Raw genomic sequence first — 96,714 nt, forward strand, 5'->3', positions numbered from 1 at the left:
CAGATCGAAGCGGCCCGCCGCTCGATCAGCCGCTACGTCAAGCGCGGCGGCAAGATGTGGATCCGCGTGTTCCCGGACAAGCCGATCACCAAGAAGCCGATCGAAGTGCGAATGGGCGCCGGTAAGGGCAACGTCGAGTACTGGGTGGCCCAGATCGCTCCCGGCCGCATGATTTACGAGATCGAGGGCGTTGACGAAGCGACCGCGCGCGAGGCGTTCCGCCTGGCGGCCGCGAAGCTCTCGGTCACCACCACTTTCGTGACCCGGACGGTGCGCTGATATGGAACTCAAGGAACTGCGTTCGAAGTCTGAGACCGAGCTGAAGGCCCACCTGCTGGACCTGCACAAGGAACAGTTCGCCCTGCGCATGCAGAAGGCGACTGGTCAGCTGGGCCAGCCCCACAACATCAAGCGGGTCCGTCGCGAAATCGCGCAGACGATGACCCTGCTGACCCAGAAGAAGTAAGGGCGAGCCATGAGCGAGAATGCCAACCAGCTGCGCACGGTCGAAGGCCGCGTCGTCAGCAACAAGATGAACAAGACCGTCACCGTGCTCGTGGAGCGCCAGGTCAAGCACGCGCTGTACGGCAAGTACATCAAGCGTTCGACCAAGCTGCACGCCCACGACGAGGACAACGCCTGCAACGAAGGCGACGTCGTCCGCGTCACCGAGTGCCGGCCGCTGTCGAAGTCCAAGAACTGGCGCGTGGTGGAAGTCATCACGCCCGCCGTGAAGTAAGGAGGCCAGGGAAATGATCCAGGTACAGAGCTACCTCGAGGCCGCCGACAACTCCGGCGCCAAGGAAATGATGTGCATCAAGGTGCTGGGCGGCTCCAAGCGTCGTTACGCCCACATCGGCGACATCATCAAGGTCACCGTCAAGGACGCGATCCCGCGCGGCAAGGTCAAGAAGGGCGAGGTCTACGACGCCGTCGTGGTCCGCACCCGTTCTGGCGTGCGCCGCCCGGATGGCTCGCTGATCCGCTTCGACGGCAACGCCGCCGTCCTGCTCAACAACAAGCAGGAGCCGATCGGCACCCGCATCTTCGGGCCCGTGACCCGTGAACTTCGTTCCGAGAAGTTCATGAAGATCGTGTCGCTCGCTCCCGAAGTGATCTGAGGGAAGGAACAGACATGAACCGTATTCGCAAGGGCGACCAGGTGATCATCATCGCCGGTGCCGACAAGGGCAAGAAGGGTGAGGTTGTGCGTGTTGCCGGTGACAAGGTCATCGTGCAGAACGTCAACATCATCAAGCGCCACACCAAGCCGAACCCGCAGGCCAACGTCGCCGGCGGGATCATCGAGCGCGAGGCGCCGATCCACATTTCCAACGTGATGCTGTTCAACCAGGCCTCGGGCAAGGGTGAGCGCATTGGTTTCAAGGTGCTCGAGGATGGACGCAAAGTGCGTGTGTTCCGCTCGAGCAATGAGGCGGTTGACGCCTGAGGAATGAAGTCATGACCCGGCTTGAGAGTTTTTACAAAGAAACCGTCGTTCCGAAGCTCGTCGAGAAGTTCGGCTACGAGAACATCATGCAGGTGCCCCGCATCACCAAGATCACGCTGAACATGGGCGTGGGTGAGGCCGTGGGCAACAAGAAGATCCTGGAAAATGCCGTCGCCGACATGACCAAGATCGCGGGCCAGAAGCCGATCACCACGAACGCCCGCGTTTCGGTGGCCAGCTTCAAGATCCGCGACGGTTGGCCGATCGGCGCCAAGGTGACCCTGCGCCGGGCCAAGATGTACGAGTTCCTGGACCGCCTGATCAACGTGTCGCTGCCGCGCGTCCGCGACTTCCGCGGCGTCTCGCCGAAGTCCTTCGACGGCCGTGGCAACTACAACATGGGCATCAAGGAACAGATCATCTTCCCCGAGATCGACTTCGACGCCGTTGACGCCATGCGAGGCATGGACATCGCCATCACCACGACGGCGAAGACCAACGAGGAAGCCAAGGCGCTGCTCGAGGCCTTCAGCTTCCCGTTCCGCAGCTAAGACCAAGGACCCAGACAATGGCCAAGACGTCGATGGTGAACCGCGACATCAAGCGCAAGAAGCTTGTCGCCAAGTACGCCGCCAAGCGCGAGGCGCTCAAGAAGATCCTCGCCGACCAGTCCGCCTCCTACGAGGAGAAGATGGACGCCTCCACCAAGCTGCAGAAGCTGCCGCGCGACTCGAGCCCGAGCCGCGTGACCAACCGCTGCGAGCTCACCGGCCGCGCCCGCGGCGTTTACAAGAAGTTCGGCCTTGGCCGCAACAAGCTGCGCGAAGCCACGATGAATGGCGACGTGCCCGGCCTGCGCAAGGCCAGCTGGTAATCGCCTGTCCCCCTCGGGGGACTCGCGGATATCGGTGCTCCCAACACCTGGATTACAAGGTAATAGAACATGAGCATGACTGATCCCATCGCCGACATGCTGGTGCGCATCAAGAACGCACTCGCCGTCGGCAAGCCGCAGGTTTCCATGCCTGCCTCCAAGATGAAGCTGGCCATCGCCAACGTGCTGAAGTCCGAGGGTTACATCGGGGAATTCCGCGTGAACGGCGAAGGCGCCAAGGCCAAGCTGGAAATCTCCCTGAAGTACTACGAAGGCAAGCCGGTGATCGAGCGCCTGGAGCGCGTCTCCCGGTCGGGCCTGCGCAAGTACAAGGGCAAGAACGACCTGCCGAAGGTGCTCGCCGGCCTCGGCGTCGCCATCATCTCCACCTCCCAGGGTCTGATGACCGATCGCCAGGCCCGCGCTGCGGGCGTGGGCGGCGAAGTCATCTGCCTCGTGGCCTAAGGAGACAGACCCATGTCCCGCGTTGCCAAGAAGCCGATCACCCTGCCCAAGGGCGTCGAGTTCAAAGTTTCCAATGACCAGGTGACCGTCAAGGGTCCGAAGGGCACCCTGGTCCTGGCCAAGCCGACCGGCGTCGAGTTCACCCTCGACAACGGCGTGCTGCAGCTCTCCGCCGCCGAGGCCGCCAACGTTCCGATGGCCGGCACCGCCCGCGCCATCGTGGCCAACATGGTCACCGGCGTGTCCGAGGGTTTCACCCGCAAGCTCGAACTGGTCGGCGTCGGTTACCGCGCCTCCATGGCGGGCAAGGACCTCAACCTCAGCCTGGGCTTCTCGCACCCGGTCGTGTTCCAGGCGCCCGAGGGCATCACCCTGGCCACCCCGTCCCAGACCGAGATCCTGGTCACCGGTGCCGACAAGCAGCAGGTGGGTGAGGTCGCGGCCAAGATCCGTGCCTTCCGCAAGCCGGAGCCCTACAAGGGCAAGGGCATCCGCTACTCCGGCGAAAAGATCATCATGAAGGAAGCCAAGAAGGCCTGATGGGCTCTTCAGCTTCCCAAAGGTAAAAGACCATGGACAAGAACACCGCCCGCCTCCGTCGCGCCAAGACCACGCGCTCGCACATCCGCAAGCTCGGCGTCGCCCGCCTGTCCGTGCTGCGCACGGGCCAGCACATCTACGCCCAGCTGTTCTCGGCCGATGGCTCCAAGGTGCTGGCTGCCGCCTCCACCGTGCAGGCCGACGTGCGCGAAGGCCTCAAGGGCAACAAGAACATGGAGGCCGCCGCCAAGGTGGGCCGCACCATCGCCGAAAAGGCGAAGGCCGCGGGCATCGAGAAGGTTGCCTTCGACCGTTCCGGTTACCGCTACCACGGCCGCATCAAGGCCCTGGCAGACGCCGCCCGCGAGGGTGGCCTGCAGTTCTAAGTCCCGCCCGGAAGGGCAGGGCTTGGGTTTTCCAGATCCAACCACAACCATAAGCGGCCATAGGCCGTAAGCAAACCCAGGAATCCACATGAGCAGCAACGATCGCAATCGCCACAGGGACGACAGCGACGACGGCTTCATCGAGAAGCTGGTCGCCGTCAACCGCGTGTCCAAGACCGTCAAGGGCGGTCGCCAGTTCACCTTCACCGCGCTGACCGTCGTCGGCGACGGCGCCGGCAAGGTCGGCTTCGGCTACGGCAAGGCCCGAGAGGTCCCGGTCGCCATCCAGAAGTCGATGGAGTACGCCCGCAAGTCGATGGTCAACGTCGACCTGGACAACGGCACCCTGTTCCACCCGGTCAAGGCCAACCACGGCGCCGCCCGCGTGTACATGCAGCCGGCCTCCGAAGGTACCGGCGTGATCGCCGGTGGCGCCATGCGCGCCGTGCTCGAGGCCGTGGGCGTCAAGAACGTCCTGGCCAAGGCCGTCGGCTCCCGCAATCCGATCAACCTGGTCCGTGCGACCGTCAAGGGCCTGGCCGCGACCCAGTCGCCGGCCCGCATCGCCGCCAAGCGTGGCAAGAAGCTCGAGGAGATCCTCAATGGCTGACAAGACCGTCAAGGTTCGCCTGGTGAAGGGCCTTCGTGGCTGCCAGGCCCGCCACCGTCTTTCCGTGAAGGCCCTCGGCCTGAACAAGGTCAATGACGTCCGCGAACTCAAGGACTCCCCGTCCGTGCGCGGCCTGATCAACCAGGTGCATTACCTGGTTCGCGTCGAGTCCTGAGCGAGCCAAGGAGAACCCATATGAAGCTCAATACTCTCAAGCCCGCCGACGGCGCCCGCAAGGATCGTGTCCGCGTTGGTCGCGGCATCGGTTCCGGCCTCGGCAAGACCGCTGGTCGCGGCCACAAGGGCTCGTTCGCGCGCTCGGGCAAGGGCAAGATCAAGGCCGGCTTCGAAGGCGGCCAGATGCCGATGTACAAGCGCCTGCCCAAGGTTGGTTTCCGTTCGAAGATCAAGAACGACACCGCCGAAGTCATGCTGTACAAGCTCGACATGCTCGAGGCCGGCGAGATCGACTTCGCCGCGCTGCGCGCCGCCAAGCTGGTGCCGTCGAACGCCAAGCAGGCCAAGATCGTCAAGAAGGGCGAGGTCGGCAAGAAGTTCGTGCTCAAGGGCGTGATGGCCACGGCCGGCGCCAAGGCCGCCATCGAGGCTGCCGGCGGCAGCGTGACGGAGTAAGGCATTGGCCCAGTCTTCTGCAGCTTCCGCCCTGGGTGGGCTCGGTAAGTTCACCGAGCTCCGCCAGCGCCTGGTGTTCGTACTCCTTGCGCTGATCGTGTACCGCATCGGTAGCTACATCCCGGTGCCGGGCATCGATCCGCAGCGGATGCTGGAGCTGATGGAAAGCCAGCAGGGCACCATCGTGGACATGTTCAACATGTTCTCCGGTGGTGCGCTGAACCGCTTCAGTCTGTTCGCGCTCAACGTCATCCCGTACATCTCCTCCTCGATCATCGTGCAGCTGATGGGCCAGATCTACGAGCCCTGGAAGGCGATGAAGAAGGAAGGTGAGTCCGGTCGCCGCAAGCTGACCCAGTACTCGCGCTACGGCGCCGTCGTGCTGGCGATCGTGCAGGCCGGTTCCATCGCCTCGATGCTGCAGCAGCAGGCCGGCGTGGTCTACCAGCCGGGCCCGGCCTTCGTGTTCACCGCCATCGTGGCGCTGACCGCGGGCACTATTTTCCTGATGTGGCTGGGCGAGCAGATCACCGAGCGCGGCGTCGGCAACGGCATCTCGCTGATCATCTTCGCCGGCATCGTCGCCAGCCTGCCGGGCGCCGTCTTCGGCACCCTGCAGCAGGCCGCCAGCGGCGAGCTCAACTACTTCGCGATCGTGGTCATCATGGCCCTGGTCCTGGGCGTCACCTACTTCGTGGTGTTCATGGAGCGCGGCCAGCGCCGCATCACCGTGAACTACGCCCGTCGCCAGGGTGGCCGCCAGGCCTACATGAACCAGAGCTCGCACCTGCCGCTGAAGCTCAACATGGCGGGCGTGATCCCGGCGATCTTCGCCTCCAGCCTGATCATGTTCCCGGCGACTATGGTGCAGTGGTTCGGCCAGGGCTCCGCCCCGACCGGCGAAGGCTGGCGCGACAGTCTCAACCTGTTCCTGCAGAACCTGAGCCAGGCCCTGGCCCCGAGCGAGCCGCTGCACATGCTGCTCTACGGCGCCATGATCATGGGCTTCGCCTTCTTCTACACGGCGCTGGTGTTCAATTCGCAGGAAACGGCCGACAACCTCAAGAAGTCCGGCGCCCTGGTGCCGGGCATCCGGCCGGGCAAGGCCACCGCCGACTACATCGACGGCGTGCTGACCCGCCTGACCCTGATCGGCTCGATCTACCTGGTCCTGGTCTGCCTGCTGCCCGAGTTCATCCGGATGTTCTGGCAGGTCCCGTTCTATTTCGGCGGCACCTCGCTGCTGATCGTCGTGGTGGTGGTCATGGACTTCACGGCCCAGGTGCAGGCGCACCTGATGTCGCACCAGTACGAAGGCCTGATGAAGAAGGCCAATTTGAAGGGTGGTTCCCGCGGCGGCTTCGCCCGCGGCTGAGGGACCACGACAATGGGCGGTCCGCGCGGCAGCTTGGCGCGCGGATGAACCAGCCCCCGTCCCTGCGCTGGAGTAGCGCGGGGCGTCCGGACCGGCAACGGGAAGGGCAGGGGAGGGTTCGTCGCCGGAGCATGGGCACACTCCCCATGCCGGGTTTCCCGGGCCATTGGCCCGGGGGGCTACAAATTTACCCCAAGCTAAGGTATTATTTCCGATTCACTGCGCTCAATTTTAGTTTTGGAGAACGCCTGATGGCGCGCATCGCGGGTGTCAACCTGCCTGTCCAGAAGCATGTCTGGGTGGGCCTGCAGAGTATCTTTGGCATCGGCCGTACCCGGTCGAAGCTTGTTTGCGAGGCGGCTGGTGTCGCCCCGTCCACCAAAATCCGGGACCTGTCCGAGCCTGAAGTCGAGCGCATCCGCGCCGAAGTGGCGAAGTACACGGTCGAGGGCGACCTGCGTCGTGAGGTCGGCATGTCGATCAAGCGCCTGATGGACCTGGGCTGCTATCGCGGCCTGCGCCATCGTCGTGGCCTGCCGATGCGCGGCCAGCGCACCCGTACCAATGCCCGCACCCGCAAGGGTCCGCGCAAAGCCATCAAGAAGTAAGGACCTGGCCCCATGAATAAGCCGGCAACCAAAACGAAGAAGAAGATCAAGCGGGTCGTCACCGACGGCATCGCCCACGTCCACGCTTCCTTCAACAACACCATCGTCACCATCACCGACCGCCAGGGCAATGCGCTGTCGTGGGCGACCTCGGGCGGCGCGGGCTTCCGCGGTTCCCGCAAGTCGACCCCGTTCGCCGCCCAGGTGGCCGCCGAGAAGGCCGGCAAGGTCGCTCTCGACTACGGCGTGAAGACGCTGGAAGTGCGGATCAAGGGCCCCGGCCCGGGCCGCGAGTCGGCCGTGCGTTCGCTGAACGCCTGCGGCTACAAGATCACCAACATCATCGACGTCACCCCGATCCCGCACAACGGGTGCCGGCCGCCGAAGAAGCGCCGCGTCTAACACGGGAACAGGAGACTAAAAAATGGCTCGTTATATCGGTCCCACCTGTAAGCTCGCCCGCCGCGAAGGCGCCGACCTCTCCCTGAAGTCGCCCGCTCGCGCGATCGACTCGAAGTGCAAGCTGGAGCAGAAGCCCGGCCAGCACGGCGCAGTCGCCAAGCGCGGCAAGCTTTCCGACTACGCCAACCAGCTGCGCGAGAAGCAGAAGGTGAAGCGTATCTACGGTCTGCTCGAGAAGCAGTTCCGCAACTACTACAAGAAAGCCTCGACCAAGAAGGGCAACACCGGCGAGACCCTGCTGCAGATGCTCGAGCAGCGCCTCGACAACGTCGTGTACCGCATGGGCTTCGCCGTGACCCGCCCGCAGGCGCGCCAGCTGGTGTCGCACAAGGGCGTGCTGGTTAACGGCAAGGCCGTCAACCTGCCGTCCTACCAGGTCAAGGCCGGCGACAACATCGCGTTGACCGAGCGTGCGCAGAAGCACCTCAACGTCCAGGAAGCCGTGAACCTCTCCCAGCAGATGGACCTCGTCCCGAGCTGGTGCGAAGTCGATGCGAAGAAGTTCGCCGGCACGTTCAAGGCCGTCCCGGACCGCGCCGACCTGCCCTCGGACATCAATGAAGCGCTGATCGTCGAGCTGTACTCGAAGTAATCCCTCCAGGAGACACCTTGACCATGACGGTTACCGCCACCCAGGTGCTGCGCCCCCGCGGCCCGCACATCGAACGCCTCGGTTCCAACCGCGCCAAGGTGGTCATCGAGCCGCTCGAGCGCGGCTACGGCCACACGCTGGGCAATGCCCTGCGTCGCGTCCTGCTGTCCTCGATCCCCGGCTTCGCGATCACCGAAGTCGAGATCGACGGCGTGCTCCACGAGTACACCACCGTCGAAGGGCTGCAGGAGGACGTGCTCGAAGTCCTGCTCAACCTCAAGGACGTGGCCATCCGCATGCACAACGTGGACCACACCACGCTGAGCCTGCAGAAGAAGGGCCCGGGCGTCGTCACCGCCGGCGACATCAAGACCGACCACAACGTCGAGATCATCAATCCCGACCACGTGATCTGCACCCTCACCAAGGACACGGCGCTGAACATGCGCCTGAAGATCGAGCGCGGTTTCGGCTACCAGCCGGCCGCCGATCGCCGCCGCCCGGACGAAGAGTCCCGTGCGATCGGTCGCCTGGTGCTGGACGCCACGTTCTCGCCGGTCCGCCGCGTCGCCTACGCCGTCGAGGCCGCCCGCGTCGAACAGCGTACCGACCTGGACAAGCTGGTCCTTGAGATCGAGACCAACGGCACGATCGACGCCGAGGACGCAATCCGTACGGCCGCCGACATCCTAACCGACCAGCTGTCGGTGTTCGGCGACTTCACCCAGCGCGAACGCGGTCCGGCCAAGGTCTCGACCACGGGCGTGGACCCGGTGCTGCTGCGTCCGATCGACGACCTCGAGCTGACGGTGCGTTCGGCCAACTGCCTCAAGGCCGAGAACATCTACTACATCGGCGACCTGATCCAGCGTACCGAGGTCGAGCTGCTCAAGACCCCGAACCTGGGCAAGAAGTCGCTCACCGAGATCAAGGAAGTGCTCGCCCAGCGCGGCCTTTCGCTCGGGATGAAGCTGGAGAACTGGCCGCCGGCCGGCCTGCAGCAGGGCATGCTGGGCTGAGGCCCGGAATTCACTTAAGGAAACACGACCATGCGCCACCAGAAATCCGGCCGCAAGTTCAGCCGCACCAGCGCCCATCGCGAAGCGATGTTCAGCAACATGGCTGCGTCCCTGATCAAGCACGAACTGATCCGTACCACCCTGCCGAAGGCCAAGGAACTGCGCCGCGTCGCCGAGCCGCTGATCACCATCGGCAAGACCGACGGCGTCGCCAACCGCCGCCTCGCCATGTCGCGCCTGCGTGACAAGGAAGCCGTGGGCAAGCTGTTCGTCGAACTCGGCCCGCGTTACCAGGCCCGCCCCGGCGGCTACCTGCGCATCCTCAAGTGCGGCTTCCGTCCGGGCGACAACGCCCCGATGGCCTATGTCGAACTGGTGGACCGCCCGCAGGCCGACGCCGAAGCCGCCGAATAAATCCGGCGCGCTGCAAGACCCCCAGGACCCCGGCCCCGGCCGGGGTCCTGCTTTTTTTGGGGTCAGGTTCAATTTTCACCGATGCAGTTCAGTATCCGAAGTGCCAGCGGGGAAAATTGGACCTGAGCCCTCTCCCTGGCAGCGGGAAATCGAACCTGACCCCCTGTCCCTGAACTTCGCCGCCACTCCAAGGTCGGTTACGCTGTCCCCCTTGCCACGAAACCGCCGCCAATGACCGCCAACCCCTTCGCCTGGAGCTTCCGGGCCCAGTTCCTGACCGGCTTCACGCTGTGCGTGGCGCTGCTGGCCTATGCGCTGTACGTGCAGTTCGGCATGCTGATGATGCCGTGCCCGCTGTGCATCCTGCAGCGCATCGCGTTCGCCGCGATGGGCATCGTCTTCCTGGTCGGCGGGCTGCACGCGCCGCGGGGCAGGGTGGGGCGGGCGATCTACGGCCTGCTGGTCTTCCTGGCGGCTGGCGCCGGCGCCGGCGTCGCCGCGCGCCACGTCTGGCTGCAGTCGCTGCCGCCGGACGAAGTGCCGCTGTGCACGTCGATGGGCCTGGACTACATGGTCGAGGCCATGGGTCCGCTGAAGGCGCTGGCTAAGGTGCTCGAGGGCTCCGGCGAATGCGCCAAGGTCGACTGGTCCTTCCTCGGCGTGTCGATGCCTGCCTGGACCCTGGTGTGGTTCGTCGGCCTCGGCCTTGGCGCGCTCTGGGCGGGCCTGCGTCGCCGCTGAGACAGTTCGCGCCGCACGCGTGTTTCGCGCGGCCTGCACGAGGCCGCGCGACCCCTGTGGCATGATGTTTTGCACTCCTTCCTTCACCGATCCCTGGAAAACCGATGAGCTCCCCTGACCGCAGCCTGCAAACCGTCTCCGTGCCGTCCGACTGGACGCCGGCGGGCTGGCGCGCGCGGCCGGCCGCCCAGCAGCCGCGGTATCCGGACGAGGCCGCGCTGGCCGAGGTGGTCGGCGAGCTCAGCCGCCTGCCGCCGCTGGTGACGTCCTGGGAGATCCTGTCCCTGAAGAAGCAGCTGGCCGAGGCCCAGGAAGGCAAGCGCTTCCTGCTCCAGGGCGGCGACTGCGCCGAATCCTTCGCCGACTGCGAATCGGCCCTGGTCTCGAACCGGCTCAAGGTGCTGCTGCAGATGAGCCTGGTGCTGGTGCACGGGCTGCGCCTGCCGGTCGTGCGCGTGGGCCGCTTCGCCGGCCAGTACGCCAAGCCGCGTTCGGCCGACATGGAGGAGCGCGATGGCGTTTCGCTGCCGAGCTATCGCGGCGACTTCATCAACCAGCCCGAGTTCACCGCGCAGGCGCGCCTGCCCGACCCGCGGCGCATGGTGAAGGGCCACGCCCGCTCGGCGATGACGATGAACTTCGTGCGTGCACTGATCGACGGCGGCTTCGCCGACCTGCACCACCCCGAGTACTGGGACCTGGGCTGGGTCAGCCATTCGCCGCTGTCGGAGGACTACCGGCGCATGGTCGCCGCCGTCGGCGACGCGGTGCGTTTCATGGAAACGATTTCCGGCGACACGCTGCACAACCTCAACCGCGCCGATTTCTACACCTCGCACGAAGCCCTGCTGCTGCCCTACGAAGAAGCGCTCACCCGCCAGGTGCCGCGCCAGTGGGGCTGGTTCAACCTGTCCACGCACTTCCCCTGGATCGGCATGCGCACCGCGGCGATCGAAGGCGCCCACGTCGAATACTTCCGCGGCCTGCGCAACCCGGTGGCGGTGAAGATCGGACCTTCGGTGACGCCCGAGCAGCTGCTCAGGCTGGTGGACGTGCTCAACCCCTCGAACGAGCCCGGCCGCCTCGCGCTGATCCATCGCATGGGCGCGGCCCAGGTCGCGCAGAAGCTGCCGCCGCTGCTCGACGCCATGCGCCGCGAAGGCCATCGCGTGCTGTGGGTCTGTGACCCGATGCACGGCAACACCGAAAGCACCAGCAACGGCTACAAGACGCGCCGCTTCGACAACATCCGCGGCGAGCTCGAGACGGCCTTCGACCTGCACGCGGCCGCCGGAACCCGCCTGGGCGGCGTGCACCTGGAGCTGACCGGCGAAAACGTCACCGAATGCACCGGCGGTGCCCGCGAGCTGACCGACAGCGACCTGGCCCGCGCCTACCGCTCCACCGTCGACCCGCGCCTGAACTACGAGCAGTCGCTGGAAATCGCCATGCTGATCGTGCGCAAGCAGGCCAGCCTGGCGGCGCCGGTCAGCGCCTGAGGGCAGTGCGTTGCCGGCCGCGTGAATCCGCGGCCGATGGCTCCTGGCTTTCGGTCACGGCGCCAGGGTCGGAGTGAATGTGGGCGGGCGGCGCGCCAGGGTGGCCTGTTCGAAGGCGTAGGCCATGGCGAGCAATTCGGCTTCCGACCAGGCCGGGCCCAAGAAGCTCAGGCCCAGCGGCAGGCCCCGGACCTCGCCCATCGGCACCGTGATGCTCGGCGTGCCCGCGACCGCGGCCACGCCGTAGCCGGCGCCGGTGAAGTGGTCGCCCAGCACCGGGTCGGTGGGCCAGGCGGGCCCCGTGGTCGGCGCTACCACCGCATCAAGCTGCTTGTCCCTCAGCAGCGCCAGTAAACCTTCTTCGCCGGCCAGCCGGCGCGCACTGTCGCGCGCCTCGAGGTAGGCCGCATCGGTCAGCGGGCCCTTGGCCAGGGCCTGTTCGAACAGCTCCTGGTCGAAGAAGGGCATGGCCCGGTCGGCGTTGTCCCGGTTCCAGGCCACCAGCGCCTCGAGGGAAGCCACCGGCGCGCCGCTGTCGGCGAGGTAGCGGTCCAGGCCGTCCTTGAATTCGTAGAGCAGCACCTCGAATTCGGCGCCGCCCCACTGCCGCCAGGTGGCGATTTCGACCGGGTCCACGATCTCGGCGCCGGCGGCGCGCAGGGCCTCCAGCGCGCCCTCGGTGGCCGCGTCGACGTCCGGGTGGTAGCCCATGGCCTGGCGCAGCACGCCGATGCGCTTGCCGGCGAGGGCGCCCTTGTCGAGGCGCGCCAGGTAGTCGGCAATCCTTCCTTCCGCGGCGGCACCGGCCGGGTCGGCGGGATCCACCGTCGCCAGCACCGACAGCAGCGCCGCGGCGTCGGCGACGGTGCGTGTCATCGGACCGGCGGTGTCCTGGGAAATCGAGATCGGGATGATGCTGTCGCGGCTGACCAGGCCCACGGTGGGCTTGAGCCCGACCAGCCCGTTCACGGCCGAGGGACACAGGATGCTGCCGTCGGTTTCGGTGCCCACGCCCACGGTCGCCAGGCTGGCGGCGATGGCCGCGCCGGTGCCGGCGCTGGAGCCGCAGGGGTTGCGGTCGAGCACATAGGGATTGCGGGTCTGGCCGCCGCGGCTGGACCAGCCCGAGGTCGAACGCGAGGAGCGGAAGTTGGCCCACTCGCTGAGGTTGGTCTTGCCCAGGATGACCGCGCCGGCCTCGCGCAGGCGCGCCACGAGGAAGGCGTCGTCGGCGGGGCGGTGTCCGGCAAGGGCCAGGGAGCCGGCCGAATTGGCCATGCCGACGGCGTCGATGTTGTCCTTGAGCAGCACCGGAATGCCGTGCAGCGGACCGCGCACCCGGCCGGCGGCGCGTTCGGCGTCGAGCGCGTCGGCCTGGGCCAGCGCATCCGGCGCCAGTTCGATGACGGCGTTGATCGTCGGGCCGGCGTCGTCGATGGCGGCGATGCGGTCCAGGTAGGCCTGGCTAAGCTGTCGTGAACTGAGCCGGCCCTCGGCCATGCGCCGGCCGGCTTCGGCGACGTCCAGTTCGACCACGTCAACCGCGGTGGCCCCGGTCGCTTCGCTCGCTTCGGTCGCAGCTTCATCGGCCGTCCGCCCGCACGCGGCGATCAGCAGCAGGAGGGGCAGGACGAGGGCAGGGCGCATGGCAGGCTCCGGAGTCGGTACCGGCAGTCTAGCCAAGCCCGGCGCGAAGGGCGTGAGGGTTTGCCAAAAAAAACGCCCCGGGCTGCCGGGGCGTTTTCGTATCCAGCCATAAGCACGAAATCAGCCGCGCGAGGCCTTCTTGCGGTCGTTCTCGGTGCGGTGCTTCTTGCGCAGGCGGATCGCCAGCGGGGTGATCTCGACCAGTTCGTCGTCGTCGATGAACTCCAGCGCCTGCTCGAGCGAGAACTTCACCGGCGGGATCAGGCCCTCGTCCTTGTCGGTGCCCGAGGCGCGGAAGTTGGTCAGCTGCTTGCCGCGCAGGGCGTTGACCGTGAGGTCGTTGTCCTTGGCGTGGATGCCGACGATCTGGCCTTCGTAGATTTCCTCGCCCGGCTCGACCATCAGGCGGCCGCGCTCCTGCATCGCGATCTGCGCGTAGGCCGGCGACGGACCGGTGCCGTTGGAGATCAGCACGCCGTTCTGGCGCTGGCCGATGTCGCCTTCCTGCTTCGGCGCGTAGTGGTCGAAGACGTGGAAGAGCAGGCCGGTGCCGGCCGTGATCGTGCGGAACTCGGTCTGGAAGCCGATCAGGCCGCGGGCCGGGATGATGAAGTCGATGCGCACGCGGCCCTTGCCGTCCGGTTCCATGTTCTGGAGGATCGCCCGGCGTTCGCCCAGACGCTGCATCACGCCGCCCTGGTACTGCTCCTCGAGGTCGACGACCAGCGATTCGTAGGGTTCCTGCTTGACGCCGTCGATCTCGCGGATGATCACCTCGGGACGCGACACGGCCAGCTCGTAGCCTTCGCGGCGCATGGTTTCGATCAGGATCGACAGGTGCAGCTCGCCGCGGCCGCTGACCTTGAACTTGTCGGCGTCGGCGGTGTCCTCGACCTTCAGCGCGACGTTGTGCTGGGTCTCGCGCATCAGGCGGTCGCGCAGCTGGCGCGAGGTCAGGAACTTGCCGCCGCTGCGGTCCTTGTTGCCGGCGAAGGGCGAGTCGTTGACCTGGAAGGTCATGGAAATCGTCGGTTCGTCGACCGTCAGCACCGGCAGCTGCTCGGGCGCCGAGACGTCGCAGACGGTGTCGGAGATGCCCAGGCCTTCGATGCCCGAGATCGCGATGATGTCGCCGGCGCGCGCTTCCTTCACCTCGTGACGCTCAAGGCCCATGAAGCCGAGCACCTGCAGCACCTTGGCGTTGCGGACCTTGCCGTCGCGGGCAACCACCGACACCTGCTGGTTGGTGCGGATGGTGCCGCGCTGGATGCGGCCCACGCCGATGATGCCGACGTAGTTGTTGTAATCCAGCGACGTGATGCGCATCTGGAACGGGCCGTCCATGTCCACCGGCGGCGGCGCCACCTTGTCGACGATGGTCTGGAACAGCGGGGTCATGTCGCCCGAACGCACCGATTCGTCCATGCCGGCGTAGCCGTTGAGGCCCGAGGCGTAGACGGTGGTGAAATCGAGCTGTTCGTCGGTGGCGCCGAGGCGGTCGAACAGGTCGAAGGTCTGGTTGAGCACCCAGTCCGGACGCGCACCCGGGCGGTCGACCTTGTTGATCACCACGATCGGCTTGAAGCCCATCGCGAAGGCCTTCTGGGTGACGAAGCGGGTCTGCGGCATCGGGCCGTCCATCGCGTCCACCAGGATCAGCACCGAGTCGACCATCGACAGCACGCGCTCGACCTCGCCGCCGAAGTCGGCGTGGCCCGGGGTGTCGACGATGTTGATGCGGTATTCCTCGCCGTCCGGCGAGGTCCAGCGGATGGCGGTGTTCTTCGAAAGGATCGTGATGCCACGCTCCTTTTCGATGTCGTTGCTGTCCATCGCGCGCTCGGCGAGCTGCTGGCGTTCACCCAGGGTGTTGGACTGCTTCAGCAGCTGGTCGACCAGCGTGGTCTTGCCATGGTCGACGTGGGCCACGATGGCGATGTTGCGGAGCTTTTCAATGGACATGCGAAGGGGCGCCGGAGGCGCTTTCTCGTAGGAAAATGAGTCGGATAGCTTAGCACGGATCGGGCCCGGCGCCGGCCCCCGGTCGGCCAGGCGGCGGCCCGGCTATGGCATCCTAGGCGGCCTGCCGGGCAGCGCCCGGCCCCCACGCACCGGAGTCCCCATGTCCCTGACCGCCGTTTTCACCACCTCCCGCGGGCCGATCCGCGTCAAGCTGCACGCCGACCAGGCGCCGCTGACGGTCGCCAACTTCGTCAACCTGGCCCAGCGCGGCTTCTACGACGGCCTCTCCTTCCACCGGGTCATCCCCGATTTCATGATCCAGGGCGGCTGCCCGCGCGGCACCGGCACCGGCGGCCCCGGCTACCGGTTCGAGGACGAATGCCGCCCGGAACTGCGCCACGACAAGCCCGGCGTGCTGTCCATGGCCAATGCCGGCCCGGGCACCAACGGCAGCCAGTTCTTCATCACCCACGTCGCCACCCCCTGGCTGGACGGCAAGCACACCGTGTTCGGTGAAGTCCTGGGCGCCGAAGACCAGGCCGTGGTCGACGCCGTGCGCGGCGGCGACAAGATCGAAAGCCTGAAGATCGAAGGCGACACCGCCCCGCTGCTGGCCGCCCAGGCAGGCCGCGTGGCCGAGTGGAACAAGGCCCTCGACGCCGCCTGACCGGGGCCGGGCAGGGCGGCGGGACGGGCGCCCGGGAAGGACCGCATGGTATCCTTCCGGGGTTTCCCATCCCGCCACCCACACCCCGCGAGGATCGTGATGCTCCAGCTCGCCAAGCGCATGGGCCGTGCCAAGCCCAGCGCCATCATGGCCGTCGCCGACAAGGCGAAGAAGCTCAAGGCCGAAGGCCGCGACATCGTCAGCTTCTCCATCGGCGTACCCAACTTCCTGCCCGGCGAGCACGTCTACGCCGCCGCCCGCGAGGCGCTCGAAAAGGACAGCGGCCAGTACGGCTCGAACCGCGGCTCCGACGCGCTGCTCGACGCCTTCCTGCACCACCTCGACGGCCTGGGCCTCACCGGCTACACGCGCCTGAACTGCGCCACCGGCATCGGCGCCAAGCACATCCTGTACAACCTGGCCGAGGCCCTGCTCGACGAAGGCGACACCATCGCCTACGCCGTGCCGTACTGGACCACCTACGCCGACATCGCCGAGGTGCTGGACGCGAAGATCCTCGAGCTGCCGTGCCCGGCCAGCCAGGACTACAAGCTCACGCCGGCCCAGCTCGACGCCGCGCTGGCCAGCAAGCCCAAGGTCTTCCTGTTCAACAACCCGAACAACCCGACCGGCATGGTCTATACCCGCGAGGAAATCGCGGCGCTGGCCGACGTCATCGCCAAACACCCGGACACTTGGGTGATCACCGACGACATCTACAACACGATGGTGTTCGACGGCATCGGCTACCACAACTTCGTGCAGGCCCGCCCGGAACTGCGCGAGCGCGTGGTGTTCGTGGACTCGTTGTCCAAGACCTACGGCATGCCCGGCTGGCGCGTCGGCTTCATGGCCGGCCCCGAAGTGGTGGCCAAGGCGGTGACGGTGCTCAACTCCACCCACATCACCAACCTGCCCGAAGTCGTCACCGCCGCCGCAGTGGCCGCGCTTACCGGCCCGCAGGACGTGCCCACCGGCAAGTGCGCCGAGTTCCAGGCCAAGCGCGACATGGTGGTCGACACGATGAACGCCATCCCTGGCGTCGTCTGCCCGAAGCCGCAGGGCGCGTTCTACGTGTTCCCCGACATCAGCTGCGCCTTCGGCAAGTCGCACAAGGGCGTGAAGATCGCCAACGACGTCGACTTCTGCTCCGTGCTGCTCGAAACCAAGGGCGTGGCCTGCGTGCCGGGCTCGGCCTTCGGCGAGCCGCGCGCGCTGCGCATCAGCTACACCTGCCCGACCGAGCAGCTGCCCAAGGGCCTGCAGCGGATCCAGGAATTTTTCGCCGAACTTTCGTAAGGAGCCTCCATGAAAACCCCCGTCCGTGTTGCCGTCACCGGCGCCGCTGGCCAGATCGGCTATTCCCTGCTGTTCCGCATCGCCTCGGGCGAAATGCTGGGCAAGGACCAGCCGGTCATCCTGCAGATGCTGGAACTGCCGATGGAAAAGGCCCAGGCCGCGCTCAAGGGCGTGATGATGGAGCTCGAGGACTGCGCCTTCCCGCTGCTGGCCGGCATGGTCGGCACCGACGACCCGATGGTCGCGTTCAAGGACGCCGACGTGGCCCTGCTGGTCGGCGCCATGCCGCGCGGCCCGGGCATGGAGCGCAAGGACCTGCTGCTCAAGAACGCCGAAATCTTCACCGTGCAGGGCAAGGCCATCAACGCCGTCGCCTCGCGTGACATCAAGGTGCTGGTGGTCGGCAACCCGGCCAACACCAATGCCTACATCGCGATGAAGTCGGCGCCGGACATCAACCCGGGCAACTTCACCGCCATGCTGCGCCTGGACCACAACCGCGCGCTGTCGCAGCTGGCCATCAAGGCCGGCGTGGATGTCGCCGGCATCGAGAAGCTGGTCGTCTGGGGCAACCACAGCCCGACCATGTACCCGGACTACCGCTTCGCCACCGTCGACGGCGGTTCGCTCAAGGACAGGATCGGCGACGAAGCCTGGAACCGCGAAACCTTCATCCCGAAGGTCGGCAAGCGCGGCGCCGCGATCATCGAAGCCCGTGGCCTGTCCTCGGCCGCCTCGGCCGCCAACGCCGCCATCGACCACATCCGCGACTGGGTGCTGGGCACCAACGGCAAGTGGGCCACGATGGGCATTCCTTCCGACGGCAGCTACGGCATCCCGAAGGACGTGATCTACGGTTTCCCGGTGGTCTGCAAGGACGGCAAGTACGAGATCGTGCAGGGCCTGGAGATCGACGAGTACTCGCGCTCGATGATGGACAAGACCCTGGCCGAGCTCGAGGAAGAGCGCGCAGGCGTCGCCCACCTGCTCTGATGAACCAACGAAGGCGACCTCAGGGTCGCCTTCGTGCATGAGGAAACCCGAATGTCTGAATCGAACTCGGCCGGCGCGCGCTTCCGCGCTGCCGTCAAGGAAGAATCCCCGCTGCAGGTGATGGGCGCGATCACCGCCTACGCCGGCCTGATGGCCAAGCGCACCGGTTACAAGGCCCTGTACCTGTCCGGTGGCGGCGTCGCCGCGAACTCGCTGGGCATGCCCGACCTGGGCATTTCCACGATGGAAGACGTGCTCACCGACGCCCGCCGCATCGTTGATGCCACCGGCATGCCGCTGCTTGTCGATATCGACACCGGCTGGGGCGGCGCCTTCAACATCGGCCGCACCATCAAGAACTTCCAGCGGGTCGGCGTCGCCGCCGTGCACATGGAAGACCAGGTCGGCCAGAAGCGCTGCGGCCATCGCCCGGGCAAGGAAGTGGTGTCGAAGCAGGAAATGGTCGACCGCGTGAAGTCGGCCGTGGACGCGCGCACCGACGAAGGCTTCGTGATCATGGCGCGAACCGATGCCGCCGCCGTCGAAGGCCTGGACGCCGCCATTGAGCGCGCCGTGGCCTACGTCGAAGCCGGCGCCGACATGGTGTTTCCGGAAGCCATGCGTTCGCTCGACGACTACCGCAAGGTCAAGGCCGCGGTGAAGGTGCCGGTGCTGGCCAACCTGACCGAGTTCGGCTCGACCCCGTTCTTCACCACCGACGAACTGCGCGACGCCGGCGTGGATATCGCCCTGTACTGCTGCGGCGCCTACCGCGCCATGAACAAGGCCGCGCTGCACTTCTACGAAACGGTGCGCCGCGAAGGCACCCAGAAGAACATCATCGACACCCTGCAGACCCGCGCCGAGCTCTACGACTTCCTGGGCTACCACGCTTACGAAGACAAGCTCGACGAACTGTTCTCGCAGCAAAAAGACTGAGCAAGGAGCCCCGCATGAGCGACAACAACACCCTGCCGAAGCCGAAGAAGTCGGTGGCCCTGAGCGGCACGCCCGCCGGCAACACCGCCCTGTGCACCGTCGGCCGCAGCGGCAACGACCTGCATTACCGCGGCTACGACATCAAGGACCTGGCCACGAAGGCCGGGTTCGAGGAAGTGGCGCACCTGCTGGTGCACGGCGCGCTGCCCACGGCCAGCCAGCTGGCGGCCTACAAGACCAAGCTCAAGCGGCTGCGCGGGCTGCCCGCGATTGTCACCGACGCGCTGGAGCTGGTGCCGGCCAACGCCCATCCGATGGACGTGATGCGCACGGGCTGCTCGGTGCTGGGCACGGTGCTGCCCGAGCGCGAAGGCCACCCGGTGGCCGAAGCCCGCGACATCGCCGACCGCCTGATGGCCAGCTTTGGTTCGATGCTGCTGTACTGGTGGCACTTCACCCGCAACGGCCGCCGCATCGACGTCGAAACCGACGACGACACCATCGCCGGCCACTTCCTGCACCTGCTGCACGGCGAGCCGCCGAGCGCTTCGCACGCCGAGGCCCTGGACAAGTCGCTGGTGCTCTACGCCGAACATGAGTTCAACGCGTCCACCTTCACCGCCCGCGTGATCGCCGGCACCGGCAGCGACATGTTCAGCTGCCTCACCGGCGCCATCGGCGCGCTGCGTGGCCCCAAGCACGGCGGCGCCAACGAAGTGGCGATGGACATCATTGCGCGCTACGCCAGCGCCCACGAAGCCGAGGCCGACATCCGCGCCCGCGTCGAGCGCAAGGAAATCGTCATCGGCTTCGGCCACCCGGTCTACACCGTCGGCGACCCGCGCAACCCGATCATCAAGGACATCAGCCGCAAGCTGTGCAAGGAAGGCGGCAACCAGGTCCTGTTCGACGTCAGCGAGCGCATCGAGACGCTGATGATGGACATGAAGAAGATGTTCCCCAACCTGGACTGGTACAGCGCCTCGGCCTACCACATGATGGGCGTGCCGACGCCGATGTTCACGCCGCTGTTCGTCATCGCCCGCACCAGCGGCTGGTCGGCGCACGTCATCGAACAGCGCATCGACGGCAAGATCATCCGCCCCAGCGCCAACTACACCGGTCCCGAGGACCGCGACTTCGTGGCGATCGACAAGCGCTGATCCCTCTTGCCCCCTGCCGTCGCGGGGGGCGATCCAATCAAGCGCCCCGCAAGCGCAGGCGAGCGTCCGCCAGTTCTTCGGGGGCAACGCTCAGGACCATCGTGTCGCCTTCCGCGACCAGGGTGTCCATGTCGGGCTGCACCGTGCGCCGGCCGTCGTGCACGATGGCTGCCACGTCGCCGGCCCGGAATCCCAACTCCGCAAGCGTATGCCCGCGGGCCGGACTGTCGGCCGTGATTTCCACGGGGGTGAGCCGGTCGGTCGTGTCGCCGGTGCGCAGGTCGCCCGTGAAGTAGGCGCGCAGCAAGGGGTAGTGCGCGGCACGCTGGCGTTGCACCAGGCGCTGCACCCGGTCAGGGGGAAACTCCAGCTGCTCGAGGACGTGGGTAGCCATCATCAGCCCGGCTTCGAGGGTCTCGGGCACGACTTCGGTGGCGCCCGCCTCGCGCAGCATGTCGCCATGGCTTTCATCGTGGGTCCGGACCATGACCGGCAGGTCGCGACGCCGCGCCCGGACGTGCGCCAGGATGCGCAAGCTGGCGGCAGTGTCGTCGTTGCTGACCACCACCAGTCGTGCCCGGTCCACGCCGATGGCCTCGAGCATGGCCGGATCGGTGGCGTCGCCGAAATATACCGGCTCCCCGGCCTGGCGGGCTTGCCGGACCTTGGTCATGTCCAGATCCACCGCGACATAGGCAATGCCTTCCTGCTCCAGGATCCGTCCGACGTTCTGGCCGATGCGACCGTAGCCGCAGACCAGGACGTGCTGGTCCAGTTCCCGGGCCGCCTCGCGGGCTTCGGGTACCTGGCGCGGGCTTTCCAGCCGCCGCGGGGTGAGCACGCGGGCGATCGCCGCGTTGTGGCGAATCAGGAAGGGCGCCATGACGAATGAGAAGAGCACGGCGGTGAAAGCCACCTGGGACTGGAAATCGTCCAGCGTGCCGTTGGCCAGGGCGATGGCGAGCAACGCAAGTCCGAACTCGCCACCGACGGCGACGATCAGTCCCGTGCGCCATGCCGATTCCAGCGGCAGGCCGGCGGTGCGGACCAGGCCGGCCACCAGCAGCGTCTTGCTGGCCAGCAGCAATGCGGCGCCACCCAAGGCCCACGGCCACACCGCGGGAAGGGCGCTCGGATCGAACAACATGCCGATACCGATGAAGAACAAACCCAGCAGCACGTCGCGGAATGGACGGATCGTGGCTTCCACCTGGTGGCGGAACTCGGTCTCGCCAAGCACCATGCCCGCCAGGAACGCGCCGAAAGCCAGGGAAAGCCCCAGGGACCCGGTGATCCAGGCGGCCCCCAGGGACACCAGAAGCACGGTGAGTGTGAAGACTTCGGTGGTGCCCAACCGCGCCACTTTCTGGAATAGCGGCCTCAGCAGCCATCTGCCTGCCAGGAAGACGATCGCCGTCGCCAGCACTGCCTTGGCCAGCGCCATGCCCAAGGACCCAGCCACGACCATCAGCCCTGCTGCCGTGCCCAGGACCGGAATGACGACGATGAAAGGCACGGCCGTGACATCCTGGAAGACCGACATGGCCGTGCCCAGCCGGCCATGCGGCGAATGGTCCTCGCCCTGTTCGGCCAGTTGCTTGCTGATTACCGTGGTCGAGGATTGCGCGAAGATCGCGCCGATCACGAAGGCGGCGGCCGGCCCGGCCCCGGCAAGCCAGGCCAGGACTCCCACCACCAGCGTCGTCAGGACAACCTGCGCCGTGCCAAGCCAGAGAACCTGGCTGCGCAGCGCCTTGAGCTGGGGCAACGAATAGTTGAGGCCGATCGTGAACAACAGGAAGACGATGCCGAATTCGGCAAACAGGCGGATGACGTCACCATCGACGACCGGCCCCAGGGTGAAGGGTCCAAGCAACACGCCGACGAACAAGTAAGCCAGGGGTGTTGGAATGTGCAGGCGGTGGCAAACCTTGATGCTGGCGACGGCGGCACCAAGCAGTACCAAGACTTGCAGGAGACCTTGTTCCATCTGCGTGCTTGACCATGGCGGGGGGCTGTGGGAATTGTAGGGACTTTAGGGATCCCATTCGGCCTCCGAAGGCAATGCCTTGGTGCAGGCGGGTGGGGACCACGCGCCGTTGCCATTCACCAATGTGGCCGAACACCCCGCCAATCAGACCCTGGGCGGGGTCGGGGCCGGGAGGCAAGCATGAGCTGGAGTTTCGGCCCGATCTGGGCAGGCACAGATTTTTCGCAGGACGCCAATCTTGCCGTCCAGCGCGCTGCAAGGCTTTCGCGCGAACATGGCGCCACCCTGCACCTGCTGCACGCCCTGGACGAAGGCGACTGGCTGGCGCGAGCGGCCAAGCTGACGCACGGGCACTTCACCCATGAACTGCTGCTCAGGGCCGCCGGTTCGCAGCTGGCGAGGCTGCGCGACCAGCTGCTGGCCGACGGCGTGCCCGCCGTGGAAACCCACGTCTCCCCGGATTCGTTGCACAAGGCGCTGCATGGCATCGTTGCCGACGGTGAATGCGGGTTGTTCGTGATGGGCGCGCGCGGTGAAGGCAGCTTTCGCGAAGGCCTGCTGGGTTCGACTGCGGACCGTGTGCTTCGCTCGGGCAGCGTGCCTGTGCTCCTGTGCCGGCGCGACGCATCACCCTGGCAACGCGTGGTGCTGGCCACCGACTTTTCGCCCGCCTCGGAACTGGCGGCCCGGCTGGGCCTGGCCATCTCGCCGGAAGCCAGCCACTACCTGCTGCATGCCAGCGAGCTGGTCCTGGACCGGGGACTCGCCTTCGCCAACACCAGCCCGGAGGCCCGGGAGGCCTACCACCGCGAGGCCTGGGAAAAGGCCAGTCGCCAGCTCACGGCATTCACCCAGGCGCTCGGGGCCGCGGGGGAGGGCATCACCCGGGCACCGCGGCAGGGACGTCCCGCCGAAGTCCTGTCGAGTTTCGTGGACGAAACGGCCGCGGACCTGGTGGTCCTGGGTGCCCGGCCGCGGGCACGCTGGGAAAACAACCTGCTGGGCAGCACGGCGCACTTCGCCGCCAACAAACTGGGCTGCGACGTGCTCGTGGTTCCGGGTAAGCCCTGAGGCCCCGTCAGGGCGCCATGCGCTGGGTAGCCGAGGGCAGGGCGGCGACGCTGATCGTCGGCACCGGGGCGGCCTTGGGCGGCGTCAGGCGCTGCACCCGGAAGAATGTGTGGTCGCCGATGGTGGCCACCTGCGGGTAGGTGGCCCAGTTCGGGTTGGCCAGGTCCAGGGCCGCGAAGTGGCTCGCGCCCGGCACGACTTCCTTGCGCTCTCCCGGCGGCAGCTGCCAGTCGGCCTGGGCCTGGAAGGCGACCTGTACGGCCCGTTCCCAGGCCTTGATGTTCTTCATGCGCAGGCCCGGGTTCACGATGGTCGGGGCGAACTGCTTGCGGGCGGTGACCACCTCGCAAACCGACTCGCCCCACTGGCCCGAGTCACGGCGGCGCAGGGCCACTTCGGCGACCGCGCGCTGGCCCAGGGCCGACTGGTCGCGGGCCTCCAGGTAGACCGTGGTCGCCAGGCACAGGGGGTCGGCGGCTGGCTGGGGGAGGATCGATGCCAGCCAAAGGACGAAAGACAGCTTCATGGCGGAACTCCTTGCTCCGTTGCGCCGCACTTTCCCGACCGCCCTCAGGCGGTTCCCCTGAGGGACCAACGGGTTTGTGGTTCAAGTGCGGCCTGGCGTTTTGGGGATGGACGAGCGGGGCTCGCACTCCGGGGTCGCTGGCGTCAGGTGCGCGACCCGCCGGAATCCCCTTGAAGCCATGCGCTCCGGGGCCGATTTGTCGACGGGGCGCGGGGCCGGGCGTCGATTCCAGCCGCGCATCCTACGGGAATGAGCCGAACCTTGCCTGAACGGCAAAAGCCAAGCCTTTGATTCTTATTGGAGTAATTGCTCAGAGCGCCGCGGCGAGGCGGCTTCCCTGCTCGATGGCGCGTTTGGCGTCGAGCTCGGCGGCCACGTCGGCACCGCCGATCAGGTGCGGCCGCAGGCCGGCCGCCTGCAGTCCGTCGACCAGTTCGCGCAGGGGTTCCTGGCCGGCGCAGACCACCACGTGGTCCACCTCCAGCAGCCGTTCCTGGCTATCCACCCGCACCCGCAGGCCGGTGTCGTCCACGCCCAGGTACTCCACGCCGCCCCAGGCCTGCACGCCCTTGGCTTTCAGGGTGGCGCGGTGGATCCAGCCGGTGGTCTTGCCCAGGCGGGCGCCGGGTTTGCCCGGGCTGCGCTGGAGCAGCCAGAGTTCGCGTGCGGGGGGTTCCGGCTGCGGCCTGGTCAGGCCGCCGGGGCCTTCGAAATCGCGTGCCACGCCCCATTCCTCCATCCACAGGACAGGGTTGAGGCTGGGGGAGGGGCCGTCGTGCACCAGGTATTCGGCGACGTCGTAGCCAATGCCGCCGGCGCCGATGATGGCGACCTTCCGGCCGGGCACGACCCGACCCTGCAGCACGTCCAGGTAGGAAACGACCTTGGCATGGTCGGCGCCCGGGAAGCCGACCTTGCGCGGCCGGATGCCGGTGGCGAGCACGATTTCGTCGAAGCCACCCGCGGCCAGGGCGGCGGCGTCCACGCGTTCGCCCAGGCGCTGGTCGACGCCGGTCAGCGCCAGCTGGCGACCGAAGTAGCGCAGGGTCTCGTGGAATTCTTCCTTGCCCGGGATCTTCTTGGCCATGTTGAACTGGCCGCCGATCTCGGACGCCGAATCAAACAGCGTCACCTGGTGACCGCGGCCCGCGGCCACGCTGGCGCAGGCCAGTCCGGCCGGTCCGGCGCCGACCACGGCCACCCGCTTCGGGTCCGAGGTCGGCAGGTAATTGAGTTCGGTTTCCGCGCAGGCCCGCGGATTGACCAGGCAGCCAGCCTTCTTGCCCACGAAGACGTGGTCCAGGCAGGCCTGGTTGCAGGCGATGCAGGTGTTGATCTCGTCGCGCCGGCCCTCGCGGGCCTTGCGCGCCCAGGCCGGGTCGGCCAGCAGCGGGCGCGCCATCGACACCATGTCGGCCTGGCCACCGGCGAGGATGGCCTCGGCTTCCTCGGGCATGTTGATGCGGTTGGTGGCTACCAGGGGCAGCCCGACGTGCGGCTTGAGCTTGGCGGTGACGCCGGCGAAGGCCGCGCGCGGCACCGAGGTGGCGATGGTCGGCACCCGCGCCTCGTGCCAGCCGATACCGGTATTGATGAGGGTGGCACCGGCGGCCTCGATGGCCTTCGCCTGCATCACGATCTCGTCCCAGGCTGAACCGTTTTCCACCAGCTCCAGCATCGACAGCCGGTAGATGAGGATGAAGTCCGGGCCCACCGCCTCACGGATGCGGCGAACGATCTCCACGGCGAAGCGCATCCGGTTTTCGGGCGAGCCGCCCCAGGCATCCTTGCGCCGGTTGGTGCGGGCGCTGAGGAACTGGTTGATCAGGTAACCCTCCGAACCCATCACCTCGACGCCGTCGTAGCCGGCGTCGCGGGCCAGCTTCGCGGTGGTGACGAAGGCCTTGATCTGGCGCTCGACGCCCCAGGCGGTGAGCGCGCGCGGGGTCAGCGGGCTGATCGGCGCCTTCACCTTCGAAGCCGACACCAGCAGCGGGTGCGCCGCATACCGGCCGGCGTGCAGGATCTGCAGGCAGATGCGGCCGCCGGCTTCGTGCACCGCCCTGGTGACGATGCGGTGCTTGTGGATCTCCCAGGGCCAGCTGAGCTTTCCGGCGAAAGGCTTGAGCCAGCCGACCAGGTTGGGCGAGATGCCGCCGGTGACCATCAGGCCGGCGCCGCCTTCTGCGCGCTCGCGGAAATAGGCCGCCAGCTTCGGGAAATCGCGCGCGTGGTCTTCCAGGCCCGTGTGCATCGAACCCATCAGGATCCGGTTGGGCAGGGTGCAAAAGCCCAGGTCGAGGGGCTGGAAGAGGCTGGGATAAGGCTGGCTGGACATGGTTTGCGGCGCTGGACGGATCCGGGCACCTTGCCCGGATCGGCCGTCCCGGACAAGACGCCGGCGAACGGCGCGGCCGCGCTGGCCCCCGACATCCGTTCATGCTTCTGGCACCATTAGCCCACGTTCGCCCACGCACGCACGGACCGCCCGCCCATGAGCACCCCCGACCTCCGTTCCGCCAAGCGCCCCGAACCCGACCCGTCCATGGTCGACATCGCCAACTACGTCACCGACTACTACATCGGTTCGTCCGAGGCCTACACCACCGCCCGCTACATGCTGTTCGACTCGCTGGCCTGCGCCATGCTGGCGATGCGCCACCCCGAATGCGTCAAGCACCTGGGGCCGCTGGTGCCGGGGGGATCGCTGCCGGGCGGCGCACGCGTGCCGGGCACCCATCACGAACTCGACCCGGCCCAGGCCGCCTACAACATCGGCGTGCAGGTGCGCTGGCTGGATTTCAACGACACCTGGCTGGCCGCCGAGTGGGGGCATCCCTCGGACAACCTCGGCACCATCCTGGCCGTGGGCGACTACCTGAGCCGCAAGGCCGAGCGGGAAAACGGCAAGCCGGTGACGGTGCGCGACATCCTGACCTGGGCGATCAAGGCCCACGAGATCCAGGGCTGCTACGCGCTCAAGAACAGCTTCAACCGGGTCGGCCTGGACCACGTCATCCTGGTCCGGCTGGCCTCAAGCGCCATCGCCACCCACATGATGGGCGGCGGCAAGGAAGAGATCATCAACGCGGTCAGCCACAGCTGGGCCGACGGCGGCGCCCTGCGCGCCTACCGGCATGCGCCCAACACCGGCCCGCGCAAGAGCTGGGCCGCCGGCGACGCCTGCCGCCGCGCCGTCATCCATGCCCTGAACGCGATGAAGGGCTGCGTGGGCTATCCGAGCGTGGTCAGTGCCCCGACCTGGGGGTTCACCGACGTGGCCTTCAAGGGCAAGGACTTCGAGTTCGAGCGGGCCTTCGGCAGCTACGTGATGGAGAACATCCTGTTCAAGATCAGTTTCCCGGCCGAGTTCCATGCGCAGACGGCGGTCGAGTGCGCGCTGCAGCTGCATCCCAAGGTCGCCGGCAGGCTCGACGAGGTCGAGCGCATCGCGATCGAGACCCAGGAGGCCGGGGCGCGGATCATCGACAAGACCGGCCCGCTGGACAACTACGCCGACCGGGACCATTGCCTGCAGTACATGGTGGCCGTGCCGCTGATCTTCGGCCGGCTCACCGCCGAGGACTATTCCGACGCCGTCGCGGCCGATCCCCGGATCGACGCCCTGCGCGGGAAGATGCAGGTGCGCGAGAACCCGGATTTCACCCGCGACTACTTCGACCCGGACAAGCGCTACATCGGGAATTCGGTCGAGGTGTTCTTCAAGGACGGCAGCTCCACCGGGAAAGTGTCCATCGACACCCCCCTGGGCCACCGCGACCGCCGGGGGGAGGGCATTCCGGCCCTGCTGGCGAAGTTCGAGGCCGCAATGGCCGGCCAGCTGCCGGCCAGGCGGGTCCAGAAGCTGCTGGAGCTGACCGGCGACACCTCCCGCTTCGAGGCCACCCCGATCCACCGGTTCATGGACCTGTTTACCCCCTGAAAAACTTCCCTTGCCATGGACCGATGCCTTTGTTAGATTCCCGTTAACAATCCGATCGTTAAGGTTTGTCCGACTCAAGCGGCACTGCACCGACCCCCTGGTCCGCACCGTTCGAGCTTTTTCCCCAAAGTAGAAGATGGAGCAAATCATGAAGAAGAAACTCCTGTGCTGTGCCCTCCTTGGCGCCATGGCGACCGCAACGTCCGCGATGGCCCAGGATTTCGACAACCGTTGGTACGTGTCCGGTGGCATCGGCGGAAACGTCCAGGACGATGACCGCGGCACCGAAGACTCCGGCTTCCTGACCCTCGGCCTCGGCAAGTTCATCACCCCGAACTGGTCGCTGGACGTCGAGGCGAACTACCAGAACCCGCGCCTGAAGTCGAACAACGACCTGCTGTTCAGCCAGTACGGCCTGTCGGTCGACTCGCGCTACCACTTCATCCGCGAAGGCAGCAACTGGTGGCCGTACGTCCGCATGGGCCTGGGCTACCAGAAGGCCGAGGAAGAGTTCAACAACTTCCCGAGCCCGAACTCGCCGGGCCAGCGCGAAGACTCCTTCCTGGCCGCCAACCTCGGCGTCGGCATGCAGGCTGACTACGACCGCTTCGCGGTCCGTGGCGAGCTCGGCACCCGCGTCGCGTTCGACGACACCTCCTACGTCGCGCCGGATTCGAACTCCTTCGCCGACATGCTGATCTCGATGACCGTGCTGATGAAGCTCGGTGACCTGCCGGCCCCGGTCGTCCCGGACGCCGAGCCGGTCGTGCAGACCACCTGCGCCGACCTCGACGACGACGGCGACGGCGTCAACAACTGCGACGACAAGTGCCCGGGTTCGGTTGCCGGCCAGGCCATCGGTCCGGACGGTTGCCCGGTTCCGCTGACGATCGACCTGAAGGGCGTGAACTTCGACTTCGACAAGTCGACCCTGCGTCCGGACGCCGTCGTGATCCTCGACGAAGCCATCGCCATCCTGCAGAAGTACCCGCAGCTGAAGGTTGAAGTCGCCGGTCACACCGACTCCATCGGTACCGAGCAGTACAACCAGGGTCTGTCGGAGCGTCGCGCCAAGGCCGTGTACGACTACCTGACCAACGCCGGCATCGGCGCTGATCGCATGGCTGGTCCGAACGGTTACGGCGAGAGCCGCCCGATCGACACCAACGACACCGCCGAAGGCCGTGCGCGCAACCGCCGCACCGAGCTGAACGTCCAGAACTGATCCACCGGTTCTGAAGCAACACCCGAAGCCCGGCCTCGCGCCGGGCTTCGTTTTTTCCGGCGGCCCGTTCAGGTGGCGCGTTGCAATGGCGCGTAGCGAGGCCTAAGCTTCACGCAGTCCCGCCTTCCCCCGGTGAACCATGAAGCGCACCCTCATCTCGATGTTCCTCTGCGTGCCGATGCTGGCGATTGCAAACGAGCCCGAGTGCAGCCAGCCCGTGCCGGGCAGCGCTGCGATGGGCGAAGCTGGTCTGGTTGCGGAAGCCGTCGCCCCGGCAGACGCGCAGGTTCCCGGTTCCGGCCTGGCCCCGGTGCCCGCCGAACTGGCTGCGGCGCCGGCCCCGGACGCGGCGGCGACCAGCGAGGTCGCCACGCCCGCGCTCGACCTGGCGGCGCAGACCCTGCTGCCCTGCGCCGAAACAACGGCCGTGGCGCCTGCGCCCGAGCCGGCCTATGTGCCCAAGACCGCCCACGACAATTCGCCGTGGCGCTTCGACATGAACCAGAACGGCAAGCGCATGACCGCCGACGAGTTCGACGCCTGGATGAAGGCCAAGGGCATCCGCGTTGCCACCGGTCGCGCCCCGGCGCCGGCCGTGCCGGCGACGGCCGCCCCGGCCGATGGCGCCGTGGTGGTGGCTGCCGCCTCCGCGGCCGTCGTGCCTGCCCCCGTCGGCCAGACGCCTTCGCCGGCGGCCAACCCGGCGGTGCCGGCTGCGCTTCCGGTCGCCGAAGCGCCGGCCCTGGTGCCGGTCGCCGACGCCGTGCCCGCCGCGGCGGACTGACGCGGCGTCAGGGTTTGCGGAAGCGGTAGTGCGCCACCAGCCACTGCCGCCCGTCTTCGTAGCCGAACAGTTCGGCGCAGGCCATCCAGAACATGCGCCAGCGCTGTGACCAGCGCGCGGCGTTTTCAGCGCCGTAGGTCGCTGCCAGCACGTCCATCACTTCCTGCTGGTTGCGGTCCTGGTTTTCCAGCCAGTGGTTGGCCGTGCGCTGGTAATGCGTGCCTGGCAACAGCCAGCGCTCTTCGATCGACAGGTCCTGCTGGAAGTGCAGCAGCGTGTCCGCCGAGGGCATCAGGCCGCCGGTGAAGAAATACCGGCCCATCCAGTTGTCGTCGCCTTCGGTGAGGAAGGGATACATCAGGTGCCGGTGCGCGAAGATGTGCACGAACAGCTTCCCGCCCGGCTTCAGCCAGCGTGCGATGTTGGCCAGCAGGTGCCGGTAGTTGCGCATGTGCTCGAACATCTCGATCGAGACCACGCGGTCGTAGTTGCCTTCCGGCAGCTCCAGCTGCACGACGTCGCGGGTGAGGATCTCGACGTTGCCCAGTCCGCGCGCTGCCGCCTGCGCCATGATGTGCACGCGCTGGCTGGCCGAGTTGGACACGCCGGTGATGCGCGCGTTCGGGTAGCGGGCGGCCATCCACAGCGTCAGCGAACCCCAGCCGCAGCCCAGCTCCAGGATCTGCTGGCCGTCGGCCAGCTCGGCGCGTTCCCCGTACAGGGCCAGCATGGCCTCCTCGGCCTGGTCCAGGCTTTCCCGGCCGGTGGCGTAGTAGGCGCTGGAATACTTGAGGCGCTTGCCCAGGCACAGTTCGAAAAAGCGCGCCGGCACCTCGTAATGCTGCTCATTGGCCGCCGCGGTTTCGATCGCGATCGGACTGCCGTGCAGGTCTTCGAGCAGTTCCCGGAAACGCGCATCGGCGCGGGCCAGGTCGTCGGCGCCTTCTTCGCGCAGCCGTTGGCCGCACAGGCGGCGGATGCCGAGGCGGGTCAGCGCGTCGGGCAGCAGCCCCCGCTCGCATAGGTCGATCAGGGACATCCGGTCACTCCGGGAAAGGGGAAGATTTGCGCGGCGGCCAGGGGAAGAAGGCGCTGACCTCGCGCTGGTAGCGGCGATAGTCTTCACCGCGGCTGCGTTCGGCCTGGGCCTCGGTCCACGGGATGCCGCTGACGCGATACAGGAAGGCGAACATCAGCACCGGTCCGGCCAGGCTCAGCCAGAACAGCTCGCCACCCACCGCAAGGAACACGTAAGCGAACCAGTGCAGCCATTCGAAGAAATAGTTGGGGTGGCGGGACCAGCCCCACAGGCCGACCCGGCAGGTCTTGCCGGCATTGGCCTCGTCGGCGCGGAACTTCGCCAGCTGCCGGTCGGCGATCGACTCCCCGAGCATCGCGCCCAGCCAGACGAGGATCGCCAGCACGGTCCAGACGGTCAGGTGGTAGGCGCCGTTGTCGGCCGCGGCCACGAAGGGCAGGGCGAACAGCGCCACCACCACCGCCTGCATCTGGAAAAAGCCGAAGAACTTCGCCGGGCTGCCGTTCCAGGCCGCCCTCAGCGCGCGGTAGCGCCCGTCCTCTTCCTCGTTCAGCACCCGGTGCAGCAGGTGCAGGCACAGGCGCGCGCCCCAGACGCTGCCGAACATCGCGACCAGGCCGCGGCTCATCGGCGAACCTTCGCCAACCACGCCGACGAAGAGCGCGGCCAGCGCCATCAGCCCGGCCCAGCCCACGTCGACGTAGCCGACGTTGCGCACGCGCATCGAAAACGCCCACAGCGCGACCATCGCCAGCGCCGAGCCGAGCCAGACGACGCCGATGCTCAGCCAGGGGCTCATGCCGGCGCCCGTTTGCCGGCGCCTGCGGCGGCGAGGTGGTTGTCGACCGCGAACAGCAGCGGCAGCACCGCCGCCCAGCCCAGGGCCAGCGCGGCCAGGACCCAGGCCACCGGCGCGCCGAAGCTTACGGCGTCGAAGGCGCCGGCGGCCGTCCAGTAGGCGAGCGGGCCGCCGACCAGGCCCAGCGCCGCCGCGGCCAGCGGCCACTGGCGCAGGCGCGCCATCGAATGATTGAGCGTCAGCGCGAAGCCGACCCACAGCGAAGCGATCCACACCGGCGCGACGCCCGACCAGGGCCAGGCTTCGGCATAGACCAGCCAGCCGGTGGCGGCGAAAGCGCTGTCGAGCGCGATGCCCAGCGGCAGGGCGACCGCCAGCAGGCGCAGGTCATCGCGGGTTCGGCCGCCCCAGGCCAGCATCGCCGCGGCGAAAACGGCCGCCGCCAGCGGGCCCGCCCAGGGCAGGCCGGCACCGGCGCCGGCGACGCTGGCGAGCCAGACCGCCTGGAAGCCGACCACGTTGCCCAAGGTGAGCCAGGCCGCCTTCATCTCAGGCCGCCTCCGGCGCCGGCAGGTACTGCTCGCGCCGGTTGCCCGGGCGCGCCAGCAGCAGGTGCACGTCGCCGATCGAGCGCTCGCGGAAGCCGCCCTCGCAGTAGCACAGGTAGAACTCCCACATGCGGATGAAGCGTTCGTCGTAGCCCAGGGCGCGGACCTCGTCGAGGCGGTCCAGGAAGCGCTGGCGCCAGCGCTGCAGCGTCAGCGCGTAGCTGGGCCCGATGTCCTCCAGGTTGACCAGGCGCAGGTCGCTGGCCCGCGCCGCGGCGCCGGTGAGCGCGCTCACGCAGGGAATGAAGCTGCCCGGGAAAATGAAGCGCTTGATGAAATCCACCGAGCCCAGCGCCTGCTCGTAGCGATGGTCTTCGATGGTGATCGCCTGGATCAGGGCCAGGCCCTCGGGCTTGAGCAGCGACGCGCACTTGGCCAGGTAGGTGTCGAGGTACTGGTGGCCGATGGCTTCGACCATTTCGATCGACACCAGCTTGTCGTACTCGCCCTGCAGGTCGCGGTAGTCCTCCAGCAGCACCGTCACCCGGTCCGACAGGCCGGCGGCGGCCACGCGTTCGGTCGCCAGCGCGTGCTGCTCTTTCGAAATGGTGGTGGTGGTGACGCGGCAGCCGAAGCGCGACGCGGCGTGCACCGCCAGCCCGCCCCAGCCGGTGCCGATCTCGACCAGGTGGTCGCCGGGCTGCAGGTCGAGCTTGCGGCAGATGCGCTCGAGCTTGCGCCACTGCGCCTGTTCCAGCGTTTCGTTTTCATCGGCGAAGATCGCCGACGAGTACATCATCGAATCGTCCAGGAACAGCCTGAACAGGTCGTTGCCCAGGTCGTAGTGCGCGGCGATGTTGCGGCGGCTCCCGGCGCGGGTGTTGCGGCGAAGGGCGTGCCAGCCGCGCAGCAGCCAGCCGCCGAAACGGGCCAGGCCGGTTTCCATTGCATCCAGGCGGTCGCGGTTGATCACCAGCAGCCGCACCAGGGCCACCAGGTCGTCGCAGCGCCACAGGCCGTCCATGTAGGCCTCGCCGGCGCCCACGGAGCCCTGGGCGGCTGCGGCGCGGTAGAAGCCGGGGTCCAGCACCTCGATGCGGACCTCGAGGCCTCCGGGCCGGCCCAGTTCGACCGTGCCCAGGGCATCGACCAGGTGCACGCGGCCGCCGTCCAGGCCGTCGAGCGTGGCCAGCAGGCGTCGGCGCAGCAGGCGGTCGAGCGCGCCGTAGCGGGCGGCGCCTTGTTCCGGGGTGGCCAGGCTGTCGGCGGTCGAACTCATCGGGAACTCCGGGGCAGGGTATCGGGGTGCGGGTGGAAGGGCGTGCGCTTGAACCACAGGCGCGCGGCCTGCCAGTAGATCGCCGCGCCCACCTTCGCGGTGAGCAAGGGATACCGCGCCAGGCATGAAGCCAGCGTGTTCCCGGCCAGCGGGCGGCGCTCCATGACCAGGGTGGCGTCGAACTCGCGCTCGTCGCCGCGCAGGACCTCCATGTGCACGCGCAGCGACTCGCCCGGCGGCTGGAACACCCAGCGGTAGCGCCGCTGCATCGGCATGAACGGCGACACGTGGAAGGTCTTGTCGAAGCCCCAGTGCAGCGCGCCGCCGCGGACCTCGGCCTCCGACACCTGCAGCAGGTAGGCGTGGCGCTGGTTCCAGGGCGTATTGGTGATCTCGGCCAGAACCCAGTCCAGGGTCTCGCCGTCGTCGGCGAAGCCGTAGTAGAAGCTCACCGGGTTCATGGTCTTGCCGAAGTAGCGGGCGTGCGTGAGCAGGCGGATCGGGCCGGTGGGGCGGGTTCCGCGCACCGACTGCACGTGGTCGCGCACGGCGGTGTCGATCGGCAGCGCCGGGTCGCCGAAATAGTCGCGCCGCCGCAGCTGCGCCAGGTTCGGCCGGTCGACCGACCACAGCCAGCGGCCGGCGAAGACCTGGTCGAGTTCGGCCAGGTCCAGGTAGAGCTGGAACATCCGGTAGCGGAAGGCGTGCCCGACCGGCGAATGCCGCCGGTGCCGTACCCAGCCTTCGTAGATGGCGGACTTCAGGGCCACTGCACGCCCAGCGCGCGCGCAACCTCGACACCGCTGCGCAGCCCGTCCTCGTGGAAACCAAAGCCCCAGTAGGCGCCGGCGAACCAGGTCCGGTTGCCGCCGTTGATCTCGCCGCGGCGGGCCTGTGCCGCGACGCTGGCGTGGGTGTAGACCGGGTGCTGGTACTGCATGCGCGCCAGCACTTTGGCCGGGTCGATCGCCTGGCCGCGCCCCAGGGTGACGACGAAGGGCTCGGGGCTGTCGATCGACTGCAGGTGGTTCATGCAGTAACTGACCGTGCACGGCGCGCCCGGCGCCTGCGGCACATAGGCATTCCACGCTGCCCAGGCCTTGCGCCGGCGGGGCAGCAGGCTGGCGTCGGTGTGCAGCACCGTCTCGTTGGTCTGGTAGGGGATGGCGCCCAGTACCTCGCGCTCGGCCTGGCTCGGGTCGGCCAGCAGGGCCAGGGCCTGGTCGCTGTGGCAGGCAAGCACGACCTGGTCGAAACGCTCGATGCCGCGATCGGTGCTCAGCCCGACGCCGTCGGCATCGCGCTCGATCCGGCGCACCGGGCTCGACAGCCGCACCTGCACGGACCAGGTCTTCTGCAGCGCCTCGATGTAGCTCGAAGAACCGCCGCAGACCACGCGCCACTGCGGCCGGTCGCGGACCTGCAGCATGTGGTGGTTGTCCATGAACCTGACCAGGTACTTGGCCGGGAAGTCGAGGATGGTTTCCGAAGGCGACGACCACAGCGCCGAGGCCATCGGCACCAGGTGGTCGCGCACGAACAGCTCCGAATAGCCGCGCTCGCGCAGGTAGCTGCCTAGCGTCGGCCCGTCGCCCGGGTCGGCCAGCAGCGCCGGCGCATCGCGGTAGAAGCGCGTGATGTCGCGCACCATGCGCCAGAACCGCGGCGACACCAGGTTGCGCCGCTGGCAGAACAGGCCGTCGAGGTCGGTGGCGTTGTACTCGAGGCCATTGCCGGCGTCGTGCACGGAGAAGCTCATCGTGGTCGGCTGGCTGGGCACGGCCAGTTCATCGAACAGCTTCGTCAGCAGCGGGTAATTGCCCGGATTGAAGACGATGAAGCCGGTGTCGACCCGGTAATTGCGGCCCTGCTGCTGCACCTGGTGCGTGTGCGTGTGACCGCCCAGCCGTGACTCGCGTTCGAACAGCACCACCTCGTGCCGGCGCGACAGCAGCCAGGCCGCGCCGAGGCCGGCGATGCCGCTGCCCACCACTGCGATCTTCATGCCGCCTCCCGGCGCGCGCCGCGCAGCGAAGGCGGAACCGGTCGCAGGTCGCTGACCAGGCCGAAAAGGGCCATGGCGCGCAGGCCCAGGTAGGTCAGGTCAAGTTCCCACCAGGTGAAGCCCTGGCGGGCCGAGCCGGGGAAGTGGTGGTGGTTGTTGTGCCAGCCTTCGCCGAAGGTCAGCAGGGCCAGCAGCGCGTTGTTGCGGCTGTCGTCGCGCGTGGCGAAGCGGCGGCTGCCCCAGCGGTGGGCCAGCGAATTGATGGTCACGGTGACGTGGAACAGCACGACGGTCGAGACGAAGAATCCCCAGACCAGCAGCTGCGGCCCGCTGGTGCCCAGGCCCGGATACGCGGTTTCAAGCCAGCTGCCCAGCGCGAACAGGCCCGCCGCCAGCAGCACCGGCACCAGGATGTCGAAGCGGTCGAGCAGGCGCAGCTCCGGGAAGCGCGCCAGGTCGCGCACCGCGTCCAGGTCGGTGCGGAACGAACGCCGGGTCAGGAACCAGCCCATGTGGCTGTGCAGGAAACCGTGCCGCGGCGAATGCACGTCGTGTTCGGTATCGGCGTGGCGGTGGTGGTGCCGGTGGTGCGCGGCCCACCACAGCGGGCCACGCTGCACCGAGGCCGCGCCGACCAGTGCGAACGCGAACTGCACCGGCCGCGAGGTGCGGAAGGCCTTGTGGGAAAAATAGCGATGGTAGAAGCCGGTGATCGCGAACATGCGCAGCGCGTAAAGCGCCACCGCCGTCCAGAACGCGAACCACGAGAAACCCACCCAGAAGACCCCGATGCAGGCCAGGTGCAGGCCGACGAAGGGCAGCACGCGCAGCCAGTCGACCCGGTCGGGGTCGCGGCCGTCGTCCGCCGGCGCGGCGCCGGTGTCGAACCACAGGGCGAGGGCGCGCAGGGCGCGGCGCCAGGGACTGGCGGAATCAGGATGGGTGGCGGGATCGGACATGGGCGAATGGTCATCTTCACACGGTGATGGGGCGGTGAACCGGGGCCGTGGGCTGGCGTCGCGAGCCTGCGCTGCGCCATGCTTCCGGCATGTCCGGCTTCCTCCCCAAGCCTCGCACGAAGGCGCCGCGCCATGGCGTGGCCCGCGTGCTGTCCAAGCTCGGCCTGTGTTCGCGCAGCGAAGCCGCGCGCTGGGTCCTGGCCGGGCGCGTGGCGGTGAACGGGCGCCTGGTCCGCGATCCCGAGTTCCCGGTGGTGCAGGGGCGCGACGCGCTGTCGCTGGACGGGGCGCCGCTGGAGGCCGCCGGGTGCGTGGTGGTCGCGCTCAACAAGCCCCGCGGCCTGGTCACGACTGCCAGCGACGAACGCGGCCGCGACACCGTCTACCGCTGCCTGGAAAACAGCGGCCTGCCCTGGTTGGCGCCGGTGGGGCGGCTGGACCAGGCCAGCGAAGGCCTGCTGCTTATGGCCAACGATCCGGTCTGGGCCGCCACCGTCACCGACCCGGCGACCGGCCCGGACAAGACCTACCACGTGCAGGTGGACGCGGTGCCGGACGACGCCCTGCTGGCCCGCCTCGTGACTGGCGTCGACTGCGAAGGCGAGCGGCTGGCCGCCCGCTCGGCCACCCTGCTGCGCAGCGGCGGCCGCACCGCCTGGCTCGAAATCAGGCTCGACGAAGGCCGCAACCGCCAGATCCGCCGCCTGCTGTCCTCGCAGGGACTGGAAACCCGCCGCCTGGTCCGCGTGGCCATCGGCGACCTGGCCTTGGGCGAGCTGGCCAAAGGGGCTTGGCGCCGTCTTTCGGATGCGGAAGTATCAAGCCTGGCCCCGCCGGGCCGGAGTTGAACATGTCCGTGCCGATCACCATTCGCCGCGCCGAGCCGGGCGACTTCGCCGCCGTGCAGGCCATCTACGCCGCGCCGCGTGCGCAGGCGGGCACCCTGCAGCTGCCGTTCCCGTCGCTGGACCTTTGGCGGCAGCGCCTGCAGGCCGTGGACCCGGACAGCCATGTCCTGCTCGCCTGCGCAGGTGATGAGGTAGTTGGCCAACTCGGCCTGGCGGTGTCGCGCAACCCGCGCCGCCGGCACGTCGGCGACCTGGGCATGGGCGTGCGCGACGACTGGCAGGGGCGCGGAGTCGGCACCGCGCTGCTGGCCGCCGCGATCGACCTGGCCGACCGCTGGCTGCAGCTGCGCCGGCTCGAACTTCAGGTTTACGCCGACAACGCCGCGGGTATCGCGCTTTACGCACGCCACGGCTTCGTCGAAGAAGGGCGCCACCGCGAATTCGCCTTCCGCGATGGCGCCTTTGTCGATGCGCTCAGCTTGGCGCGACTGCGCCTCGGCCAGGACGCCGCGATCAGCCCTTGATCACGCCCAGCTCGCGGCCGACCTTGGTGAAGGCGGCGATGGCCTGGTCGAGGTGTTCGCGGGTGTGGGCGGCGCTCATCTGCGTGCGGATGCGGGCCTGGCCCTTGGGCACGACCGGGAAGAAGAAGCCGATCACGTAGATGCCTTCCTCGAGCAGGCGCTGGGCGAACTTCTGCGCCAGCGGCGCGTCGTACAGCATCACCGGCACGATCGGGTGTTCGCCGGGCTTGAGGTCGAAGCCGGCGGCGGTCATCTTCTCGCGGAAGTAGGCGGTGTTTTCCTTCAGCCGCGCGCGCAGGTCGCCGGCCGCCGACAGCATCTCGAACACCTTGGTGCCCGCGGCCACCACGTGCGGGGGCAGCGAGTTCGAGAACAGGTAGGGGCGCGAACGCTGGCGCAGCATCTCGATCACCTCGGCGCGGCCGGTGGTGAAACCGCCCAGCGCGCCGCCCAGGGCCTTGCCCAGGGTGCCGGTGATGATGTCGATCTTCTCCAGTACGCCCTTGACCTCGGCGCTGCCGCGGCCGGTGTCGCCCAGGAAACCGGTGGCGTGGCATTCGTCGATGTGCACCAGGGCGCCGTACTTTTCCGCCAGCGCGGTGATCTGGTCCAGCGGCGCGATGAAGCCGTCCATCGAGAACACGCCGTCGGTGGTGATCATGATCGTGCGCGCGCCGTCGGCCTTCGCCTGCTGCAGCTGATTTTCCAGGTCGGCCATGTCGCAGTTGGCGTAGCGGTAGCGTTTGGCCTTGCACAGGCGCACGCCGTCGATGATCGAGGCATGGTTGAGCGCGTCGGAGATGATCGCGTCCTCCTCGCCCAGCAGCGGTTCGAACAGGCCGCCGTTGGCGTCGAAGCAGGCGGCGTAGAGGATCGTGTCCTGCTTGCCGAAGAAGGCGGCGATCTTCGCCTCCAGCTCCTTGTGCAGGTCCTGGGTGCCGCAGATGAAGCGCACCGAGGCCATGCCGAAGCCGTGGGTGTCGAGCGCATCCTTCGCGGCCTGGATCACGTCCGGGTTGTCGGCCAGGCCCAGGTAGTTGTTGGCGCAGAAGTTGAGCACGCTCGAACCGTCGGCCAGGGTGATCCGCGCCGACTGTGGCCCCGTGATCACGCGCTCGGACTTGAACAGTCCCTGGTCGCGGATGGCGTCTAGTTCGGCGGCGTAGCGGGCGAGGTCGGCGGAGGACATGGGCAGGGCTCGGTGGCGGGCGGTGGGGCCGGCATTATGCCAAGACCCGCCTGCTGCACCGCAGCATGCCTTATGATTTCGCAGAATTTGCCCCGCCCCACCAAGGATAAGAACCCATGAAGACCCGCAAGCTGCTGCCCTTCGCCCTGGCCGCCGCGCTGTTCGCGCTGCCGCTGGCTGCCGCCGCCCAGGACGCCGAAGAGGCGGCCGAAGAGGAGTCGATGTTCAGCTGGAACGCCGCCCTCGCCACCGATTACATGTTCCGCGGCGTCTCCCAGACCGACGGCGAGGCCTCGCTGCAGCTGGGCGCCGACCTGGCCTTCGACAACGGCGTCTACGTCGGCGTCTGGGGTTCGAACGTGGACTTCGGCGCCGGCGGCCCGGACCTCGAGATCGACACCTACATCGGCTGGAACACCGACCTGTCCGACCGCTGGAACCTCGACCTGGTGCTCAACCGCTACAACTACATCGGCGAAGAAGACGGCTACGGCGCCATCGACTACAACGAACTGATCGGCACCCTGGCCCTGGACGAAACCTGGTCCTTCACCCTGGGCTACACCAACGATGTCTATGCGCTCGACGACGACGGCTTCTACTACGGCCTCGGCGGCAGCTTCGACATCGGCTACGACTGGGGCCTGGACGTCACCGTCGGCCACAGCACCTTCGGCTCGTCCACCGGCATCGACGACTACAGCGACTTCTCGGTCGGCGTGAACCGCGACTTCGGCCCGGTCAACCTGGCCGTGGGTTATTACGGCACCGACGCCGCCGGCGACGACAACTTCGGCGACGCCGCCGACAACCGCTTCATGCTGACCCTGTCGATCGGGGGCTGACCGCTTACGCGCAGGACGCCCGGTAAGGCGGGCGTCCTGCGTAGTCGGACAGGCACTGCAGGCGCCAGCCGCGCGCCTGCACCTGCCAGCGCGCCTCCGGGCTGACCTGGCCCGCCACCAGGACCCGCCGCGGTCCCGGATGCGACAGGGCTTCCAGGCCGAACCAGCGGTCCATTTCGTCCGTCCAGTCGAGCCGGTCCACCGGCAAGGGCAGCAGCAGCTCGCCCTGCGGGCTGAGATAGGCCATCAGCGCACCCTGCGCGATGAAGCGGCCGCCGCGCTCCTCCGGCGCCAGTGCCGCATCGAGCTGGCGCAGCTCCTGCACCACGAAGCGGGCCTGGGCTTCGTCGCCCGCCATCAGCGCGGTTTCAAGCAGGATTTCGCAGCCGTCGGTGGGGTCGATGCCATCGAGCAGGCGCACCAGGTCCGTCTGCAGCACCGTCCCGTAGGCGCGTTCGCGCAGGAAGGCGCGCGTCAGCAGACCGTCCAGGCAGTGCAGCTCCAGCCGTTCCCGGTTGCGTTTGCGGACCTGTTCGGGCCGGGCCGAAAGCACCCAGTCGTCCACCTGCACCGCGCGGGAAAGCGCCGCCATGGCCGGGCCGCCGACCAGCCCCAGGACGTGGCCGGCGGCATGGCGCCCGCTGGTTTCCGCCCAGGCCAGCGCGTTCAGCCGCGGCGACAGCAGCGGGTTGCGGGTGCCCGGATCCACGCCCAGCCGCAGCGCCAGCGCACGGCGCGCCGAGCTGTAGCCGAGCTCGTGCTTGGCCAGTCGTTCGGTTTCCTTGCCGAGGCGACGAAAGATGCCGCGCCGCTCGGGTCGCGGCCTGCTGCCGGCGGCGCCCAGCGGCCCGCCGGGTTCGGCGAAGGGATCGCCGGCGTGCATCAGCTCCTCGTTGCTGATGTCCGCCAGCCGGCGCACCGACCGGCGCAGGCGCTGCCACTTGTCGGCGAAATAGCGGGCGACGCCGCCCGGCAGGCCCAGGACGGCGCGGCCGGGCTCCCTCCCGACCGCCACGCCGGCCTGCACGGGTTTCGTGGCGCGCGCACGCGCGGCTTCGCCGATGATCCGGCTCGGGCGGGCTTCGTGCACGGCGGCCAGCGCCGGCATTTCGGCCACGCGCACGGCGAGCAGTTCGACGCTGTCCGCCTCCATCTCGCCCCAGTCGGTGTAAATGCGGAAGCGCGCCTGGTAGCCGCGGACTTCGACCTGCGGATCGACGCGCCAGCCCGGGCCGGCCAGCAGCGAGGTCTCGACCAGGTCGGCGGCGGCAAGCACGGGGGCCTCACGGGCGCCGGCCGCGCCCGTCGCGCCGATCGCCATGACCAGCAGCGAAGCCAGCGTCGAAGGTTTCATCGGTGGTCGGCGGGGCGCCGGAAGGCGGTCAGCCCCAGCTGCAGACGACCTTGCCGCACTGGCCCGATTCCATCAGCTCGAAGCCCTTCTGGAAGTCGTCGATGTGCATCTGGTGGGTGAGCACCTTGCCCAGCGGGAAGCCCGACTGGATCAGCTGGGTCATCTTGTACCAGGTCTCGTACATCTTGCGGCCGTAGATGCCATGCAGCACCAGGCCCTTGAAGATGACCTTGTCCCAGTTGATGCCGGCACCGTTGGGCAGGATGCCGAGCAGGGCGACCTTGCCGCCGTTGTACATGCACTCGAGCATGTCGTTGAAGGCGTGCGGGTTGCCGCTCATCTCCAGCGCCACGTCGAAGCCCTCCATGTGCAGGTCCTTCATCACGTCCTTGAGCGACTGCTTGGAGACGTTGACCACGCGGGTGGCACCCATGTCGGCGGCGAGCTTGAGGCGGTAGTCGTTGACGTCGGTGACCACCACGTTGCGCGCGCCGATGTGCTTGCAGATGCCCGCGGCGATGATGCCGATCGGGCCGGCGCCGGTGATCAGCACGTCTTCGCCGACCACGTCGAACTCCAGCGCGCAGTGCGCGGCGTTGCCGTAGGGGTCGAAGAACGCGGCCAGTTCCGACGGGATGCTGTCGGGGATCGGCCAGAGGTTGGACGAGGGCATCACGATGTATTCGGCGAAGGCGCCGTTGCGGTTCACGCCGATGCCGGTGGTGTTCGGGCACAGGTGCTGGCGGCCGGCGCGGCAGTTGCGGCAGTGGCCGCAGACGATGTGGCCTTCGGCCGAGACGCGGTCGCCGATGGCATAGCCGGTGACGCCCGGGCCCATTTCGACGATGCGGCCGACGAACTCGTGGCCGATCACCAGGCCGGGCTTGATCGTGCGCTGGCTCCACTCGTCCCACTTGTAGATGTGCAGGTCGGTGCCGCAGATCGCGGTTTTTTCCAGCTTGATCAGGACTTCGTTGGGGCCGGGCGAGGGCACCGGCACCTGTTCCATCCACATGCCCTTTTCGGGGTGGCGCTTCACCAGCGCCTTCATCATCTGCTGAGCCATGGTCTCGCTGTCCGGAGGGCCCGTGCCGGGCCGAATGGCCGGCAATTATACGCCCGCGGCGTTAACCGGCCGGCAAGGCGGCCAGCGGCGGTTCAGGGCCGGCGTTCAGGGCAATTCGATCCGCCAGCCGAGTGCCAGCATGCGTTCGTCCAGGAAGGCGTGGCCAAACCGCGTCCGCCATTCGACGAAGGCCGAGTGTCCGCCCGTGAACACGAACACCGCGCCGAGTCCCGCCTCGCCCCAGTCGGCGTCGCGGTCGTCGGTATCGAAGACCACCGGCGTGCCGTTGGCGTCGCCCGCGAAGTTCACCGCCAGCGGGCGCGCCGCGTTCGCGAATTCGTGGCGCCAGCCCAGCCGCGCCTGCGGCTGCCAGACGCCCCAGCCCGCCGACAGGGTTCGCGCCAGGCCGATGTCCAGGCGCCCGCGCCGGCTGGTGATCGTGCGGCCCGGCACCAGGAGGGCCAGGCCGGCGCCGCCGGATTCGGTGTAGGCGTCGATCTGCGTGCGCTGCCAGTCCAGTCCGCCGGAGAACTGCCATTCCCAGGCCTGCGCCGCGCGGCTCCAGGTCCCGCCAATGCCGGCCAGGTGGCGCGAGGCCGAGGCGTCGGCGGTGGCCAGCGCCCGCACCGCGACGGTGCTGGGAAGGCGGTAGTCGATGGCGCGGCGAAGGTCGTAGTCGCCGTCCAGGCGCCCGGCGTAGCCGTCGATGGCGAAGCCTTCCGTCGCCGTCCAGCCGCCCAACAACATCGCGCCGGTGTAGCGCGTGCGGGTGCGGCCTTCCGAACCCAGGAAATCCAGGTCTTCGCGGGCATGGCTGGCCAGCAGGCCGAGCCGCCAGTCAGCGCGCGGCGCCCAGTCCAGGCCGGCGGCCAGCGCCCAGGTATCGCCATCAAAGGGGGCCTCGTTGATGCCGCCCCGGCGCGTGAGCCGGCCGGCATCGGCGCTGGCGAACGCCGACCAGCCGGCACCAAGCTCCGTGCGCAGCGCGTCCTGGTCGGGTGAGCCATCGCGGGTGGCGGCGCGGCCCTGGCCGGGGATTTCGCCGAGGAAGTTGCCCGCGGCCGAGATGTCGCGGCTGCCCGGCCCGCCGGCGGCGATTTCGCTGCACCGCTGCGCGAGTTCGCTGCCGGGCAGGGCGCCCAGGCATACGGTGGTCCAGAGCCCGGCCAGCGCCCGGTCGGGCGACTGCGCGTTCACCGCGGGCGCCGCGGCGAGCGCGCCAAGCCCGATGGCCAGCAGCCAGGTCCGCCTACGCATATCCCGTCCTCCCGTGTCCCCTGCCGTTAGTCTGGGCCGCGATCCGCTGCCTGTGGGCGCTGCCGCTGCTAGGCTTGGGGTTTCGCCCCATCGAGGTTAAACGCATGCGAGTGACGATCCTGGCCGCCGCCCTGGCGCTTTCTTTCTCCGCCCAGGCCCGCGAGGGCATGTGGGTTCCCCAGCAGCTGCCGGAAATCGCCGGCCCGCTCAAGGACGCCGGCCTCGAGCTGCCGCCCGAGCAACTCGCCAACCTCACCGGCGACCCGATGGGCGCCGTGGTCGCGCTGGGTGGCTGCACGGCCTCGTTCGTATCGCCCGAGGGCCTGGTGGTCACCAACCACCACTGCGCCTACGGGGCGATCCAGCTCAACTCCACCGCCGAAAACAACCTGATGGAGGCCGGCTTCAACGCGGCCACGCGCGCCGACGAGCTTTCGGCCGGCCCCAACGCCCGCGTCTACGTGATGGACCGCATCACCGACGTCACCGACAAGGTGAAGGCCGCGGCCGGCGATCTCGGCGGCATCGAGCGCAACAAGGCGCTCGAAGGCATCCAGAAGCAGCTGATCGCCGAGTGCGAGCAGGGCGAAGGCTATCGCTGCACGCTCTACAGTTTCTTCAGCGGCCAGACCTACCGCCTGTTCCGCCAGGTCGAGATCAAGGACGTGCGCCTGGTCTATGCGCCCCCGGGCAGCATCGGCAACTACGGCGGCGAAGTGGACAACTGGATGTGGCCGCGCCACACCGGCGACTTCACCTTCTACCGCGCCTACGTAGGCAAGGACGGCAAGCCGGCGGCGTATTCCGAAGACAACGTGCCGTACCAGCCGAAGCAGTTCCTTAAGCTGGCCGAAGAGGGCCTGGAGAAGGGCGACTTCGTGATGGTGGCGGGCTACCCGGGCACCACCAGCCGCTACGCGCTCTACGACGAATTCCAGGCGGTCGCCGACTGGCAGTACCCGAAGGTCGGCCAGCACCTGCGCAACCTGGTCGGCATCATCGAGACCGCCGGCAAGGCCGACGCCGACATCGAGGTCAAGTACGCCAGCCAGATCCGCGGCTACCAGAACGCGATGAAGAACTGGCAGGGCCAGCTGGAAGGTTTCGCCCGCATCGACGCCTCCGCGACCAAGCGCGCCGAGGAAGAGGCCGTGCTGGCCTGGCTGCGCGGCCAGGGCGAGGACGGCAAGGCCGGCCTCGAGGCGCATGCGAAGCTGGTCGCGCTGGCGGCCGACGCCCGCGCCACGCGCGAGCGCGACCTGCTGGTCGGCCAGCTCGCCGGTGGCGGCCTGCTGGGCAACCTGCGCATGCTGCACCGCCTGGCGATCGAATCGGCCAAGCCCGATGCCGAACGCAGCCCGGGCTACCAGGAACGCGACCTGCCGCGCATCGACGGTGCGATCCGCCAGCTCGAGCGCCGCTACCACCCGGAGATGGAAAAGCAGCTGATGGCCTACTGGCTGGCCGAGTACGTCAAGCTGCCGGCCGACCAGCGCGTCGAGGCGATCGACACCTGGCTGGGCGGCAACGACGCGGCTGCGATCGACCGCGCGCTGGACCGCACCTACGCCGGCACGAAGATGGCCGGAACCGACGCGCGCCTCGCGCTGCTCAAGGCCGACCAGGCGTCGATCGAGGCGATGGACGATCCGCTGCTGAAGCTGGCCGTGGCGCTGTACCCGACGATGAAGGCGATGGAAGACCGCAACGACGCCCGTGCCGGCGACCAGAACCGCTACCGTCCGGTCTACCTGGCGGCGGTGCAGGGCTACAAGCGCGACCAGGGCAAGGGCGTCTACCCGGACGCGAACCTGAGCCTGCGCATCACCTACGGCAACGTGCAGGGCTACGAGCCGAAGGACGGCGTGTACTACACGCCGTTCACGTCGCTGGACGGACTGGTCGCGAAGGCAACCGACGAGGAGCCGTTCAACGCGCCGAAGTCGCAGCTCGACGCGATCGCGGCGATGAGCGCGGAAGAGAAGGCGGCCGTGCCGGTGAACTTCCTGTCCGACCTGGACATCACCGGCGGCAACTCGGGTTCGCCGGTGCTCAACGGCAAGGGCGAGCTGGTGGGCCTGGCGTTCGACGGCAACTGGGAGTCGGTGAGCTCGAACTGGGTGTTCGACCCGGCCATGACCCGCATGATCGCGGTGGACCACCGCTACATGGTCTGGATCATGGACAAGGTGTTCCCGGCCCCGCACCTGCTCAAGGAAATGGACGCCCGCTGATCCGCTGTTGGAGGGACTTCAGTCCCGATATGCACCACCCCGGAAACGGCGCGCACCCCGCGCCGTTTTCTTTTGTCGGCCCCTGTAGGAGCGCCTTCAGGCGCGAATCTTTTGGCCAAGCAACGCGTCGCCCACGCTCGCTTCGCGACTGCACGCTACCTCCTCGAACTAGTCCGGTGGCCGGCAGGTAAGCACGGCGAGCTCAGTCAACGCTGGCAAGCGCGGTGAACAAGCCAAGCACAGTCAACGCAGCAATCGCGGTGAACATGACATGCACGATGCGCCCCGGGGTCCGGCGCGACCCGCTTTCCCATCGGCCTCGACCTTGTGTTGGGAAGGCGCGGCGCCTCCACCCGCGAATGCCGTGAGTAGCGCTCTCCTTGGGCGAAGGCCAAGCCAAAAGATTCGCGCCTGAAGGCGCTCCTACAAGGGGGCGGGGGGATTGGTTTAGAGTGGGGGCAGTCAGCGACGGGAGCTCGAGATGCTGGTTCGTTTCCACGGTGCCGCCGGTGAAGTCACCGGGTCCTGCCACGAGGTCGAGGCCAACGGCCATCGGCTGCTGCTCGATTGCGGCATGATCCAGGGCAGCGACGAGGACGAGCAGCGCAACGAGGATCCTTTTCCGTTCGAGGTCGGCGACATTGACGCCGTCGTCCTGAGCCACGCCCACATCGACCACAGCGGCCGCTTGCCGCTGCTGGTGCGGCGCGGTTACCGCGGACCCATCTGGACCGAGCATGCCACCGCCGACCTGCTCAAGGTCATGCTCGAGGATGCGGCCAACCTCGCGCAGATGGACGCCGACCGCGACAACAAACATCGCCGCGGCGGCAAGACCAACCACAAGCCGCTGTTCACCAAAGGCGACGTCGCCGCGGTCCTGAAACAGGTGCGCGGAATCGACTACGAACAGCCGCGCGAAATCCTCGGCGGCGTCACGCTCACCCTGCGCGACGCCGGCCACATCCTCGGCTCGGCCTCCGTCGAGATCGCCGCCGAAGAAGCCGGCGGTCGCCGCGTGCTCGCCTTCTCGGGGGACCTCGGCCCGCGCGGAACGCCGATCCTGCGCGATCCCGTCCCGGTGCCACGCGCCGACCTGGTCCTGCTCGAATCCACCTACGGCGGCCGCGAGCACCGGGAACGCCAGGCCACGCTCGATGAAATCCGCGACGTGCTCGAACACGCCTGGGCCGACCAGGGCAACATCATCATCCCGGCCTTCGCCGTCGGCCGCAGCCAGGAATTGCTGTACTGGTTCGCGCGGCAGTGGGACGAGTGGAAGATGGCGCGCTGGAAGATTTTCCTCGACAGCCCGATGGCGATGCGCGTCGTCGACGTCTACGGCCGCCACGAGCGCCTGTTCGACGAGGACGCCCAGGCGGTCTGGAACGGCCGCCCGCATCCGTTCAAGCTGCCCAACCTGCAGCTCACGCCGGAAGTTGCGCAGTCGCAGGCCATCAACAACATCCGCGGCGGCGCGATCATCATCGCCGGCTCAGGCATGTGCAACGGCGGGCGGGTGCGCCACCACCTGCGCCAGAACCTTGGCCGCAAGCAGTCGCACGTGATGTTCGTGGGCTACCAGGCGCGCGGCACGCTGGGCCGGCGACTGGTCGACGGCGCGGAAACCGTGCGCATCTTCGGCGAGGAAATCCGCGTAAACGCGGTTCGCCATACCGTCGGCGGGCTGTCCGCCCATGCCGGCCAGTCGGGCCTGATGGACTGGTACGGCGCGATCGAAGGCCGGCCGCCGGTGGTGCTGGTGCACGGCGAAGACAACGCCCGCGAGGCCCTTGCGAAGGCGCTGGACAAGAAGTTCGGTGCCGATGCCAGCCTGTCGCGCGCGGGCATGCAGCGCGAAGTCTGAGGGCGGCTTGGCGACCGATCCCGGCCAGGCCCCCGGTGGTGAGGCGCGGCCGTTCGCCGTGTCCTGCGCGCAGCTCGACCACGGCGCGCCGCTGCGCTGGCTTCGCGCCGGATGGCGGGACTACCGTCGTGCGCCCGGGCTGAGCCTGCTCTTCGGCGGCGTCGTGCTGCTGGTGAGCGTGGCCATTTCGGCGATGGCCTGGGGCCTGGGTCGTTTCGCTCTGCTGGCGGCGCTGGTCTCGGGCTTCGTGTTCGTGGCGCCGCTGCTGGGCGTCGGGCTGTACTGCGTCAGCCGCGAACTGGAGGCAGGCCGCCAGCCGCGGCTGCACGACTCCTTCGTGCTGGCGCGCCGCGTGGTCGGGCAGGCCGGTGTGTTCGCGCTGGCGCAGGGCATCGTGCTGATGCTGTGGTCGCGCGCCGGGATGATGGTCAACGCGCTGGTGCCGGTCGAACGCAATGACTTCGCGACCTGGGCGGAGTTCCTGCTGATCGGTTCGGCCGCCGGTTCGGTGTTCGCGGCGCTCACCTTCGCCATCGCGGCATTTTCGCTGCCGATGATCGCCGACCGCGACGTCGACATGGTCACCGCCGGCGTCTCGAGCGTGAACGCGGTGCTCCGCAACAAGGCCGTGGCCCTGCAGTGGGCGGCGTGGATCGCGCTGCTGACGGCGCTGGGTTTCCTCACCGGCTTCGTCGGCCTGGTGCTGGTGATGCCCTGGCTGGCCTACGCCACCTGGCATGCCTACCGCGAAACCCTGGACGCGTCGGCCTGGCCGAAACTGGATTGAACGACGGCGCCAGCGCTACGCAGGGTTGTCGGTGCGCTGCGGCGCCATCGCCGCCACCGACCCACGCACCAGGTCTTCCAGCACCGCCATGTCCACGTCGGCCAGGCGTTTGAGGTAGAGGCAGCTCTTGCCGGTCCTGTGCTTGCCTAGCCGGGCCATCAGGTCTTCGTGCTCCGCAAAGCCGGGCATGATGTAAAGCGTCAGGTCGTTCTTTCGCGGCGAGAATCCGGTGACCATCCAGTCACCTTCGCGGCCGCTTTCGTAGCGGTAGTGGTAGACGCCGAAGCCGACGATGGCCGGCCCCCACATGCGTGCGGGCGCCCCGGTGGCGGCTTCCATCAGCTCGCGCACGCGCTGGCAGTCCTCGCGCCGCTGCGCGTCGGTGATGCCGGCAAGGAAGTCGTCGACGCTGGCTTCGGTCGCCCGGGTCTTGTTCTCCGGCTTGGCCATGGCGGGTTTCCCGGCGTCGGAAGTTGCCAGCAGTCTAGCCGCCTTTGCGGCCGGGCCGTCCTGCGCCGGTCACAAGTCACGCTCAGCGCCGTACCGCGACCACCTTGCCGACCCAGCGGCGGGCGGGCACGGGGCCCGTGTCGCGGCTGTCGCCGCCCAAGTCGCGGTTGTCCGCCAGCACGAAGACTTGCCCCGGCGGCACCCGCGTTTCCGCCAGGTCACGCCCGGGTCCCGGACCGGTCGGCACCTGCACCCCTTCGGGCGCAGCCTGCAGCACCTCGTCGACAAACACGTCGCCCAGCCGCATCGCCACCCGTTCGCCCGGCAGGGCGACCACGCGACCGATGCGTGGGCCGTCGGCGCTGAAATACACCAGCAGGTCGCCGCGTCGCGGTGGCTGCCGGCGGAAGGCGCTGGTGTCGACCTCCAGTTCGTAGCCCGCCAGCAGTGTCGGTTCCATCGCCTTGTCGGGGACCCGCATCGTCGCGCGGCCCCAGAGCCTTGCGCCCAGGTCCCGCGAGGCCGTGCCAAGCGGATTGGCGATGTAGATCCCCGACGCAAGCACGAGGCCAAGCGCCGCGACCAGCAGGGGCCAGGCCAGTTTCCTGCGCATCAAGGGCCCGGCGGCCGCGGGCGGTCGAAGGGCATGGTGTCGGGGCTGACTGCGCCGCCGGAGATGATGAAGGCCATGGCCTCGTCCACGCTCCAGTCGGTGGGCGTGAGCTTGTCCACCGGCACGATCTCCAGGTAACCCGAGGTCGGGTTCGGCGTGGTCGGAACATACACTGCGGCCAGTTCGCGGCCGGTGCCTTCTTCGCGGATGACGCGGGTGACGAAGCCGACGCACTTCATTTCCCGGTGCGGGAAGTCGATCAGCACCACGCGCTGGGTGCCGTCGGGTTTGGTCTGCAGCAGGTCGAGCAGCTTGCGCGCGCTGCCATAGACGGTGCTGGCCAGCGGCACGCGCGCGATCAGGCTTTCGAACCAGCGCAGGATCTGTTGGCCGGCGACCCGGCGCGCCAGCGCCCCGACCGCGACGATCACCACCACGGTGGCGGCGATCGCGAAGGCCGACTGCGCCCAGGGGTCATCCACCCAGCCCAGCCATTCCGGATGCGCGGACGCCAGTCGTGCCGACACTGGCGCCACCACCGGCTGGCTCATGTCCTTGAGCAGGCCGAGCACGAACTTGAAGACGATCCAGACCAGCCAGATCGGCAGCAGGGTCAGCAGGCCGGTGAGGAAATACGCACGGAGTCTTCGCATGGCCCGATTGTAGGCTACGGGCCGGGCGGCGGATCAGCGGGCGCCGAGCTCCGCGGCGCTGACTTCGCGGACCAGTCGGAAGCCGAGGTCGTCGTAGCCGGTGTCGGCATCGAGGTCGTCGCTCTGGCCCGGGCTGGCCTTGGCGGCGGTGTCGCGCCAGCCCATGCCGGCGGCCAGCCGGCGCTGGCAGCCACGGGTGCAGTTGCTGGTCCACTCGCGCAGGTTGCCGCGAAGGCCGGCCAGGCCCAGCGGGCTCAGCGGACCCTGGCCGGCGTTGACCGTGCCTTCGGCGCCGCAGTCGATGCGGCCGTCCTGGCAGGCGTTGCCGCTGCCGCGGTAGTCCGCCAGCGGGCTCCACTCGCCGAGCGTGGGCAGCCGGTAGGAAAGCCCGGTGCGCCGGCTCAGCCACTGCGCGTAGGCCTGGGCGTCGTCGAAACTCACGCAGGCCACCGGATGGTTACCCGACTGGCTGAAGCCGGGGTCGTCCCAGCTGCGCTTCTTGAGGTTTATAAGCACAACGCGGCTGCGGCAGCGCGCCGCCGGCCGCTGGGTGGCGCTGGCGAAGGCGGCGTACTCCGCGCGGGTGACTTCGCTGCGCATCGCGCCGAGCCCGGGCGTGTTGCCGCGCGGGGTGCGCACCAGGATCATCGCGACGGCGCTGTCCGGCAATGTGTCGCCGGCCTTGGGCAGTTCGACGGCCTTCGACCAGGCCGGTTCAAGCTGGGCGGGGGCCACTTCCAGCGCCGCCGCCAGTACCTTGGTGGCGGCCACGTCATCGGCGTCCTGGGCTTGCAGACCCTTTTCCAGGCGTGCAAGCAGCAGCGGCGGCAGGGCTGCGCGCATCTCGCTCCAGGGCTTGCCTTCGAGCCGGTCCATTTCCGCCGCGAAGGGCGCGGCGCGTTCGTAGTTCTGGCGCGCCACGGCGTCGTCGCCGGCATCGACCGCCGCGACCACGCGGGTGCTGTAGTAGGCGATCACCTCGTCCGACAGGCGGAACAGCGCCGGCTCGCGCGGCGCCAGCTGGCGGGCCGCACGCAGCGTTTCCATGGCGTTGTCGCCGGTCGGCAGGCTCAGTCTCTGGCGCTGGATCTGGCGGCTCGCGGCCGACAGCTCACGGGCCGCCGGACGGGTCGGATCGTAGTCGAGCGTGGTGGTGGCGACGTCGGCGCGGACCTGGTCGAAGGCGGTCGTCTCGGCGGGCGTCTGTGCGACGGCCGCGGGCTCCGCCGGGGCGGGGCTTTGCACCGGCGCGGCGGGCTCCGGCGCTGGCGTGGCCGGGACCGGAGCCGGGGCCGGCTCTTCGGCAGCAGCAGGCTGCGGTGGTGCCTGCTCAACGGTGAAGAAATCGCCGGCGGGCGGCGCGGCTTCCTTGCGTCCGTCCATCAGCCACAGGATGGCCACGGCCGCCAGCAGCGCCGCCGAAGCGGTGGCCAGGACCGGCTTCCACCATCGCTCGAACGCACCCTTGACCTTGTCCGGGTTGATCAGCGGCTCCGGCCGCTTGCCGGCGGCGACCTGGTTGAGCGCCCCCAGCATCTGCTGGGCATTGCGGTAGCGGTTGTCCGGCGACTTGGCCATCGCGCGGTCGATGAAGGGCTGCCAGTGCTTCTTTTCCGGCGGCAGGCGCGGCACCGGGTCCTGCGCGTGCATCAGCGCCAGGGCCAGCGGGTCGGCGGCCTGGAAGGGCAGGTGGCCGGTGACCAGTTCGAAGGCCAGCACGCCGACGCTGTAGAGGTCGGCGCGGCCGTCCACCACTTCGCCGCGGGCCTGTTCCGGCGCCATGTAGCCGCCGCTGCCAACGGCCAGGCCGGCGGTGGTGATGCGGGTGGAGTCGCGCTTGCTCAGCGCGATGCCGAAGTCGGTGAGCAGCGGCCGGTCGGCGTTGTCGAACAGGACGTTCTCGGCCTTGACGTCGCGGTGCACGATGCCGCGCGCATGCGCGTATTCAAGCGCCGACAGCAGCGAGCGCAGCACTTCGACGGCGCGCTCTTCGTCCTGGGTGAAATCGCGCTGGCCCAGGTGGCCCTTGGCCAGGTAGGGCAGCACGTAATACAGCAGGCCCTGGCGGGTGCGACCGACCTCGTGGATGCCGACGATGCAGGGATGTTCGAGCTTGGCGATGGTGCGCGCTTCGTGTTCGAAGCGCTGCTTGGAGATTTCGTCGGTCAGCGCGGCCGGCGACATGACCTTGACGGCCACCTGGCGGTCCAGTGATTCCTGCACGCCCAGGTAGACCTGGGACATGCCGCCCTTGCCGATGCGGCGCAGCACCCGATACCCCGGGATCTCCGGCATGTAGCTGGAGAGCAGCGCGGTCAGCTCGTCAGGGGAAAGCTCTTCTTCCTGCTGCATGGCGCGGTCGGGCGGGGCGGGGGGCGGGCCCTCCAGCATACGGGAGCCAGCCGTTCAGGCAAGCAGGGCGTGAAATCGTGATCCGGTGCACGGTTTCCGCCCCTGTGGGAGGGGCGGTCAGGCCGGACGCTTCTTGCGGACGTAGACCTGCTTGCGGACCCGGGCGACGACGTCGCCGGCGGCATCGGTCACCGGGGTTTCGAACCAGCGCAGGACCTTGTCGCCGCCTTCGGCCGCGGCCCGGATTTCATCGACCACCGCGTCGTCGAGCCGGAACCCGGCGACCACGGTGCCCCGGCCGGGCTTTTCGAAGCGGATCTCGCCGGCCTGGTCCCAGACCATGTAACCCGGGCCCAGGCGCCGCATCACCAGGATCATCCAGAACGGGTCGACCATCGCGAACAGGCTGCCGCCGAAGTGCGTGCCGACGTAGTTGCGGTTGTAGAAGCGCTGCCGAAGCTCGACCCGGGCCTCGCGGAAGTCGTCCGACAGGTGGGTGACCCGGATGCCCGCGAACAGGAAGGGCGGCCAGAGCCGGAACAGGGTGCGCAGGCGGGAGGCTTTCATGGGTGGGCGGACGCTATGCTCGTCAGGTCTGGAGGGGAGGATTGATGGCCGAAGCCTGCGCCAATTGTGGCCAAATCCTGCAGGGCGTGTATTGCCACGCCTGCGGGCAAAAGCGCGTGGACGACGCCGACCGGCGGCTGGGGCACCTGCTGCGCCAGGCATTCGCCGTGCTCACCGACCTCGACGGGCGGTTCTGGGGCAGCCTGCGCGCGTTGTTCTTCCAGCCGGGGCGACTGAGCCGCGACTACCTCGACGGCCGGCGGCGTCGCTGGATGTCGCCGTTCGCCCTGTTCCTGCTCGCGAACGTGCTTTATTTCGTGCTGCCGGTGGGGGTCACCGATTTCAACCTGTCGCTGCGCGAACAGATGGCCCGACCGCTGCACGGCGCCCTGGTCGGGCGTCTGGTCGACGCCCGGGTGGAACAGCAGAACCGGGACCGCCTGGCACGCTGGTCGCGCCTGCCGGAGTCGTCCCGTCCGGCTGCGCCCGCGCCGATCGGGCCGGACCAGGTCGCCGACGCCTACGAGGCTCGCGCCGGTGACGTCGGCAAGACCCTGGTCATCCTGCACGTACCGCTTTTGGCGCTGGGGCTGTGGCTTTGCTTCCATCGCCGCCGCCGCTACTTCGCCGAACACGTCGTGGTGGCGCTGCACCAGTTCACCTTCCTGCTGGTCTTCTTCCAGCTGGTGCTGCTGCCGGCGGGCTGGCTGTACCTGTTCCTGACCGGTTCGGCGGGCACCGGGCAAATGCCGCCCTGGGCGATGGCCGGCTCCCTGCTGCTGATTGGCCTGCACTTCACGCTGGCGCTGCGTCGTGCCTACGACGCCCCCTGGTGGGCCGCGGTCTTGCTGCCGCTCCCGCTGCTGGCCGCGATGATGCAGGCCAGTGCGTGGATTTACCGGCCGCTGCAGTTCCTGGTCACCTGGGCCATCACCTGACCGGGGTTCAGAACAGCAGCGATGCCATCTTGCGGCGGTAGGCGCCGACCAGGTCTTCGTCCTCGACCACGCGGAACGCGTCGATCAGCGCCTTGCGCGGCAGGCCGTCCTCGAAATTGCGGTCGATGCGCAGCATTTCCAGGAACTGCTCCAGCCCGTCCTGGCTGCGGCCTTCGACGATGTCGAGCGCACCGAGCAGGTGCCGGGCGCGCAGGTCGCCCGGGTTGGCGGCAACGGCCTGGCGCAGCACCTCGGCCGGCGGAGCGTCCTTGAGCAGGGCGGCGAAGCCCAGCCGGGCGCGGCCGCGCAGCGCCCGGTCGTCCTGGGCCAGGTTGGCCGGCAGCTTGTCGAGCAGGCTCTCGGCTTCAGCCACCGCGCCGGTGCGCAGCAGGGCCAGCGCCAGGTCGAGCTTGAGTTCCTCGTTGTCCGGTTCGGCCTGGGTGGCGGCGCGCAGGCGCACGACCTCTTCGTGCGGATCCAGCGGCGCTGGCTCCGCGGCGTCGGCGGGCTCTTCGGCCGCGCGCGGCTGCACGCCGTGGTGGCCGAGGAACTGGCGCAGCTGGCCCTCGGGCAGCGCGCCGGGGAAACCGTCGACGATCTGCCCGTCCTTGACCAGCATCACCGTCGGCACCGACTTGATCTGGAAATAGCCGGCCAGCTGCTGTTCCTTGTCCACGTCGACCTTCGCCAGCACGAAGCCGCCGTTGAATTCGGCCGCCAGCTTTTCCAGCACCGGGCCCAGGGACTTGCAGGGGCCGCACCAGGTGGCCCAGAAGTCAACCAGCACCGGGACTTCCTTCGAACGCAGCAGCACGTCCTGTTCGAAAGTGGGCAGGCTGGCGTCGAAGACGTGGGGGTTTTGTTCGGTCATGTCGGGTCCATCGCGGGGGTCCGGACCCGAGATGGTGCCAGTTCCGGCGCGGATCAAGCCAATCGCTCAGGCCGGTTCGCTGCGCCGGAACCAGGCCAGGCCCAGCACCGCCAGCACGATGGCCGCGGCCAGGCTGTAGGCGGCCACCTGCGGCGCGATCGCCGGATCGCTGGCCAGCGTCTGCATCGGCAGCGACCACGGGTACCAGGGGCCGAATCGCGCCGACTGGCCGATCAGGAAGCCCATCACCGTCGCGGCCATGCCGACGCCGACCGCCACCGCGAAGCTGCGCCAGCGCAGCGCGATCCAGGTGTGCAGCGCCACCAGCATCAGGCAGGCCGCGTAGATTTCCGCCAGCTCGCGCGCCAGCGCCGCCCAGGGAGGTCCGCCCACCAGCCCGAAGGCCGGCTTCACCACCGACAGCACGGCGCCGCCCAAGGGCAGCAGCAGGAACATCGCCAGCTGCGACATCGCCACCAGCGCCGCCAGGCCCAGCAGCTTCGCCAGGTAATGCACGCGCCGCGGCGGTGCCAGCGCCAGCAGGTGTTTCCACTGGTTGCCCTGGTGGTCCAGGCCGGCCAGCAGCGCCGCCTGCAGGGTCACCAGCAGCGGCAGCATCAGGAAGGCCCACAGCACCAGCGTGGCCTGCATGAAGCCATTCCAGGCCTCGTCGCCGGGCAGCGGCGGGCGATTGGCGGGAAATCGCGAGAAGCTCACCTGCAGCACGTACACCAGCACCACCACTGCCGGCGCGACCAGGCACATCCACGCGGCGAGCGTGCCGCGCAGCTTCAGGTGTTCGGCCCAAAGGGCCCGCGACAGCGCGCTCACGCCGCCACCTCGCGCGCGCCGGGCGCGGTGAGTTCAAAGAAGAGCGATTCCAGCGTGACCGGCTCCAGCGCCAGGTGCTGCACGGCGATGCCGTGGGCGACCAGCCGGCGATTGATCTCGGCGGGTGGCAAACGCGGATTGAGCCGCAGCGCATGGCCTTCGGCCAGCGCCGGGTCCTCGCCGGCTTCCACCAGCACCCGGATCGCCCTGGCCGGGGAATCGCAGCGCAGCAGCAGCGCGGGCCGTGCCCTTTCGCGCAGCTCCGCCAGCGTGCCCTGGAAGCGCAGGCGGCCCTGGTCGAGCACGCCGACGTGGCTGGCCAGCTGCTCGACCTCGCCGAGCTGGTGGCTCGACAGGAACAGGGTCAGGCCTTCCTGGGCCACCAGCTCGCGCAGGAAGCGCCGCAGGGCCTGGGTGCCGGCCGGGTCCAGGCCGTTGCCGGGTTCGTCGAGCACCAGCAGCCGGGGCCGCGCCAGCAGCGCCAGCCCGATGCCCAGCCGCTGGCGCATGCCCAGCGAGTACTCGCGGACCCGCCGATGGGCGTCAGCGACCAGGCCGATGCGTTCAAGCACTTCGTCCACCCGTCGGGCCGGCAGGCCGAGCAGGCGCCGCGTCACCTCAAGGTTGGCGCGGCCGTCGAGGTGGGGATACAGCGAGGGGTGCTCGACCAGCGCGCCGACCCGGGCCAGGGCAGTGCGGCGCCCGGGCAGAAGGCGTTCGCCCAGCAGGTGGACTTCGCCGCCGTCCGGCCGCAGCAGGCCCAGCAGCAGCCGGATCGTGGTGGTCTTGCCGGCGCCGTTGGGCCCGAGGAATCCGTAGATCGCGCCGGCGGGCACCGACAGGTCCAGTTCGTGGACGCCCTGGCCCCCGCGGAAGCGGCGGCTGAGCTGGTGGGTATGCAGGGCAGTTTCCATGGCGGCAGGGACGTCGGGACTGGCGGCAGTGTGACCGCCGCTCCGCCCGTCCCGCCCGTGCCATGGGTTGCCCAACCACGGTCACGCCGGACTCAGTCCGGCGAATGCACCACCTTGCCGTCCTTCATCACGAAATCGACCTTCTTCACCGCCGCGATGTCCTGCAGCGGGTCGCCGGGCATGGCGACGATGTCGGCCAGGCTGCCGGGGGCGAGCTTGCCGAGGTCGTCGCGGCCCAGGACCGTCGCCGCGTGCACGGTGGCCGCGCGCAGGGCTTCGGCCGGCGGCATGCCGGCCTCGACCATGTAGATGAATTCGTCGGCGTTCTGACCGTGCAGGCTGACGCCGCTGTCGGTGCCGAAGGCGATCTTCACGCCCGCCTTCCAGGCGCTCGAGAGCGTGCCCTGGATCTGCGGCCCGATGCGCGCCGCCTTGGGCCGCACGACCTCGGGGTAGTAGCCGTCGATCTTCGCCTTCTCGGCGACGAAGCGGCCGGCGGTGACGGTCGGCACGTACCAGGTGCCGTGTTTTTTCATCAGCGCGAACAGCTCCTCGTCCATGTAGGTGCCGTGTTCGATGGTGTCGACGCCGCCGACGATCGCCCGGCGCATGCCTTCCTTGCCGTGGGCGTGCGCGGCGACGCTGTAGCCGTAGTCGCGGGCGGCGTCGACGACCGCCTTGACCTCGTCCACCGTGAACTGCGGCGCATCGCCGCTGCGCGCGTAGCTGAGCACGCCGCCGGTGGCGGTGATCTTGATCACGTCCGAGCCGTCCTTGTAGCGCTGGCGCACGGCCTGGCGGGCCTCGTCGGGGCTGTTGACCACGCCCTGCGCCGGACCCGGCTCGCCCACGGCATGGGCCAGCAGGTGGTTGTAGCCATTGGTCGGGTCGGCGTGGCCGCCGGTGGTGGCGATCGACTTGCCGGCGGCGAAGATCCGCGGGCCCTGCACCCAGCCCTGGTTGATGCCGTCGCGCAGGGCCAGGCTGGTCTCGCCGCCCAGGTCGCGCACGGTGGTGAAGCCGGCCTGCAGGGTGCGGCGGGCGTACTCGACCGAGCGCAGCACGGTGAACTCCGGGTTCAGCCGGAAACCTTCGGAATAGCGCTGCGGGCTGGATTCGCCGCCCAGGTGCACGTGCAGGTCGATCCAGCCGGGGCTGCAGGTGTGGCCGCGAAGGTCCACGACCGTGGCGCCTTCGGGCGCCCCGAAGCCCGCCCGCACTTCCGTGACCTTGCCCGCGGCCACGAGCACGGTGCGCTGGTCCAGGTTCTTCCCCTGGCCCGGGTCGAAAAGCTTGCCGCACTGAAGGGCCACGGTCTGGGCCTGGACGGCGGCGGGCAGGGCCAGGGCGAGGGCAAGGGTCAGCTTCAGCGGGGTCGGACGCATCGGGCGGTCTCCGGTGGCAATCCGCCGATGGTAACCGCAGTCCGCGAGAGCCCAGTGAAGCCCGGATTTGGTACGCTGGGCGCCTGCTTTTTCCAGCCTGCATCCCCCATGTCCGAAACCATCGATCCCAGCGCCTACGACCCGAAGGCGGTGGAAACCGCCGCGCAGTCCCATTGGCAGGCCACCGGGGCCTTCCAGGTCACCGAGGACGCCTCGCGCCCGAAGTTCTTCTGCCTGTCCATGCTGCCGTACCCGTCCGGTGCGCTGCACATGGGCCACGTGCGCAACTACACCATCGGCGACGTCATCAGCCGGCACCGGCGCATGAAGGGTTTCAACGTCCTGCAGCCGATGGGCTGGGACGCCTTCGGCCTTCCGGCCGAAAATGCCGCGATCAAGAACAAGACCGCGCCGGCGAAGTGGACGTACAGGAACATCGAGCACATGCGCGGCCAGCTCCAGCGCCTGGGCTTCGCCTACGACTGGACCCGCGAATTCGCCACCTGCACGCCCGACTACTACCGCTGGGAACAGCTGATGTTCACCCGGCTCATGAAGAAGGGCCTGGTGTACCGCAAGAATTCGGTCGTGAACTGGGACCCGGTCGACCAGACCGTGCTGGCCAACGAACAGGTGGTCGACGGCCGCGGCTGGCGTTCCGGCGCACTGGTGGAAAAGCGCGAGATCCCGCAGTGGTTCCTGAAGATCACCGACTACGCGCAGGAGCTGCTGGACGGGCTGGACAAGCTGCCGGGCTGGCCCGATGCGGTCAAGACCATGCAGCGCAACTGGATCGGCCGCAGCGAGGGCCTGGAGATCGAGTTCGGCCTGGAGGTGATGACCGAATCGCTGAAGGTTTTTACCACGCGTCCGGACACGCTGATGGGCGTGACCTACCTGGCCGTCGCCGCCGAACACCCCGTGGCGCTGTGGGCGGCCTCGGGCAACCCCGACGTGAAGGCTTTCGTCGACGAGTGCCGCCGCGGCGGCGTGTCCGAAGCCGAGCTTGAAACCCAGGAAAAGAAGGGTGTCTTCACCGGCCTGTACGCGACGCATCCGGTGTCCGGCGAGCCGGTGCCGGTCTGGGTCGCCAACTTCGTGCTGATGGGCTACGGCACCGGCGCGGTGATGGCGGTGCCCGGCCACGACCAGCGCGACTTCGAGTTCGCGCACAAGTACGACCTGCCGATCCGGCAGGTGATCGCCGTCGAAGGCGAAACCTACGACGCCGGCACCTGGCACGACTGGTACGCCGACAAGACCGATCCGCGCATGCGCGTGGTCAACTCCGGCGACATCGACGGCCTGGGTTACCAGGCCGCCTTCGACCGCATGGCCGAACACCTGGCCCAGCGCAAGCTCGGCAACCGCCGGGTCAATTTCCGCCTGCGCGACTGGGGCGTCAGCCGCCAGCGCTACTGGGGCTGCCCGATCCCGGTCATCCACTGCGGCAAGTGCGGCGCGATGCCGGTGCCGGAAGACCAGCTGCCGGTGAAACTGCCCGAGGACGTCGAGTTCACCGGCGTCGCCTCGCCGATCAAGGCCGACCCCGAGTGGCGCAAGACCAGCTGCCCGGGCTGCGGCGGCCCGGCCGAACGCGAAACCGACACCTTCGACACCTTCATGGAGTCGAGCTGGTACTACGCGCGCTACACCTCGCCCGGCGCGAAGGACCTTGTGGACGAGCGCGCCAACTACTGGCTGCCGGTCGACCAGTACATTGGCGGCATCGAACACGCGATCATGCACCTGCTGTACTTCCGCTTCTTCCACAAGCTCATGCGCGATGCCGGGCTGGTGAAGAGCGACGAGCCGGCCACCAACCTGCTGTGCCAGGGCATGGTGATCGCCGACACCTACTATCGCGACAACGCCGACGGCTCCAAGGACTGGATCAACCCCGCCGACGTCGACGTCATGCGCGACGCCAAGGGCCACGCCACCGGCGCCGTGCTGCGCTCGGACGGGCAGCCGGTGCACATCGGCGGCACCGAGAAGATGTCCAAGTCCAAGAACAACGGCGTCGACCCGCAGACGATGGTCGACAAGTACGGTGCCGACACCGTGCGCCTGTTCTCGATGTTCGCGGCGCCGCCCGAACAGAGCCTGGAATGGAACGAAGCCGGCGTCGAAGGCATGGCGCGCTTCCTGCGCCGGCTCTGGAACCAGGTGCAAAAGCATGTCGCCTCCGGCCCGGCCGGCGTGCTGGACCTTGCTTCGATGGATTCGGCCCAGCGCACCCTGCGCCGCCAGCTGCACGAAACCATCCAGAAGGTCGGCGACGACTACGGCCGCCGGCACACCTTCAACACCGCGATCGCCGCGGTGATGGAGCTGCTGAACGCGATCGCGAAGTTCGACGACGACTCCGTGCAGGGCAGGGCGCTGCGCCAGGAGTGTTTCGAAGCCGTGGTGCTGCTGCTCAACCCGATCACGCCGCATACCTCGCACGCGCTGTGGCAGCTGCTGGGCCACCCGGAGGCGACGCTGGAAGACCAGCCGTTCCCGGAAGCCGACGCCGCCGCGCTGGTGCGCGACAGCGTGACCCTGGCCATCCAGGTCAACGGCAAGCTGCGCGGCACGCTCGAGGTGTCGGCCAATGCCGGCAAGGACACCATCGAGGCGCTGGCCCTGGCCGAACCGAACGTGCAAAAGTTCGTCGAAGGACTGTCCGTGCGCAAGGTGATCGTGGTGCCGGGCAAGATCGTCAACATCGTCGTGGGGTGACCGGATGACCCGTCTGCTGATCGTGCTGTGCCTGGCCCTGCTGGCCGGCGGCTGTGGCTTCAAGCCGCGCTCGTCGCTGGCCGTGGCTTCCGGCCTGGGACCGGTGGCGGTCAGCACGGCCGATCCCTACAGCCCGCTGGGCCAGGACCTGGCGACGGCGCTTGAACGCGCCGGCGCCGCGCCCGCTGTCGAAGGCCAGCCGGCCGCCACCCTGCAGCTGCTGGCCGAGTCCATGCGTACCCGTCCGCTGACCTACGCCAGCGGCGCCAGCGTGCGCGAGTACCAGGCGATCTACCGCGTGGAATTCCAGCTCACCGGCGCCGACGGCCAGCCCAGGCTGTCGCGGCAGGCGGTGGAGCTGACCCGCGAGTACACCTACGACGCCGTCGGTTCGATCGGCACGCCCGCCGAAGAACGCCTGCTGCAGGAAGAACTGCGCCGCGAGATGGTGGCCGCGATCCTGCGCCGTCTCGACATGGCGCTGCGCGCGGACTGATGGAGCTGCGTCCGGCCCAGTTCGCGCGCCAGCTGGCCTCCGAACCGCTGCGCCCGGTCTACCTGGTGGCCGGCGGCGAACCGCTGCTGGTGCTCGAGGCCGCCGATGCCGTCAGGGCCCGGGCGCGCGAAGAGGGCTTCGGCGAGCGCGAGGTCTACGACGTCGACTCCGATTTCGACTGGAACCGGCTCAGCCAGGGCCTGGCCTCGATGAGCCTGTTCGCCAGCCGCCGGCTGTTCGAACTGCGCCTGCCGACCGGCAAGCCGGGCAAGGAAGGCAGCGAAGCGCTGCGCGAGTACTGCGACAATCCGCCGCCGGACACGGTGCTGCTGGTGACCTGCCAGGAGTGGAGCAAGAAGCACGCCGGCAAGTGGTCCGAGGCGATCGCCCGGGCCGGGCACGTGGTGACCATCTGGCCGGTGAAGTCGCACGAACTGGGCGACTGGCTGGTCCAGCGCCTGCGCAGCCGCGGGCTGCTGGCGACGCCCGATGCGGTGCAGCGCCTCTGCGACCGGGTCGAAGGCAACCTGCTCGCGGCCGCGCAGGAGGTCGACAAGCTGGCCCTGCTGACAGGCGGCAGCCGCGAAGCGATCGACGTCGAACAGATGGAGCGCCTGGTCGCGAACTCGTCGCGCTTCGACGTGTTTACCCTGATGGATGCAGCGCTGGCCGGTGAATCGGCCCGGGCTGTGCGCATGCTGGCCGCGCTTCGCGCCGAAGGCGCCCAGGTCGCCGGCCTGATGCCGATGGTCGCCAAGGAAGTGCTGGGCCTGTGTGCCCTGGCCCGGGCCAGCGAGGGCGGCCGCATGGCCGCGGCGATGCGCGACGCCCATGTCTGGCAGAACAAGCAGGCCGCCTACCGGCGCGCCCTCGAGCGGCATCCGACGGCGCGCTGGGAACGGTTCGTCGCCGAATGCGGCCGCATCGACCGCAGCGCCAAGGGCCGCGGCGACGGCGATCCCTGGCTGCAGCTCGAACGCCTGCTCGTCGCCATGGCCGACGGCCGGGCGCGCACGCTGCTGGCCTCGTGACCCTGCAGGTTTACTACGGCGGCACCTTCGATCCGGTGCATGCCGGCCACCTGGCCGTTGCCCGCGCGGCCCGCGACTTCCTTGGCGCCCCGGTCCGCCTGGTCCCGGCCTCGGTGCCGCCGCACCGCGGACCGACCGCCGCGTCCGCGGCCGATCGCGCGGACCTGCTGGCGCTGGCCGTCGCCGGCGAACCCGGCCTGGCCGTCGACACCCGTGAACTGCAGCGCGAAGGGCCGTCGTACACGGTCGACACCCTGCGTGGCCTGCGCGCGGAGCACGGCCCGCTGGCGCCGGTCGCCTGGCTGGTGGGCGCCGACGCCTTCCGCGGGCTGGCCAGCTGGCACGACTGGCGGGACCTGTTCGGCCTGGCCCACCTCGTGGTCGCGGTGCGGCCCGGCCACGGCCTGGACGGCCTGCCCGAAGCCCTGTCGGCCGCCTGCGCGGGCCGCTGGGCCGGTTTGCCTGGCGACCTGTCGGAAAGCCCCGCAGGGCGCCTGTTCAGCCTCGACCTGCCGCCGCACCCGGCTTCCTCGAGCGAGCTGCGTCGCCGGCTGGCCGCGGGCGACGACCCCGGCGACTGGCTGCCGCCGCCCGTGGCGGCCGAGATCCGCCGCCGCGGCCTGTACCGGGCGGCTTAAGGTGGCCCGGCGTATAATCCGGACCCGAATTCATCCCACGAGCCGCCCTTGACCACCCAAGCCCACGTCATCAAGACCCGGATGCCCGACCCGGCCCCGTCGCCGGAAGCCCTCCTCAAGCAGGTGCACGCCGCGCTGGAGGAAATGAAGGCCAAGGATGCCGTCGAGATCGACGTACGCGGCAAGACCAGCATCGCCGACTACCTCGTGGTCGTCTCCGGCACCTCCACCCGCCACGTGAAATCGGTGGCCGACGAGGTGGTGAAGTTCGCCAAGAAGTGCGGCGTGATGCCCCTGGGCGTAGAAGGCGAACGCGAGGCCGAGTGGGTGCTGGTGGACCTGGGCGACGTCATCGTGCACGTCATGCTGCCCCGCGTCCGCGAGTTCTACGCGCTCGAGCGCCTGTGGACCGTCGGCGACCAGCCGCCCGAGGAATCGCCGGAAGCCTGATGAAGGCGCGGCTGATCGCCGTCGGCGAGCACCCGCCCGGCTGGGTCTCGGAAGGTTTCGCGGAGTACCAGAAGCGCCTGTCGCACTGGCTGCCGCTGGAACTGGTTGAAGTGGCGCCCGGCCTGCGCGGAAAGGGCAGGGACGCGGCGCGCGCGATGGCCGATGAAGGCGGGCGCGTGCAGGCGGCGCTGCCGCGAAACGCCTGCGTGGTCGCGCTCGACGGCCGCGGCAAGGCCCACTCCTCCGAAGACCTCGCCCGGCGCCTCGAACACTGGCGCCAGCAGGGCCGCGACCTCGCCTTCCTGGTCGGCGGTCCCGAGGGCCACGCCCCCGAGGTGCTTGCCGCGGCGGACGAGCGCTGGTCGCTGGGCCCGCTGACCCTCCCGCACATGCTGGTGCGGCTGGTGCTGGCCGAACAGCTGTACCGCGCCTGCAGCCTGCTCGCAAACCATCCCTACCACCGGGCCTGAACGGCTATCCTTGGGCGATGCTCTATCTCGCCTCGCAATCACCGCGCCGCCGCGAACTGCTGGCCCAGCTGGGCCTGGAATTCGGCCTGCTGGACGTGGACGTGCCCGAGCAGCGCGAGCCGGGTGAACCTCCGGCCGCCTACGTCAGCCGCGTCGCCCGGGAAAAGGCCGGCGCCGGCCTGCTGCAGGTGGTCGGCGGCAGGGACGCGGTGGTGCTGGGTGCGGATACCGAGGTCGTGCTCGACGACGAGGTCTTCGGCAAGCCCGCCGACGCCGGCGATGCCGCGCGCATGCTGCAGCGCCTGTCCGGGCGCGTGCACGAATGCATTTCCAGCGTCTGGGTGCTCAGCGCCGGCAGGGAGCAGCACGCCACCTGCATCACCCAGGTGCGCTTCGAGAAGCTCACCGATGCCCGCATCGAAGCCTACATCGCCACCGGCGAGTGTTTCGGCAAGGCCGGCGCCTATGCCATCCAGGGCCGCGCCGCGGCCTTCGTGGCCCATCTTTCCGGCAGCCATTCCGGCGTGATGGGCCTGCCCCTGCATGAAACCGCGCGACTGCTGCGCGATTTCGGCCTCATGGACTGAGGAGCGTCCCGTGTCGGAAGAAATCCTGGTCAACGTCACCCCACGCGAAACCCGCGTTGCGGTGGTCGAGAACGGAATGCTCCAGGAGCTGCACATCGAGCGCGCCTCGCGCCGCGGCGTGGTCGGCAACATCTACAAGGGCCGGGTGCAGCGGGTCATGCCCGGCATGCAGGCGGCCTTCGTCGAGATCGGCCTCGAGCGCGCCGCCTTCCTGCACGCCTCCGACATCCTGAGGCCGGCCACGCCCGGCGGCGAAGGCGAAGGCGAGGTGCTGGCGTCGCCGCCGCCGGCGATCACCTCGCTGGTGCACGAAGGCCAGGAAATCGTCGTGCAGGTGGTCAAGGACCCGATCGGCAGCAAGGGCGCGCGCCTGACCACCCAGGTCTCGATCCCCTCGCGTTACCTCGTGTTCCTGCCGCATTCCCGGGTGCTGGGCGTGTCGGCGCGCATCGAGGACGAGGCCGAACGCGCCCGGCTCAAGGCCGTGGTCGGTGAACTGGCCAACGGCAGCGGCCAGGGTTACATCGTGCGCACCAATGCCGAGGGCCAGCCCGACGAGGCCCTGGCCGAAGACGTGGCCTACCTGCGCAAGGCCTGGGACGTGATCCGCGCTTCCAGCGCCAGCAGCAAGGTCGGCCAGCGCATCTACGAGGACCTGGCGCTGCCGCTGCGCGCGGTGCGCGACCTGATGCGCAAGAACGTCGACACCGTGCGCGTGGATTCGCGCGAAGCCTACGACCGGCTCAACGCCTTCGCCCACCAGTTCATGCCCGAGCTGGCCGCACGCATCGAACACTACGCCGGCGAACGGCCCATCTTCGACCTCTACGGCGTCGAGGATGAAATCCAGCGCGCGCTGCAGAAGGAAGTGCCGCTCAAGTCCGGCGGCTACCTGGTGATCGACCAGACCGAGGCCATGGCCACGATCGACGTCAACACCGGTTCCTTCCTGGGCCAGCGCAACCTCGAGGAAACCGTCTACCGCACCAACCTCGAGGCCGCGCAGGCGGTGGCCAGGCAGCTGCGCCTGCGCAACCTGGGCGGCATCATCATCATCGACTTCATCGACATGACCGACGACGAGCACAAGCGCCAGGTGCTGCGCACGCTCGAAAAGGGCCTGGCCCACGACCACGCCCGCACGTCCTTTCACGAATTCTCGCCGCTGGGCCTGGTCGAGATGACCCGCAAGCGCACCACCGACAGCCTCGAGCGCCAGCTGTGCGAGCCCTGCCACGAGTGCAACGGCCGCGGCACGCTCAAGACCGGCGAAACGCTCACCTACGAAATCTTCCGCGAGATCACCCGCGCCGTGCGCCAGTTCGAGGCCCAGCAGCTGCTGGTGATCGCCTCGCCGAAGGTGGTCAACAAGATCACCGACGAAGAATCGGCCGCGGTGGCCGAACTCGAGGAATTCCTGGGCAAGACCATCCGATTCCAGGCCGACGAGCAGTACGCGCAGGAACAATACGACGTGGTCCTGCTCTAAGACGGCATGACCAGCCCGCTGCGCCGCCGCTTCCGACATGCCCGCCGCGTGCTGGGCTACGGTTTCCTGGTCCTGCTGATCCTGCTGGCGACCGGCGTCGGTGCGCTCAACCAGCTGCTGCCCCTGGTCGAGCGGCACCCGGACAAGGTCGCCGCCTGGCTATCGGAGCGCCTGGGCGAACCGGTCGCGTTCGGCAGCGCGCGCGGCGAGTGGACCCGGCAGGGCCCGCGGTTCACCTTCGCGGGCCTGCGCATCGGCGAGGGCGAAAGGCAGCTGGAAGTGGGCCAGGCCGAGCTGCTGTTCGCCGTCTATTCGGGGCTGCTGCCCGGCGAACCGCTGACCGCGCTGAAGGTGCGCGACCTGTCCCTGACGCTGGAGCAGGGCGAGGACCGCCGCTGGCGCCTGGCCGGCCTTCCTTTCGAACCCAAGCCGGGCGTCGACCCGCTGGACACGCTCGAGGCGCTGGGCGAACTGCAGGTCGAGCGCGCCCGCCTGCAGGTGCGCTCGCCGGTGCTGCGGGCGCCGCTGGAGATGGCCCGGGTGGACCTGCGCCTGCGCGTGGACGGCGAGACCGTGCTGGCAGGCCTGCGCGCCTGGGCCGACCCCGCCACGCCGCCGCTTTCGGCCGTGGCCGACCTGCGCCGCGACGACTGGTCCGGTGAACTCTGGGCCGGCGGCGACGACCTGGTGCTGCAGGCCTGGTCGGCGCTGATGGCCGACACCGGCGTGGTGCTGGCCGGCCGCGGCAAGCTCGACCTCTGGGCCCGCATCGACAACCGGCGGGTGATGGACGTGCGCAGCCGCGCCGAGTTCTCGCCGCTGGCGATCGGTGCGCGCCGGCCCTGGCTGCCGGTGGGTGAAGGACGCCTGGCGTCGCCGCCGGTCGCCTACGAATCGGCGAGCCTGCTGGCGCGCTGGCAGGCCGGCGACGACGGCGCCTGGCAGGCGCACGTGCCGCGGCTGCAGCTGCACGAACCCGGGCGTGCCGAACCGCGCAGCCTCGACGGCCTGTGGCTGGCCGGCGGCGACACGTTCGCGCTGCGCGCGCCGCGGCTGGACCTGGTGCCCGTGCGGCAGTGGGCGAGCCTGAGTGCGCACGTGCCCGACGGCCTGCGCCAGTGGCTGCACCGGGCCGCGCCCGAAGGCCAGCTGCGGCAGGTGCGCCTGCAGGGCCGGGAAGGCGACTGGCAGGCGTCCGCGGCGCTCGACGGCATTGGCTGGCGGCCCCACGCCGGCCAGCCCGGGCTGCAGGCGCTGTCGGGGCACGTGGCTCTCGACCAGGCGGGCGGGGTGCTGCAGCTCGCGCCGGGCACGGCCACCTTCGAGTGGCCGGGGCGTTTCCGCGCGCCGCTGGAGTTCCAGCTCCAGGGCCTGCTGGGCTGGTGGCGCGACGGCGGTGGCTGGACCCTGGGGGCCAGCCGCCTGTCGCTGCGCGGGCCCGACTATGGTGCCCGCCTGCGGGCCGAGCTGGCTTTCCAGGGCGATGGCAGCCGTCCGCGCATCGACCTGGCGGCCGTGGTCGATACCGCGCCCGTCAGCGCCGCCGGGAAGTTCTGGGTGCAGGGCAAGATGCCCGACAAGACCATCGACTGGCTGGACAAGGCCCTGCTCGAAGGCGAAGTGCGGGACGGCCGCATCAGCCTGGCCGGTGACCTCGACGACTGGCCGTTCCGCGACGGCGAGGGACGCTTCGACGCCCGCGCCCGCGTCGCCGGCGCCCGCGTGCATTTCAGCGACGAATGGCCGGACGCGGAGGCGATGGAGGTCGACGTCGGCTTCGACGGCCCCGGCATGACGCTGGACGGCCAGGCCGCGATCGCCGGTAACCCGGTGGACAGCCTGAAGGGCGGCATTCCCGATTTCCGCGATCCGCGCCTGTTGCTGGACGTGGCGTCGGCCACGCGCGGTGAAACCCTGCAGGCGCTGATGCTTGCCAGTCCGCTCAACGAGCAATACGGGGAGCACTTGCGCGAGTCCAGCATCGCCGGCCTGGCCAGTGTGTCGCTGCTGCTGGACCTGCCGCTGGTGGCGCGCCTGGGCGGGCGCCGCATCGAAGGCAGCCTGGACCTGGCGCAGGCGCGGCTGGCTGATCCGCGCTGGGACATCGTGTTCACCGAGGTCAGCGGCCGCACGCGGTTCAGCGCCGGCGGGTTCCAAACCCAGGACCTGCAGGTGCTGTTCGACGACCAGCCGGGCGTGTTCAACCTGGCCGTGGGCAACGACACCGGCGATCCCGCTCTGGCGGCGCGCGCGCGCCTGCTCGGCGAGTTCCCGGTCAAGGACCTGCTGGCGCGGCACCCGCCGCTGGCCTGGCTGGATCCGCACGTCGATGGCCGCGGTTTCTGGGACATCCGGGTGGACGTGCCGGCCACCGTGGCCGGGCAGGCGGCGCCAGCGTCGCGGCTGCGGGTGGAAAGCGACCTGGCGGGCGTGCAGCTCAAGCTGCCGGCGCCTCTGGCCAAACCCGCCGACCTGGGCCTGCCGATGCGCCTGGACGTGCCGCTGCCGGTCAGCCGGGGCGAACTGCAGCTGCGCCTTGGCGCGCTGGCGCGCCTGCGCGGCCGCATCGACGAACAGGGCCGGCTGACCGGTGCGCTGCGCCTTGGCGAGGACGGCCCGCTGGACCTTCCTGATTTGGGGCTGGTGGTGCTTGGTCAGAGCGCCACGCTGGACGCGGCCGGCTGGATCGGTTTCGCGGGCAGCGGCGGTGACGGCCAGGCGCCGGAGCGTGAGGGCGGCGGCACGGTCCTGCGCACCGTCGACCTTCGCGTCGACCAGCTGGACCTGATGGGCTCGGCCTTCGCCGACACCCACGTGCGCCTGGCCCGCGGCAGTGACCGGACCCGGGTGACCTTCGACGGGCCGCAGATCAGCGGCAACATCGTGGTGCCGTTCGCCGGCGAAGCCACGGTCGAAGGCCGGCTCGAACGCCTGCACTGGCCGGAGAAAACCCTGGTGGCCGCGCCTGCTGCCGATGCGAAGGACGGCCCTGCGCCGGCGCCGGAGGCAGGCAAGGCCACCCTGGCCGGCGATGGCGACGGCACCGACGAACCCGCCGGCCAGGACCCGGCCTCGTTGCCGCCGCTGGATTTCCAGGTGCGCGACCTGCGCATGGGCAGCCTGGTGCTCGGCGAAGCCAGCCTGCGCGCGCACCCGGTGCCCGCCGGCCTGCGCATCGACAGCTTCAGCACCCGCTCCGAGGGCTACCAGCTCGACGCCACCGGCGACTGGCGGCGCGCCGGCGAAGGCGCGACCCGTTCCGACTTCAAGGTCGGCTTCAGCGCCCGGGCCCTGGGCGACCTGCTGGGCGCCTTCGGGCTGAGCGGCATGATCGAAGACGGGCCGACCACTGGCCGCCTGGAGGGCGGCTGGGCCGGTTCGCCCGGCGAATTTTCCCTGGCGCGCTTCGAGGGCGTGCTGAAGGTGGAGGTCGGGGAAGGCGCCTTGCTCGAGGTCGAGCCGGGCGGCGGCGGACGGGTGCTCGGGCTGATTTCACTGGCCGAAATCCCGCGCCGGCTGACCCTGGATTTCAAGGATTTCTTCAACAAGGGCTTTGGCTTCAACAGCATGGCCGGCGAATTTGTTTTTGCCGACGGCAAGGCCAGCACCGACCTGCTGCAGATCAACGGCCCGGCCGCCGAGATCCGCGTCAGCGGCTCGACCAACCTGCGCAGCCAGCAGTATGACCAGCGCATCGAAGTGCTGCCCAAGGCCGGCGGCGTGCTGCCGGCGATCGGCGCGATCGCCGGCGGGCCGGTCGGCGCCGCGGTTGGCGCGGTGGCCCAGGCGGTGCTGCAGAAGCCGCTCAAGGAGGCCGCGCGCACGGTCTATCGGGTCACCGGCGACTGGACCGACCCGGTGGTCGAGGTCGTGGAAAAGGGCCCGCCGCCGGCGCCGCCGACGCCCCGCCAGCCTTGAAGCCCGCGCCAGCCGGCCGCATCTGGGACACTAAGGCCTTTCCCCAGCGAACCCCTTGATGACCCAGACCCTTGCCCTGGCGCAGTCGCGCCTGCTTACCCCTGCCGGACTCGGCCTGGAAGCCCTCGAACCCGCCTTCGGCCGCCTGATGGGCCCGGGCGTGGACTACGGCGACCTGTATTTCCAGCATTCGCGCCGCGAAAGCTGGGTGGTCGAGGACGGCATCGTCAAGGACGGCTCGCACGCCATCGAACAGGGCGTGGGCGTGCGCGCGGTCAGCGGCGAGAAGACCGGTTTCGCTTATTCCGACGACATCCGCGCCGAGGCGCTGCTGGAATCGGCCGCGGCGGCGCGCGCGATCAGCCGCGATGGCCGCGCCCAGGCCACCGGCCAGCGCGTGGTGGTGCCGGGGCGTTCGCTGTATCCGGCCATCGACCCGATCGAAGGCCTGGGGGCCGACGCCAAGATCGGCGCCCTGCGCGAGGTCGACCAGTGGCTGCGCGACGCCGACCCGCGCGTGCAGCAGGTCATCGTCAGCCTGTCGGGCGGCGTGGACACGGTGCTGGTCGCGCGCAGCGACGGCGTGGTCGCCGCTGACGTGCGGCCGCTGGTTCGCTTCAACGTGCAGGTGATCGTCGAGCAAAACGGTCGCCGGGAGCAGGGTTATGCCGGCGCCGGCGGCCGCTATTCCTACGATGAACTGTTCGCCGCGGGCAAGCCGCGCGAAGTCGCCGCCGAAGCGCTGCGCCAGGCGCTGGTGTGCCTGGAGGCCGAAGATGCTCCCGCCGGCACGCTGCCGGTGGTACTGGGCCCGGGCTGGCCGGGCGTGCTGCTGCATGAAGCGGTCGGCCACGGCCTGGAGGGCGACTTCAACCGCAAGGGCACCTCGGTCTACGCCGGCCGCATCGGTGAACGCGTGGCCGCGCCGGGCGTCACCATCGTCGACGACGGCACGCTGGCCGGTCGCCGCGGGTCGCTCAACGTGGACGACGAAGGCACGCCGACCCAGTGCACCACGCTGATCGAGGACGGCATCCTGCGCGCTTACCTGCAGGACACGCTCAACGCCCGCCTGATGGGCATGGCGCCCACCGGCAACGGCCGTCGCGAGAGCTTCGCGCAGTTGCCGATGCCGCGCATGACCAACACCTACATGCTGGCCGGCAAGCACGACCCGGGCGAGATCATCGCCTCGGTGAAGAAGGGCCTGTACGCGCCCAACTTCGGCGGCGGCCAGGTTGACATCACCAGCGGCAAGTTCGTGTTCTCGGCCTCCGAGGCCTACCTGATCGAGGACGGCAAGGTCACCCGGCCGGTGAAGGGCGCCACGCTGATCGGCAACGGGCCGGAAGTGATGACCCGCGTGTCGATGGTCGGCAACGACCTCAAGCTCGACGAAGGCGTCGGCATCTGCGGCAAGGACGGTCAGTCCGTTCCCGTCGGCGTCGGCCAGCCAACGCTGCGCATCGACGCGCTCACCGTGGGTGGCACCCGGCAGTGAGCGGATCAGTCCTCGCCGGGCGAATCGGCCAGCAGTTCGCGCAGCTCGCGGAACAGTTCGCGGAAGGCATGCGGCGGCTTGTTGCGGGCCTTCTCGCTGGCCGCGTTGCGGGCCAGCTGGCGCAGGTGCTGGCGGTCGGCCGACGGGTGTTTGTCGAGCAGTTCGGTCAGCGCCGCGTCGCCTTCGGCGACCAGGCGGTCGCGCCAGTATTCGACCTGGTGCAGGGCCTGCGCCTCGCGCCGGTGGTCGGACTTGGCGTGGTCGAGCGCCGCGCGGATCGCGTCCAGGGCCTCGGGTTCTTCCCGGCGCAGGTGCTTGGCCAGGAACTGCACCTGCCGCTTGTGGGCGATCTGCGCGGTGATGCGCTGCGCCGCCCGCGCGAGGTCGCGCAGGTTCTCGTCCATCGGGATCTGCACCAGCCGCGCCTCGGGCTGTTCGACCAGGCGCTTGGCCAGCTCCAGCACGGCCAGCGCCTCGCGGCGCTCTTCGCTGCGGCTTGGGCCGAAATCGCCTTCGTCTTCGTTGAATTGGTCTTCTTCGTGCATCGTCCACCATCCGTCCAAGGCGAAAGGATACGCCCATGAGCCACCCGGCCGCAGCGCCCGATGATTCCGCCCTCCGCCTGGAGCACCTTTCCGAGGCCGCACGCGAGGTCCTGCGCCTGGCCGCGGCCCGCGGCGCCAGCCAGGCCGACGTCATCCTCAACGATGACAGCGGGCTGTCGGTGAACGTCCGGATGGGCGAGGTCGAGACGGTCGAACGCAACCGCGACCGCGGCGTCGCCGTCACCGTCTATTTCGGCCAGCGCAAGGGCAATGCCAGCACCGCCGACCTGCAGCCGGGCAGCCTGGCTGCCACGGTCGAGCAGGCCTGCGCCATCGCCCGGCACACCGAACCCGACCCCTGCAACGGCCTCGCCGATGCCGCGCGCATGGCCACCCAGGCCCGCGATTTCGATTCCTGGCATCCCTGGCCGATCGACGCCGACACCGCGATCGCGCTGGCGCTGGAGGCCGAAGCCGCCGGCCGCGAGGCGGACCCGCGCATCAGCAATTCCGATGGCGCCTCGGTGCACACCGGCGACAGCGTTTCGGTGTACGCCAACAGCCACGGCTTCCTGGGCGCCGAACGGGGCACCAGCCAGTCGATCAGCGTGTCGGTGATCGCCGGCCGCGGCGACGGCATGCAGCGCGACTACTGGTACACCAGCACGATCTCGCCGGACGACCTCGAGTCGCCGCGACACGTGGGTCGCAAGGCCGCCGAACGCACGGTTGCGCGGCTGGATCCCAAACCGATCCGCACCGGCGAATACCCGGTGCTGTTCGCGCCCGAAGTCGCCCGCAGCCTGGTCGGGCACCTGCTGCAGGCGGCTTCCGGCGGCGTGCTCTATCGCAAGGCCAGTTTCCTGGTCGACCACGCCGGCAAGAAGGTCCTGCCGGACTGGTTCAACATCCGCGAACTGCCGCACCTGCCGCGCGGACATCGTTCCTCGGACTTCGACCACGAAGGCGTGGCCACGGTGGACTCGGACCTGGTGCGCGACGGCGTACTGGTGCGCTACCTGCTGTCGAGCTATTCGGCGCGCAGGCTCGGGCTGGAAAGCACCGGCAACGCCGGCGGCGCGCACAACCTGCAGGTGGCGGCGAACGCCAGCGGCCTGCACGAAATGATCCGCGGCATGGGCACCGGCCTGGTGGTCACCGAGATGATGGGGCAGGGCGCCAACCTGCTGACCGGCGATTATTCGCGCGGCGCCGCCGGCTTCTGGGTGGAGGACGGCCACGTCGTGCACCCGGTCGACGGCCTGACCATCGCCGGCCACCTGCCGGCCATGTACCAGGCCATCGAAGCGGTCGGTGCCGACGTCGACACGCGTTCGCACATCGCCATGGGCTCGCTGCTTGTGGGACGGATGATGGTGGCCGGCGAGGCCAGTGCCGGAGACGGGGGCGGTCCGGCTTGACAGTGCCTTCACGAGGAAGGAAATTAGCCCGATTGCAGCGCCGTTCGGCGCCGCGTCACTGAGAAGGGGGAGCCTCGTGAACGACGCAGTACACACCAACGCACCGCAGGAAGACCGGACCCTTGCACTGATCACCCACCTGTCGGGCATCCTGTTCGGCTTCATCGTCCCGCTGGTCATGTGGCTGATCAACAAGGACAAGCCGGAGAAGGGCTGGCTGACCGAGCAGTCCAAGGAAGCGCTGAACTTCCAGATCACGCTGTTCCTGGCCTATGTCATCTGCTTCGTGCTGAGCTTCATCCTCATCGGCGCGCTGCTGCTGCCGCTGGTCTGGATCGCCGGCCTGGTGTTCATGATCATCGCCGGCGTCGCGGCCAACAAGGGCGAAAGCTACCGCTACCCGGTGGCCCTGCGCCTGATTTCCTGATCGCGCGGCATCGCCGGAACGAAAAAGCGGCCTTCGGGCCGCTTTTTTTATTGCGTGATTGCCTTGTGGGAGGGACTTCAGTCCCGATCTGGCCATCGGGACTGAAGTCCCTCCCACCAGGCAGGCGCCTAGTGCTGGCGTTCGACGGCCAGGCGCGCCAGCGCCCGCAGCGGCCCGCGGTCGCCGCCCAGTCCGGCCAGCGTGTCGTCCATGCGCGCGACCTGTCGGGCCAGCGCCTCGCGGGTGCCATCGACGCCGAGCAGGGAGGGGTAGGTGGACTTGGCCTGCGCCTGGTCTTTGCCCGCGGTCTTGCCCAGCTGTTCGCTGCTGGCCTCGATGTCGAGCAGGTCGTCGCGGATCTGGAAGGCCAGGCCCAGCGCCGCCGCGAAGTCGTCCAGCGGCCGCAGCACCGCTTCGTCGTTCGATCCCGACAGCGCGCCCAGGCGCACGGCGGCGCGGATCAGCGCGCCGGTCTTGAGCGCATGCAGGCGTTCGAGCTCGGCCAGCGCCAGCGAGGCGCCGGTGCCGGCCATGTCCAGGGCCTGGCCGCCGCACATGCCGGCGGCGCCGGTGGCGTTCGCCAGCGTCGCCAGCCAGGCCACGCGCAGCGCATGCGGTGCACGGGTTTCTTCGGCGAGCAAGCTGAAGGCCTGGGCCTGCAGCGCATCACCGGCGAGGATCGCCGTGGCCTCGTCGAAGGCCACGTGCACGGTCGGGCGGCCGCGGCGCAGGTCGTCGTCGTCCATCGCCGGGAGGTCGTCGTGCACCAGCGAGAACGCGTGCACCAGTTCGACGGCGGCGGCGGGGGCGTCGAGCAGGTCTTCGTCCGCGCCCAAGGCGGCGCCGGCGGCGTACACCAGCATCGGCCGCAGGCGCTTGCCGCCGCCGAGCACGGCGTGGCGCATCGCGGCATGCAGGGCCTGAGGGGCGTCGTCGGCGGGGGGCAGGCTGGCTTCGAGCCGGGCTTCGACGCGCTGCAGCCAGCGCGCGAGCCGCGGGTCAGCCGGCATCGGGCTGGAAGGGCTGGGCGCCTTCGGGTTCGGCCGGGTCGGTGAGCAGGCGCACGCGCAGTTCGGCCTGTTCAAGCGCGCCCTGGCACTGGCGGTAGAGGCTGACGCCGCGCTCGTAGGCGGCAAGCGATTCGTCGAGCGACATCTCGCCCTTTTCCATCTTCTGGACCAGCTGCTCCAGCTCGTCGAGCGAGCTTTCGAACTGCGCGACGGGCGACGGCGGCGATGCGGGGGTCTTGGCGGCCATGGCCTGAAGTTTGGGCGCTCGCCGGCGGGGGGTCAACGGGGGCCAGCGGCCTGCACGCCGCGGACATCCCACCGAAGCCGCGCATCCTGTTTGGCGAGCCAGTCGCGGAAGTCACCTGCAAGCAGCAGGTCGCCGGCGGCGAGCAGGCGACCGTCGGGGTGGCTGAGCAGGGGCAGGCGGCGGCGCTCCCACGGGGGCACGCCCAGGTCCTGCAGGGCGTGCTTGAGCGTCGTGTGGTGGTCCCGGCCCGGCAGCCGGATCCGTTCGCCGCCCTGGCGCGCATGCACGCGCAGCGGCGGGTCGAAGGCCAACGCGGGTTCCAGACGCAGCACATCGCCGGTCGGCAGGCGCAGCGGTTCCGTGCCGGACCAAGACGCGTCGAAATCTTCCGGCAGCGGCGCGGTTTCGGGCCCGGCGTGCAGCAGGTCCCGCCAGCGGTGCATGACGGCGCCGGACCAGGCAAAGCGGGCTTCGGCGTCCGGGCGCGAGGCCAGCAGTTCGGCTTCGATGCGAGCCGGCGCGTCTCCCGGCAGCGGCGGCAGGCCGAGACCGGTGGTCCAGGCCCGAAGCAGGCGGGCACGCCAGGCGGGCGACTGCTGCAGCAGCGCCGGAAGCGACAGCGTGGACGGGTCCAGGCCCTGGAGCCGGGCCAGGCGGCGCGAGTCCTCGCCGGCCAGCAGGTCGGCCTGCTCCGCCAGCAGGCGGGCGCTGCGCGCCAGCGACTGGCCGGCCTGCGGCCAGCGGCCGGCAAGGCGCGGCAGCACGTGGTGGCGAAGGAAGTTGCGGTCGTGCCGGTCCGACGCGTTCGAAGGGTCTTCCAGCCAGTGCAGGGCCTGTTCGCGGGCCCAGGCGTGCAGCGTTTCGCGCGGCAGGTCCAGCAGCGGCCGCCACAGCCAGCCAGCGGCGAAAGGACGCAGGGGCCGCATCGCGGCCAGGCCATCGCCGGCGCCGCGAAGCAGGCGCAGCAGCACGGTCTCGGCCTGGTCGTCGCGGTGGTGGGCGGTGGCCAGCAGCTCGCCCGGCGCCAGGACCTCGGCGAACGCCGCGTGGCGCGCCGCGCGTGCGGCGGCTTCCAGGCCTTCGCCCTGTTCGACGACGGTCACGTGCCGGACCTCGATGGGCACGCCCAGCGCGCTGCAGGCTTGCGTGCAAGCGTGCGCCCAGGCGGCCGATTGGGGGTGCAGGCCGTGGTCGACGTGCACCGCGCGCAGGCCGCGGTCGCGGACCCGGGGGTCGCCAGCGGCCAGATGCAGCAGGACGCTTGAATCCATTCCACCGCTGAAGGCAACGAGCACCGGGCCTTCGTGCGGGACAGCGGGCAGTCTCAGGTCCATGGCGCCTCCGCCCGGGCGGAGGCGCCAGGGCCCGTCCGGATCAGTGGGCTTCGATTTCCAGGCCGCCGGCGAACTTCGCCGCGATGTTGAAGAACAGCGCGGTGAGCAGGCCGCCGATGAAGCCCAGTATTCCATACACGATCGGCAGCACGATCACGGCCGCGATGCCCATGCCCATCATCATGCCGCCGCCCATGGCGCCGTCGCCGCCGCCCATCGCCATCAGCGCGCCGCCGCCGAGCACGGCGAACAGCGCGTACAGCAGGCCGAACAGGGCACCGATGCCCGCGTACATCACGCCCAGCAATTTGCCCAGCGACAACACCCCAACCTTGGTAATGACCATTTCCAACTCCCCTTGGTGAAACCCGCGTCCGGATGGCCGCGGGTCTAGAAATCAGGCAGCTTCGTAGGCGCCGTAGCGGCGCAGGCGCTGGTAGCGCCGCTCGAGCAGGTCGGACGTGTCGAGCGGGTCGAGCGCGGCCAGCTCCAGCTGGATCTGCTGCTTGAGCGTGGCCGCCATCGTGGCCGGGTCGCGGTGGGCGCCGCCCAGGGGTTCGGGCACCACCTTGTCGATCAGGCCGTGCTCGAGCAGGCGCACGGCGGTCAGGCCCAGGGCCTCGGCGGCATCGCGGGCCTTGTCGGCGGACTTCCACAGGATCGAGGCGCAGCCTTCGGGCGAGATCACCGAATAGGTGCTGTATTCGAGCATCAGCGTGCGGTCGCCGACGCCGATCGCCAGCGCGCCGCCGGAGCCGCCTTCGCCGATGACGGTGCAGATGACCGGGATGCGCAGCTCGGCCATTTCCAGCAGGTTGCGGGCGATGGCCTCGGACTGGCCGCGTTCCTCGGCGCCGACGCCGGGGTAGGCGCCCGGGGTGTCGATGAAGGTGAGCAGGGGCAGGCGGAAACGCTCGGCCATCTTCATCAGGCGCAGGGCCTTGCGGTAGCCCTCGGGGCGCGGCATGCCGAAGTTGCGGCGGATCTTGGCCTTGGTGTCGCGGCCCTTCTGGTGGCCGATGACCATGACCGCGCGGCCGTCCATGCGCGCCAGGCCGCCGACGATGGCGGCATCGTCGGCGAAGGCGCGGTCGCCGGCGAGTTCGTGGAACTCGTCGAACATCAGGCCGATGTAGTCATTGGTGTAGGGCCGCTGCGGGTGCCGGGCCAGCTGCGAGATCTGCCAGGGCGTGAGCGCCTTGAAGATCTCGGCGGTGCGGACGCGCAGTTTCTCCTGCAGGCCGTTGACCTCGGTCTCGATGTTCACCGCCGGGCCGGTGCTGGCCTTGCGCAGTTCCTGGATCTTGGCTTCCAGTTCGGCGATGGGTTGTTCGAAATCGAGGAAGTTCGGGTTCATTAGCTGCCTGGAGCAAATACTCAGGAGCGCGATTCTACCGGGCCTCGCCCCCAGTTTGTAGGAGCGCCTTCAGGCGCGAATCCCTTCCTGGCCGAAGGCCAAGGCAAAAGATTCGCGCCTGAAGGCGCTCCTACAGGCAGGGGCCGGTCAGCCACCCTGTTGCCAGGGGCGGTGCAGGGCCAGGCTGACCTGGCTGACGCCGGGCAGGGCGCGCAGCTGGCTGAGCAGGCCGGGTTCGGTGCGCACGCCCATCGCGCCGTTCACGTCCAGGCTGCCGCGGGCCTTGCGCGGGCTCAGCAGGTCCAGGCGCAGGGGCGTGGCGCCGGGGCGGAACCCGGCCAGGGCGGCCTCCAGGCGCTCCCAGGTGCCCTTGGCGCGAAGGTCTACCGTGAGCGACAGGCGGCGGGCGTGTTCGGCGCACAGGGCGTGGAAGTCCCAGCACTGCCGGGCGCGCAGCACGAAGCCGCCGCTGAACTGGTCTTCGGCCAGGTTGCCTTCGACCAGCAGGATGCGGTCGCGCGAGAGCAGGTGGCCCGATTCGGCGAAGGCTTCTCGGAAAAAGGCGACCTCGAGCTGGCCGCGGCCGTCCTCGATGCGCGCGAAGGCCATGGTGTCGCCGCGCTTGCGCACCGCGCCGACCAGGCCGGCCAGCACCACCGGCGCTTCGCCGCGGCGGTCCTTCTTGCTGCTCCACAGCGAATCGAGGTCGGCCAGGCTGGCGCCGACCAGCGACTGCAGCTCCTCGCGCCAGGGGTCGAGCGGGTGGCCGCTGAGGTAGTGGCCCAGGGTTTCGCGCTCGCCCAGCAGCTTGGTTTCGAGCGGCCAGTCGGGGGCTTCGGGGAGTTCGATGTGGATCGCCGGGGCATCACCGCCGCCGCCGAACAGCGACACCTGGCCGGCTTCGCGTTCGCGCGCCAGCTGCTCGGTGGCCTTCATCGCCTCGGGGATCTGCAGCAGCAGCGACGGCCGGTTGGCGCCGATCGCGTCGAGCGCGCCGGCGTTCACCAGGGCTTCGAGCACGCGGCGGTTGAGCTTGCTGCTTTCCACGCGCTGGCAGAAATCGAGCAGGTCGCCGAAGTCGCCGCCGGCCCTTCGGGCTTCGACGATGGCTTCGCAGGCGCCGCGGCCGACGCCCTTCACCGCGCCCAGGCCATAACGCACCGTCTTGGCGTCCAGCGCGACGAACATGTAGTCGGAGGAGTTCACGTCCGGCGGCAGCACCGCCAGGCCGATCTCGCGCGCCTCGTCCAGGAACGTGACCACCTTTTCGGTGTTGTCCATGTCCGAAGACATCGTGGCCGCCATGAACTCGGCCGGGTAATGCGCCTTGAGCCAGGCAGTCTGGTAGGCCACCAGCGCATAGGCCGCCGAGTGCGACTTGTTGAAGCCGTAGTCGGCGAACTTCTCCATCAGGTCGAAGATGGCGGTGGCGTTGCCGGCGGCGATGCCGCGTTCGGACGCGCCGGCTTCGAACTTGACGCGCTCCTTCGCCATTTCCTCGGGCTTTTTCTTGCCCATCGCGCGACGCAGCAGGTCGGCGCCGCCCAGCGAATAGCCGGCCAGGACTTGGGCGATCTGCATCACCTGTTCCTGGTAGACGATCACGCCGTAGGTGGGCTTGAGGATCGGTTCGAGCAGCGGATGCGGGTAGCTCACTTCCGCGCGGCCGTGGCGGCGGTCGATGAAGTCGTCGACCATGCCCGCGCCCAGCGGGCCGGGACGGTACAGCGCCGCGAGCGCGATCAGGTCCTCGAAGGTCGAGGGCTGCAGCTTGCGGATGTACTCCTTCATGCCGCGCGATTCGAACTGGAAGACCGCGGTGGTCTGGCCCTTCGAAAGCAGCGCGTAGGTGTCCGGGTCGTCGAGCGGCAGCGCGATGATGTCCACCGGCTCGATGCCGGCGCGTTCGCGGCGGGCGTTGATCGCCTTCACCGCCCAATCGATGATCGTCAGCGTGCGCAGGCCGAGGAAGTCGAACTTCACCAGGCCGACGGCTTCGACGTCGTCCTTGTCGAACTGGGTGACCACCGAGCGCGAGGATTCGCCCTTGGCCAGGTGTTCGGCGAACAGCGGGCTGAAGTCGGTCAGCGGCGTAGGTGCGATGACCACGCCGCCGGCGTGCTTGCCGGCGTTGCGGGTCAGGTCCTCGAGGCTGCGGGCCAGGTCCACCAGGTCGCGCACGTCGTCTTCGGACTGGTAGCGCGCGATCAGTTCGGCCGATGCCAGGTCGGCGTCCTTGCGGGCCTTTTCGCTCAGGCCCAGGGCGTCGTCGAGGGTGATGCCCAGCGTATTGGGGATCAGCTTGGCGATGCCGTCCACGAAGCCGTAGGGATGGCCCAGCACGCGGCCGCAGTCGCGCACCGCGGCCTTCGCCGCCATGGTGCCGTAGGTGATGATCTGGCTGACCTTGTCGCGGCCGTACTTCTGGCCGACGTAGTCGATCACCTCGTCGCGCCGGTCCATGCAGAAGTCGACGTCGAAGTCGGGCATGGACACGCGTTCGGGGTTGAGGAACCGTTCGAACAGCAGGTCGTAGCGCAGCGGGTCGAGGTCGGTGATGCCCAGCGCGTAGGCCACCAGCGAACCGGCGCCGGAGCCTCGGCCCGGCCCGACCGGGATGTCGTTGGACTTGGACCAGTTGATGAAGTCCGCGACGATCAGGAAGTAGCCCGGGAACCCCATCGACACGATGACGTCGAGCTCGGTGTCCAGGCGCGCGGCGTAGTCGGAGGCGCTCTTGCCCGGCGCCAGGTCGATGCGGGCCAGGCGGCCGGCGAGGCCGCGGTGGGCTTCCTCGCGGATCCAGCTGTCGAGCGTGTGGCCTTCGGGCACCGGGAAGTCGGGCAGGAAGTATTTGCCCAGGCTCAGCGCCAGGTTGCAGCGCTTGGCCAGTTCGACGGTATTTTCCAGTGCCTCGGGCAGGTCGGCGAACAGCTCGGCCATTTCCTCCGGCGACTTCAGGTACTGCTCGCGGGTGTACTCGCGCGGGCGCTTGGGATCGTCGAGCACGCGGCCGGTGGCGATGCACACGCGCGCCTCGTGCGCCTCGAAATCGTCGCGCGACAGGAAGCGCACGTCGTTGCTGGCAAGCAGCGGCAGCGCCGCTTCGCCGGCCAGCGCCACGGCAGCGGCGTTGAAGGCGTCCTCGCCCTCGCGCCCGGTGCGCGTCAGCTCGAGGTAGAGCCGGTCGGGAAAGGCGCGGGCCAGCTCATCGAGCTGCTGCCGCGCGGCTTCTTCGCGCCCCGCCAGCAGGCAGCGACCGACCGGGCTTTCGCGCCCGGCGATGGCCACCAGGCCGGCGCAGTCGGCGTACAGCCACTCGGGCTGCACCGCCACGTAGTCGCCGGCGTGGCCGTCAAGATAGGCGCGGCTGATCAGGCGCGACAGCGCCAGGTAACCTTCCTGGTCCAGGCACAGCAGGGTGATGCGCGCCGGCGCGGCGCCGGTTTCTATCCACAGGTCGGCGCCGGCCAGAGGCTTGAGGCCCGCGCCCTCGGCGGCCTTGTAGAACTTCACCAGCGCGAACAGGTTGCTGGTGTCGGTCACCGCCACCGCCGGCAGGCCCAGCGCGGCACAGCGCGACACCAGCTCCGGGATCCGGATGCTGGAGTCGGTGAGCGAATATTCGCTGTGCAGGTGGAGGTGGACGAATCTTGGCGTCATGCCGGCAGCCGTGGGCGAGCCGGCAGTTTACCCCGGGGGCAGGGTCGCTTGCCCCGGTCAGGACACCCGGAACAGCGGCGGCAGCGGCTGGCCGGCGGCATACGGCCGTGCCCGCACGTCCCGGCGCTGCTGCAGCAGCGCCAGTTCGGCCAGGCGGGTGTTTTCCCAGGCCAGCCGGCGTTCGGCACCGGTGCCGCGCGGCTGTTCTTCCTGCCGGAACGCGCAGAAATCGCCGTAGTCGAGCGACTGGTCCCGGAATGCCGGCCAGGCCAGCTCGACCAGCAGGGCGTCGTCGAGATGCCCGACCAGCGGCAGCTCGTCGGGGATCAGGTCCCTGGCCTCGCGCAGGTAGCTGATGAGCAGGCGCGCGCGCTCGCGCAGTTCGCCGTCGACATCCCAGTCGTCGTCGTTGAGCATGCGGCGCAGGTGTTCGACCCGGCCAAGGCGCTTCGCGAGGATCGCCACCGCGCGCTCGTGGGGCTGTTCCTGCAGCCAGCGCGCCAGCGTGACCAGCTGGTCGGCACTGACCCGCGGCGCGTTCGGGTCGAGCTGCGCCAGCAGCGCGTTGAAGCGGGCGACGGCCGCGTCTTCCAGCGCCAGGCCACCGACGTGGCGGCGGCGGGAGTCGGCGGACTCGGGCGGCAGCGGAAGGGCGAGCGGATCGTGGAAGGTGGACAGCATGGCGGCGCTCCCGGGGCACGCGGCGCGGGAACCATTCCCGGCGTGCCTGCCCTTGATTGATGCCGCGCCAGCTTGATCCGTTGCACGGTGTTCGTCGCGTTCCGGAAGTGGGCGTGACCTTCGGCCCAATTCAGCCGCGCGACAGTTTCGCAGCGCGTTTCACACCACCCGCAGCCCGCCCTCGAGCGGCCCGTAATCGACGTAGTGCTGGTGGCGCACGCGGTGCAGCTGTTCCCACAGCGCGCCTTCCTCCAGCCGCGACTGCAGCCACTGTTCGCGGCCCGGATGGCCGCCGAAGGCGTCGCCGGATTCCTCGCGGAATCGCTGGAAATCCCGGTAGTCCTCCAGTTCCTCGGCGACCATCGGCCAGGCCAGCTCCACCAGCAGCGCGTCGTCGAGACGCCCGACCCGCGGCGTGTCGTCGGGAATCAGGTCGCGCACGCGTTCGACGTAGTCGAGCAGGCGGGCGATGCGGCGTGCCAGCGCCGGTTCGACGGCCCAGTCGGGGTCGGCGGCCAGGGCCTGCAGTTCGGTCAGACGGCCGAGCCGCGCCTGCAGCAGGGCCTCGGCTTCGTCGGTCGGCAGGCCGACCAGCCAGCTTGCGACGCTCGCCAGTGCGTCGGCGTCCACGTGCGGCGCATCCGGATGCAGTTCGTGCAGCAGGTCGTTGAATTCCGCGATGGCGCGCGGCGCGATCGGCACCGGTCCGGCAAAGGCGGGGCCGTCGTGGCGGACAATGCGGGGCAGGGGCAGGGGCGCGCCTGCCGGGAGGGGAGGGTCGTGGCGCATGGCAGTCCTCGCTGCCGGCCGGTGGGGGGCGCGGTGCGCGGCTGGTCGGCGGTGGCCGCGTACCGCCGCATCCGCCGGGATGCAGCTGCCGGTCTACGCCTGCGCGGCGCGGGTGTCCAGTGCCGGGTCGTTCAGTCGAGCAGCGTTGGCGCCAGCAGCGCCCGCACCGGCGCGAAACTGCGGCGGTGCTGTTCGCAGGGGCCGAGCCGGCGCAGCGCCTCGAAGTGTTCCGGCGTGGGATACCCCTTGTGCAGGGCGAAGCCGTAACCGGGCCAGCGCTGCTCGAGGTCGCGCATGTACTGGTCGCGGGCGACCTTGGCCAGGATCGACGCCGCCATGATCGCCGGCTCGCGCGCATCCCCCTTCACCAGCGCCTCGGCGGGGCAGGGCAGGTCGCGCGGCAGCCGGTTGCCGTCGACCAGGGCGCGCACCGGCGCCGGCTGCAGCGCACGCAGCGCCCGCGACATGCCGGCCATCGTCGCGTGCAGGATGTTCAGGCGGTCGATCTCTTCCGGCCAGACCCACTCGACGTGCCAGGCCAGGACCTGGGCCCGGATCAGCGGCGCCAGGGTTTCGCGCCGGGTCTGCGACAACGCCTTGGAATCACCCAGGCCGGCCACCGGCCGCGCCGGGTCGAGGATGACCGCGGCCACGGCCACCGGGCCGGCCAGGGGGCCGCGGCCGGCCTCGTCGACGCCGGCGACCAGCAGTGGGTTCACCGGCCCGCCAGCAGGTCGGCGACGGCGTCCGCCGCGGCGGCATCGGCGTCGCCGCGCAGCTTCGCGTGGATGTGTTCGTAACGCGGCAGCAGCGCGGCCCGGGCATCGGGGTCGCGGAACCACAGCATAACCGCGTCGCTGAGGTTTTCCGGCGTGCAGTCGTGCTGCATCAGCTCGGGCACGATCGGCTCGTTGGCCAGCACGTTGGGCAGGCTGTAGCGGCTGACCCGCATCAGGCCCAGCGCCATCACCAGGCGGTAGGTCAGCGCCGAGATGCGGTAACCCACGACCATCGGCCGCTTGGCCAGCATCGCTTCCAGCGCCGCCGTGCCCGAGGCCAGCAGCACCACGTCGGCAGCAACCATCACGTCGTGGGCCTGGCCGTCGTACAGCGCCACGTTGGCCAGCTGCGATTTCGCCAGGCCGCGTTCGATGGCGGCCCGGCAGGCCGGGTCGGCGGCCGGGACGGCCACGGCCAGGTCGGGCAGGTGCAGGGTGACCATGCGCGCGGCGTCGATGAAGGTCGGCCACAGGCGCTGGATCTCGCCCTGGCGGCTGCCGGGCAGCACGGCCAGCACCGGGATTTCCTGCGCCAGGCCCAGGCGCTCGCGCGCGGCGCGGCGGTCGGGCACGGCGTCGAAGGCTTCGGCCAGCGGGTGGCCGACGAAGCGCGCGTCGATACCGTGGCGCTGGTAGATCGGCGGCTCCATCGGGAACAGGCACAGCACCCGGTCGGCGCTGCGGCCGATCTTGGCGGCGCGGCCTTCCCGCCAGGCCCAGACCGAGGGGCTGACGTAGTGCACGGTGCGGATGCCGGCCTGCTTGAGCCTGCGCTCGAGGCCAAGGTTGAAATCGGGCGCGTCGATGCCGATGAACACGTCGGGCTTCCAGTCCAGCAGCCGGTCGCGCAGCTTCGCGCGCAGCCGCAGCAGGCGCGGCAGGTGCCGCAGCACTTCCGCCAGGCCCATCACCGCCAGCTCGCCGCTTTCGTGCCAGGCCTCGAAGCCTTCGGACAGCATGCGCGGCCCGCCGATGCCGGCGAACTCTGCGTCGGGGAAGCGTTTCTTCAGCTCGCGGACCAGGCCCGCGCCCAGCAGGTCGCCGGAGGCTTCGCCGGCGACCAGGGCGAAACGCAGCGGACGCGGCGCGTCGCCGCCCATCCGGGCCTCAGCGCAGCAGGCCGCGCCCGCTGTGCTCGATGAAGTCGAGCATCAGCTGCACGTCCTGCGAATCGGCGGCGCCGGCGGCCAGTTGCCCGCGCACTTCGGCCAGCGGCTTGCCGGATAGGTAGAGCGCCCGGTAGGCGCGCTTGATCGCGGCGATGCGTTCGGCGTCGAAGCCGCGCCGCTTCAGGCCTTCGGCATTGATGCCGCGCGGCGCCGCGTACTTGTCGGCGACCATCACGAACGGCGGCACGTCGGCGTTGACCAGGCTGCCCATGCCGATGAATGCATGCGCGCCGATCTTGCAGAACTGGTGGATGCCGGCGAAGCCGCCCAGGATCGCCCAGTCGCCCAGTTCGGCGTGGCCGGCCAGGGTGGCGTTGTTGGCCAGGATGCAGTGGTCGCCGACGACGCAGTCGTGGGCGATGTGCACGTAGGCCATGATCCAGTTGTGGTTGCCGATGCGGGTGACGCCGCCGCCGTCGCCGGTGCCGCGGCTGATCGTCGTGAACTCGAAGATCGTGTTGCCGTCGCCGATGACCAGTTCGGTGCGTTCTCCGGCGAACTTCTTGTCCTGCGGGTCGTTGCCGACCGTGGCATGGGCATGGATGACGTTGTCGCGGCCGATGCGGGTCGGCCCGCTGATGACCGCGTGCGGGCCGATCCGGCAGCCGTCGCCGACCTGCACGTCGGCGCCGATGATGGCGTAGGGGCCGACCTCGACCCGCTCGCCGATCCGCGCCGAAGCGTCGATCAGGGCCGTCGGGTGGATCATCCTATTCCTTGCCCTCGGCGCACAGGATCTCGGCGCTGGCGACCACCTGGCCATCGACGCGGGCGCAGCATTCGTAAAGGGCCATGTTGCGGATGTTGCGCTTTAGCACCACCTCGATGTCGAGCTGGTCGCCCGGCACCACCATGCGGTTGAAGCGCGCGTTGTCCACCTTCACCAGGTAGAAGAGCTTGCCTTCGCCGATCGCGTCGCGCGGCAGCGACAGCTGGGTGAGCAGGCCGCCGGCCTGGGCCATGGCTTCGATCACCAGCACGCCGGGCATCACCGGGCGGCCCGGGAAATGGCCCTGGAAATAGGGTTCGTTGAAGGTGACGTTCTTGAGCGCGCGGATGCGCTTGTGCGCATCGAGCTCGACCACGCGGTCGATCAGCAGGAAGGGGTAGCGGTGGGGCAGCAGGTGCAGGATGCAGCCGACATCCACGGGTAGCTTGATGGCGTCTTGGCTCATCCTGGGGGTCCTTGGCGGATTCAATCCTTGGGCGGGGCGACCATTCTACGCGCCAGCGCGTCCAATTGCCGGAACCGGGCGGCATTGCGGCGAAAACGCCGGGCCTCCTGCGCGGCCATGGCCGAAGCGTATTCACCCGGCTCGGTGATCGAGGCGGTGACCAGGCTCATCGCGGTGATCGTGACCCGGTCGCAGACCGACAGGTGGCCGGCGATGCCGGCGCCGCCGCCGACCAGGCAATAGCGGCCGATGCGGGCCGAGCCGGCGACCGCGACGCAGCCTGCCATCGCCGTATGCGCGCCGATGCGCACGTTGTGGCCGACCTGCACCAGGTTGTCCAGGCGCACGTCTTCTTCGAGCACGGTGTCCTCGAGCGCACCGCGGTCGATGCAGGTGTTGGCGCCGATCTCGCAGTCGTCGCCGACCTGCACGCCGCCCAGCTGCGGCACCTTCAGCCACTGGCCGGCATCCATGGCCAGGCCGAAGCCTTCGGCGCCGATCACCGCGCCCGGATGCACGCGCACCCGGGCGCCAAGGCGCACGCGCGTGACCAGGGTGACGCGCGCGATCAGCTCGGAGCCTGGCCCGACCTCGCAGTCGTCGCCGATGACACAGCCCGGGCCGATGACGGCGCCGGCGCCGATGCGGCTTCGGGCACCAATGCTGGCGAAGGGGCCCACGTGGGCGTCGGGTGCCACCTCGGCGTCTTCGGCAACCACGGCCGACGGGTGCACGCCCGGGGCACGGGCCGGCGTGGATTCGAACAGCGCCGCGATCCGGGCGAAGGCCACATACGGCGACGCGGCGACCAGGCAGGGCACGGGGCAGCCATCGGCATCGGCTTCGGCCAGCACCACCGCCGAGGCCCCGGTGCCGGCCAGTTCCTGCCGGTAGCGGGGATTGGCCAGGAAGGCCAGCTGGCCTTCGCCGGCAGCGGCCAGCGTGGCGACGCCGCGGATGCGGACGCCGCCGTCGCCGCGCAGGCCCAGCTGGAAGCGCCCGGCGAGCTCGGCCAGCGTCGGCGACGGGGCCGGCATCGCCCCGGCCTTAGAAGCTGCCGCCGAAGGTGAACTGCAGGCGTTCGATCTGGTCCGAGCGCTCGCGCTGGATCGGCAGGGCGTAGCTGATCTGGATCGGACCCATCGGGGACTGCCACTGCAGCGCCACGCCGGTCGAGATGCGCAGCGTCTTGGCTTCCCAGTCGTCGAAGCCGTTGTAGACGTTGCCGTAGTCGATGAAGGCCGACAGGCGGGTGCCGCGGCTGTCGAACAGGGTCGGGAAGTAGAACTCCACCGTGCCGGCGGTCTTGAGCGAACCGCCGATCGGCTGGCGGAAGCCGTCGTTGGTGAACTGGTAGGTCGGGCCCACCGTGTTCACCTCGAAGCCGCGGATCGAGTTCGGGCCACCGGCGTAATAGTTGCGGAAGAAGGGCAGGCCGCAGTCGGTGGTGGTGGTGATGATGTCGCCTTCGTTGTCGAAGCTCGGGCACAGCGCGTCGGCGGTGTCGCCGTAGCTGTCGCCATAGCCCAGTTCGACGCCGAGCTTCATCACCAGCCAGTTGGTCAGCGGCAGGTAGTGTTCGAAGTTGTAGCCGAGCTTGTAGTACTCGAGGTCGCTGCCGGGCAGGACGAATTCACCGTTGACGCGATGGTAGGTGCCGCGGGTCGGCAGCAGGTAGTCGTTGCGCGAGTCGCGCACCCAGCCGGTCTGCAGGCGCCAGGCGTTCACGTTCCACTGGCGCGAGCCGCCGATGCGCAGGATGTCCGGGTTGTCCTCGTCCTCGTCGTCGTTCTCGATCGGCGTTTCCGGGTCCTGGTCGTCGTCGACGTGGAACTGCGGGCCGCGCTGGCGGTCGCCGAGGGTGCTGACCAGGTACTGGATCAGCGGTTCGGGCGTGAAGCCGTCCTGGGTGGTGATCGAGTTGCGGTCGATGCCCAGGGAGAACTGGATCGAGTCGGTTTCGGTCAGCGGCAGGCCGACCAGCACTTCGCCCGAGGACACGGCGTTGTTGTACTGGGCGAGGTTGGCGTCCTGGCGCGAATAGCTGTAGTCGCTGTGGCTGAGGTTGTAGCCGACGCTGACGCCCGAATCGGTGAAGTAGGGGTCGGTGAAGCCCAGCGAGTACTGCTTGGAGTAGCTGTTGTTCTGCACCGCGATGGACACGCGGTTGCCGGTGCCCAGGAAGTTGTTCTGCACCAGCTGCAGGCTGGTGATCAGGCCGAAGGTCTGCTGGTAGCCCAAGCCGAAGGTGAACTGGCCGGAGTTGCGTTCCTTGACGGTGACGACCACGTCCACCTGGTCGGGCGCGCCGGCGACTTCGGGAGTCTCGATCTCGACTTCCTCGAAGAAGCCCAGGCGCTGCAGGCGGACCTTGGAGCGGTCGACAGCGGCCTGCGAGAACCAGGCGCCCTCGAACTGGCGCATCTCGCGGCGCATGACCTCGTCGGCGGTGCCGGTGTTGCCCTTGAACACGATGCGGCGGACCTGCACGCGCGGGCCCGGCTCGACGAAGAAGTTCAGGCCGACGACGCGGTTCTCGCGATCGATGTCCGGGATCGGGTTGACCTGGGCGAAGGCGTAGCCGATGTTGCCCAGCACCGCGATCATCGCGTCGGTGCTCAGCTCGACCCGGGCGCGCGAGAACGTGCCGCCCTCGCTGACGAACAGCAGCTTCTCCATCTCCTCGACCGGCAGGATGGTGTTGCCCGAGACCTTGACCTCGCCGATGGTGTAGACCTCGCCCTCGGCGAGGTTGGCGGTGATGAAGATGTTGCGCTTGTCGGGGCTGATCGCGACCTGGGTGGATTCGACGTTGAAGTCGACGTAGCCGCGGTCGAGGTAGTAGTTGCTCAGCTTCTCGAGGTCGCCCGAAAGCTTCTCGCGCGAGTACTGGTCGTCGCGGCGGTACCAGGACAGCCAGTTGCTGGTGTCCGATTCCCAGCTTTCGCGCAGGTCTTCCTCGATGAAGGTCTCGTTGCCGACGATGTTGATGTCGCGGATGCGCGCGGCCTTGCCTTCGCTGATGACGATCGTGACGTCGACGCGGTTGCGGTCGAGGTTGGTGATCGTCGGCTGGATCGAGACGTTGTACTTGCCGCGGTTGTTGTACTGGCGGATCAGTTCCTGGGTGATGCGGTCGAGGTTGAGCGGGTTGTAGGTCTCGCCCTCGGCCAGGCCGATGCTGCGCAGGCCGCCCATCAGGTCATCGGTCTTGATGTCCTTGTTGCCGGTCAGCGTGATCGAGTTGATCGCGGGCCGCTCGGTGACCACCACCACCAGGATGTCGCCCTGGCGCTCGAGCCGGACGTCGCTGAAGAAGCCGGTGCGGAACAGCGCGCGGATGGCGTCGCCGGAACGGCTGCGGTCGAGCACGTCGCCGCGCTCGACCGGAAGGTAGGTGAAGACCGTACCCGCGGAAATGCGCTGCAGGCCCTCGACGCGGATGTCGGCGACTTCGAAGGCCTCGTAGTTCTGGGCGTGGGCGGGGCCGGCAAGGGCGGCGGCGAGCGCAATGCTCAGGAGGCAGCGGCGGACAGTGGGTCGCGTCATCATCAATCCGTGGAAACCGGGCGGAATCGCCCGCAATGGGTGGAAGCTCAAGAGCCGAGCCGGAGGATATCGTTGTAGAAGGCCAATCCCATCAGCCCGGCCAGCAGGGCCAGGCCGATGTATTGGCCCGCCATCAGGCCGCGTTCGCCGACCGGACTGCCCTTGACCAGCTCGATAAGGTAATACAGCAGGTGCCCCCCATCCAAGACGGGGATGGGCAGCAGGTTCATGATGAACAGGCTCAGCGACAGGATCGCGAGGAAGTTCAGGAACCAGGCCGGGCCCAGCCCGGCGCTGCCGTTGGCGACCCGGGCGATGGTGATCGGGCCGGAAATGTTCTTCAGCGACGCCTGCCCGGAGACCATGCGCCAGAGCATGCCCAGCACGTCGGAGGTCATCTGGCGGGTCTCGGCCAGCGCGACCGGCACCGCGGCCAGCGGCCCGAAGCGCAGCAGCGCGTCCTGGTCGCGGGGCGCCGCCAGCACGCCCAGCTGCCAGACCGGCCGCCCGTCGTATTCGACCTGGCGGGGCCGGACCTCGAAGCCCTGCCGGCGTCCGTCACGCTCGACCTGTACGGCCAGGGCGGCGTCCGGGCGGGCCAGTTCCTGGACCAGCGGGGCCACCTGGTCGTAGGTGTGCACCGGGCGGCCACCCAGCGCAACGATGCGGTCGCCGGCGCGCAGGCCCGCGGCCTCGGCCGCCGAGCCCGGAGCGACCTCGCCGATCACCGCCGGCCAGGCCGGGCGCAGGCCCAGGTCGGTGAAGGGCTGTTCCTCGCTCAGCTGCAGGCCGGGGCGGTCCAGCGGCAGCAGGCGCACGCGTTCGTCCCCTTCGGCGGTGCGCACGCGCACGGCGGTCGGCTCGCGGTCGATCACGGCGGTGGCCAGGGCGATGCCGGCCTCGCTCCAGGTACGGGTGGCGCGGCCGTCCACTTCCAGCAGGCGGTCGCCGGCCTGGAAGCCGGCTTCGGCGGCGATACCCTCGGCGCGGCCGATGTCGGGCTGGAAGTCGGGCTTGCCGACCACGAACATCAGCCACAGCAGCGCGATGCACAGCAGCAGGTTGGCGATCGGCCCGGCGGCGACGATGGCGATGCGCTGCCAGACGGTCTTGGCGTTGAAGCTTTCATGCCGTTCGGACGGCGCGACCTCGACTTCGCGCTCGTCGAGCATCTTCACGTAGCCGCCGAGCGGGATCCAGGCCACGACGTATTCCGTGCCGTCACGGCCGATGCGCTTCCAGACCGGCTTGCCGAAGCCGACCGAGAACCGCAGCACGCGCACGCCGCAGCGGCGCGCGACCCAGTAGTGGCCGAACTCGTGGAAGGTGACCAGGATGCCGAGGCTCACGATGAGCCACCACACCGAGCCGAAGAATTCCGTCATTGCCGCCGCATCCTCGCGATCATGTCTTCGGCCAGGCGCCGGGCCGCGGCGTCGGTTTCAAGCAGGTCGTCCAGGGAGCCGGCCGGGCCGCCCGGATGGGCATCCAGGCAGGCTCCGACCAGGTCCGGGATGCCAAGGAAGCCCAGTTTGCCCTGAAGGAAGGCTGAAACGGCCACTTCATTGGCGGCGTTGAGCACCGCCGGGGCGCTGCCGCCGGCTTCCAGCGCGCGGTAGGCCAGGGCCAGGCAGGGGAAGGTTGCCAGGTCCGGCGGTTCGAAGTCGAAGCGGGCCAGGGCCGCCAGGTCCAGCGGGGCGACGCCCGAGTCCAGGCGTTCGGGCCAGGCCAGGCCGTAGGCAAGGGCCGTGCGCATGTCCGGATTGCCCAGCTGGGCGAGCACCGAGCCGTCGATGTAATCGACCAGGGAGTGGATGACGCTCTGCGGGTGCACCACCACCTCGATCTGTGCCGGCGGCAGGCCGAACAGGTGCCGGGCCTCGATCACTTCCAGGCCCTTGTTCATCAGCGTCGCCGAATCGACGGAAATCTTCGGGCCCATCGACCAGTTGGGGTGGGCGCAGGCCTGTTCGGGGGTCACCGCCGCCAGTGCGGCGCGGTCGCGGCCGCGGAAGGGGCCGCCCGAGGCGGTCAGCAGCAGGCGCCGCACGCCCTGGCGGCTGCCGTCGGCGGGCAGGCACTGGAAGATCGCGTTGTGTTCGCTGTCGACCGGCAGCAGCGTGGCGCCGCCTCCGCGGGCCGCCTGCATCAGCAGGTCGCCGGCCAGCACCACCGATTCCTTGTTGGCCAGCAGCAGGCGCTTGCCGGCCCGGGCAGCGGCCAGGGTCGAGGCCATGCCGGCGGCGCCGACGATCGCGGCGACCACGGTGTCGTTGGCCGGGTCGGTGGCGACCTCGTCCAGGGCGTCCGGGCCGGCCAGGGCGCGGGTGGGCAGGCCCAGTGCGGCCAGGCCGTCGCGCAGCGCCGTGTAGGCGGCCGGGTCGGCCACGACGGCGGTGTCGGGGCGGAATCGCTCGCACAGGGCCAGCAGGGCGTCCACGCGGCCATGGGCGCTGAGCGCGCCGACCCGGAAGCGGTCCGGATGCCGGGCCACGACGTCGAGGGTGGAACTGCCGATCGACCCGGTGGCGCCCAGCAGCGCGATCTTTTTCAGAGGCCCAGCCATGCCTTGCCCACCACGAAGACCGGCAGGGCGGCCAGCAGGCTGTCCAGGCGGTCCATCAGGCCACCGTGGCCCGGGAACAGGTCGCCGGAGTCCTTGACCCCCGAATGCCGCTTCATGAGGCTCTCGAACAGGTCGCCGACCACCGAGATCGCCGCCACCGCCAGCGTCACCAGCCACAGCGCCGGCAGCTGCGACCAGGCCAGGCCCAGCAGCGGTACGGCCGGGATCGCCAGCAGCGCGCAGGTGACCAGGCCGCCGTAAACGCCTTCCCAGCTCTTGCCGGGGCTGATCGTGGGCGCCAGCTTGCGCTTGCCCCAGCGGGAGCCGGCGAAATAGGCGCCGCTGTCGGCGGCCCAGACGATGGCCACCGCGAACAGGGTCCAGCGGGCGCCGTAGGGGTCTTCCGAATGCAGCCAGCCGAGTGCGCACCAGGCCGGGATGATGCCCAGGGTGCCGGCCAGCAGCTTGAGGCTGCGGTTGGCGGGCGTGTCGGCCTTGCCGAAGGCGGGGCGGGCCAACCAGACGCAGACCAGGCCCCACCAGAGCACGCCGACCAGGCTCATCAGCTTGAGCGTGAACAGGCTGGGGCCGCCGCCCCAGACCAGGGCGGCCATCACCAGCGCATTGGCGGTCAGGAAGGCCGCGCGCGGCAGGCGATCGTGGACGCCGGCGAAGTGGGTCCATTCCCACAGGCCGGCCAGCAGCACCAGCGCGACGATGGCGGCCAGCCAGGGCGTGGGCAGGAACAGCACCGCCAGGATCGGCAGCGGCGCCAGCACCAGGGCCGTGGTCACCCGCTGGCGCCGGCTCACGTGGCACCCCCGGCGACCTGGGCGCTGGTCAGGCCGAAGCGGCGCTCGCGGTCGGCGAAATCGGCCATGGCGGCGTCGAGCACGGCTTCGTCCAGGTCCGGCCACAGCGTTTCGGTGAACCACAGTTCGGTGTAGGCCAGCTGCCAGAGCAGGAAATTGCTGATGCGCAGGTCGCCGCCGGTGCGGATGAACAGGTCCGGCGGCGGCTGCCCGCCCAGGCTGATGCGCGCATCGAGCAGCGACTCGGTGATGTCGGCCGGGGCCAGCCGGCCGGCGGCGACGTCCTCGGCAAGGCTGCGGCAGGCCTGGGTGATGTCCCAGCGGCCGCCGTAGCCGACGGCGATGTTCAGCGACAGGTTCAAGGGCGCCGGCACCTGGCGTTCGGCCTCGGCCATGCGCGCGCGGATCGTCTCCGGGAACCCGCTGCGGTCGCCGATGAAGGACAGGCGCACGCCGCGGCGATTGAGTTCGCTCACTTCGCTGTCGAGCATGCGCAGGAACAGCTTCATCAGCGCGCCGACCTCGTCCTCGGGCCGGTTCCAGTTTTCCGAGGAAAACGCGAAGAGCGTGAGAGCACCGATGCCGCGCGACAGGCAGTAGTCCACGCAGACCTGCACCGCCTTGGCGCCGGCGCGGTGGCCGAGCGTGCGCGGCCGGTTGCGGCGCTGCGCCCAGCGGCCATTGCCGTCCATGATGACGGCCAGGTGGCGGGGCAGCCGCGCGCTGGGCGGGGCGGGCATCGTGGCGGCCTGGCTCAAACCGCCATCAGCTCCTGTTCCTTGGCCTTGACCACCTCGTCGACGTCCTTGACGGCCTTGTCGGTGAGCTTCTGGATCTCGTCTTCGCTGCGGCGCACGTCGTCCTCGGTGACCTGCTTTTCCTTCAGCAGCTCCTTGACGTTCTGGATGGCGTCGCGGCGCACGTTGCGGATGGCGACCTTGGCGTTTTCGCCTTCGGCATGCACGTGCTTGGACAGCTCCTTGCGGCGCTCCTCGGTGAGCGGTGGCAGGTTGATCCGGATGACGGTGCCGGCGGTGTTCGGGGTCAGGCCCAGGTCGGAGGCCAGGATGGCCTTCTCGACCGCCGACACCATGCCCTTTTCCCAGGGCGTGATGGTCAGCGAGCGGGCATCGGACACCGACACGCTGGCGACCTGGGTCAGCGGCATGTCCGAACCGTAGTAGTTCACCTTCAGGTGGTCGACCAGGGCGGTGGTGGCCCGGCCCGTGCGCAGTTTGGTCAGGTCGTGGCGGAAGGCCTCGACGGACTTGTTCATGCGGGTCTGGGCGTCTTTCTTGATTTCTTCGAGCATCGCTGGCTCCGCGGACGGGTCGGTTTCTGGGGCAAGCCCGGGATTATAGGCGCTGGCGCGCGGCGGCGCTCAGCCCGCGTCGACCAGGGTGCCCAGCGACTCGCCGCGCAGGATCCGCATCAGCGCGCCCGGCTGCATCATGTCGTAGATGCGCACCGGCACCTTGTTGTCGCGGCACAGCGCGAACGCGGCGGTGTCCATCACCTGCAGGTTGCGGGCGATAACCTCGTCGTAGGTCAGGTGCTCGAAACGCTTGGCGTCCTTGTTCTTCTTCGGGTCGCTGTCATAGATGCCGTCGACCTTGGTGGCCTTGAGCAGCAGGTCGGCGCCGATCTCGCTGGCGCGCAGGCCGGCGGCCGAGTCGGTGGTGAAGAAGGGATTGCCGGTGCCGGCGGCGAACAGGGCGATGCGGCCCTTTTCCATGTGCCGGATGGCGCGTCGGCGGATGTAGTCCTCGCAGACCTCGTTGATCTTGATCGCGCTCATCACGCGGGCGAAGCCGCCTTCCTTCTCCAGCGCGTCGGCCATGGCCAGGGCGTTGATGACCGTCGCCAGCATGCCCATGTGGTCGCCGGTGACGCGGTCCATGCCGGCCTCGGCCAGGCCGGCGCCGCGGAAGATGTTGCCGCCGCCGATCACCAGGCCGATCTGGGCGCCGGCCTGCTGCGCCTCGACGATGTCCTTGGCCATGGCCTGGATCACCTTCGGGTCGATGCCGTAGTCCTCGTGGCCCATCAGGGCCTCGCCGGAGAGCTTGAGCAGGATGCGGCGGTACTTCAGGGGCTGGGTGCTCATGGGGCTCTCCGTTGGCTGGGCAAACGGCGGAATTCTAGCCGATTGCGGGCCCCGACCGATTATTTCCAGTTGGCCAGCTCGTCGTCGGTCACATAGCCGTCGCGGTTGCGGTCGACCAGTTTCCACTCGAAGCGCAGGGCATGGTCGTCGGGCACTTCGGCGCGGCTCAGGCGGTTGTCGCCGTTGGCGTCGAGGTCGGCGACCTTCAGCGCGTAATCACTGGCGTTGGGCAGCGGCGGCTGCACCGAGACCACGGTCACCGGGCCGGTCTGGGCCTCGAAGCGGGTCTGCGGGCCGGATTCGACGTTCTGGGCCAGCGCCGGGGCGGTGGCGAGCAGGGCGAGGCAGGCGAGGGGGGCGCGGGTTTTCATGGGGGAATCTCCCGGATTGGAGGGTGTCCGGAGACTTGCAAGCCCCGGCCCAACCCCGGATGAACCCGGCCCGGGTTGTTCAGGCAAAAGAAAGGGCCGCGGGTTGCCCCGCGGCCCTTCCGGCAACACGTGTCGCGATGGCTCAGGCCAGGCCGGCCTGCTTCATCACTTCGGCGGCGTAGTCCTCGACCACCTTCTCGATGCCTTCGCCGACGGCCAGGCGCTGGAACTGCACCACGTCGGCGCCGGCGGCCTTCACGGCCTGCTCGACGGTCTGGTCGGTGTTCAGGACGTAGGCCTGGCCGTACAGGGTGACTTCGTTGACGATCTTGGCGACCTTGCCGGCCATGATCTTCTCGAGGATCTCGGCGGGCTTGGACTTGTCCTTGTCGGACATCTTCGCCATCTCGATTTCCTTTTCCTTCTCGACGAACTCGGCCGGCACGTCGGCGGCCTTGTTGTAAGGCGGGTTCATCGCCGCCACGTGCATCGCGATGCCGCGGGCCAGCTCGGCGTCGCCGCCCTTGAGCTCGACCAGCACGCCGATGCGGCCGCCGTGGATGTAGGCGGCGACGTGGTTGGCGCTTTCGATACGGGCGAGGCGACGGACCTGCACGTTCTCGCCGACCTTGGCGATGACGGCAGCGCGGGCTTCCTCGACGGTGTCGCCGGAGCCGACCTTGGCCGACTTCAGGGCGTCGGCGTCGGCGGCGCCGGAGGCCAGGGCGGCCTGGGCGACGGCGTCGGCGAAGGCCAGGAAGTTGTCGTCCTTGGCCACGAAGTCGGTTTCCGAGTTGACCTCGACCAGCACGGCCTTGCCGCCGTCCTGGGCCGCGACGATGCGGCCTTCGGCGGCCACGCGGCCGGCCTTCTTGTCGGCCTTGGCCAGGCCGGACTTGCGCAGGGCCTCGGCCGCGGCGTCGATGTCACCGCCGTTCTCGGACAGGGCCTTCTTGCATTCCATCATGCCGGCGCCGGTGCGCTCGCGCAGTTCCTTGACCAGGGAAGCAGTGATTTCCATGGGGGTCTCCAGATTCAGTGTGTGGCGCGCCGGCGAGGGGCCGGCGTGCGTGAAAGGGGGTGCCGCGACGCACGGTGGCGCCGCGGCGTGACGCCGTTCTTACTTGGCCGGACGCGGGGCGCGCGGGGCGCGGGCGCGCGGGGCGGCCTTCTTGTCTTCCTTGGCGACCGGGTTGCCTTCGCCGTCGAGCTCGACGAAGTCGTCGTCGGCGGCCACGTGGGCCTGCGGCGAGGCGGCCTTGCCCTCGAGCACGGCGTCGGCGGCGGCGCGCACGTACAGCTGCACGGCGCGGATGGCGTCGTCGTTGCCCGGGATGGCGTAGTCCACCAGGTT

Annotated in this window: 97 protein-coding genes and 1 pseudogene; 49 read left to right on the forward strand and 49 right to left on the reverse strand. The window is 69.2% G+C overall.

Features of this window, described 5'->3' with window-relative positions:
• From rplP to ACE3TE_RS06245, 21 genes are all read left to right on the forward strand, one after another.
• The coding region (gene rplP / locus ACE3TE_RS06145) for a 50S ribosomal protein L16 (RefSeq protein WP_374603180.1) at positions 1–279 on the forward strand (279 nt) is incomplete at its 5' end.
• A gap of 1 nt (position 280) precedes the next feature.
• Positions 281–466 (forward strand): 50S ribosomal protein L29, encoded by a 186-nt coding sequence (gene rpmC / locus ACE3TE_RS06150; protein ID WP_034225569.1) that lies wholly within the window; start codon positions 281–283, stop codon positions 464–466.
• 9 nt (positions 467–475) lie between these two features.
• Positions 476–739 (forward strand): 30S ribosomal protein S17, encoded by a 264-nt coding sequence (gene rpsQ / locus ACE3TE_RS06155; RefSeq protein ID WP_374603182.1) that lies wholly within the window; start codon positions 476–478, stop codon positions 737–739.
• A gap of 13 nt (positions 740–752) precedes the next feature.
• The gene (gene rplN / locus ACE3TE_RS06160; protein ID WP_026815607.1) at positions 753–1,121 is read left to right on the forward strand and encodes a 50S ribosomal protein L14; all 369 of its coding nucleotides are present in this window, start codon (positions 753–755) and stop codon (positions 1,119–1,121) included.
• A 14-nt stretch (positions 1,122–1,135) separates the two neighbouring features.
• A complete protein-coding gene (gene rplX / locus ACE3TE_RS06165; protein WP_374603184.1) occupies positions 1,136–1,450 on the forward strand; it encodes a 50S ribosomal protein L24 in 315 nt (104 codons plus the stop codon).
• An 11-nt stretch (positions 1,451–1,461) separates the two neighbouring features.
• A complete protein-coding gene (gene rplE / locus ACE3TE_RS06170; protein ID WP_374603186.1) occupies positions 1,462–2,001 on the forward strand; it encodes a 50S ribosomal protein L5 in 540 nt (179 codons plus the stop codon).
• A 17-nt stretch (positions 2,002–2,018) separates the two neighbouring features.
• The gene (gene rpsN / locus ACE3TE_RS06175) at positions 2,019–2,324 is read left to right on the forward strand and encodes a 30S ribosomal protein S14 (RefSeq protein ID WP_374603188.1); all 306 of its coding nucleotides are present in this window, start codon (positions 2,019–2,021) and stop codon (positions 2,322–2,324) included.
• A gap of 69 nt (positions 2,325–2,393) precedes the next feature.
• Positions 2,394–2,789 carry a 30S ribosomal protein S8 gene (gene rpsH / locus ACE3TE_RS06180; protein WP_188662892.1) on the forward strand — a complete coding sequence of 132 codons (396 nt, stop codon included), beginning with the start codon at positions 2,394–2,396 and terminating at the stop codon, positions 2,787–2,789.
• A gap of 12 nt (positions 2,790–2,801) precedes the next feature.
• A complete protein-coding gene (rplF, locus tag ACE3TE_RS06185) occupies positions 2,802–3,329 on the forward strand; it encodes a 50S ribosomal protein L6 (protein WP_374603191.1) in 528 nt (175 codons plus the stop codon).
• 32 nt (positions 3,330–3,361) lie between these two features.
• Entirely contained in the window at positions 3,362–3,715 is a 354-nt protein-coding gene (rplR, locus tag ACE3TE_RS06190) for a 50S ribosomal protein L18 (protein WP_374603193.1), read from the forward strand.
• 88 nt (positions 3,716–3,803) lie between these two features.
• Complete coding sequence (rpsE, locus tag ACE3TE_RS06195; RefSeq protein WP_374603195.1) at positions 3,804–4,325, forward strand: 30S ribosomal protein S5; 522 nt, start codon at positions 3,804–3,806, stop codon at positions 4,323–4,325.
• Entirely contained in the window at positions 4,318–4,500 is a 183-nt protein-coding gene (gene rpmD, locus ACE3TE_RS06200) for a 50S ribosomal protein L30 (RefSeq protein WP_374603197.1), read from the forward strand. Before rpsE ends, rpmD begins: the two co-directional genes overlap by 8 nt.
• A 20-nt stretch (positions 4,501–4,520) precedes the next feature.
• The gene (gene rplO, locus ACE3TE_RS06205; protein WP_374603199.1) at positions 4,521–4,958 is read left to right on the forward strand and encodes a 50S ribosomal protein L15; all 438 of its coding nucleotides are present in this window, start codon (positions 4,521–4,523) and stop codon (positions 4,956–4,958) included.
• Positions 4,959–4,962: 4 nt separating this feature from the next.
• Positions 4,963–6,333, forward strand: a complete 1,371-nt coding sequence (gene secY / locus ACE3TE_RS06210) for a preprotein translocase subunit SecY (RefSeq protein ID WP_374603201.1) — start codon at positions 4,963–4,965, stop codon at positions 6,331–6,333.
• A gap of 251 nt (positions 6,334–6,584) precedes the next feature.
• Entirely contained in the window at positions 6,585–6,941 is a 357-nt protein-coding gene (rpsM, locus tag ACE3TE_RS06215) for a 30S ribosomal protein S13 (RefSeq protein WP_374603203.1), read from the forward strand.
• A gap of 12 nt (positions 6,942–6,953) precedes the next feature.
• Positions 6,954–7,343 (forward strand): 30S ribosomal protein S11, encoded by a 390-nt coding sequence (gene rpsK / locus ACE3TE_RS06220; protein ID WP_188662876.1) that lies wholly within the window; start codon positions 6,954–6,956, stop codon positions 7,341–7,343.
• 22 nt (positions 7,344–7,365) lie between these two features.
• A complete protein-coding gene (gene rpsD / locus ACE3TE_RS06225) occupies positions 7,366–7,995 on the forward strand; it encodes a 30S ribosomal protein S4 (protein WP_374603205.1) in 630 nt (209 codons plus the stop codon).
• A gap of 23 nt (positions 7,996–8,018) precedes the next feature.
• Entirely contained in the window at positions 8,019–9,014 is a 996-nt protein-coding gene (locus ACE3TE_RS06230; RefSeq protein WP_374603351.1) for a DNA-directed RNA polymerase subunit alpha, read from the forward strand.
• Between the two features lie 30 nt (positions 9,015–9,044).
• Positions 9,045–9,428, forward strand: a complete 384-nt coding sequence (gene rplQ, locus ACE3TE_RS06235) for a 50S ribosomal protein L17 (RefSeq protein ID WP_374603207.1) — start codon at positions 9,045–9,047, stop codon at positions 9,426–9,428.
• A gap of 231 nt (positions 9,429–9,659) precedes the next feature.
• On the forward strand, positions 9,660–10,169 hold the full coding sequence (locus ACE3TE_RS06240; RefSeq protein ID WP_374603208.1) for a disulfide bond formation protein B: 510 nt from the start codon (positions 9,660–9,662) through the stop codon (positions 10,167–10,169).
• Between the two features lie 104 nt (positions 10,170–10,273).
• The gene (locus tag ACE3TE_RS06245; protein ID WP_374603210.1) at positions 10,274–11,668 is read left to right on the forward strand and encodes a class II 3-deoxy-7-phosphoheptulonate synthase; all 1,395 of its coding nucleotides are present in this window, start codon (positions 10,274–10,276) and stop codon (positions 11,666–11,668) included.
• Between the two features lie 54 nt (positions 11,669–11,722).
• On the opposite strand, the gene ACE3TE_RS06250 is transcribed toward ACE3TE_RS06245, so the two are convergent.
• Both ACE3TE_RS06250 and typA read right to left on the reverse strand, forming a co-directional pair.
• Entirely contained in the window at positions 11,723–13,297 is a 1,575-nt protein-coding gene (locus ACE3TE_RS06250) for an amidase (protein WP_374603353.1), read from the reverse strand.
• 138 nt (positions 13,298–13,435) lie between these two features.
• Entirely contained in the window at positions 13,436–15,277 is a 1,842-nt protein-coding gene (gene typA, locus ACE3TE_RS06255) for a translational GTPase TypA (protein WP_374603212.1), read from the reverse strand.
• Between the two features lie 160 nt (positions 15,278–15,437).
• Between typA and ACE3TE_RS06260 the strand changes: the two genes are divergently transcribed.
• From ACE3TE_RS06260 to prpC, 5 genes are all read left to right on the forward strand, one after another.
• Positions 15,438–15,944 (forward strand): peptidylprolyl isomerase, encoded by a 507-nt coding sequence (locus ACE3TE_RS06260; RefSeq protein ID WP_374603214.1) that lies wholly within the window; start codon positions 15,438–15,440, stop codon positions 15,942–15,944.
• Positions 15,945–16,043: 99 nt separating this feature from the next.
• On the forward strand, positions 16,044–17,243 hold the full coding sequence (locus tag ACE3TE_RS06265) for an aminotransferase class I/II-fold pyridoxal phosphate-dependent enzyme (RefSeq protein ID WP_374603215.1): 1,200 nt from the start codon (positions 16,044–16,046) through the stop codon (positions 17,241–17,243).
• A gap of 9 nt (positions 17,244–17,252) precedes the next feature.
• Complete coding sequence (locus ACE3TE_RS06270; RefSeq protein WP_374603217.1) at positions 17,253–18,236, forward strand: malate dehydrogenase; 984 nt, start codon at positions 17,253–17,255, stop codon at positions 18,234–18,236.
• A gap of 51 nt (positions 18,237–18,287) precedes the next feature.
• Positions 18,288–19,175, forward strand: coding sequence for a methylisocitrate lyase (gene prpB, locus ACE3TE_RS06275; RefSeq protein ID WP_374603219.1), 888 nt, complete (start codon positions 18,288–18,290; stop codon positions 19,173–19,175).
• Positions 19,176–19,189: 14 nt separating this feature from the next.
• On the forward strand, positions 19,190–20,338 hold the full coding sequence (gene prpC, locus ACE3TE_RS06280) for a 2-methylcitrate synthase (RefSeq protein ID WP_374603221.1): 1,149 nt from the start codon (positions 19,190–19,192) through the stop codon (positions 20,336–20,338).
• Positions 20,339–20,375: 37 nt separating this feature from the next.
• On the opposite strand, the gene ACE3TE_RS06285 is transcribed toward prpC, so the two are convergent.
• Positions 20,376–22,328 (reverse strand): cation:proton antiporter, encoded by a 1,953-nt coding sequence (locus ACE3TE_RS06285; RefSeq protein ID WP_374603223.1) that lies wholly within the window; start codon positions 22,326–22,328, stop codon positions 20,376–20,378.
• Between the two features lie 180 nt (positions 22,329–22,508).
• On the opposite strand from ACE3TE_RS06285, the gene ACE3TE_RS06290 reads away from it, so the two are divergent.
• Positions 22,509–23,399 (forward strand): universal stress protein, encoded by an 891-nt coding sequence (locus ACE3TE_RS06290; protein ID WP_374603224.1) that lies wholly within the window; start codon positions 22,509–22,511, stop codon positions 23,397–23,399.
• Positions 23,400–23,466: 67 nt separating this feature from the next.
• Here the strand turns inward: ACE3TE_RS06290 and ACE3TE_RS06295 are convergent.
• Both ACE3TE_RS06295 and ACE3TE_RS06300 read right to left on the reverse strand, forming a co-directional pair.
• Positions 23,467–23,925 (reverse strand): annotated as a pseudogene (locus tag ACE3TE_RS06295) (cell wall hydrolase); the annotation flags it as partial.
• Between the two features lie 310 nt (positions 23,926–24,235).
• The gene (locus ACE3TE_RS06300; protein WP_374603226.1) at positions 24,236–26,263 is read right to left on the reverse strand and encodes an FAD-dependent oxidoreductase; all 2,028 of its coding nucleotides are present in this window, start codon (positions 26,261–26,263) and stop codon (positions 24,236–24,238) included.
• 156 nt (positions 26,264–26,419) lie between these two features.
• On the opposite strand from ACE3TE_RS06300, the gene ACE3TE_RS06305 reads away from it, so the two are divergent.
• The 3 genes from ACE3TE_RS06305 to ACE3TE_RS06315 all read left to right on the forward strand — a co-directional run bounded on the left by ACE3TE_RS06305 (position 26,420) and on the right by ACE3TE_RS06315 (position 29,877).
• Entirely contained in the window at positions 26,420–27,868 is a 1,449-nt protein-coding gene (locus tag ACE3TE_RS06305) for a bifunctional 2-methylcitrate dehydratase/aconitate hydratase (RefSeq protein ID WP_374603228.1), read from the forward strand.
• Positions 27,869–28,016: 148 nt separating this feature from the next.
• Positions 28,017–29,093, forward strand: a complete 1,077-nt coding sequence (locus ACE3TE_RS06310) for an OmpA family protein (RefSeq protein WP_374603230.1) — start codon at positions 28,017–28,019, stop codon at positions 29,091–29,093.
• 139 nt (positions 29,094–29,232) lie between these two features.
• Positions 29,233–29,877 (forward strand): hypothetical protein, encoded by a 645-nt coding sequence (locus tag ACE3TE_RS06315; RefSeq protein ID WP_374603232.1) that lies wholly within the window; start codon positions 29,233–29,235, stop codon positions 29,875–29,877.
• A 7-nt stretch (positions 29,878–29,884) separates the two neighbouring features.
• On the opposite strand, the gene ACE3TE_RS06320 is transcribed toward ACE3TE_RS06315, so the two are convergent.
• Genes ACE3TE_RS06320 through ACE3TE_RS06350 form a run of 7 tightly spaced genes read right to left on the reverse strand, consistent with a single transcriptional unit; the run spans position 29,885 to position 36,506 of the window.
• On the reverse strand, positions 29,885–30,916 hold the full coding sequence (locus ACE3TE_RS06320; protein WP_374603234.1) for a cyclopropane-fatty-acyl-phospholipid synthase family protein: 1,032 nt from the start codon (positions 30,914–30,916) through the stop codon (positions 29,885–29,887).
• A gap of 4 nt (positions 30,917–30,920) precedes the next feature.
• Entirely contained in the window at positions 30,921–31,715 is a 795-nt protein-coding gene (locus ACE3TE_RS06325; protein WP_374603236.1) for a DUF1295 domain-containing protein, read from the reverse strand.
• Complete coding sequence (locus ACE3TE_RS06330) at positions 31,712–32,263, reverse strand: DUF2878 domain-containing protein (protein WP_374603238.1); 552 nt, start codon at positions 32,261–32,263, stop codon at positions 31,712–31,714. The genes ACE3TE_RS06325 and ACE3TE_RS06330 overlap by 4 nt, the downstream gene beginning before the upstream one ends.
• Before the next feature lies 1 nt (position 32,264).
• Positions 32,265–33,542: a class I SAM-dependent methyltransferase gene (locus ACE3TE_RS06335; RefSeq protein WP_374603240.1), complete on the reverse strand. Its 1,278-nt coding sequence runs from the start codon at positions 33,540–33,542 to the stop codon at positions 32,265–32,267.
• Positions 33,539–34,306, reverse strand: a complete 768-nt coding sequence (locus tag ACE3TE_RS06340; RefSeq protein WP_374603355.1) for a DUF1365 domain-containing protein — start codon at positions 34,304–34,306, stop codon at positions 33,539–33,541. The genes ACE3TE_RS06335 and ACE3TE_RS06340 overlap by 4 nt, the downstream gene beginning before the upstream one ends.
• Positions 34,303–35,547 carry an NAD(P)/FAD-dependent oxidoreductase gene (locus tag ACE3TE_RS06345; RefSeq protein WP_374603242.1) on the reverse strand — a complete coding sequence of 415 codons (1,245 nt, stop codon included), beginning with the start codon at positions 35,545–35,547 and terminating at the stop codon, positions 34,303–34,305. Before ACE3TE_RS06345 ends, ACE3TE_RS06340 begins: the two co-directional genes overlap by 4 nt.
• On the reverse strand, positions 35,544–36,506 hold the full coding sequence (locus ACE3TE_RS06350) for an acyl-CoA desaturase (RefSeq protein ID WP_374603244.1): 963 nt from the start codon (positions 36,504–36,506) through the stop codon (positions 35,544–35,546). Before ACE3TE_RS06350 ends, ACE3TE_RS06345 begins: the two co-directional genes overlap by 4 nt.
• Before the next feature lie 89 nt (positions 36,507–36,595).
• Between ACE3TE_RS06350 and ACE3TE_RS06355 the strand changes: the two genes are divergently transcribed.
• Positions 36,596–37,354 (forward strand): pseudouridine synthase, encoded by a 759-nt coding sequence (locus tag ACE3TE_RS06355; protein WP_374603246.1) that lies wholly within the window; start codon positions 36,596–36,598, stop codon positions 37,352–37,354.
• Between the two features lie 2 nt (positions 37,355–37,356).
• Complete coding sequence (locus tag ACE3TE_RS06360; RefSeq protein WP_374603248.1) at positions 37,357–37,878, forward strand: GNAT family N-acetyltransferase; 522 nt, start codon at positions 37,357–37,359, stop codon at positions 37,876–37,878.
• Here the strand turns inward: ACE3TE_RS06360 and kbl are convergent.
• Positions 37,868–39,067, reverse strand: a complete 1,200-nt coding sequence (gene kbl, locus ACE3TE_RS06365) for a glycine C-acetyltransferase (protein ID WP_374603250.1) — start codon at positions 39,065–39,067, stop codon at positions 37,868–37,870. The genes ACE3TE_RS06360 and kbl overlap by 11 nt on opposite strands.
• 116 nt (positions 39,068–39,183) lie before the next feature.
• On the opposite strand from kbl, the gene ACE3TE_RS06370 reads away from it, so the two are divergent.
• Positions 39,184–39,912 carry a TorF family putative porin gene (locus ACE3TE_RS06370; protein ID WP_374603252.1) on the forward strand — a complete coding sequence of 243 codons (729 nt, stop codon included), beginning with the start codon at positions 39,184–39,186 and terminating at the stop codon, positions 39,910–39,912.
• A 4-nt stretch (positions 39,913–39,916) separates the two neighbouring features.
• On the opposite strand, the gene ACE3TE_RS06375 is transcribed toward ACE3TE_RS06370, so the two are convergent.
• The 3 genes from ACE3TE_RS06375 to ACE3TE_RS06385 form a co-directional block, all read right to left on the reverse strand.
• Positions 39,917–41,266 carry a hypothetical protein gene (locus tag ACE3TE_RS06375; RefSeq protein WP_374603254.1) on the reverse strand — a complete coding sequence of 450 codons (1,350 nt, stop codon included), beginning with the start codon at positions 41,264–41,266 and terminating at the stop codon, positions 39,917–39,919.
• Positions 41,267–41,294: 28 nt separating this feature from the next.
• Positions 41,295–42,332 (reverse strand): L-threonine 3-dehydrogenase, encoded by a 1,038-nt coding sequence (gene tdh, locus ACE3TE_RS06380; protein WP_374603256.1) that lies wholly within the window; start codon positions 42,330–42,332, stop codon positions 41,295–41,297.
• A 105-nt stretch (positions 42,333–42,437) separates the two neighbouring features.
• On the reverse strand, positions 42,438–43,589 hold the full coding sequence (locus ACE3TE_RS06385; protein ID WP_374603258.1) for an autotransporter outer membrane beta-barrel domain-containing protein: 1,152 nt from the start codon (positions 43,587–43,589) through the stop codon (positions 42,438–42,440).
• A gap of 104 nt (positions 43,590–43,693) precedes the next feature.
• Here ACE3TE_RS06385 and ACE3TE_RS06390 point away from each other — a divergent pair, with 104 nt between their 5' ends.
• The 3 genes from ACE3TE_RS06390 to ACE3TE_RS06400 all read left to right on the forward strand — a co-directional run bounded on the left by ACE3TE_RS06390 (position 43,694) and on the right by ACE3TE_RS06400 (position 48,477).
• Positions 43,694–45,823: a S46 family peptidase gene (locus ACE3TE_RS06390; protein WP_374603260.1), complete on the forward strand. Its 2,130-nt coding sequence runs from the start codon at positions 43,694–43,696 to the stop codon at positions 45,821–45,823.
• A gap of 481 nt (positions 45,824–46,304) precedes the next feature.
• On the forward strand, positions 46,305–47,690 hold the full coding sequence (locus tag ACE3TE_RS06395) for an MBL fold metallo-hydrolase RNA specificity domain-containing protein (protein ID WP_374603262.1): 1,386 nt from the start codon (positions 46,305–46,307) through the stop codon (positions 47,688–47,690).
• A gap of 7 nt (positions 47,691–47,697) precedes the next feature.
• Positions 47,698–48,477 carry a DUF2189 domain-containing protein gene (locus ACE3TE_RS06400; RefSeq protein ID WP_374603264.1) on the forward strand — a complete coding sequence of 260 codons (780 nt, stop codon included), beginning with the start codon at positions 47,698–47,700 and terminating at the stop codon, positions 48,475–48,477.
• Between the two features lie 15 nt (positions 48,478–48,492).
• Here the strand turns inward: ACE3TE_RS06400 and ACE3TE_RS06405 are convergent, their stop codons facing one another.
• The 5 genes from ACE3TE_RS06405 to ACE3TE_RS06425 form a co-directional block, all read right to left on the reverse strand.
• Complete coding sequence (locus tag ACE3TE_RS06405; protein WP_374603266.1) at positions 48,493–48,927, reverse strand: DUF1801 domain-containing protein; 435 nt, start codon at positions 48,925–48,927, stop codon at positions 48,493–48,495.
• Positions 48,928–49,009: 82 nt separating this feature from the next.
• On the reverse strand, positions 49,010–49,540 hold the full coding sequence (gene lepB / locus ACE3TE_RS06410; RefSeq protein WP_374603268.1) for a signal peptidase I: 531 nt from the start codon (positions 49,538–49,540) through the stop codon (positions 49,010–49,012).
• Complete coding sequence (locus ACE3TE_RS06415) at positions 49,540–50,193, reverse strand: DUF502 domain-containing protein (RefSeq protein ID WP_374603270.1); 654 nt, start codon at positions 50,191–50,193, stop codon at positions 49,540–49,542. Before ACE3TE_RS06415 ends, lepB begins: the two co-directional genes overlap by 1 nt.
• 33 nt (positions 50,194–50,226) lie before the next feature.
• Entirely contained in the window at positions 50,227–52,545 is a 2,319-nt protein-coding gene (locus ACE3TE_RS06420) for a bifunctional serine/threonine-protein kinase/formylglycine-generating enzyme family protein (RefSeq protein WP_374603272.1), read from the reverse strand.
• Between the two features lie 117 nt (positions 52,546–52,662).
• Positions 52,663–53,112, reverse strand: coding sequence for a DUF4442 domain-containing protein (locus tag ACE3TE_RS06425; RefSeq protein ID WP_374603274.1), 450 nt, complete (start codon positions 53,110–53,112; stop codon positions 52,663–52,665).
• A 44-nt stretch (positions 53,113–53,156) separates the two neighbouring features.
• Between ACE3TE_RS06425 and ACE3TE_RS06430 the strand changes: the two genes are divergently transcribed.
• The gene (locus ACE3TE_RS06430) at positions 53,157–54,050 is read left to right on the forward strand and encodes a DUF3667 domain-containing protein (protein WP_374603276.1); all 894 of its coding nucleotides are present in this window, start codon (positions 53,157–53,159) and stop codon (positions 54,048–54,050) included.
• 7 nt (positions 54,051–54,057) lie between these two features.
• Here ACE3TE_RS06430 and trxA read toward each other — a convergent pair whose 3' ends face one another.
• The 4 genes from trxA to ACE3TE_RS06450 form a co-directional block, all read right to left on the reverse strand.
• Positions 54,058–54,921 (reverse strand): thioredoxin, encoded by an 864-nt coding sequence (trxA, locus tag ACE3TE_RS06435; RefSeq protein ID WP_374603278.1) that lies wholly within the window; start codon positions 54,919–54,921, stop codon positions 54,058–54,060.
• Positions 54,922–54,987: 66 nt separating this feature from the next.
• Positions 54,988–55,752: an ABC transporter permease gene (locus tag ACE3TE_RS06440; RefSeq protein WP_374603279.1), complete on the reverse strand. Its 765-nt coding sequence runs from the start codon at positions 55,750–55,752 to the stop codon at positions 54,988–54,990.
• Complete coding sequence (locus ACE3TE_RS06445) at positions 55,749–56,666, reverse strand: ABC transporter ATP-binding protein (RefSeq protein ID WP_374603281.1); 918 nt, start codon at positions 56,664–56,666, stop codon at positions 55,749–55,751. The genes ACE3TE_RS06440 and ACE3TE_RS06445 overlap by 4 nt, the downstream gene beginning before the upstream one ends.
• A 92-nt stretch (positions 56,667–56,758) precedes the next feature.
• Positions 56,759–58,051, reverse strand: coding sequence for an amidohydrolase family protein (locus ACE3TE_RS06450; protein ID WP_374603283.1), 1,293 nt, complete (start codon positions 58,049–58,051; stop codon positions 56,759–56,761).
• A 108-nt stretch (positions 58,052–58,159) separates the two neighbouring features.
• Between ACE3TE_RS06450 and leuS the strand changes: the two genes are divergently transcribed.
• From leuS to tldD, 10 genes are read left to right on the forward strand one after another with little or no spacing between them, the layout of a single operon-like run.
• Positions 58,160–60,778, forward strand: a complete 2,619-nt coding sequence (leuS, locus tag ACE3TE_RS06455; protein WP_374603285.1) for a leucine--tRNA ligase — start codon at positions 58,160–58,162, stop codon at positions 60,776–60,778.
• Between the two features lie 4 nt (positions 60,779–60,782).
• Positions 60,783–61,274 (forward strand): LPS assembly lipoprotein LptE, encoded by a 492-nt coding sequence (gene lptE / locus ACE3TE_RS06460; protein ID WP_374603287.1) that lies wholly within the window; start codon positions 60,783–60,785, stop codon positions 61,272–61,274.
• Positions 61,274–62,305 (forward strand): DNA polymerase III subunit delta, encoded by a 1,032-nt coding sequence (holA, locus tag ACE3TE_RS06465; RefSeq protein WP_374603289.1) that lies wholly within the window; start codon positions 61,274–61,276, stop codon positions 62,303–62,305. Before lptE ends, holA begins: the two co-directional genes overlap by 1 nt.
• Positions 62,188–62,943, forward strand: coding sequence for a nicotinate-nucleotide adenylyltransferase (gene nadD, locus ACE3TE_RS06470; protein WP_374603291.1), 756 nt, complete (start codon positions 62,188–62,190; stop codon positions 62,941–62,943). Before holA ends, nadD begins: the two co-directional genes overlap by 118 nt.
• A gap of 48 nt (positions 62,944–62,991) precedes the next feature.
• Complete coding sequence (rsfS, locus tag ACE3TE_RS06475; RefSeq protein ID WP_374603293.1) at positions 62,992–63,393, forward strand: ribosome silencing factor; 402 nt, start codon at positions 62,992–62,994, stop codon at positions 63,391–63,393.
• Positions 63,393–63,863 carry a 23S rRNA (pseudouridine(1915)-N(3))-methyltransferase RlmH gene (gene rlmH / locus ACE3TE_RS06480; protein ID WP_374603294.1) on the forward strand — a complete coding sequence of 157 codons (471 nt, stop codon included), beginning with the start codon at positions 63,393–63,395 and terminating at the stop codon, positions 63,861–63,863. The genes rsfS and rlmH overlap by 1 nt, the downstream gene beginning before the upstream one ends.
• A gap of 17 nt (positions 63,864–63,880) precedes the next feature.
• A complete protein-coding gene (locus ACE3TE_RS06485) occupies positions 63,881–64,450 on the forward strand; it encodes a nucleoside triphosphate pyrophosphatase (RefSeq protein WP_374603296.1) in 570 nt (189 codons plus the stop codon).
• Positions 64,451–64,460: 10 nt separating this feature from the next.
• Positions 64,461–65,939 carry a ribonuclease G gene (gene rng, locus ACE3TE_RS06490; RefSeq protein ID WP_374603297.1) on the forward strand — a complete coding sequence of 493 codons (1,479 nt, stop codon included), beginning with the start codon at positions 64,461–64,463 and terminating at the stop codon, positions 65,937–65,939.
• A gap of 6 nt (positions 65,940–65,945) precedes the next feature.
• Positions 65,946–69,857 carry a YhdP family protein gene (locus ACE3TE_RS06495; protein WP_374603298.1) on the forward strand — a complete coding sequence of 1,304 codons (3,912 nt, stop codon included), beginning with the start codon at positions 65,946–65,948 and terminating at the stop codon, positions 69,855–69,857.
• Positions 69,858–69,915: 58 nt separating this feature from the next.
• Entirely contained in the window at positions 69,916–71,358 is a 1,443-nt protein-coding gene (gene tldD, locus ACE3TE_RS06500; protein ID WP_374603300.1) for a metalloprotease TldD, read from the forward strand.
• A 5-nt stretch (positions 71,359–71,363) separates the two neighbouring features.
• Here the strand turns inward: tldD and yjgA are convergent, their stop codons facing one another.
• Positions 71,364–71,903, reverse strand: coding sequence for a ribosome biogenesis factor YjgA (yjgA, locus tag ACE3TE_RS06505; RefSeq protein ID WP_374603302.1), 540 nt, complete (start codon positions 71,901–71,903; stop codon positions 71,364–71,366).
• A gap of 35 nt (positions 71,904–71,938) precedes the next feature.
• Between yjgA and pmbA the strand changes: the two genes are divergently transcribed.
• Positions 71,939–73,324, forward strand: coding sequence for a metalloprotease PmbA (gene pmbA / locus ACE3TE_RS06510; RefSeq protein ID WP_374603304.1), 1,386 nt, complete (start codon positions 71,939–71,941; stop codon positions 73,322–73,324).
• A 76-nt stretch (positions 73,325–73,400) separates the two neighbouring features.
• Positions 73,401–73,751, forward strand: coding sequence for a DUF4870 domain-containing protein (locus ACE3TE_RS06515; protein ID WP_374603306.1), 351 nt, complete (start codon positions 73,401–73,403; stop codon positions 73,749–73,751).
• A 128-nt stretch (positions 73,752–73,879) separates the two neighbouring features.
• Here the strand turns inward: ACE3TE_RS06515 and ACE3TE_RS06520 are convergent, their stop codons facing one another.
• The 23 genes from ACE3TE_RS06520 to ACE3TE_RS06630 all read right to left on the reverse strand — a co-directional run.
• Positions 73,880–74,761 (reverse strand): polyprenyl synthetase family protein, encoded by an 882-nt coding sequence (locus tag ACE3TE_RS06520; protein WP_374603308.1) that lies wholly within the window; start codon positions 74,759–74,761, stop codon positions 73,880–73,882.
• Positions 74,751–75,008, reverse strand: coding sequence for an exodeoxyribonuclease VII small subunit (locus tag ACE3TE_RS06525; protein WP_374603310.1), 258 nt, complete (start codon positions 75,006–75,008; stop codon positions 74,751–74,753). Before ACE3TE_RS06525 ends, ACE3TE_RS06520 begins: the two co-directional genes overlap by 11 nt.
• Positions 75,009–75,040: 32 nt before the next feature.
• Positions 75,041–76,342, reverse strand: coding sequence for a tRNA lysidine(34) synthetase TilS (tilS, locus tag ACE3TE_RS06530; RefSeq protein ID WP_374603312.1), 1,302 nt, complete (start codon positions 76,340–76,342; stop codon positions 75,041–75,043).
• A gap of 40 nt (positions 76,343–76,382) precedes the next feature.
• On the reverse strand, positions 76,383–76,688 hold the full coding sequence (locus ACE3TE_RS06535; RefSeq protein WP_374603314.1) for a hypothetical protein: 306 nt from the start codon (positions 76,686–76,688) through the stop codon (positions 76,383–76,385).
• Between the two features lie 51 nt (positions 76,689–76,739).
• Complete coding sequence (locus tag ACE3TE_RS06540) at positions 76,740–77,699, reverse strand: acetyl-CoA carboxylase carboxyltransferase subunit alpha (protein WP_374603316.1); 960 nt, start codon at positions 77,697–77,699, stop codon at positions 76,740–76,742.
• A 147-nt stretch (positions 77,700–77,846) separates the two neighbouring features.
• Entirely contained in the window at positions 77,847–81,362 is a 3,516-nt protein-coding gene (gene dnaE / locus ACE3TE_RS06545; RefSeq protein WP_374603318.1) for a DNA polymerase III subunit alpha, read from the reverse strand.
• Between the two features lie 57 nt (positions 81,363–81,419).
• A complete protein-coding gene (locus ACE3TE_RS06550) occupies positions 81,420–82,043 on the reverse strand; it encodes a hypothetical protein (protein ID WP_374603320.1) in 624 nt (207 codons plus the stop codon).
• A gap of 159 nt (positions 82,044–82,202) precedes the next feature.
• Complete coding sequence (locus ACE3TE_RS06555) at positions 82,203–82,832, reverse strand: hypothetical protein (RefSeq protein WP_374603322.1); 630 nt, start codon at positions 82,830–82,832, stop codon at positions 82,203–82,205.
• 131 nt (positions 82,833–82,963) lie between these two features.
• Positions 82,964–83,551: a ribonuclease HII gene (rnhB, locus tag ACE3TE_RS06560; protein WP_374603324.1), complete on the reverse strand. Its 588-nt coding sequence runs from the start codon at positions 83,549–83,551 to the stop codon at positions 82,964–82,966.
• On the reverse strand, positions 83,548–84,711 hold the full coding sequence (lpxB, locus tag ACE3TE_RS06565; RefSeq protein WP_374603326.1) for a lipid-A-disaccharide synthase: 1,164 nt from the start codon (positions 84,709–84,711) through the stop codon (positions 83,548–83,550). Before lpxB ends, rnhB begins: the two co-directional genes overlap by 4 nt.
• A 7-nt stretch (positions 84,712–84,718) precedes the next feature.
• A complete protein-coding gene (lpxA, locus tag ACE3TE_RS06570) occupies positions 84,719–85,489 on the reverse strand; it encodes an acyl-ACP--UDP-N-acetylglucosamine O-acyltransferase (RefSeq protein ID WP_374603328.1) in 771 nt (256 codons plus the stop codon).
• A 1-nt stretch (position 85,490) separates the two neighbouring features.
• On the reverse strand, positions 85,491–85,955 hold the full coding sequence (gene fabZ, locus ACE3TE_RS06575; RefSeq protein ID WP_374603330.1) for a 3-hydroxyacyl-ACP dehydratase FabZ: 465 nt from the start codon (positions 85,953–85,955) through the stop codon (positions 85,491–85,493).
• A 20-nt stretch (positions 85,956–85,975) separates the two neighbouring features.
• The gene (gene lpxD, locus ACE3TE_RS06580) at positions 85,976–86,992 is read right to left on the reverse strand and encodes a UDP-3-O-(3-hydroxymyristoyl)glucosamine N-acyltransferase (RefSeq protein WP_374603332.1); all 1,017 of its coding nucleotides are present in this window, start codon (positions 86,990–86,992) and stop codon (positions 85,976–85,978) included.
• 10 nt (positions 86,993–87,002) lie between these two features.
• Complete coding sequence (gene bamA, locus ACE3TE_RS06585) at positions 87,003–89,504, reverse strand: outer membrane protein assembly factor BamA (protein ID WP_374603334.1); 2,502 nt, start codon at positions 89,502–89,504, stop codon at positions 87,003–87,005.
• A gap of 47 nt (positions 89,505–89,551) precedes the next feature.
• On the reverse strand, positions 89,552–90,889 hold the full coding sequence (rseP, locus tag ACE3TE_RS06590; RefSeq protein WP_374603336.1) for an RIP metalloprotease RseP: 1,338 nt from the start codon (positions 90,887–90,889) through the stop codon (positions 89,552–89,554).
• A complete protein-coding gene (locus ACE3TE_RS06595; protein ID WP_374603338.1) occupies positions 90,886–92,070 on the reverse strand; it encodes a 1-deoxy-D-xylulose-5-phosphate reductoisomerase in 1,185 nt (394 codons plus the stop codon). The genes rseP and ACE3TE_RS06595 overlap by 4 nt, the downstream gene beginning before the upstream one ends.
• Positions 92,055–92,882, reverse strand: a complete 828-nt coding sequence (locus ACE3TE_RS06600; protein ID WP_374603340.1) for a phosphatidate cytidylyltransferase — start codon at positions 92,880–92,882, stop codon at positions 92,055–92,057. The genes ACE3TE_RS06595 and ACE3TE_RS06600 overlap by 16 nt, the downstream gene beginning before the upstream one ends.
• Entirely contained in the window at positions 92,879–93,622 is a 744-nt protein-coding gene (gene uppS, locus ACE3TE_RS06605) for a polyprenyl diphosphate synthase (protein WP_374603341.1), read from the reverse strand. Before uppS ends, ACE3TE_RS06600 begins: the two co-directional genes overlap by 4 nt.
• A gap of 14 nt (positions 93,623–93,636) precedes the next feature.
• Entirely contained in the window at positions 93,637–94,194 is a 558-nt protein-coding gene (frr, locus tag ACE3TE_RS06610) for a ribosome recycling factor (protein WP_374603343.1), read from the reverse strand.
• Positions 94,195–94,263: 69 nt separating this feature from the next.
• Positions 94,264–94,989 carry a UMP kinase gene (gene pyrH / locus ACE3TE_RS06615; RefSeq protein WP_374603344.1) on the reverse strand — a complete coding sequence of 242 codons (726 nt, stop codon included), beginning with the start codon at positions 94,987–94,989 and terminating at the stop codon, positions 94,264–94,266.
• A gap of 59 nt (positions 94,990–95,048) precedes the next feature.
• The gene (locus ACE3TE_RS06620) at positions 95,049–95,360 is read right to left on the reverse strand and encodes a hypothetical protein (protein WP_374603346.1); all 312 of its coding nucleotides are present in this window, start codon (positions 95,358–95,360) and stop codon (positions 95,049–95,051) included.
• Between the two features lie 142 nt (positions 95,361–95,502).
• Positions 95,503–96,381, reverse strand: a complete 879-nt coding sequence (gene tsf / locus ACE3TE_RS06625; RefSeq protein ID WP_374603347.1) for a translation elongation factor Ts — start codon at positions 96,379–96,381, stop codon at positions 95,503–95,505.
• Positions 96,382–96,480: 99 nt separating this feature from the next.
• The coding region (locus ACE3TE_RS06630; RefSeq protein WP_374603349.1) for a 30S ribosomal protein S2 at positions 96,481–96,714 on the reverse strand (234 nt) is incomplete at its 5' end.

The sequence above is a fragment of the Arenimonas sp. genome, assembly GCF_041919775.1.
GTDB lineage: Bacteria > Pseudomonadota > Gammaproteobacteria > Xanthomonadales > Xanthomonadaceae > Arenimonas.

Coding starts and splice junctions, on each gene's coding strand:
- rpmC (WP_034225569.1), top strand. CDS start 281: ATGGAACTCAAGGAACTGCGTTCGAAGTCTGAGACCGAGCTGAAGGCC.
- rpsQ (WP_374603182.1), top strand. CDS start 476: ATGAGCGAGAATGCCAACCAGCTGCGCACGGTCGAAGGCCGCGTCGTC.
- rplN (WP_026815607.1), top strand. CDS start 753: ATGATCCAGGTACAGAGCTACCTCGAGGCCGCCGACAACTCCGGCGCC.
- rplX (WP_374603184.1), top strand. CDS start 1,136: ATGAACCGTATTCGCAAGGGCGACCAGGTGATCATCATCGCCGGTGCC.
- rplE (WP_374603186.1), top strand. CDS start 1,462: ATGACCCGGCTTGAGAGTTTTTACAAAGAAACCGTCGTTCCGAAGCTC.
- rpsN (WP_374603188.1), top strand. CDS start 2,019: ATGGCCAAGACGTCGATGGTGAACCGCGACATCAAGCGCAAGAAGCTT.
- rpsH (WP_188662892.1), top strand. CDS start 2,394: ATGAGCATGACTGATCCCATCGCCGACATGCTGGTGCGCATCAAGAAC.
- rplF (WP_374603191.1), top strand. CDS start 2,802: ATGTCCCGCGTTGCCAAGAAGCCGATCACCCTGCCCAAGGGCGTCGAG.
- rplR (WP_374603193.1), top strand. CDS start 3,362: ATGGACAAGAACACCGCCCGCCTCCGTCGCGCCAAGACCACGCGCTCG.
- rpsE (WP_374603195.1), top strand. CDS start 3,804: ATGAGCAGCAACGATCGCAATCGCCACAGGGACGACAGCGACGACGGC.
- rpmD (WP_374603197.1), top strand. CDS start 4,318: ATGGCTGACAAGACCGTCAAGGTTCGCCTGGTGAAGGGCCTTCGTGGC.
- rplO (WP_374603199.1), top strand. CDS start 4,521: ATGAAGCTCAATACTCTCAAGCCCGCCGACGGCGCCCGCAAGGATCGT.
- rpsM (WP_374603203.1), top strand. CDS start 6,585: ATGGCGCGCATCGCGGGTGTCAACCTGCCTGTCCAGAAGCATGTCTGG.
- rpsK (WP_188662876.1), top strand. CDS start 6,954: ATGAATAAGCCGGCAACCAAAACGAAGAAGAAGATCAAGCGGGTCGTC.
- rpsD (WP_374603205.1), top strand. CDS start 7,366: ATGGCTCGTTATATCGGTCCCACCTGTAAGCTCGCCCGCCGCGAAGGC.
- ACE3TE_RS06230 (WP_374603351.1), top strand. CDS start 8,019: ATGACGGTTACCGCCACCCAGGTGCTGCGCCCCCGCGGCCCGCACATC.
- rplQ (WP_374603207.1), top strand. CDS start 9,045: ATGCGCCACCAGAAATCCGGCCGCAAGTTCAGCCGCACCAGCGCCCAT.
- ACE3TE_RS06240 (WP_374603208.1), top strand. CDS start 9,660: ATGACCGCCAACCCCTTCGCCTGGAGCTTCCGGGCCCAGTTCCTGACC.
- ACE3TE_RS06245 (WP_374603210.1), top strand. CDS start 10,274: ATGAGCTCCCCTGACCGCAGCCTGCAAACCGTCTCCGTGCCGTCCGAC.
- typA (WP_374603212.1), bottom strand. CDS start 15,277: ATGTCCATTGAAAAGCTCCGCAACATCGCCATCGTGGCCCACGTCGAC.
- ACE3TE_RS06260 (WP_374603214.1), top strand. CDS start 15,438: ATGTCCCTGACCGCCGTTTTCACCACCTCCCGCGGGCCGATCCGCGTC.
- ACE3TE_RS06265 (WP_374603215.1), top strand. CDS start 16,044: ATGCTCCAGCTCGCCAAGCGCATGGGCCGTGCCAAGCCCAGCGCCATC.
- ACE3TE_RS06270 (WP_374603217.1), top strand. CDS start 17,253: ATGAAAACCCCCGTCCGTGTTGCCGTCACCGGCGCCGCTGGCCAGATC.
- prpB (WP_374603219.1), top strand. CDS start 18,288: ATGTCTGAATCGAACTCGGCCGGCGCGCGCTTCCGCGCTGCCGTCAAG.
- prpC (WP_374603221.1), top strand. CDS start 19,190: ATGAGCGACAACAACACCCTGCCGAAGCCGAAGAAGTCGGTGGCCCTG.
- ACE3TE_RS06285 (WP_374603223.1), bottom strand. CDS start 22,328: ATGGAACAAGGTCTCCTGCAAGTCTTGGTACTGCTTGGTGCCGCCGTC.
- ACE3TE_RS06290 (WP_374603224.1), top strand. CDS start 22,509: ATGAGCTGGAGTTTCGGCCCGATCTGGGCAGGCACAGATTTTTCGCAG.
- ACE3TE_RS06300 (WP_374603226.1), bottom strand. CDS start 26,263: ATGTCCAGCCAGCCTTATCCCAGCCTCTTCCAGCCCCTCGACCTGGGC.
- ACE3TE_RS06305 (WP_374603228.1), top strand. CDS start 26,420: ATGAGCACCCCCGACCTCCGTTCCGCCAAGCGCCCCGAACCCGACCCG.
- ACE3TE_RS06310 (WP_374603230.1), top strand. CDS start 28,017: ATGAAGAAGAAACTCCTGTGCTGTGCCCTCCTTGGCGCCATGGCGACC.
- ACE3TE_RS06315 (WP_374603232.1), top strand. CDS start 29,233: ATGAAGCGCACCCTCATCTCGATGTTCCTCTGCGTGCCGATGCTGGCG.
- ACE3TE_RS06320 (WP_374603234.1), bottom strand. CDS start 30,916: ATGTCCCTGATCGACCTATGCGAGCGGGGGCTGCTGCCCGACGCGCTG.
- ACE3TE_RS06325 (WP_374603236.1), bottom strand. CDS start 31,715: ATGAGCCCCTGGCTGAGCATCGGCGTCGTCTGGCTCGGCTCGGCGCTG.
- ACE3TE_RS06330 (WP_374603238.1), bottom strand. CDS start 32,263: ATGAAGGCGGCCTGGCTCACCTTGGGCAACGTGGTCGGCTTCCAGGCG.
- ACE3TE_RS06335 (WP_374603240.1), bottom strand. CDS start 33,542: ATGAGTTCGACCGCCGACAGCCTGGCCACCCCGGAACAAGGCGCCGCC.
- ACE3TE_RS06345 (WP_374603242.1), bottom strand. CDS start 35,547: ATGAAGATCGCAGTGGTGGGCAGCGGCATCGCCGGCCTCGGCGCGGCC.
- ACE3TE_RS06350 (WP_374603244.1), bottom strand. CDS start 36,506: ATGTCCGATCCCGCCACCCATCCTGATTCCGCCAGTCCCTGGCGCCGC.
- ACE3TE_RS06355 (WP_374603246.1), top strand. CDS start 36,596: ATGTCCGGCTTCCTCCCCAAGCCTCGCACGAAGGCGCCGCGCCATGGC.
- ACE3TE_RS06360 (WP_374603248.1), top strand. CDS start 37,357: ATGTCCGTGCCGATCACCATTCGCCGCGCCGAGCCGGGCGACTTCGCC.
- kbl (WP_374603250.1), bottom strand. CDS start 39,067: ATGTCCTCCGCCGACCTCGCCCGCTACGCCGCCGAACTAGACGCCATC.
- ACE3TE_RS06370 (WP_374603252.1), top strand. CDS start 39,184: ATGAAGACCCGCAAGCTGCTGCCCTTCGCCCTGGCCGCCGCGCTGTTC.
- ACE3TE_RS06375 (WP_374603254.1), bottom strand. CDS start 41,266: ATGAAACCTTCGACGCTGGCTTCGCTGCTGGTCATGGCGATCGGCGCG.
- tdh (WP_374603256.1), bottom strand. CDS start 42,332: ATGGCTCAGCAGATGATGAAGGCGCTGGTGAAGCGCCACCCCGAAAAG.
- ACE3TE_RS06385 (WP_374603258.1), bottom strand. CDS start 43,589: ATGCGTAGGCGGACCTGGCTGCTGGCCATCGGGCTTGGCGCGCTCGCC.
- ACE3TE_RS06390 (WP_374603260.1), top strand. CDS start 43,694: ATGCGAGTGACGATCCTGGCCGCCGCCCTGGCGCTTTCTTTCTCCGCC.
- ACE3TE_RS06395 (WP_374603262.1), top strand. CDS start 46,305: ATGCTGGTTCGTTTCCACGGTGCCGCCGGTGAAGTCACCGGGTCCTGC.
- ACE3TE_RS06405 (WP_374603266.1), bottom strand. CDS start 48,927: ATGGCCAAGCCGGAGAACAAGACCCGGGCGACCGAAGCCAGCGTCGAC.
- lepB (WP_374603268.1), bottom strand. CDS start 49,540: ATGCGCAGGAAACTGGCCTGGCCCCTGCTGGTCGCGGCGCTTGGCCTC.
- ACE3TE_RS06415 (WP_374603270.1), bottom strand. CDS start 50,193: ATGCGAAGACTCCGTGCGTATTTCCTCACCGGCCTGCTGACCCTGCTG.
- ACE3TE_RS06420 (WP_374603272.1), bottom strand. CDS start 52,545: ATGCAGCAGGAAGAAGAGCTTTCCCCTGACGAGCTGACCGCGCTGCTC.
- ACE3TE_RS06425 (WP_374603274.1), bottom strand. CDS start 53,112: ATGAAAGCCTCCCGCCTGCGCACCCTGTTCCGGCTCTGGCCGCCCTTC.
- ACE3TE_RS06430 (WP_374603276.1), top strand. CDS start 53,157: ATGGCCGAAGCCTGCGCCAATTGTGGCCAAATCCTGCAGGGCGTGTAT.
- trxA (WP_374603278.1), bottom strand. CDS start 54,921: ATGACCGAACAAAACCCCCACGTCTTCGACGCCAGCCTGCCCACTTTC.
- ACE3TE_RS06445 (WP_374603281.1), bottom strand. CDS start 56,666: ATGGAAACTGCCCTGCATACCCACCAGCTCAGCCGCCGCTTCCGCGGG.
- ACE3TE_RS06450 (WP_374603283.1), bottom strand. CDS start 58,051: ATGCGTCCGACCCCGCTGAAGCTGACCCTTGCCCTCGCCCTGGCCCTG.
- leuS (WP_374603285.1), top strand. CDS start 58,160: ATGTCCGAAACCATCGATCCCAGCGCCTACGACCCGAAGGCGGTGGAA.
- lptE (WP_374603287.1), top strand. CDS start 60,783: ATGACCCGTCTGCTGATCGTGCTGTGCCTGGCCCTGCTGGCCGGCGGC.
- holA (WP_374603289.1), top strand. CDS start 61,274: ATGGAGCTGCGTCCGGCCCAGTTCGCGCGCCAGCTGGCCTCCGAACCG.
- nadD (WP_374603291.1), top strand. CDS start 62,188: ATGCGGCCGCATCGACCGCAGCGCCAAGGGCCGCGGCGACGGCGATCC.
- rlmH (WP_374603294.1), top strand. CDS start 63,393: ATGAAGGCGCGGCTGATCGCCGTCGGCGAGCACCCGCCCGGCTGGGTC.
- ACE3TE_RS06485 (WP_374603296.1), top strand. CDS start 63,881: ATGCTCTATCTCGCCTCGCAATCACCGCGCCGCCGCGAACTGCTGGCC.
- ACE3TE_RS06495 (WP_374603298.1), top strand. CDS start 65,946: ATGACCAGCCCGCTGCGCCGCCGCTTCCGACATGCCCGCCGCGTGCTG.
- tldD (WP_374603300.1), top strand. CDS start 69,916: ATGACCCAGACCCTTGCCCTGGCGCAGTCGCGCCTGCTTACCCCTGCC.
- yjgA (WP_374603302.1), bottom strand. CDS start 71,903: ATGCACGAAGAAGACCAATTCAACGAAGACGAAGGCGATTTCGGCCCA.
- pmbA (WP_374603304.1), top strand. CDS start 71,939: ATGAGCCACCCGGCCGCAGCGCCCGATGATTCCGCCCTCCGCCTGGAG.
- ACE3TE_RS06520 (WP_374603308.1), bottom strand. CDS start 74,761: ATGCCGGCTGACCCGCGGCTCGCGCGCTGGCTGCAGCGCGTCGAAGCC.
- ACE3TE_RS06525 (WP_374603310.1), bottom strand. CDS start 75,008: ATGGCCGCCAAGACCCCCGCATCGCCGCCGTCGCCCGTCGCGCAGTTC.
- tilS (WP_374603312.1), bottom strand. CDS start 76,342: ATGGACCTGAGACTGCCCGCTGTCCCGCACGAAGGCCCGGTGCTCGTT.
- ACE3TE_RS06535 (WP_374603314.1), bottom strand. CDS start 76,688: ATGGTCATTACCAAGGTTGGGGTGTTGTCGCTGGGCAAATTGCTGGGC.
- ACE3TE_RS06540 (WP_374603316.1), bottom strand. CDS start 77,699: ATGAACCCGAACTTCCTCGATTTCGAACAACCCATCGCCGAACTGGAA.
- dnaE (WP_374603318.1), bottom strand. CDS start 81,362: ATGACGCCAAGATTCGTCCACCTCCACCTGCACAGCGAATATTCGCTC.
- ACE3TE_RS06550 (WP_374603320.1), bottom strand. CDS start 82,043: ATGCTGTCCACCTTCCACGATCCGCTCGCCCTTCCGCTGCCGCCCGAG.
- ACE3TE_RS06555 (WP_374603322.1), bottom strand. CDS start 82,832: ATGCGCCACGACCCTCCCCTCCCGGCAGGCGCGCCCCTGCCCCTGCCC.
- lpxB (WP_374603326.1), bottom strand. CDS start 84,711: ATGGGCGGCGACGCGCCGCGTCCGCTGCGTTTCGCCCTGGTCGCCGGC.
- lpxA (WP_374603328.1), bottom strand. CDS start 85,489: ATGATCCACCCGACGGCCCTGATCGACGCTTCGGCGCGGATCGGCGAG.
- fabZ (WP_374603330.1), bottom strand. CDS start 85,955: ATGAGCCAAGACGCCATCAAGCTACCCGTGGATGTCGGCTGCATCCTG.
- lpxD (WP_374603332.1), bottom strand. CDS start 86,992: ATGCCGGCCCCGTCGCCGACGCTGGCCGAGCTCGCCGGGCGCTTCCAG.
- bamA (WP_374603334.1), bottom strand. CDS start 89,504: ATGACGCGACCCACTGTCCGCCGCTGCCTCCTGAGCATTGCGCTCGCC.
- rseP (WP_374603336.1), bottom strand. CDS start 90,889: ATGACGGAATTCTTCGGCTCGGTGTGGTGGCTCATCGTGAGCCTCGGC.
- ACE3TE_RS06595 (WP_374603338.1), bottom strand. CDS start 92,070: ATGGCTGGGCCTCTGAAAAAGATCGCGCTGCTGGGCGCCACCGGGTCG.
- uppS (WP_374603341.1), bottom strand. CDS start 93,622: ATGCCCGCCCCGCCCAGCGCGCGGCTGCCCCGCCACCTGGCCGTCATC.
- frr (WP_374603343.1), bottom strand. CDS start 94,194: ATGCTCGAAGAAATCAAGAAAGACGCCCAGACCCGCATGAACAAGTCC.
- pyrH (WP_374603344.1), bottom strand. CDS start 94,989: ATGAGCACCCAGCCCCTGAAGTACCGCCGCATCCTGCTCAAGCTCTCC.
- ACE3TE_RS06620 (WP_374603346.1), bottom strand. CDS start 95,360: ATGAAAACCCGCGCCCCCCTCGCCTGCCTCGCCCTGCTCGCCACCGCC.
- tsf (WP_374603347.1), bottom strand. CDS start 96,381: ATGGAAATCACTGCTTCCCTGGTCAAGGAACTGCGCGAGCGCACCGGC.